Below are 115,343 nucleotides of genomic sequence, written 5' to 3'. Positions count from 1 at the left end.
ACGTGGCTCCATCAGAATTTGTTTGATTTAAAATTTCGGCAGAACTTACCGTCCTTATGAAGATCAGGGAAATCATCAATACTATAGCTGCCTTCGCGCCGCTGCAATACCAGGAAAGCTATGACAATGCCGGGTTGATATTCGGGAACGCTGACTGGGAAGCCACCGGCGTATTACTGACGCTGGATGCCACAGAAGCGGTGATAGAAGAGGCTATTGCCCGGAACTGCAACCTGGTGGTGGCCCATCATCCCATTGTATTTGGCGGGCTCAAAAAGATCAATGGCAGCAATTACGTGGAGCGGGTAGCCATAAAAGCTATCAAGCACGATATTGCCGTTTATGCCGCCCACACCAACCTGGATAATGTAAGGAACGGCGTGAGTGACATGATGGCAAAACGCCTGGACCTGGTAAATTGCCGGGTGCTGGACCCTAAAAAGGACCTGCTCAGGAAGCTGTATACCTTTGTACCCCGGGCAGATGCAGAAAAATTGCGGACCGCTTTATTTGCAGCCGGCGCCGGACATATTGGCGGTTACAGTGAATGCAGTTTTAACGGAGAGGGAACAGGTACCTTTAGGGCCGGAGACAGCGCCAATCCTTACGTAGGGCAGATCGGACAGCGCCATACCGAGGAAGAAACAAAGCTGGAAGTGATCTTCCCTGCAAACCTGGAACAAAATGTGCTGAAGGCATTACTGGAAAACCACCCTTATGAAGAGGTGGCGCATGATATTGTGAAGCTGGAGAATACTTATCAGCAGGTAGGTTCAGGCCTGGTAGGCCAGCTGAAAGAGCCAATGGAAGAGGAAGCCTTCCTCCGCCTGGTAAAAGAACAGTTCAGAACAGGATGTGTGAGGTATACGCCGTTAAGAGGAAAGCCGGTAAAGACGGTAGCCTTGTGCGGAGGGGCCGGCAGCTTCCTGCTGAAGAAGGCCAGGGCGGCAGGGGCAGATGCGTACATTTCTGCCGACTTTAAGTATCATGAATTTTTTGATGCTGAAAATCAATTAATTATAGCAGATGTGGGACATTTCGAGAGTGAACAGTTTACGGTTGAATTATTTTATCATATATTGACCGAAAAATTTCCTAATTTTGCGCCTCTTAAATCTACAATTCATACAAATCCGGTAAATTACTTATAAAAACATACATGGCTACTGTAAAAGAATACTCCGTAGAAGAAAAATTGGCGTCTGTGCTTAGGCTACAGAAGATGGACTCCAGGCTGGATGAGATCCAGGTGTTGAAGGGGGAGTTGCCGATGGAAGTAAAGGACCTGGAAGATGAGATTGAGGGATTGAACACCCGTCTGTCTCATATTGAGGATGAAATTCGCGGCATCCAGGACTTTATTGCCAATAAGAAAGCGGCAATTAAAGAGTCAGAGGCCCTGATGAAGAAGTACGAGAAGCAACAGGATAACGTTAAGAATAGTCGTGAGTTTGAGGCAATCACCAAAGAACTTGAAATGCAGTCCCTGGAAATCAAACTGGCGGAAAAGCATATCAAGGATGCCAACGATGAGGTAAAAGATAAAAGCCGCATCCTGGAATCAGCCAAAAAGACCATTTCAGACAAAGAATCCAACCTGAAACATAAGAAAGGTGAGCTGGAAAAGATCATCGCTGAGACTGAGAAAGAAGAAAAAGCTTTCCGCAAGCAGAGCGATGAAGCCCGTACCAAGGTAGAAGCCCGCCTGCTGGCAGCTTACGAAAAGATCCGTAAGAACTACCGTAACGGTCTGGCCGTAGTAACCGTTTCCCGCGATTCCTGCGGTGGTTGCTTCAACGCCATTCCTCCTCAGCGTCAGGCAGAGATCCGTCAGCGTAAAAAGATCATCGTTTGCGAACACTGCGGACGTATCCTGGTGGATAATGATCTCGAAGCTACTGTTACCATCTGATAGAGCTATTTAATTTATTTACTATATGTAGAGAGTCCCGGCTTTTCTGGCCGGGACTTTTATGTTCATAAGGCAGGGCTTGAAAGTTTGGTTTGGAATTTGGTTGTTAGGCCCGGAGTTAATCAATAAGCTATATTTTATTTCCATGCGCATATTATTCCTGCTGGGTATCCTTTTAAGTGTAAATGTTGGGGTTGCAGCCCGGCAGAAAGTATATGATTTTAACCCAAAATGCCGTCAGGCCTATGAAGCCATTATGGCGCTCCGGCTGGACCAGGGAGTTGCCCTGCTGGAAGAGGAAAAAAAGCAGCATCCGGACAACCTGATGCCCTACTTCCTGGAGAACTATGCAGACTTTTTCACCCTTTTCTTTAACGAAGATCCCGCCCTGTACGCACAGAAAAAATGGCAGAGGGCAGACCGCCTGGCCAGGATGGAACAGGGCCCTTCCAACTCACCGTATTATCTCTTTACCCAGGCCGCCATCCGTTTCCAGTGGGGCATGATAAGAGTGAAGTTCAGCGAACGCTGGGACGCTGTATGGGAAATACGCAAAGCTTACCAGCAGCTGAAAGATAACCAGAAGAAATTCCCCAACTTCCTTCCCAACAATATGCTGGCGGGCGCCATGCAAACCGTTTTCGGCACCATCCCGGAAGGATACCGCTGGATCTCCAACACACTCGGCATGAAAGGAGGCATCAGACAGGGCATGCAGCAGGTACAGCAGGTTATAGACAGCAATGATGAAACTGCCCGGATATTCAAATGGGAAGCCTGCTATTATTACTGCTACCTGAAACTTTTCATAGAAAATAAACCGGAAGATGTCTGGGGCTTCATCCAGAAGTACCAGATGGATACAAAGAATAACTATCTTTTTGCCCTGATGGTGGCCAATATTGCCATGAATAACCAGAAGGCCACACTGGGCATTAAAGTGCTGACAGAACGTAATGACAGCGCCCAGTATGAAGAGATCTATTACGTTTATTACCTGATGGGCAATCTTAAGTTATGCCGCCAGGACGAAGATGCCAATGTTTACCTGCAGAAATTTGTAGAACGCTTCAAAGGCAAATTCTACCTGAAAGAAGCGCTCCAGCGGTTAAGCTGGTATTACTATCTCCATAACAACATGGACATGGCTAATAAATACCGCAAAATGATCGAGACAAAGGGTAATACAGAAACGGATGCAGACAAGCAGGCGCTGAAAGACGCGAAGAGCGGCAGATGGCCGCATCCGCTGATGCTGAAAGCCCGTTTACTGAGTGATGGCGGATATTTTACAGAAGCGCTGAAACTGCTGCAAACAAAAAAAGCAGCTGATTTTGCGCTCATGGAAGAGAAACTGGAATATGCTTACCGCCTGGGCAGGATCTATGATGAAATGGGACAGGACGATAATGCCCTGACCATGTATGAAGTGACTGTGAGAACAGGCGCTAACAGACCTGAATATTTTGCCGCCAGGGCTTCCCTGCAAATGGGGTATATTTACGAGAAACGTAATGATAAAGAAAAGGCCCGGAAATGTTACCAGACATGCCTGGACATGAAAGGGCACGATTATAAGAACTCGCTTGACCAGCGCGCCAAAGCCGGTATACAAAGGCTGAACGGAGGCTGATCTTTCCGGTACGCAGATACATTACGTAACGCCCGTATTAATTTGCGGAATAATCTAATGTGATATATTCGTATTTCTAACACTCCTTATGCTACAGAAACTAATTATCAGGAACTACGCGATCATTGATCATCTTGAAGTAGATTTTTCCGGAAACCTGAATGTAATAACAGGGGAAACAGGTGCAGGTAAATCTATTATCCTGGGAGCATTGTCATTAATATTGGGAGAGCGGGCAGATCCCGCCGTGTTGTTCGATAAGCAGGCCAAATGCGTCATAGAAGGCTTCTTCAAAGTAAAGAGATCGCTGGTGGCAGCCTTTTTCCAGGAACATGAGCTGGACCTGGAAGACCAGGTGCTGATACGCCGGGAAATAAGCGCCGCAGGCAAATCACGCGCATTCATCAACGATACTCCTGTAAACCTTACCCAGCTGGGTGAGCTCAGTCATTTCCTGGTAGACCTGCACCAGCAGTTCGATACGCTTGAACTGGGCGAATCAGACTTTCAGCGCGAAGTGCTGGATGCTTTGGTGAACCAGCCCTCGCAGATACAACAGTACCAGCAGCAATACCAGCGTTATGTACAGGTACAGCGGCAGCTGAAACAGCTGCAGGACCAGCGTGACAGCGCCAATAAAGAACTGGACTATAATAAATTCCTGCTGGACGAGCTGAGTGAGGCTGCCTTTGCGCCTAACGAGATAGAAGAGCTGGATGAAGAGCTGAAAGTGCTCAGCCATGCAGAAGAGATCAGGAACACCCTGAGCCGTGTATACTTTCAGCTCAAAGAAGATGAGCAACCTATCCTGCAACAGCTGAAACAGATACAGTCTTCCGTTCAGGGACTGACAGCATTTCATAAAGATGCGCCGGCCATAGCAGAAAGATTACAGTCTGCCTATGTGGAACTGCAGGACATTACAGGAGATATAGGCCATATGAATGACCAGGTACAGTTTGACGGGGCCAGGATAGAGATCGTGAATGAACGGCTGTCCCTCGGGTATAAACTATTCAAGAAACACAGTGTGCAGACCACGGCAGAACTGCTGCAGATACAGGAAAAGCTGGCCGGTAGCATTGAAGGGGTATTGAACCTGGATGAGCAGCTGGCAGCGCTGGAAAAAGAGCAGGGAGAGCTGGAACAGGCCCTCCGTGCCCAGGCTGAGGTGATCACCGGGGCAAGGGTGAAAGAAGCAGCTCCTTTCGAGAAGTCTGTGAACAGCCTGCTGGCACAGGTAGGTATGCCTAATGCACAGCTGAAAGCTGCCATTACCCAGGGTGAGCTGAACGCTTACGGGCAGGATACAATAGAATTCCTTTTTGACGCCAATAAGAGCGGGCATTTTGCGCCGGTGGGCAAAGTAGCTTCCGGTGGTGAGCTGAGCAGGTTGATGTTGTGTATAAAATCACTGGTGGCGCAGTCCGTTGCACTGCCTACCCTCATCTTTGATGAGATAGATACCGGTATTTCCGGAGAAGCGGCCCGGCAGGTAGGCTTTATCATGGAAGGAATGGCGCGTGGCCACCAGATCATCTGTATCACGCACCAGCCACAGATAGCCGGTAAAGCCGATGCTCACTATTTTGTATTTAAAGATGCAAGCGAAGGTAAAGTAACCACTAACGTGAGACTGCTGAGCAGGGAAGAGCGTATCAACAAAATAGCCCAGATGATGAGCGGAGAGAAGCCTACTGCCGCTGCATTGGAAAACGCAAGGGAGTTAGTTAAATAAAGATTTTAAACTTTAAGCCGCACGCAGCTTTTCAATTAATCTTTTTTTTTCAACTATAACAGCTATTTTTGCCGAAATTAATTTGAACCCAATGGCTCATAACTTATTAAAAGGAAAGAAAGGTATCATATTTGGTGCATTGGACGAAAAGTCTATTGCCTGGAGCACTGCATTACGTTGTGTGGAAGAAGGGGCTGAAATAGTGCTTACCAATGCTCCTATTGCCTTACGTATGGGAGAGATCAATAAACTGGCTGAATTGTGCAAAGCTCCTGTAATACCTGCTGATGTGACCAATATGGATGATCTGAAGAACCTTTTCACTAAATCCATGGAGCATTTTGGCGGCAAAATAGATTTTGTTCTCCACTCTGTGGGTATGAGCATCAATATGCGCAAAGGCAAATCCTATACAGACCTGGATTACGATTTTTCCCACAAAACATTCGATATTTCAGCAATGTCCCTGCACCGTGTATTGCAGACCGCTTACCAGCTGGACGCGCTGAATGAATGGGCTTCTGTAGTAGCCCTCACATACATTGCCGCACAGCGTGTATTCCCTGATTATAGTGAAATGGCTGATGCCAAATCCATGCTGGAATCAATATCCCGCAGCTTCGGTTTCCATTATGGCCTGAAGAATAAAGTACGTGTAAACACTATCTCCCAGTCTCCAACCAAAACCACTGCTGGTGGCGGCGTAAAAGGCTTCGATGGCTTTATCTCGTACGCAGAGAAAATGAGCCCGCTGGGAAATGCTACAGCACAGCAATGCGCTGATTATTGCGTGGTAATGTTCTCTGACATGACCAGGATGGTAACCATGCAGAACCTCTTCCATGACGGCGGTTTCTCCTTCACAGGTGTTTCTGCAGCCGTGATAGAGCAGATGGAAAAATAACAACAGAGATAAGATAATGAACGCCGTAAAAAAGTCATTTTTTACGGCGTTTTCTTTTGTGGATAATAAAAAAGCCGTTACCCCTATGGGAACGGCTAATTCTTTGTTGGGATCAAGTCAGAGACGTAAATACCCCATAGCTATGAAGGAAATTGAAACCAATTCATTCTAAGCATAGGAATATACTTGAGGCAACAATAATGGAAAATAATCCGCTGGTTAATATTCGTCTTCGTTAAAGAAGAAGTCGTCTTGTGACGGATAATCAGACCAGATATCTTCTATGCCCTCATAGATCTCACCTTCGTCTTCCAGTTCCTGCAGGTTCTCTATCACTTCAATCGGTGCACCGGAACGGATAGCATAATCTATTAATTCGTCTTTCGTAGCTGGCCATGGAGCATCCTCCAGGTATGAAGCTAATTCTAAGGTCCAGTACATGTTATTGAAATTTTTACTTTCTGAATTTTCGCAAAAGTATTATTTAATTTGAAATAAACAACTATTACTATTTTAACGGTTAATTACTTTCTTTGGATATGCTAACCGCACGCAATCTTACCAAAAATTATTCCAACTTACATGTCCTGAAAGGAGTAAGTGTTTCCGTTTCAGCCGGGGAGATCGTTACTATTGTAGGATCTTCAGGGGCTGGAAAGAGTACCTTACTGCATCTGCTGGGTACCCTGGACACACCGACCTCAGGCGAAGTATGGCTGAACGATGTCAATCTGACGCTCCTGAAAGGAAATGCTTTGGCAGATTTCCGGAACAGGCACATGGGTTTCATTTTCCAGTTCCATCACCTGTTGCCTGAATTTTCTGCCCTGGAGAATGTATGTATTCCCGGGTTTATTGCGGGTGTAAAAAAGTCAGCCGTAAAAGAACGGGCAGCTTTCCTGCTGGAAACCCTCGGGCTGGGCAACCGTAAAGACCATAAACCTAATGAGCTGTCTGGCGGAGAGCAGCAGCGTGTGGCTGTGGCCAGAGCGCTGATCAATACGCCGGATATAGTGATGGCAGACGAGCCTACAGGCAACCTTGACTCTAAGAATGCCCGGGAGCTGCATCAGCTGTTCATTGAACTGAGGGATAAGTTCAGACAGACCTTTATCATCGTAACGCATAATGAAGAGCTGGCGCCGTTGAGCGACAGGCAGCTGGTTATGAAGGACGGAAGGATGGTAGGGCAGGAGATAGATGACCTGCCGCTGATAATAGGTAAATAACCTTATTTCCTCGGCTTCCACGCAATTTCCGGCACATTCAGCTGATGTCCTATCCAACGGGATAATACAAACAGGTAATCGCTCAACCGGTTCATGTACTGCAATACCAGCGGGTCTATGAACTGGTTCTGCTCCTGTAGCCCCACGCAGAGGCGCTCTGCCCTGCGGCATACACACCTTGCCACATGACAGGTAGATACGGCCACATGGCCTCCCGGAAGAATGAAAGCTTTCATTTCCGGAAGTATATCGTTCATTTTATCAATATTATTTTCAAGTAATGTCACATCCGCAGGAAGGAGATCGGGAATGTGCATTTTAGTATCCTTTTCCGGGTCACAGGCCAGAGATGCGCCTATGGTGAACAGGCGGTCCTGTATTTCCCGCAGCAGGGCAATGGTGGCCTTATCTTCCAGGTAATCGCTCACCAGGCCAATATAAGAGTTCAGTTCATCTACAGTGCCATAGGCGTCTATGCGAAGATCGCTCTTGGGTACTTTGGTACCGCCAATAAGGGCCGTCTTGCCTTTATCGCCTGTTTTGGTGTAGATCCTGAATGCCATTTATGAATTTGATTTTACATGTTCTGCTACCAGTTCTTCATTGAGCCTGTCTGATTCTATCAGGCCATCCCGCAGGCGCACCACACGGCGGGCATGCGCAGCAATATCTTCTTCATGGGTAACCAGTACAACGGTATTGCCGGAAGCATGGATACTGCCAAAGATCTCCATGATCTCTACAGAGGTTTTGGTATCCAGGTTACCGGTAGGCTCATCTGCCAGGATGAGGGACGGATCGTTTACCAGGGCGCGGGCAATGGCCACACGCTGACACTGACCGCCGGAAAGCTCGTTGGGCTTATGCTTGTAACGTTGCCCCAGGCCTACCTTTTCCAGCATGAACCGGGCTTTGTCTTCCCTCTCTTTTTTATTGATCCCTGCATAGATCAGGGGTACGGCCACATTCTCCAGCGCAGTAAGGCGGGGCATCAGGTTGAACTGCTGGAATACAAACCCTATCTCCTTGTTACGTACTCTTGCCAGTGCGTCATCTTCCATCTTGCTTACGTCATGACCACTCAGGATATACTTTCCATGAGTAGGGGTATCAAGACAACCCAGCATGTTCATAAGGGTGGATTTGCCGGAACCGGAAGGCCCCATCAGGGCTACATATTCATTCTTGAAGATATCAAGGTTAATACCTTTCAGTACAGGCAGCTCATTTTTACCAATGAAGTAGCTTTTGCGGATTTCTTCCAGATGGATGACAGAATGTGGGCGCATAGATCTATAGGATTACAAGATTTATTTCCTGATAACTTTAGGTACTTTGAAATACTGCTCGTTGGCATCAGGGGCATTCAGCAGGCCTTCTTCCCGGGAGATGGAAGGAATGACCCTGTCTTCTCTCAGTACATTGCTGTCTGCCGTCATGTGCAGTAAAGGTTTTACGTTTGTTGTGTCCAGCTCATTGAGTTTCTCCACGAAAGTGATCATTTTCTGGAGGTCTCCTTTGATTTCCGTTTTCTCCTGCTCGCTGAATTCAAGTCTTGCAAGGTCTGCCAGCTGTTGTACCAGCGTCTCATTCACTTCCATAAGTCAAATTAGATGAAAAGATAATGAATATTTGTCATGGTTTGGGGATAAAGTTACAAAACGCAATCGTCAATTTGCTTTTTTAGCTGACTTCAGGGGTGCCTGTCTATAGACTTTTTCTTATTTTGCACCCCATTATGGCTACTACAAAAGAGATAGTGGTGAGCGGCATCCGCTCCACCGGATACTTACACCTCGGAAATTATTTTGGCGCTATCCGCAACTATATCAGGATGCAGGAAGCATTTAACTGTTATTTTTTTGTGGCAGACTGGCATTCCCTTACCACGCATCCCGATCCTAAAGATCTGAGAGGCAATGTTTACAGGGTACTGGCAGAAAATATAGCCTCCGGACTGGACCCTGAAAAAGTAGCGTTGTACGTACAGAGTGACATCCCGGAAATAGCAGAATTATATCTTCTACTCAATATGCTGGCTTATAAGGGGGAACTGGAAAAAGTGCCCACCTTCAAGGATAAGGTACGTATGCAGCCTGAAAATGTGAATGCAGGCCTGCTTACTTACCCCGTGCTCATGAGTGCCGATATCCTGGTTCACCGTGCCGTAAAAGTACCGGTAGGAAAAGACCAGGAACAACACCTGGAAATGGCGCGCAACTATGCACAGCGTTTCAACGCCCGTTACGGAGACCTGTTCCCTGAACCGGTAGCTTTCAACTTCGGGGATAACCTGGTGAAAATACCAAGCCTGGACGGTAAAGGAAAAATGAGTAAGAGCGAGAACGAAATGGCCACCCTTTACCTGGCAGACAGTGATGACCGCATCAGGGAAAAACTGAAGAAGGCAAAAACAGACAGCGGGCCCGCAGAAGACGGCGCCCCCATGCCTGAAACAATAGAGAACCTGTTCCTGTTAATGCAGCAGGTGTCAGCACCCGATGTGATCAAACATTACCAGGATACCTACCAGGACAGAACTATCCGTTACGGAGATATGAAAAAGCAGCTGGGTGAGGACATGGTGAACTTTATTGCCCCCATACGTGAGAAGGCGCTTGCCCTGCAACAGGACCAGGCATACCTGAACCGCATTATGAAGGTTGGTGCAGAGAAAGCCCGTGAAAGTGCGGCACAGACTTTGCAACAAGCGAGAAAACTCATCGGAATTAACTACTACTGATATTTCCTTTGCTATACCCTGCCGGCAGCAAGTTTTTTATATTGATAGCCAAATAATTTGTAAATTATAGGTTGTCATTTATCGCTTGCTGCCGTTTAGGGAGAGCAGGAAATGATCGGTGACCCCCTGAAATATCATGGCAAAACAAAGCAAGATCAAACATATCGCAATCGCCGGAAACATCGGAGCTGGAAAAACCACACTTACTGAACTGCTTGCAAGGCATTATAAATGGATGCCTCAGTTTGAAGATGTAGAACATAATCCCTACCTGAACGATTTTTATGAAGATATGCCGCGATGGTCGTTCAACCTCCAGGTATACTTCCTGCACGGAAGGCTGAAACAACTGCTGGAAATCCACAACGGAAACAGCATTGTGATCCAGGACCGTACCATCTACGAGGATGCGCACATCTTTGCGCCTAACCTGTATGAAATGGGACTGATGACCAAACGGGACTTTGATAATTATTTCAATTTCTTTGAAACATTAAAGTCTATGGTGAAACCTCCGGACCTGCTCATATACCTGAAAGCATCAGTGCCTACACTGGTTGCACAGATACAGAAGAGAGGAAGGGAGTATGAAGAGAATATCAGGCTGGATTACCTGAAACGGTTAAATGAATATTACAATAACTGGATCGAGAAATATACAGAAGGTCCGTTACTGATCATCGATATCGATAAGAATAAGTTCCCGGAAAGTGAAGAAGATCTGGGAGAGATCATCTCAAAGATAGATTCACAGCTATACGGATTGTTCTAGCAAATAGCTTTTAACCGGCCGCAGGCCGGTTATCTGTCCCTCTCAAAAAGAACGCTTTTGCCTTCGGCAAAAGCGTTCTTTTTGAGTAATTTCTCTGCGTTATACATCAAAAATAATCAACCCCGAATCAAAAAATCTTCCTAATATTGCGACCTAGTCATGTGAAAATTTTCGTTTGTTAACCAGTTGACCTTTTCATTTCCAATGAAAAAATTACTCATCACCATTGTTTGCTCAATGTGTACAGTTGTTATTTGTGCACAACTAGCCTGGCTTTCCACAGGAAAACAACCATTACCCGGCGCATACAGCCGCAACTTCCATCAGCTGTTTTCAATTCTCCAGCAACAGGCGGGACTGGCATATATTCCGGCTGTTACAGCAGGAGTAGCATCAGAACAACGCTTCATGCTGAAAGCGCTCAGCACTCATACCGCAGCACTGGCAATACCCGCCATGAACGGTGGTTTCGGCCTTACGCTGCAACAGGCCGGTTACAGGGAATACCGGCAGCAATCAGTGGGCGCTGGATATGGCCGCAAACTTGGCAACAGGTTCAGCCTGGGTATGCAGATAGATTATCTGTCAGTAAAGATACCAGGCTATACAACTGCCGGCACCATTACTTTCGAGTCAGGCTGCCTCCTGCATATTACTTCACAGCTACATGCAGGCATACACCTTTTCAACCCCGTAGGCCGTAAACTGGAAAATGAAGTATTGCCGGTTATCTATACCGCCGGACTGGGGTATGAAGTATCTCCTGAATTTTTGCTGAGCATTGTATTGAAGCAGCACAGCAATGTACCTCCTTCTACAGCCGTAATGTGCGAATACAGGCCGGTAAAGCAGCTTTTACTCAGATCAGGTATCTCTTCAGATCCTCAGTTTACCAACATGGCAGCGGGGGTATTGCTGCGGCGTTTATACCTTTCTGTTACAGGATCTCATCATCCGCAGTTAGGCATCACACCTGAAATAACTATCACATGGCAGGTAAAGGAATAATACTTTCCCTGCTTATCTGCTGCCATATACACACCTTCGCCCAACTGCCCGCTGCTACGGAAGAACAGCTGGAAAACCGCGCTGCGCAAAGAGAAGAAGATACGGAAGATGATATGCAGGAACAACAGCGTGAAATAACCGTCAAACATAAGATATCCCTTAATGCGGCAGATGCAGGTATGCTACGTTCACTGGGTATCTTGTCTTCATTGCAGATCAGTAATTTTCTTTCATACCGGCAACAGATGGGAAAGCTGCTCAGTATCTATGAACTGCAGGCAGTACCGGGTTTTGATGAGGAAACTATCAGGAAGCTGCTGCCGCATGTGCAGACAGGCAATGATCTTACACCTCATTACAGCTGGTATGATTACCTGCACAAAGGAGCGCACACACTATTGCTGCGTTATGGCCGGCAGCCGGAAAAGAGTACGGAATATATGACGACAGACAGTACGCCTGCACATTACCTGGGAAGCCCGGACAGGTATATGCTGCGTTACCGCTACCAGCTGCCCGGTTACATCAGCTGGGGAGCAGTAGCGGAAAAAGATGCAGGAGAGAAAGGAATGGATTTTCTCAGCGCACATCTTTTTATCAGGAACTACAAATGCATAAAGGCATTTGCAATGGGCGATTTTACGGTGAATATGGGACAGGGACTGCTGAACTGGCAATCGCTTGCTTTTGGCAAAGGACCGGCTGTAATGCAGGTAAAACGTGAAGGAGAACTGTTACGTCCATATGCATCGTCAGGAGAGTTCCTTTTTTACAGGGGAACAGGCATCACACTACAGAAGGGAAACTGGCAGGGTACTGCTTTTATTTCATGGCGGCAGCTGGACGGCAATATTACCAACAGCAGCGGGTATCACCGCTCTGCTGCTGAAATAGAGAAACGTCATAGCTTAACACAATTAACTACCGGAGGTAATATCACCTATGAAAAACCACTCTGGCATATTTCCTTTAACATGATCAGGCAGCAGTATTCCACACCGGTAGGCGGCAGGGCGGCTCCCTATAATATGTTTGCGTTTGCCGGAAAGCAGCTGGCTGCTGTCAGCATGGATTATTCATTCACCTGGAGAAACCTGCATTGCTTTGGTGAGAGTGCGGTAAGTGATAACGGGCAGCCCGGCCTGTTGCACGGCATACTGGCAGGTGTATGCAGGAATGCAGACCTGGTGATATTGTACCGTTATTACAGCAGGGGTTATCAGTCTGTATATGCTGATGCCTGGGGAGAATATTACAAACCTGCAAATGAAAGCGGCCTATATACCGGCGTCAGTATAAAACTGAGCAGACAACTGAAACTGGATGCCTATAGTGATGTGTTCCGTTTCCCATGGGTACAGTACAGGCTTCCATCGCCCGGAGGAGGAAGAGAGGTACTGGCCGCATTGACGTATACACCGGATAAGCAGACGGAAGTTTTTATCAGGTACATATCTTCTCAGAAACAACAACAGGCAGCCGGAGAACAATACTTTATAAAACCCGGCATAACTGTAAAGAAGCAAAGCTGGCGCTGCCAGGTAAAGCTGCAGGCCACTAAGAGCATCGCGTTAAAGAGCAGGGTAGAGGTAACTCCACAGGGCTCTGTGCTGTTCCAGGAAGTCCTGTATACCCCGGTTAAACCGGCTGTACAATGTCATATCAGGTACACAGGGTACGTGACGGGGGGAACAGAGAACGGGCTGTATACTATTACCAGGGGAGTATTGTATGAATATGCCGTATCCCGTTTATCAGGGTCCGGACGGCAGTACCAGGCAGCTATGAGGTGGAAGGTCAGGCATGGTCTAACTGTTTGGATCAGGTATCAGCTGACTGAAAATGAGGATGTAAGTAAAAAAAGTTTAGTCATATGCCAGCTACAGTACTTATTCCAGGGAAGTTATAGAGAGTTACGTATGTTAAATTTTAGATAGTATAGCGCTGGGAGATATGGCTTATACATATGATGTTTTTTTGTTCTCTTAAAAAAAGGTTAAATTTTTCTTGTTCGTGAACAAAAAAAAACTCTAAATTGTGCTTCTCAACCAAAATCTAAATCGTAATAATATCAAAATCTAAATCGTAGTATGAGAGAGGCCAGCATCTCTTTATCCTGTTCTGCTAATATGTCAACCTGTTTGCTGCGGTATTGTAGTTTACGCAATAATGCAGGAGGGGAGATTTGTTCTGGGCCACTGTCGCAAAAATCGCAAATGACCATCCAGGTTCTTGCCGCCTTCTCCCGGGATGGTTTTTTCAACAACAATGTTTTACAAGTAAATAAATTGGTTTAATGCTATGAAACTGGGGTCTTAGCAATACAGGCCGGTGGCTTGCTATTGTAAGACTGGGACCGTTCAAAATCTAAATCGTCAACTAAAATCTAAATCGTTTATGAAGAGAGTATCGCTCTTTTTCACCATGCTTATGGTGAGCGTAACCTTGACGTATGCCCAACAACGTCAGATTACAGGAAAGGTTACGGGTGCCGATGGAGCGCCAATTCCTTTTGCCACCGTACAGATTAAGGGTACAAACACAGGGACTACCACAGATCAGGAAGGAAGTTTTAAATTAGTCGTTAACGGAAGTAATCCCGTACTGATAATAAGAAGCGTGGGTTTTGCAACACAGGATGTTACTGTAGGCGCTTCTGCTGCATTGAGCATTAAACTGAAAGATGAAGATAAAAACCTGCAGGAAGTAGTTGTAACTGCATTAGGTATCACCAGGAAGAAAAATGAGCTGGCATATTCAGCACAGACCGTTCAGGCAGAAGAGCTGAACAGAACACGTGATCCGAACGTAGTGAACTCCCTGTCCGGTAAAGTAGCAGGTCTGGAAGTAAGAAGGAACAGTACTATGGGTGGTTCTACCAACATCGTGCTGCGTGGTAACAAATCCTTCCAGAACTCAAACCAGGCGCTGTTTGTAGTAGATGGAGTTCCTATCGATAACTCTACTACCAACACGCAGGATCAGAGCACCGGCCGCGGTGGTTTTGACTATGGTAACGCTGCTTCCGATATCAACCCTGACGATATCCAGTCAGTGAACGTACTGAAAGGCGCTGCTGCAGCTGCATTGTACGGTTCACGCGCTGCAAACGGTGTGATCATGATCACTACCAAAAAGGGCAGAAGAGGCCTTGGTGTTACTATCAACTCAGGTCTCACTGTAGGTAAAATGGACAAGAGCACTTTCCCTAGATACCAAAACCAGTATGGCGCCGGTTATTATGACCAGGATGACTATACTTATGAATCTCCGGACGGACATTTCCTTTACAGGGATATTAACGGAGACGGTACAAACGATCTCGTTGTACCAATGTCTGAAGATGCTTCTTTCGGCGCCAAGTTTGATCCAAACCTGATGGTATATACTTATCAGTCTTTTGATCCTACTTCTCCTCTCTATAAAAAAGCAAGTCCCTGGGTAGCCGCTAAGAACGGACCTGCTTACTTCTTCAAGAACACATTAACTACCAATAACAGCGTAACCATAGACGGTGGAAATGACCAGGGTAATTTTAAACTGGGATATACCAAGACCGTAGAACAGGGTATGTTGCCAAACAGCCGCCTGGTAAAGGACATGCTGAACTTTGGCGCATCCTACAACATGACCAGCAAACTGACAGCCAGCGCTGCTGTGAATATGTCTAAAATTGATGGTAAAGGCCGTTATGGTACCGGTTATGACGAGTATAACCCTAACCAGGGCTTCCGCCAGTGGTGGGAGATGAACGTAGATCTGAAAGATCAGAAAGATGATTACTTCAGGACCAAACAGAATAAAACCTGGAACCTGAGGGACCCTGACAATCCGGTTCCCATCTACACTGACAACATGTATTTCATGCGATACGAAAACTACGAGAAAGATAGCCGTATCCGCTATTTCGGCAACGTAGCGCTGAATTATAAAGCAACCAGCTGGTTAAGTGTTCTGGGTAGGATCAGTATGGATACCTACACCCAGATGCAGGAAGAAAGGAACGCTATAGGTAGTAAGAACACTGCGTCTTATTCCCGTTATGACGGAACTTTCAGCGAGTATAACTATGACCTGATGCTGAATATTGACAAACAGCTTAACAGGGATTTCAAATTAACCGGCCTGGTAGGTGGCAACGTAAGACGTACCAATGTACAGTATGTACGTGCTCAGACAAATGGTGGCCTGGTGGTTCCAAAACTGTATTCTCTCTCTAACTCCGTAAACCCGATCGAGGCGCCTGTCGAAGCTGACAGTACCCTGCAGGTGAACGGTATATTTGCAAGCGCTGGCCTGGGATATAAGAACATGTTATTCCTGGATGTTACCGGCCGTCGTGATGAATCTTCCACATTGCCAAAAGGTAATAACTCTTACTACTATCCATCCGTATCACTCGGTTTCGTATTCTCTGAAGTAGTAAAAGCTCCGTGGCTGTCTTACGGTAAAGTACGTGTGAACTACGCTGAAGTGGGTAACAGTGCTCCTGCACAGGCACTCAATGATGCTTACATTAAACCAACAGGTTTTGGCAGCGTTCCTATCTTCACTGTACCTTCTACCAAAGCAAATGCTGACCTGAAACCGGAACGTACAAAGAGCTTCGAGACCGGTGCTGAACTGTCCTTCCTGGATAACCGTGTTGGCATAGACGTGACATACTACAGTTCAAAAAGTATTGATCAGATCCTCAGGCTGCCTGTTTCAAGAGCTACCGGTTATGATCAGGTATATATCAATGCTGGTACTATCAGCAACAAAGGTGTAGAAGTAAGCCTGAACTTAACTCCGGTTAAAATAAAAGACTTCTCCTGGGTAATTGGCGCTAACTGGTCCAGGAACAGAAGCAAGGTGATTGACCTGCCTGCCAGCGTAGACTTCATTCAGCTTAGCACAACATCATTACAGGGCGGTATCACTGTCGGTCACGCAAGGAATCAGGCTTATGGCGTGATCCGTGGCAGCGACTTCGTATATGATGCGGCTACCGGTAAAAAAGTAGTACAGGATGAAACCGGCGACAGCCCTGGTTATTATGCAAAAAGCGCTACTTCCAATGAAGTGATCGGTAACTATACTCCTGACTGGATTGGAGGTATCACCAATACATTCCGTTACAAAGATCTGACCCTCGGTTTCCTGATCGATATCAAGAAAGGTGGCGACGTATTCTCTCTTGACCAATACTATGGCCAGTCTACCGGTATCTATGCAGAAAGCGTAAGACTGAATGACCAGGGTAAATCTATCAGGGATGCAGTTGAAGATGGTGGTGGTATCATTTTCGATGGCGTAACTCCTGATGGTAAAACCAATACGCAGCGTGTACGCGTAAGCGGTACCCGTGGTCTTGGTGTGAACGGTTATCCTGCAAAACAGTTCGTATATGATGCAGGTTATGTTAAACTGCGTGAAGTGTCTCTGACATATTCTCTGCCTGTAAGCCTGATGAGCCGTATCAAGGCGTTCAAAGGCATCGATATCAGCCTGCTGGGACGTAACCTCTGGATCATTCACAAGAACCTGCCTTATGCAGATCCTGAAGAGAACCTGTCTGCTGGTAACATCCAGGGTTATCAGAGTGGTGTGTATCCTACCTACCGCAACTTTGGTTTCAATGTTAGGTTCAGATTTTAATCACCAGTTAAGAAAGAAAATTACATGAAAAAGATATTTGCTTATATATCAGTGCTAATGCTGGCAGCATCCTGCTCCGATTTGTCCAGCCTGAATGACGATCCGAAGAAGGCGACCGATGTGCCCGGAGATATGCTGTTCACTTCTGCCCAGAAGAACTTATACGATAACATGACGTCTAACAGCGTTAACCTGAACGTTTTCAGATTGCTGGCACAGCAGCAGGCGCAGGTAACGTATATTGACGAGAGCCGTTATGATCTTGCAACCCGTAATATTCCCCAGGCATTCTGGCATGCTCTGTACCGGGATGTGCTGGAAGATCTGTACGCTGCAAAGAACCTGATCAAAGGTGACTCTGCGCTTTCAGATATAGATCAGACCATAAAAGACAACAAACTTGCTATCATCGATATCAATGAGGTATATACTTACTTTGTCCTGGTAACTGCATTTGGCAACCTGCCTTATACTGAGACTATGAACGTTAATATACCGAACCCGACGTTTGACGACCAGAAAACAGTTTACCTCAATTTGCTGGATCGTCTGAAAACAGACGTAGCCGCACTGGACGCCAGTCAGGGCAGCTTCGGTTCACAGGACCTGGTTTATAAAGGAGATATCGGTAAGTGGGTTAAATTCGCAAATTCCCTCCGCCTGAAAATGGCCCTGGTAATAGCAGATAATGATGATACTAAAGCCCAGGCTGCCGCTGTTGTAAGTGAAGTAGCTTCCAACGTGTTTACTTCCAACGCAGATAACGCAGTGCTGAAATATCTCACTTCTCAGCCTAACACCAACCCTATCTGGGTTGACCTGGTGAACAGCAAACGTACCGACTATGTGATTGCCAGCACCCTGGTAGATCTTATGAATACACGTAATGATCCCAGAAGGCCTTTCTATTTCACTGCAGTTGCTTCAGGTAACTATGTAGGGGGTACTTATGGTTCCGGTAATGTATATTCTTCCTACTCTCATGTAAGCGCCAAAGTGACCGCTCCTGATTTCGAAGCATTGCTGCTGGATTACTCAGAAGTAGAGTTTGCACTGGCCGAAGCTGCTGAGCGCGGTTTGGCAGTAACAGGAACAGCTGCTGAACATTATACTAACGGTATCACTGCTTCCATCTCTTACTGGGGTGGCAGCGGAGAGCAGGTAACGACTTACCTGGCTCAGCCCTCAGTTGCTTATGCTACGGCAACAGGTACCTGGAAAGAAAAAATCGGTACACAGAAATACATTGCATTGTATAACAGGGGTTATGATGCATGGCTGGAATGGAGAAGACTGGACTATCCTATCTTTAATCCTCCGGTTGACATTGCTTATTCAAGCATTCCCGTAAGGCTGACTTACCCTGTAAGTGAACAGAACCTTAACGAGACAAAGTATGAAGAAGCCGCTTCAGCAATTGGCGGAGACAAACTGACAACCAAGCTTTTCTGGGATAAATTCTAAACATTTTTCCGTTAGATAGATGAAACGCTTCCTCCCTTTCAGGGGAGGAAGCGTTTTTTTACACTTGTATTTTATGTTAATGTTTCGCTAAAAAAAAAGATTGTCGTAGTTTCGCAAAAGTCTTTTTTTTATATATTAGCATAATCAGCTTCGGCTCAGATGTGATTTTAGATGGTATATGACTAGCGTTTTTGCTGTGGGACCTTTATTTTGTTAATTTTCTGAACCGTCTGTTAATCTATTTGTTATACCAAAAAGAGGACTCCATGCAACAGATCCAAAATCTAAATCAAACGTAATGATCAAAGCAACAAAAGTATAGCCAGGACTACTCGGTTTATTGCAAGCAATCTTAAGGTGATGTTTAATGTCTTCATTAGATCATACCGCCATGCCGGTGTGTTTATATTCAATTTGATGGTGTGACTCCATATCAATAAAAAACGCAATTATGTTTAAAAATTTACTTACTGTTTTACTAATCTGTTTAGTAACAGTTGCTTACGCTCAGCAACGCGAAATTGTGGGTAAAATCACAGGTGCAGACGGTGCACCTGTACCCTATGCCACAGTCCAGCTAAAGGGGACAACAAGGGGGACCACTGCTGACCAAAACGGAAACTTCCGTCTCCAGGTAGACGGAAACGATGCTGTCCTACAGGTAAGAAGTGTAGGATTTACAACTAAAGAAATAGCAGTTGGCTCAACCAGCAACGTGGCTGTTTCATTAACCCAGGATAACACGGCGCTACAGGAAGTTGTAGTAACCGGTATAGGTATCCGCCGTGAAAAGAAAGCTCTCGGTTACGCAGTACAGGACGTAAAAGGTGACGACCTGGTGAAAGCCAGCCAGGGAGACGCTTTAAGAGGCCTGTCTGGTAAAGTTGCCGGTTTACAGGTAACTGGTTCCGGAGGTACTCCCGGCGCTGCTACCTTTATTAAACTGAGAGGAACCAACTCGCTGACAGGTAGTAACCAACCCCTGTTTGTGGTAGATGGTGTTCCGATCGATAACTCACAGAACTACTCCGGCGACCCTTCAGATGGTACCAACCAGCTGCTGCAGGGTGCTACCAATACAAACCGTGGTGCAGATATCAACCCTAACGATATCGAGAGTATTACAGTCCTGAAAGGACCGGCTGCTGCCGCTCTTTATGGTATTGATGCTGCCAACGGTGCCATTATCATCACTACCAAAAAAGGTAAAGCCGGCCGTGTGAGTGTTGACTTCAGCACTGGTATTTCCTTTGACGCAGTGAACAGGTTGCCAAAGATCCAGAAGAAATATGGTAAAGGTTCCGGAGGGAATCTGGCTCCATTCACATCTTCCAACCGTTACTCATGGGGCCCTGATGTAGATACACTCTACTGGACCGGGGTTGCGAACGAATATGATCCGCACGGAGACGTGGTAGGTGCATCCAATGCCAACGCCAAGATCAAGTTCAAACCATATGATAATACAAAGGATTTCTGGAGAGTAGCTCCTACTTATCTCAACTCTCTTTCCTTTACAGGCGGTACAGATGTAGCTACTTACCGTGCATCAGTATCTCATAACTACCAGAATTCAATTGTACCAACACAATATAACCAGCGCTTCAACATCTCACTGGCTGGTCAGTTGAAAGTATCTGAAAAAGTAAGGTTGTCCAGCAGCATTAACTACACCAACTCTAACGGTAGTATGCCGCAGAACGGTAGTAACGTATCTGGTATCATGCTGGGTCTGACAAGAACGCCTGTTACCTTCAGTAATAATTATGATGGGCTGGATGCTGAAGATCCACGTGTTATCTATCATTCAAACGGTCTGGTTCGTTCCTACAGGAATGGCATATACGATAACCCGTACTGGACCATCCTGAAGAACCCATACCTGACCAACGTAAACCGTTTACTTGGTAACATACAGTTTGACTGGGATTTCCTGAAAGACTTCTCCTTTACTTACCGCATAGGTACAGACCTTTACCAGGATAACCGTCATCAGTATTACGAGATCCAGTCAGGCGCTTATCCTGGCGGCCGTATCTTTGATGACAGGTACACTTACAGAAGCGTAAACTCTGATGCGATCGTTACCTACGCCAAACAGTTATCGAAAGATTTTCGTCTGGATGTAAAAGTGGGTAATAACTATTACAGCCGTAAACTGGATGAGTTATATACTCAGGGCGATGGTCTTGTTGCAGCGGGATATGACAACATCAGTAATGCTACAACAGTTAAGTCTTATAACTATCCTACTCCTTACAGAAGGGTATCCGGTTACTTCGACATCAACCTGGACTACAGGTCAATGTTGTTCCTGGAAATTACAGGACGTAATGACTGGAGCTCTACACTGCCAAAAGATAAGAATAGTTTCTTCTATCCTTCTGCTAGCTTAGGCTTTGTATTTACAGAGCTTGAAGGTCTGAAAGGCGGAAGCATACTGAGCTTTGGTAAGGTACGCGCCTCCTTTGCCCAGGTGGGTAAAGATCCGGGTTCTTTCCTGACCAAATCTTTCTATGTACCTACTACATATGCTGATGGTTATACCAGCGGCGTTTCCTTCCCTTATAATGGTGTAAGTGGTTTCATCCTGAATAACGTGTTAGGTAACCCTAACCTGAAACCGGAGAAAACAAACTCTTACGAATTCGGTTTACAGTTACAGTTCCTGAACAACCGTATAGGCTTTGATGGAACTTACTACCACTCCAAAGGAACAGACCTGCTGGTACGTACTCCGTTAGCAGGTTCTACAGGTTTCCAGTATGTGAACCGCAACGCAGCTTCTATCCAGAACCATGGCTTTGAAGTGTCTGTAACAGCAAAACCTGTAATGGACAAGAACTTTACCTGGGAAACGTTCGTTAACTTCAGCATGAACAGAAGTAAAGTACTGGCGCTGGCTCCCGGCATCAACCAGATCACTGTGAACGGTTTTACCGGTACAACCATATCACATCTGCCTAACCAGCCGGCTGGTATTATCTATGCTTATGGCTGGAAACGTGATGATCAGGGCAGGATCGTGATCAGTGATCAGTCCGGCGACTTCGGTTATCCTGTTGTTTCTACAGAACAGACAAGGGTAGGTAACCCTAACCCTGACTTCCTGATGGGCTTCGGCAACACCTTTACTTACAAAGGATTTTCATTGTATGCACTGATAGACTGGAAAAAAGGCGGTGACATGTGGAATGGTACCCGCGGTTCCCTGCAGGCTATCGGTACATCTTATTACACTATCAACAGGGGTGAAAATCATCTCTTCAAAGGTGTGATGGGCCACCTGAACAGTGCCGGTGAAATAGTACACAATGAAGGTGGAGCAGAAAAACCAGGTGTAGGTGCTACCAATAGTACTGAAGTACCGCTGGATGAAGCCTGGTACCTGGGCAACGGTGGTGGTTTCGGTGCACAGACAGAAACCTTCATTGACGATGCTTCTTTTGTGAAACTGAGAGAAGTAACATTGGGTTATGATTTTAACACTGAAAAATTCAAGAACTCTAAATTTATTAAGGGCATTAATGTAAGCCTGTTTGCAAGGAATATCATCTTGTGGACTCCATATAAAGGTATAGATCCGGAAACCAGCCTTACAGGTGCTACCAATGCACAGGGTATAGACTATTTCAACATGCCGGGTACTTCCAGCTTTGGTCTGAACCTGAGATTTAAATTCTAACCCTTAAATGTTATGACTATGTTACGTATAACCAGATATATACTACCGATGATGTTCCTGTTGCTGATTGCACAGGGATGTAGAAAGTCATATTTCTATCGTGGAATTAATGACGACCCTTCCCAGTTACAGCGACCTACTCCGACTAACCTGCTGCCCAGTGTGATCCTGCAAAGCGCTTATACATGGGGTGGAGATGCTTCCCGTTTCCCATCTATTTTCATGCAGCAGACAACAGGTGCAGCTAACCAGTCTGCCAGCGCCAATAACTACAATATCACACCGGATGATGTGGATAATATGTGGTATGCAGGCTTCTATGGTGCTATTATGGGCAATATTGACACGCTGATCAGGATTGCTACATCTGATAATATGCCCCACTATGCAGCAGTTGGTAAGATCCTGCTGGCAAATGACCTGGCACAGGTAACAGATTTCTGGGGAGATGTTCCTTACTCTGAAGCTTTTCAGGGCCTGATCAACACCCAGCCTAAATATGACAGTCAGCAATCTATCTATACTGCCTTGCATGCCCTGCTGGACCAGGCTATTACTGCACTTGAAGCAGATGATGATAGCCCTTCAACACCAGGGTCTGAAGACCTGCTGTTTGGCGGCGATGTTAGCATGTGGATCAAATTTGCCCACTCTCTGAAGGCTAAATTATACCTGCATACAGTAAAAATAGATAATACCTCTGTTGCTAAAGGTCTGGCTGAGATATCTGAAGGGTTTGGCAGTGGAGAAGCTGCTTTTATAAAATTCGTGGGTAGTGATGCTGTGAGTACGCAGGCGCCCTGGTATCAGTTCAATACACAACGTGCGGACATTACCTTTGATGGTTACCTGAATGACCTGATGGCAGATGCCGGCGATCCCCGCTATGATGTGTACTATGATCCTTCTGATAATACCGCCCTGGGCGAACTGTATGGTTCAGCTAACTCCCCGGTTTATTTCATGTCTTATGACGAGCTGAAATTTATCGAAGCTGAACTGCAGTTCAGGAATGGAGATCTTGCTGCCGCTGCTGCCGCTTATAATGCAGCTGTGGAAGCTAACCTGACCAGGACTATCAACAATACAGCCTATGCTGCTACAGTGGCTAAAACAGCTGCAAATATCACGCTGAAAGACATCATCACTCAGAAATATATTGCCCTGTTCCTCAGCCCTGAAGTATGGACTGACTGGAGAAGAACAGGTTATCCTGAGCTGACCGCTCCTTCCGGTAATGTACTGAATGGAGAACTGCCCCGCACATTGTTCTATCCAAGCAGCGAGGTACGTTATAACTCTAATACCCCTGCCAATACAAGGCTTACACGCCGCGTATGGTGGGATGTACAATAGTAACAACTGGCCGCAGGCCAGATTTCTCTGCACTCACAAAAAAGCGCTTTAGCTCAATGCTAAAGCGCTTTTTGTTTTCAGGCCAGATCCTTCCCTAAAAAAGAGACCTTTCATTTTAAGCGCTCTTTTTTACATTTGTACCGCAAAAAAGCGAATAACATGGAAAATCAGCAGGAAGAACAGAATCAGCTTAATATCGAGCTGAGCGAGGAGATTGCGGAAGGTATCTACGCCAACCTGGCTATTATCACCCATTCCAATGCGGAATTTGTGGTGGATTTTGTGAATGTAATGCCGGGACTGCCCAAAGCCAGGGTAAAATCACGTATTATCCTGACGCCACAGCATGCCAAACGCTTCATGAAAGCTATGGTTGATAATATTAAGAAATATGAATCCGTACATGGTCCCATACAGGACCAGGAACCTGTTTCCCTTCCTATGAATTTTGGCGGACCAACAGCACAGGCCTGATAAACAGTAAATTGAATGAGCCAAATAGTATCCTACCCGCATCTGCTTGAGTTTACGAGAGCCGTTTTTATAAGTATGGGCTGTTCTGAAAAGGACGCCGCAACAGCCAGCGAAGTTTTGCTATCTGCCGACCTGAGAGGAATTGATTCCCACGGGGTAGCCCGCCTGAGCGGTTATGTACGCTTATGGGAAGCCGGCAGGATCAATGCTACACCCAATATCCGCGTTGTTCACGAAACACCCAGCACTGCAGTCGTAGACGGAGATAGCGGCCTCGGCCTTGTAGTAGCCCCTTTTGCTATGGCAGTAGCTATAGAAAAAGCAGCGGCCGTAGGCAGCGGATGGGTCAGCGTAAAGAATTCCAACCACTTTGGTATAGCCGGCCAGCACGCCATGATGGCGCTGGAAAAAGATATGATAGGCATGGCCATGACCAATGCCAGCCCACTGGTAGCACCCACCTTCTCTACAGAACGGATGTTAGGCACCAACCCCATAGCTGTGGCTATTCCTGCAAAGGAACAGCCGCCGTTCGTGGCCGATTTTGCCACCACTACCGCCGCTAACGGGAAGCTGGAGATACTGCAGAGAAAGAGCCAGGAAGCTCCTGCAGGCTGGATCCAGGATAAGGAAGGGCATTCCAGCACCAACCCGCATGAGCTGAAAGAGGGAGGCGCTTTGCTGCCCCTTGGGGGCGACCGTGAGCATGGCAGCCATAAAGGATATTGCCTCGGCGCCATAGTAGATATATTCTCTGCTGTGCTGTCAGGCGCTAATTATGGCCCCTGGGCGCCGCCTTTTGTAAGCTTCCTGCCCCTGGCGCCAGACCCGGTAGGACTGGGACTGGGTCATTTCCTGGGAGCAATGAGGGTAGACGCTTTCCGCCCGGCAGACGAGTTTAAGGAACATATGGACAAATGGATAGGCCGCTTCAGGTCAGCTGCCCCGGTAACGGGCGAAAAAGTGCTGATACCCGGCGATCCTGAGCGGGAAATGGAGCAGGAGAGAAGGACCGCAGGGATACCTTTGCTGGCTCCTGTAGTGAAAGATCTGAAAGAAGTGGCAGGAAAATTTAAATTGGATTTTTAAAGTAGCCATAAAGACCCGAACTTGCGGCTTTTTAGCAAACAAAGCTACCATCAAACATATAACAATTCAACAGCAAATGAAGATCTTAAAATTTGGCGGCACTTCGGTAGGAAAACCTGAACGTATGCATGCCGTGGCAAAGCTGGTGACTGCAGATGATGCTCCTAAAATAGTAGTATTGTCAGCTTTATCCGGAACCACCAACTCACTGGTGGAAATAGGGCAATCATTGTCTGAGGGTAAAAAGGAACAGGCAAAGGGCCAGATAGACAAGCTGGAAGCACATTACCGGACCTTCATCCAGGAGCTGGTGAAGCAGGACGCTGCACGTGCAAAGGCTACTGCTGTTGTGGACGAGCACTTTGAGTTCCTGAACATCATTCTTAAGATATCTTTTAACGAAGCGTTGAATAAAGACATACTGGCGCAGGGTGAATTATTATCTACCCGCCTGTTCAGTGTGTACCTGGAAGAAGCGGGTGTGGAAGCCGTACTGCTGCCGGCCCTGGACTTCATGAGCATAGACGAATATGAAGAGCCTGAAATACCCAAGATCAAGATCAAACTGGGCAACCTGCTGGAGAAGAATAAAGGTCAGCGCGTATTCATCACTCAGGGATATATCTGCCGCAATGCCAAAGGTGAGATAGATAACCTGAAACGTGGAGGAAGCGATTACTCTGCATCTCTTATCGGCGCTGCTATCCAGGCCAGCGAAGTGCAGATCTGGACAGACATTGACGGTATGCACAATAATGACCCCAGGGTAGTAAAGAAAACCTTCCCGATAGAGCAGTTGTCTTTTGACGAAGCAGCGGAGCTGGCTTACTTCGGCGCCAAGATCCTGCATCCTGCTTCTATCTGGCCTGCACAGCATTTCAATATCCCGGTGAAACTGCTGAACACTATGCAGCCTGAAGCAAAAGGCACCATTATTACCGAACTGCCCAGTGGCGACGGTGTAAAAGCCATCGCTGCAAAAGACGGCATCATCGCTATCAAGATCAAATCCAGCCGTATGCTCCTGGCTTACGGGTTCCTGCGCAAGATCTTCGAAGTGTTCGAGAAATACCGTACACCAATTGACATGATCACTACTTCCGAAGTAGCTGTATCTCTCACCATAGAAGGTTCTCCTTACCTGGATCAGCTGCTGAAAGAACTGCAGCCGTTCGGCTCTGTAGAACTGGACCACCATCAGACCATCGTATCTATTGTGGGTAACGAAGTAGCTGCTACTCCGTCTATCCTGAAAAAACTGTTCGATTCACTGAATGAAGTGCCATTGAGGATGATCTCTTACGGAGGCAGCCGTCATAACATTTCTATCCTGATAGGCGGACAGTACAAAGAGAAAACATTACAGCTGCTGAATAAAGGATTGTTCGGACTGGAATAATCTGACACATAAAAAAGAGAACTCCCGCAAATTTTGCGGGAGTTCTCTTTTTATATCAAATCTTATCTTCAAAATAACCTATCTTCTGCATAGAACTCACTTCCATTACATACACATCATACTCTTCCGTTATCTTCCCTTCCAGTATATAAAAACCACCCTTCTGAAAAGGATACCGGCGTAAGATGTCGGGAAAATGTACCGTATCAATAAAATGCCCGTTTACATCCATAAAAGTGCCGAAGCTCATCGGAATGCCTTTGGATGTATGAATGCCTTTGGTACAAACAAGATAACCAAGTGCAGATACCTGCTGCCCGATAAAGTTCTTAAAGTCTTTTGCCTGTATATAAGAGCGCTGTTCATGTTTTAAAACAGAGAAGGGAGAGCAAAGCGGAAACCCCAGCAATGCTATTTCATCAAAAGCATCTTCATGATCATGATAAGCCAGCGTAGGCAGCTGGCAGTCAGGCGCCTGCTCCCTGAAAAGCGGCTGCACATGCTCAGCATGCGCTGTTCTGTGCCTCAGCAGCAGGCTGCTTTTCCACAGTAATTCCTTCTTCGTGTGTACATCAAAATTGAAAGCGCCTACCCTGATAAGAATATCCAGCTGTTCCGGCGGAGCGTTGGTACGTGCAGTAAAATCTTCCAGGCTGGTATAAGGTCCATAAGCTTCCCGCTCTTTCAGTACGCCTTCCATCCATTTCACTTCAAGGCCTTCCACATGAATAAAACCGGTATAAACAGTATTGCCTGTTATTTTCGTGTAATAGTTGCTGTTATTGATGCAGGGAGGCTGAATGTCAACACCTGTTTTTGCCAGTTCCCGGAAATACAGTTCCCGGTTGTAAAACCCGCCAAAGTTGTTGATGACGGCTACCATGAACTCTGCCGGAAAATATGTCTTCAGGAACAGGCTCTGGTAGCTTTCCACTGCATAGCTGGCAGAGTGTGCTTTTGAAAAGGAGAAGCCGGAGAAGCTGGCTATTTGTCGCCATAGCTCTTTTGTCACATCTTCCGGTCTTTGCAACCTGCGGCAGTTGGCAAAGAACTGCTGTTCTATCTTCGCAAAATTGTCCTGTCCGCGGTATTTCCCTGCCATGGCCCTTCTCAGTATATCAGCATCTGCCAGGTCCATATCTGCATACTCATGTACTATCTTGATCACATCTTCCTGGTATACCATGATGCCGAATGTTTCTTCCAGTACTTCTTTAACAATAGGATGCAGGTATTGCACTTTATCCTTGTTACGGAAGTTGTGCACATATTGTCTCATCATACCGGATTGGGCCACCCCGGGACGTATTACGGAGCTGGCGGCAACCAGTGTGAGATAATCCTCGCATTGCAGTTTAAGGAGCAGCTGCCGCATAGCAGGCGATTCTATATAGAAACAGCCAATGGTATTCACCGTTTTCAGCGCATGACGGATATTGGGGTCTTTCATGAATGTTTTTACATCATGTATATCTATTTCCACGCCTTTATTTTCCCGGATAATGCTGATGGCATCCCTGATATGTCCAAGGCCGCGCTGGCTGAGTATATCAAATTTAAACAGGCCTATAGCTTCTGCCTGGTGCATGTCCAGCTGGGCAGTACTGAAACCTTTGGGAGGCATGTAAGTAGTGCAATGCTGATGAATGGGCGCTTCGCTGATCAGTATACCGCCTGCATGGATGCTGAGGTGGTTGGGAAAAGCCTTGCCTTCCCTGGCCATTAGCCGGCTGTACCTGAGAATGGTTTGTTGTACGTTGTCGCCGCTCAGGTCTGGTGTGAAAGGAGTATCCAGTATCCTGTCTATTTCATGTTTAGGCAGGCCGTATACTTTGCCTAATTCCCGGATGGTAGCGTTTTCCTGGAAGGTGGTAACAGTGCCCAGCAGGGCGGTATGTTCTTCTCCATATTTATCAAAAATGTATTGGATCACTTCATCCCTGTCCTTCCAGGAAAAGTCTATATCAAAGTCTGGCGGAGAGCTGCGGTAGGGATTGAGAAAGCGTTCAAAATAGAGGTTCAGGTCTATAGGGTCTACATCTGTGATCTGCAGGCAATAGGCCAGTATGGAATTGGCGCCGCTGCCCCGGCCAACGTAGAAGAAATCTTTTTCCCGGGCAAAGCGGATAATGTCCCAGGTAATGAGGAAGTAGCCGTTGAAGTGTTGCTGCTGTACAATGTCCAGCTCTTTTTCAATGCGCATGCGGGCCTCTGCATTGCTGGCCCCATAACGCTTCAGCATGCCTTCAAAGGCCAGTTTACGCAGCAGTGCATGATCTTCCTCTGCACTGCTGGTGAAGTATTTTTTATTGCGTGGGGTTTTGAAGTTGTAGTTGATATTACATTCATTCATGACCCGCAGGGTATTGCTGACAATGTGCGGATATTGTTCAAAGCTTTCTACCAGGTCTGCAGGATGAATGAAGGTCTCGTCCGGTTGTGCATGGGTATGTGGCTCCAGCTGGCTGATAAGTATGTTCTGATCAATAGCGCGGAGTATGCAGTGCAGCTGGTAGTAATCCTTATCCTGGAAGGTAACAGGTTGCAGCACCACCAGTTTATCCCGGTAGGGGAGTGTGTTGATGCGGAAGAGCTTATTCAGTTCCCTGGGCCTGATGCCCATCAGCTCATGTGCTGCCAGCTCGTTAAGCGGCATAGTGCCCCATGTGTAGATGGCAAAGACGCCTGGCAGGGCAGGGGCACGGTCGGGAAAGGGCAGTTCTTTATGCAGGTGTGTGGACAGGAAACGGTTTATCCGGAACCATCCGTCCATATCTTTTGCCAGCAGGATATATTTAAGGACATGGCCGTTCCTGCATTCCAGTCCGATGATAGGTTTGATGTAATATTCCTGGCAGACCTTTATAAAGTTCCATACATCTGAGGTGATGTTGATATTGGTGAGCGCCAGGGTGGTAACGGCTCTTTCATGGGCCATTTTTACCAGTTCCCGGGTATCTATGGTGCCATAGCGCAGGCTGAAGAATGTTTTGCAGTTGAGATACATGGTAGTGGTTTATCTCACTTTTGGATACGGAACGATACCGGGCGCTTTCACTTCATGCTTTTTCCCGGGCGGAATGGTGTTGGTACCCTTCATGAGATACTGCCATCCGAAGCGGTTTTTAATATTGTCTATAGCCTGGTAGAGGGAGATCATTTCCTGGGTATCGTCAAACAGGCTGATCTGGTGGTTGCCGTGTACCAGATGGCTGAAGCGTACGCCAATGAGCCTTACCAGCAGGCGTCTGTCATACAGTTTATGGAAAAGCTCTTTTACTTTTTCCAGCAGTATATGATCGCTGGAGGAGTAGGGAATGGTCATCTGTTTGGTGACGGTCTCAAAATCTGAATAGCGGATCTTAACGGTAACGCATCCGGTAAGTTTGTTTTGTTGCCGGAGCTCGAAGGCTATTTTTTCTGTCATGCGTACCAGTTCGGCATGCATGAATTTCATATCTATAGTATCGGTATGGAAGGTATTTTCTGTGGAGATGGATTTCTGTTCATGGTAAGGAATTACGGGAGAATCATCCAATCCGTTGGCCTTGTTCCATAAAGAGATGCCGTTTTTCCCCAGCCATGCCTCCAGCAGGGTAATGGGTACCTCACTGAGGGTCCTGATGGTTTCTACTCCCCGGCGGCGTAATTGTGCGGCGGTTTCTTTCCCTACCATGGGCAGTTTTTCTACAGGCATGGGAGCCAGGAAGGATTTTTCTTCGCCAAAGAAGATCTCCATTTGTCCGTTGGGCTTGGCCTCGTTGGTGGCTACTTTAGAGATCATTTTGTTAGATGCCAGCCCGAAGGAGATGGGGAGTTGTGTTTCCCGCATGATTTCCTGCCGGAGCTCGGCCGTCCATTTCATGGAGCCAAAGAATTTGTCCATGCCTGTGAGGTCCAGGTAGAATTCGTCTATGGAAGATTTCTCGTATAGGGGGGCATGGTTGGCAATGATCTCTGTGACTTCCCTGGAGAGTTTGCTGTATTTTTCCGGATCGCCTTTCCTGACAATGGCGTGTGGGCAGAGTTTGAGTGCTGTTTTCATGGGCATAGCGGAGTGGATACCGTAGCGGCGGGCTTCGTAGCTGCAGGCGGCTACTACGCCCCGGTCACTTATACCACCTACCAGTAAAGGTTTTCCTTTCAGGCTGTTGTCATCCCGGCATTCCACTGAGACAAAGAAGCAATCCAGGTCAAAGTGGGCAATAGATCTGTGTTGTAAAGAGATCATTCAGTTGGCGGCTTGTCCGGTAAAGGTACTAATATTTTTAGTTTATGCTAAAATAATTAGTAACGTCTTTCCTGCCGGCTATGGGCCAGTTCCGCTTTCAAAGGCTTTCGCGCAAGGATTTAATAACAATTAACAGGGTATAACGGTTTATATAAGTATAAAGGCAGGTACAGTATTTGCCGCAATTAAACGAACAAAACACATTTCTCATGAAAAAGCCGGAAATAGGCCAGGAACTGCTGTTATTGTTATTATTGATCTTGCCAATGGCTTACCTTGGGATAATCTGGCCTTATATGCCTGAAGTGATGCCAACAAACTTCAATGTAGATGGTGTAGCGGAACGGGTAGGGAATAAAAGTGACTTCCTCCTGTTGATGACCTTTCTTTTCTTCACCAATGGTTTGTTATATTTCCTGTTCCGGTACATTCCGCATGTGGAAGACCCGGAGATGACGCCCCATGAAATGGCTGTATACCACAGAAAGTATTACCAGATCCGTTTTATGATCCACATCTACCTGGCTATTTTCACTGCTGCCATTATCTTCATGGCCAGCCAGGGGCATCCTTTTGTAGTAGAACGCTGGGTATTTACAGGCGTGGGAATGCTGATAGGAGTATTGGGAATATACCTCAGACGCCTGGAGCCGAACTATTTCATAGGGGTACGTACACCATGGACATTACAGAGTGACGATATCTGGCGGTTAACGCATCACTTTGCCGGCACCCTGTGGTTATGTACAGGTATCGCTATGATCATTATAGGTTTTTTCCTGCCGGTAGTGACCGGTGTATTTCTTTTGATCTTTGCCGGTGCTATACTGGCTGCATTGCCCTATATCTATTCATTCAGACTGTTCCATACAGACAAAGGATAGTAGCATTAAAATAAAAAAGCCGGCGTGATTCACGCCGGCCTTTTCATATTATCTTTCAGCTTACCAGAGAAGGCTTCTGCCTGCCTCACGGAAAGGCCATGGTGTAAGGAGGAGTACAAGTATCAGGGTGATACCGAAGAAGATCAGCGCTTTCTTGTGCTTTAAAGCGTCTGTAGTGGCTTTCTTCACTTTAGACCTGCCAATGTGCACCAGTACAAAGGCAATAATGCCCATGGTAATGTGCTCAACAGCATAGAAACGTAATATGCCATCTTTCATAGCAGCTTTCATATCTCCCAATGCAGTTTGTACAGTAGGGCTTACAAAATACAGTAACAGACCTACCAGCAATTGTAAGTCAAAGAAGATCATGAAGAAAAGCCCTGCTTTGTTATCGGCGCCTGTAAAGGCAGTCTTACCACTAACGCCCTTAAACGCACGGAGAACAGCCCATATCCCGGCCAGCAAAATAGCCCATCTTAAAAGCGAGTGAATAATTAACAGCGTGTTATGCATAAAATAGTGAGTTGGATTTAGGGGCAAAAATAAGTCAAGGTAACTTGATAAAAAACTCAAACTGAGATACTATTCTAACAAGAATATTTGGTTATTATAAAAATTATATGCTAATTTTGTTAGTAATGTACTAAATTATTTAGATTATGTCAGTAGTATGCCGCAATTTAAAGTTCCTGCGTAAGCAGAAAGGCTGGACGCAGCAGGAGTTTGCTGATAAACTGGGAATTAAACGGTCCCTGTTAGGCGCTTACGAAGAAGAAAGGGCAGAGCCCCGTACAGAAGTACTGGAACTGGTAAGTGATATGTTCCGTGTATCGATTGATGATCTGTTACGGCGCGATGTAGGGTCTCAGAAAGAGAGCTTCCTGGAAAAACGCCGCCAGCAGAAAATGGCGAGTGACCGTCAGCAGATAGAATTTGTACCGGTAAAAGCAGCGGCAGGGTACCTGGCAGGATATAATGATGATGAATTCATTGAAGAACTGAACACCTTTACTCTTCCTATGATGGGCGCCGGCAGCTACCGCGCTTTTGAAATAGCGGGAGATTCTATGTTGCCTACACCTTCAGGCTCAGTAATAGTTTGTCATAAAGTAGATGGCTGGGAAGATATCCGTAACAATGAAGCATATATTGTTGTAACCAGCAGGGAAGGAATTGTATATAAACGTTTGCTGAAAAGCAACCGGAGCAAAGGGAAAGTAACCCTTGTATCTGATAACCCCCAGTACGAGCCTTATGCAGTAGGTATGGAGGAGATCCTGGAACTCTGGCAGTCTGATGCCATTATCAGCAAAACCGGTCAGCAAAGCAGGTTGAGTGTAAATCACCTGGCTGATATGGTTAGTCATTTGCAGGACCAGGTAAGTATGCTGAAGAAGAAAATGAAGAATTAATTCTCAGAAAAGTTTGCCCTCTTAAAACATTATTTCAGCAGATATTTATAGCAGGCCGCAGGCCAAACCCCGTTGTTCAGGAAACTGTTTTTGCCTTTGTAAAAGCGATTTCCTGAACAGTTTTTTGCGCTGGAAAATAGGATTACTTTTAGTGAATGAAAGAAAAAAGATTTTCCTTTAAGCGAGTGTTTTTTGCATATATCTTTGCGACACTACCGTTCTTTTTACTAGGTTCTGTATTGACACTTTTAAACATTACTCCTGTAACTGCCAATGGTAAAGAGTACCATGGCATCGACGGATTTCTTTCTTTTTTTGTGTGGATGCCCTTCTTCTGTATCTTATTTACCGTCCTTAATTGGCTTGTGTTGAATTTTGGTAATTATCTCTATGTGAAAATTTTTAAGATCTTTGGAAAAGAAGTGGAAGATTAATTTACCTTAAAAAACCTCCGCCGCAACTTTAAACGTATTACAATGCGCATTCACAATATCTTTGATATGCGTTGAATACCCACCACCCATAGCCACAGCACAAGGAATATCATGCTTCTTCAATATACTGAACACCAGCTCATCCCGCTGTCTGCAACCCTGTGCAGTAACTTTTAATTTACCATATCTGTCAGTCTCCAGTATATCTACCCCAGACAGATAAAACACAAAATCAGGTTTCACTTTATTGATCAGTACAGGCAAACAATCTTTCAGTGTATTGAGATAATCCGTATCATTCATACCATCAGGCAACGGTACATCCCAGTCAGAAGTTTCTTTATGAAAAGGATAGTTATGTGCCCCGTGCATACTGAATGTATAGACCTCCGGTTTCCCTTCAAAGATAGCAGCACTGCCATTACCCTGATGTACATCCAGATCTATGATCAGCACCTGTTTAACGAGCCGCTGCTGCAGCAGATAATTAGCAGCAATAGCAAAGTCATTTAACAGGCAGAAGCCTTCGCCCCTGTCAGCAAAAGCGTGATGTGTACCTCCTGCAACATTGAGCGCTACACCGTGTTCCATAGCATGCAACGCACAATCTATTGTACCCTGGCAAATTACTATTTCACGTAAGGTCAGCGCGGGCGATTGCGGTAATCCTATACGCCGTTGTTCTTTATCTGACAATGTCTGGTATTGTAACTGCCTCCAGTAATGAAGTGTATGTGTAAGCAGTATAGTAGCTTCATTGAGCGGAGCGGGAGTATGTATCTGCTGTTCGGTAATAACTCCTTCCCGTAGCAGCTGCGCTGGTATCAGCTCATACTTCACCATAGGGAAACGATGGCCTTCCGGAAGCGGATGTGCATATATAGGATCGTAGGCAACAAGCATCAGTTCACTTTTAAAACACTGTTTTCAGCAATGACAAATACAGCTTCATCTTCTTCAGGCCTGAGCATGGCTAGACCGGTGAAGCGGCCAAAAGCAGGCAATATGCTGCAGTTCCTGCCAAAGTAAAAACAGGGAAGGCGCAGATGCTGCCTGCCGGCGCCTGCTACGAGAATACCCGGGTGCAGATGCCCCGAAAAGGTGTAACCTGCGGTATTGTCGGCACAGGGCTCATGCACAAAGTGAATATCCCTGATACATAGATCTTCATATACTTCTACGTTCATAGAATGATAGACAGCGGCAGGAAGTATATCATGATTCCCTTTTACCAGCCTGAAGCTGATATGCGCAAACTGTTGCCGCCAGAGTTTGAAATAAGGCACTTCATTATTTTCCTCACTATGGAACATATCTCCTACAATGATGATCTGTGAGGGATTGTATATTGTAATGAGACGTTGCAGCCGGAACAGGTCGTCCTGCCCGATATTGGCAGGAACGGCAATACCTGATTTCCTGAAATGTGCGGATTTGCCCAGGTGCAGATCTGATACGATCAATGCCTGTTCTTCTTTCCAGAAAATGGCCCTTTGGGCTGATAAATGCCAGGTCTGTTCCTGGTGATGATAGATCACTTCCTCCATAGCTTGGATAAAACTACACTAAATCTTTCGTTGTGTATTTGTTTGACATTATATCTGCGGACGCATTTTTTTGATCCTGTCTTCCAGCTTCTCACTGGTCAGGTTTTCCCGCAGGCTATCTACTTTAATGGGGAAACAGAAAGGCGTAAGACTTTCCGGTTCCGTGATGATGATATGACTTTTGTTGATGCGTTCCAGGCTTTCCCGCAGGCGGGCCTCTTCCATCTGGTAGAAGAACGCTTCATTGTATGCCTGTTTCAGCAGCAGGTTCTGTGGATCATAATCTTTGAACACGTTGAAAAGAAGAGATGCTGATGATTGCAGGTGACGGCTGGCTTTATGTTTTCCGGGATATCCCTGGAAGATGAGCCCGGCTATCACCGCTATATCACGGAACTTACGACGCGCCATTTCCGTGGCGTTGACACTGGCCTGCAGGTCAGTTCCCAGGTTGTTGAGAGAGAAGAGATCATATACATCTTCATCTGTAACGGGAATAGGCTGATCGGACAGCAGTTCGAAGCCATAATCGTTCATTGCCATAGAGAAGGTGATGGGCTGCCGTTTACTGATCCTGTATGCCAGCAGGGCCGCCATGACCTCATGTACCAGTCGCCCTTCAAAAGGATATACGAACAGGTGATGACCATCTTTTGTGGTGATCTTTTCTACCAGCAGCTCATGTTCTTTCGGTACGTGAGACAGCCGTTCCTGCAACTCAAACAGCGGTCGGAGTATGAGCAGTTCCGGTTCCCGGGTATGGGCTGAAAGCGCCTGGCTGAAGGTGCGGCGTAATACTTTACCCAGGTTGGCGGAAAGGGGAAGGCGTCCTCCCATCCAGCTGGGAACAATAGCCCGTTTGGCGTTAGACTTGCGTACCAGCACGGTCATATCCTTGATCATCGCAAATTCCAGTATGCGTCCGCCCAGGCTGAAGGTATCTCCCGGTTGCAGCCGTGCTACAAACCATTCTTCTATCATGCCTATATAGCCACCGCTCATGAATTTGACTTTCAGCATGGCATCGCTGACGATGGTGCCGATATGCAGGCGGTGACGCATAGCCATCATGCGGCTGCGGCAGATGAAGAAGTCGTTCTCTCTTTCCAGCTTTTTAAATTCATCGTAGCTGTAAAGGGCTTCGCCGCCGGTAGAAAGAAAGGAAAGTATCCATGCCCATTCATCAGGCGTGATCTCCCTGAAGCAGAAAGTAGCTGTTATTTCTTCCCATATTTCAGGCGCGTAAAAGCCGTCGGAGATGCCGAGGGTCATCAGGTATTGCAACAGCACGTCGAAGGCTAAAATGACGGGCATACGGCTTTCTACAAGCTGTTCTTTCATAGCTGCCTTGAGGGCGGCGGCTTCCACCAGTTCCAGGCTATGGGTAGGCAGGAACCATATCTTGCTGACGGCGCCGGGCTGGTGGCCGCTACGGCCGGCCCTTTGCAGGAAACGGGCCACACCTTTGGGGCTGCCTACCTGTATGACGGTATCTACGGGTCTGAAATCCACCCCCAGGTCAAGGCTGGAAGTACATACCACTGCTTTCAGCACGCCTGTATGCAGGGCTTCTTCCACCCATATACGCAGCTCCATGTCAATAGAGCCATGATGCAGGGCTATGGCGCCTGCCAGCTCCGGGCACTGGCGGAGTATTTCCTGGTACCAGATCTCTGTCTGCGATCTTACATTCGTGAAGATGAGGGTGGTTTGGCTATCCATAATAATGGGCAGCGCTTTATACAGCAGCTTTGTGCCCAGGTGACCGGCCCACGGATATTTCTCTATTTCGTCAGGGAGTATGCTTTGTAAAGCTATCTGTTTATCCAGCCTGGCGCGTACTATAACGGCTTGCGGGTCCGGTCGTCCCAGCAGGACGTCCATGGCTTCTTCCAGGTTGCCTATGGTAGCTGAGATGCCCCATACTTTTAATGGCGGGCGGCCGGCCTTCCGGGCTAGCCCGCGAAGACGGCTCAGCCCCAGCTCTACCATCACCCCTCTTTTGCTGCCCAGCAGCTCATGCCATTCATCTGCCACTACTGTGGTGAGGTGGGTAAATACTTTCGGGTATTCCTTTTGTCCCATAAGCAGGTGCAGGCTTTCCGGCGTGATGAGCAGTATTTCCGGCATCTGCCTTTTCTGTTGCTGACGGGTGGCGGTAGAAGTATCGCCACTACGAATGCCTACCTGCCAGGGCATGTCCAGTTCCTGCAACACTTCTTCCATGGCGCGCGCAATGTCTTTGGCCAGCGCCCTTAGCGGCGTGATCCATAGCATTTGCAGTCCATTCTTTGTTTTCTGCCGATAATTTTCCGGGTGACGGTTGATCCAGTCTATCACTACCGCCAGGAACAGGGAGAAGGTCTTACCATAACCGGTAGGTGCATTTACAAGGCCTGATCTGCCCTGCAGGTAATGTTTCCAGGCTTCTTCCTGGAATACAAATGGCTGACGTTCCCTGGCAGCCAGCCAATCTGTTATCACTTGCCATCCTCTCGTGTTTTTCATGGGAGAATGAAATTAGTCTTTTTCCGGCTGCGCTGCACAGAAAAAAACTTATTTCAGAAGATTCATAGTGCCTGTCCTGATCAGCACACTATCGCCTGCCTGCAGCTTATCAAGACTTTCCTTGTTTACAAAGTCCAGCATATTGAAATAGGAACTTGTACAGGAACTAAACGCCCCATTTGTCTGGGAGAAAAAGTAATCGAATAATGGCAGGGTAATAGTGTGCTTGTTCCTGACAATGGTGAACTGGTATCTGCCTATGCAGTAATTGCCACCACCGGGAATAGGATAACAGGTAATTTCCGGAGGATATTGCCTCAGCCTGATGTTGGCATTGGCACAATTCATGGTTGTGCTGCCGGGCGAATAGGTAGGGATAGTGTCTTTAGAGATCAGCAAAGAAGAATTGCCTGCCAGGTTGACCATCTCATATACCAAAGGATCACCATAGTTGCCGGCATACCCGGTTTTAACGATCACGCTGTCACTATCAGTATATTCTATGGATATCTCCTGTTTCGTGGTATCTGGTCCGTCTTTCAGAGAAAAGGAAGAGCTGAGTTTGTGGCGTTGTACAAAACTGCTGATAAACACTTTGTCTGTGATAGCCCTGTCTTTTGTATAAAGTGTAAGGGAGTGATGGGTAATAACCCCGGAGCTTTTGTAAGTGCCGGCAGAAAGGCTGGAATTCTCATCTTTTTTACAGGACAAGAAAGGTATAATGCAGCATAATGCTGCCAGTATGTTGTGTTGCATAGAGGTGGGGTAATTGTATTGTCACTACAAGATAATCAGAAAAATGTTGATTGTGCTTAGGTGTACCAGGAATTCACTGTTATTTTTTCAACGTATTTCCCGGAGGTTCACTTCCTGTCCGGATACCTCCAGCTGGTGCATCACTCCGCATTTCAGCGCATAGTTATCCCGTTGATGGCCAACAGGGAAATTGAAGCAGACGGGATATTTATAGTCCTTCACTTTTTCCATTACAATATCATATACGGTCCTTCCAAATTCCTCTCCGGGATCGTCCGGTTTGATGCGGTTAAAACCGCCTATTATCAGCCCTGCCAGGTTATCCAGCTTATGTGAGCGCTGCAGGTTGTTGAACATGCGGTCAAGGCTGTAGAGGTATTCGCCCACTTCTTCCAGGAAAAGGATCTTGCCGATGGTGTCGGGTTCTGAGTTTGTGGCAGCTACACTCTGTATCATAGAGAGATTGCCGCCAATCAGTATACCGCTGGCAGCGCCTGTTCTGTTACGGGAATCGGAGAAGGTGGTATATGCCAGCTGTTGCCCCATCAGGGCATCGCGGATAGAGAGAATGGTTTGCTGTACAATAGGCTCTGACTTACTGAAATCTTCCGGGAAGCTGTTGCACATCTTGGAATGCAGGGTAGCTATACCAAACAGGCGGTTAATATGGCAATGCAATACGGTGATATCACTGAAACCTATTACCCATTTAGGATGTTCTGAGAAGTATTTAAAATTCAGCCTGTCTATTATCCTGGCGCTGCCATAGCCGCCCCTGGCGCACATAATGGCATGTATGCCGGGATCGTCCAGCATGGCCTGCAGGTCCTGTGTACGTTCATCATCTGTACCGCCAAAACTGAAGTCAGAGCTGTTAACGGTATTTCCTATATGTATCTTAAATCCCCAGCTTTCCATAATACGGATAGCGGGTTTTATTTCATCGAGGGTAATATGACCGGCGGGACAGGTAATACCGATGGTATTGCCGCGTTTAAGACAGGGGGGAATAAGCTGTGCGCCTTCAGCCTGTTGAAGAGCGCCTGCGGCTTTATGTAAACGGCCTAATACCGGTAATCCGAACCCGGTGCTGGCCAGAGTGGTCAGGAAATGTTTACGGTCCATAGTATTAACAGATCAGTATACGACCCTGTGGGTAGCCTTGATCACCGACATTACGAACACACTTTCCATGTGACGGATATTGTCCAGTTCACCAAGTTTATTCACGTTAAATTCATGATAAGCATACATGTCTTTTACCTGTACTTTCAGCATGAAATCAAACTGGCCGGAGATGTTAAGGCATTCCATTACTTCAGGGAAGGAGGTGATCTCTTTAATGAATTTACCACCTGCTTTTTTACCATGTTCCTTGAGGGAGATATAGCAGAGCACTGTAAGTGCTTTATCTATTTTACTGGGATCAACAATAGCTGCATACTGCCTGATCACACCTGCCTGTTCCATTTTGCGGATACGTTCGTACACCGGGGTAGCGCTCAGGTTGAGGCGCGCTGCCAGGTCGCGGATGGTCATTTTGGCATCTTCTTCCAGTAGCTGAAGAATGGCGATGTCTTTTTCATCCAGCGTAATGTCGCTTGCGTTATCTTTCTTGGTGTTAGTCAGGTTGTTCATATCAGTATAGAATAATGTTCCGATAATTTAGTAAATTTAAGTATAATTTACTAAATTTTATTTAAAATCCTTTTAAAGTATTGTTATCAGAAGCTGTTTCTTCTAAATTTAACCATAAGAATTCAACAACTGTTGCAGATCTGCCAGGGTGTTGATCTCTTCCGCCGGTTTATCCTTCCTCCATCTGTTAATTCGCGGAAACCGCAATGCCACGCCTGACTTATGCCTGTTGGAAGCTGCAATACCTTCAAAAGCTATTTCAAACACCAGTTCCGGTTTTACGGTCCTTACCGGGCCAAACTTTTCTATTGAATTTTTCTTCACCCAGTTATCTACTTCATTGATCTCTTTATCTGTCAGCCCGGAATAAGCTTTGGTAAAAGCCACCAGCTGATCGCCATCTTTCACGGCAAAGGTGTAATCTGTATAGAGGTTTGACCGCCGGCCATGGCCTTTCTGGGCATAGATCATCACGGCATCTATGGTGAGCGGATCTATCTTCCACTTCCACCAGTCGCCACGTTTACGCCCTACCTGGTAAACGGAGCTGCGCCTTTTCAGCATCAGTCCTTCGCTGCCCTGTTCACGGGCCAGTGTACGGAAGCGGGCCAGTTCTTCCCATGTATGGAAAGTGATGGCGGGCGATAGCCGGAGGGAGGGAAGATTGATCTGTTCCACTACCTGTTCCAGCAGTTTACGCCGTTCATTGAGCGGCCGGTTGCGTATATCCTGCCCTTCCCATTCCAGCAGGTCATAGCTGAGAAATACCACAGGGGCTTCCTGCAGCTGTTTTTTTGTTACATTCTTGCGGCCTATCCTGGTTTGCAGCGTCTGGAAGGGAAGGGGAAAATTATTGGAGTATGTGAGTATTTCCCCGTCTATGGCGGTGCCCTCCGGCAAAGCGTTGAGCAATGGCTGGTATTCAGGGAACTTTTCAGTGATAAGCTCTTCTCCGCGTGACCATACAAACAATTGTCCTTCACGTTTAATGATCTGTCCGCGTATACCGTCCCATTTCCATTCTGCCTGCCAGTCTTCCGGATCCCCCAGTTCCTGCGGATCGGTTTCCAGGGCATAGGCCAGGTAAAAGGGGAATGGTTTGGAGGCATCTGCGGCGGTGACATTTTCATTAAGAAGCGCTTCTATGGTGGTAGTGCGCGGGTCCCAGTTGCCGCTGATCATATGTGATACAACAGGAGCAGGTATCTGGTAGGCGCCGGCAAGGGCGTTGATCATCATATTCTGCGACACGCCTATGCGGAAACCGCCTGTGATAAGCTTATTGAAAACAAAACGTTCGCCTGTATCCAGTTCTTCCCATGCTTTGAGAATGAATTCCCTTTTTTCATCCTCGCCGGCTTTTTCCAGTTGCATCAGCTGTTCTATCCAATAATGCAATGGCTGGGAGGAGATATTTTTTCCGGGAGGCAGCAGTAAGGCAATGGTCTCTCCCAGGTCTCCTACGGTATGGTAACATTCTTCGAAGAGCCAGGGAGGCAGGCCGGTCATCTGTAAGCACCAGTTGCTGAGCTGAGTGGTGTTGACTGTACGTTTGGGCCGGCGGCCGGTAAAGATAGCCACTACCCACAGGCGGTCTGCCGGGTGGGCAGTAGCCATGTACCGGCTGAGGGCATCCAGTTTTTCGTTCGTTTTGGTGCTGTTGCTCAGCACTTTTACCAATGCTGCAAATGCTTTCATAACCCTTCTTCATTATTGTGAGGAGAGGTTGTTTCTGCCGGTTCTTCATCCATATCGCCATACGCTGTTTTCACTTCCTGTGCCGGGATGCCGTTTTCGGTAAGATACCGGGCAAAGGCGCTGCTGAAGCCATGAGTGGTATATACCTGCTCTGCCCCGGTAGCTTTTACGGCCTGCAGAAGACCGTTCCAGTCGGCATGGTCTGACAGCACAAAACCAGCATCGGCATTGCGGCGGCGCATATGTCCGCGTACCTGCATCCAGCCGCTGCAAACGCCGAGCGAGTAAGTGTTGAAACGGCGCATCCACGTGGTATCTGCTGCTGAGGGTGGACCTATGACCAGGTTGTTCTTGTAGGCGGAAGCAGGAGTATCCGGTGTTATACGCTGCAGGTCGGGCAGTGGCCAGCCCTGTTGACGGAGCAGCTGGTTGGTAATATAAATAGCGCCATGCGCCCATATCTGTTCTGTGGTATCCCTGAGATGATAGAGGAGGCGCTGGGCTTTGCCCAGGCTGTATCCCAGCAATACGCTGTTCTTGCCTGCCTGCTGGTTGTTATATATCCATTGCCTGATATTATTGAAGATGATGTTCTGCGGCTGCCAGTTGTAGATAGGAAGGCCAAAGGTGCATTCTGTGATGAAGGTATTGCATGGCACCGGCTCAAACTGGCCGGAAAGGCCGTCATTCTCTGTTTTATAATCACCGCTTACTACCCATACTTCATTGTCCTGTTGTACACGTACCTGGGCTGAGCCTATTACATGTCCGGCAGGATGAAGGGAGATGCTTACGCCATTATAACGTATTGTTTCCCCAAATTCCACACCCTGTATACTGATGTCCTGGCCAAGGCGCAATAGTAATAAGGGTACGCTATCCTTGTGGCAGAGGTAATGTTTACTGCCATACCGGGCATGGTCAGAATGGGCATGGGTGATGACGGCCCTTTCTACAGGCTGCCAGGGGTCAATGAAGAAATTGCCGGCAGGGCAGTAGATACCTTTATCGGTGAACTGGAGTATCTGCATATAAGAAAGGTATACAATTTTCATGCAGATATATAGAAAGTAAAACGGTCATCCGCCGGAAGCGTGATGACCGTTTTAAAAACTTATAATAAAGCAGTCTTACTGGAAATTCATCTTTGTATCGCTGCTGTCTCCTTTCTGAATAATATAGATATTCTTGTTCTCGAAGTAGTCAGGTTGTTCCGTTCCTTCTTTCAGGTATACCGGCTGATAGTTGAAATTGCTGAAAACCTTTTTGGCAGGATCGTTCACTGAGCCGTTGAAGTATACGCCGTTGGCAGATAACTGTTTTACGAAGTACCATGTCAGCTCAAATCCTTTGAAGGCCATATCAGATGGACGGGATTTGTATACGCGTTTGAAATAATCGGTGATATAACGGCTGTATACATCTGTTTTATCATTGAAGTAAGGCGACGTGTAGTATATCTGCATGCCTTTAAATTCAGGCTCTTTGAACTTCATGATATCCCAGGTAGGCATACCGTAGACCTGAAGGGGATAAGAGGCCGTCTGCACGCTCAGTTTACGCAGAATAGCTTTGGCGCCGGCTTCATCCAGGGCGGCAACTACACAAAGGTTGGGTCTGTCTGCCAGCATGAACTGGGAAAGTTCTGCATCTGTGGTAGCGTCTGACCAGAGCACTTCACGGATGCGGCTCTTCCTGCTGCTCTGCAGCTTTTCGTAATCTGCTTTGAAATCTGCCAGGAGGCGTTTTTCGAAAGCGGAATTACGATGGAAGAACAATATGTTCTTGTTGGCGAAAGATTCCTGCAGATAGCGTTGTAAGGCCTCACCATGTGTTTTCAGCATACTGTTGGTGATGAGCAGGAAAGGATTGGCGGTGATGCCGCCATCGTTGGGGTAGGTGGCAGATACCAGGTTGATCTCTTTCTCACGTGCTACATTGCTCAGCTCCTGCAGCTCAGGCGTACCAACGGCTGCAATGATGAGGTCTGTACTATCCAGCTGTTTACCCTTTGTCAGCGTTTCGATACTGTTGGCCCTGGATTTGCTGTCATACACGGTAACATTGAGCTTTACACCCTGCTGCTGCAGGCTGTCCAGCGCCAGCTGTGCACCTTCATAAAAATCCAGTCCGGGTAATACATACCGGGGCAGGGTACGGCCGGGAAGTTCTGTAGAGTTGATGAAAACCGAATCCAGGTAAAGGGGAGTAAAGAGGGCGATGTTGTATGCCTCTTTTTTCTCCTGGCGACCAAAAGCCGGTACATTGAAAGGTGCAGCTTTGGTCTCTTTCTTGCTCTCGTCTTTTTTCTTTTCTTCTGTTGCAGGTTTTGTGACAACTGGTGGTGGTGTTGGCTTGTTGCTGCTGCTGCCGGCGCCTTTAAAGAGGCCGCAACCAGATAACAAGACCACCATTGTGCATGCGGCGAATATGGAACCGCATATTTTGGATTTACTCATAGCGATCATTAAGTTACAAAAATCGTTCCTGTGTGTTGAATACAAAACGCTTAACACAGAATGCAATGTAGCAAAGCGTTCAGTGTTAAGCGTTTCGGCTTTAGCGCATAGGTATTATTCCCATTCGATAGTAGCCGGTGGTTTGGAACTGATATCGTATACCACGCGGTTAATACCTTTCACTTTATTGATAATATCGTTAGACATTTTAGCGAGGAACTCGTAAGGAAGATGTGCCCAGTCAGCGGTCATACCATCTGTAGAAGTTACGGCGCGGAGCGCTACAGTAAATTCATAGGTCCTTTCATCACCCATTACTCCTACGCTCTGAACGGGGAGGAGTATAGTGCCGGCCTGCCATACTTTATCATAGAGCTCTGCTTCCCGCAGTCCCTCTATATAAATGGCATCTGCTTCCTGCAGCATAGCTACTTTCTCAGGGGTGATCTCACCCAGGATACGGATAGCCAGGCCTGGTCCGGGGAAGGGGTGACGGCCAAGGAATATATCGCTGATACCAATTTCACGGCCTACACGTCTTACCTCATCTTTGAAGAGGAAGCGCAGGGGTTCTACCAGCTTCATGTTCATTTTTTCAGGAAGCCCGCCTACGTTGTGGTGGGATTTGATGGTAACGGAGGGGCCGTTTACAGACACAGACTCGATCACGTCAGGGTAGATGGTACCCTGGCCCAGGAAGGAGATGTCTTTCAGCAGGCTGGATTCCTGCTGGAACACTTCTATGAACAGGCGGCCAATGATCTTGCGTTTCTGTTCAGGATCGCTGACACCAGCCAGTTCTCCGTAGAACAGATCGCGGGCATTGACGCCTTTTACGTTCAGTCCCATATGTTTATAGGAATCCAGTACGGTTTCAAATTCGTCTTTACGGAGCAGGCCGTTATCAACAAAAACACAGTACAGGTTGCTGCCAATAGCTTTGTGGATCAGTTCTGCAGCTACAGTAGAATCTACGCCGCCGCTGAGGGCCATTACCACTTTTTTATCGCCTACTTCTTTCCTGATACGCTCAATGGTTTCCTCTACAAAGGCAGCCGGTGTCCAGTCCTGTTTGCATCCGCAGATGTGTACCAGGAAGTTGCGGAGCAGCTGTTTACCTTCCAGGGAGTGGGTCACTTCCGGATGGAACTGCAGGCCTACCAGGGGGTGAGGGGCTACTGTATCAGATTTGAAGGCTGCTACAGGGATATTCTCAGTACGGGCAATGATCTCAAAGCCTTCAGGCATCCTGACAATGGTGTCTGAGTGGCTCATCCATACCTGGCTGCGGGCAGAGATATCGTATAATGCTTTTTCTTCTTTGTTGTCATGTTCCATAAAAGCGCGGCCATATTCACGGATAGCGCTTTTAGCCACTTCACCGCCAAAATTTTTGGCCATTAGCTGGGCGCCGTAGCAAATACCTAATACAGGTACTTTGGCCGCCATGGCTGCAATGTCTACTGAAGGGGCCTTTGCCTCATTTACGGAGAACGGACTGCCGGATAAGATGATGCCTTTCACTGAATCATCCCATTGTACCGGCTGGAGACAAGGTTTGATCTCACAATAAATATTCAGTTCACGGATACTGCGTGCAATCAGCTGAGTATACTGAGAACCAAAGTCGAGGATTAGAATCTTTTCTGTCATGGTGGTGCAAAGATAAAGGCCTTATATCAAATCCCAAGTCTGAACTTACGCTAAAATGGATATTGCCGTTATATTTGTAGTATACATTTAAATAATCTGCCATTTTAAATGCCCAAAATCAATTAACCTTATGAAACAACTCGTTGTATGTGCCACAGTATTGTCCCTGTTATCCTTTGCAGCCTGCAATCAGAAAAGGGTGAGGGGGAGCGGACATGTTACTACTGAAACAAGGACTATCGGAGAGTTCAGTAAACTTGCCGTTGCTGGTGACATGGATGTCTACTTTACCCAGGGACCAGAGAAGGAAGCAATTGTGGAAGCTGAGGATAATATCCAACCCTATATTGAACTGCAGGAGAAAGGAGATGAGCTGATCGTCAAAATGAAGGACCATATTTCCCTGAAATCTCACAAGGGTATCAAGATAACGTTGACAGCGCCGCATGTGTCAGATATTGTCCTGTCCGGCTCAGGGAACATTAAACTGGTGAACAGGTTTGAAAATGATGGGCCTGTAAAATTTAAGATTGCCGGCAGCGGAAATATAGAAGGTACTGTGAACAGCCCTTCAGTAGAAGCTGTCTCCGCCGGTTCAGGAGATATCAAGTTATCTGGCGAGACCAGGGACCTGAAGATAAACCTGGCCGGAAGCGGAGATTTTGAAGGAGAAGACCTGTATACTGAAAGTACCAGGGTAAATACAGCCGGTAGTGGAAATGCGTTTGTACACGCCAGTGTAAAACTGGATGTGAACATAGTTGGTTCAGGGGATGTGACGTACAAGGGAAATCCTTCTGTGGAATCACATACCGCCGGATCAGGAAGTGTGAGGAAAGCAAATTAAGATAGCTGTTTGTTTGCGGCCCCGCAGCCGGCTAAAATTCAGATCTGTAAATAATGAACGATGGATAAACCAATGACAGCAGAAGAAGCAGCCCGGCAGCTACGGCAACCGCAGGGAGAAGACGGTATCAGGATGGGTGAAAAGATGAACAGGTCCAATAAGCTCCTATATGACATGACACTGGATTTTATGCCCTTGCAGGCTGGCGATCGTATACTGGAAATAGGAATGGGGAACGGTCACTTTATCTCTGAATTATTTCAGCAACAGGCCGCGTTACATTATACAGGGCTTGACATGTCTGATGTAATGGTGCAGGAAGCTATAAAGGAAAATGAAAGCCGTATCAAAGCGGGTAAGGTAGAGATAATTTGCGGTACTGCGGAAGAAATGACCTTTCCATCAGAAGCGTTCACCAAAGTGTTTGGTGTGAATGTGCTTTATTTCTGGGATGCGCCGGATATCGCGCTGAAGGCTATTCATCGTGTACTAATACCCGGCGGACAGCTGGTACTGGCATTTCGCAGCAAAGAAACTATGGAGCAGCTGCCTTTCGTTGATCAGGGTTTTACATTGTATGATATTCCTTCAGCAAAATCATTGCTTGAAAAAAATGGCTTTATTGTAAGTGAGATCAATACAGCAGTAGAACCTCAGAAACTCGCTGCAGACGGGAGTAAGCTGGTACAGCTGGAAAATATTTGCATGCGCGGAATAAAAAATTAAGTACTATTTAACATTTAGTTTATTGTACAAACAGCATCTTTGTACCTGTAAAATAAAACATTAAGTCCTTTGGCCACGGTACTGCTGTAGCAAAATGCAGAGGGTTATGGCAGTACCTGGCTGAGGCACAAGAGAAAGAGGAGGTCCCGTAAGGGGCTTTTTTATTTTAAAGCAGTTCGTGACGGCAGTATTATCAGAGTTTTGTGATAACTTAATGATTATCAGTTTGTTGTAGCTTATTTGCTTACCCTTTCATTCACAGGTTAATTCATATAATAAAAATATATCGTAAGTTTACGGCTTCAAGTGTTCAACTCCGTATTTTTATGAATGAACGACCTAAGATCCTGGTTATCTATTACACCCAGACCGGGCAGTTAAAGAGAATAGTTGATAAAGTTACAGGACCGCTACAGGACAAGGCCACTATCGTATATGAGGAGCTGGCGCCATTGCAACCCTTTGCATTTCCATGGAACAAGCAGGTCTTTTATGACACTATGCCGGAAACTGTGTTGGGCAAACCACGTGGAATAGCACCGTTAAAAGTTAATCCGGATGAGCATTTTGATCTCGTTATCCTGGCTTATCAACCCTGGTTCTTATCTCCTTCACAACCAACAGCCGCTTTTTTACAGAGTGAGTCAGCAGCCCGTTTACTGAAAGGCAAGCCTGTCGTTACGCTGATGGGATGCCGCAATATGTGGCTGAATGCACAGGAGCGTGTAAAGGAATACCTGCAGAAAGCAGGCGCGCATCTTGTGGGAAATATAGTGCTGGTAGACAGATCGCCCAACCTGGTGGCATTGATCACAGTATTAAGATGGCAGTTTAAAGGTAAGAAAGAAGCTACGGCATTCCTGCCGCCAGCAGGCGTTCAGGAACAGGATATCCAGGATGCGGTGAAGTTTGGGGAGCCTATTGCAAAGATGCTTGAAACAAGACAATGGGACCAGCTGCAACCTCAACTGCTGGAGCTGGGCGCTGTAGAGTTGAAGCCTAACCTGATATTGCTGGAAGACAGAGGTATCAGGGCGTTCCGTTACTGGTCAAAATTCATCAGTGCCAAAGGTGGGCCCGGAGCACCTGAAAGACAGGGGAGGGTAAGTATGTACAGGGGATTACTGCTGATAGGTATTTTTGTATTATCACCTCTGGCCAAGATATCTTCCATGTTTAAACTGGCCTTTAATAAGAAGAGATTGCAGGAAGATGTAAAGTACTACAGAGGGATACACCTGCGTTAACCGGCTGAAAGCAGTAACATAGCCCGGTTTCAATACCTTTTACTGATATATCGGCAGAGTATTCTATATTTACGGGCGTTTGTGCATTGTTAGACCGGGGACAAGGGGATATTACCATAATTATTATAACAGCAAGGCGAAATTCAATAACCTGTCTTTGAATAAGGACAGGTACCAACTTATACAAAACAACAGGAATCTATTTCAAATGAAGGAAGTTTATATTACAAGGCTATCTAAATTTCTGCCTAATGAGCCGGTAGGGAATGATGAAATGGAAAGCATACTTGGGCTGGTAGACGGAAAGCCTTCCCGTGCAAGATTGAGGATTTTGGGGAATAATAAGATCAAAACACGCTATTACTCATTAGATAAACAAGGAAAATCGACCCACTCTAATGCAGAGATGACTGCGCTGGCAGTAAAGGGCCTTTTTGATGACAGGTTTTCTATAGACAAGCTGCAGCTACTGGCTTGTGGCACTACATCGCCAGACCAGCTGCTGCCTAACCATGCAGCAATGGTACACGGCCTGCTGAAATGCCAGCCTGTAGAGCTGATAGCCGCTACAGGAGCATGTGCGGCAGGTATGCAGGCATTCAAATATGCCTGGATGTCTATTAAATGCGGTAATACCAGCAACGCTGTAAGCACAGGTTCTGAGAAATTCTCCAGCTGGATGCTGGCAGAAAAATTTGAGCCTGAAACAGAGAACCTGAAACACCTGGAAGATAATCCTATCATTGCCTTTGAAAAGGACTTCCTGCGCTGGATGTTGTCTGACGGCGCCAGTGCAGCCCTGTTCCAGGACAAACCAAATGAAAATGGCCTTTCACTGCGTGTAGACTGGGTAGAGATAGCTTCTTATGCCAACGAGCTGGAAACCTGTATGTATGCAGGCTCTATCAAGAATGAAGACGGCAGCACCAAAGGCTGGATAGATATGACGCCTGAAGAGTGGGCACAGCACAGCGTGTTCTCCTTCAAACAGGATACCCGCCTGCTGGGCAAGAACATCGTTCCTTCCGGTGCACAGATGTGGAAAGAACTGGTAGAACGTCACAACATTGACCTGGAGAAGCTGGATTACTTCCTGCCTCACCTGTCCTCAGAATTTTTCCGTTTTAAAATAGACGAAGAGATCACCCGCCTGGGTGTACCTATCCCGCAGGAGAAATGGTTCACCAACCTGACCCGCGTAGGTAACGTAGGCACCGCCTCACCTTACTTCATGCTGGAAGAGCTGCTGAATAATGATATGCTGAAGAAAGGCCAGACTATCGTGATGATGGTACCTGAAAGTGCAAGGTTCTCCTATGCCTATGCACATCTCACGGTGGTATAAGCGCGGATAGCTTATCTAAAGAAACTGAAAGAGGAGCTGTGGTATTCATTAAACGGCTCCTTTTCTTTTATGTAATTTTGGCCCAAACATTAACATATGAAGAAAGAGGAAGTTCCACAGGATGGCAACAACATGCATGAAGGTAAATTCAGGCAGCTCTTTTATGCCACTGATAACGCAGGGCAATATGTACCGGTAACCAGCGTAGGCTGGGAGCCTGAAAATGTGGCAATGACCCAGGCATGGGAAGAGATACATGCAAAAGTGGAGGCCGCCAGGCAGCGTGTACTGGCAGGAGAAGCCAGCCCTGTCCTGTATTATATGGAGAAAACCATCATGGACCTGCCCTTGCTGGCCAGTTATGTAGGTAAATTCCAATGGCAGGTAAAACGCCATATGAAACCGGCAGTGTTCAATAAACTGAGCGATAACATGCTGCATAAATATGCAGCTGCATTCAAGATCAGCATTAAAGAATTAAAGGAAGTTAAATAATTTGTACAAATGGGTGAGGTACTGGAAGTTATGAACGATATTCAATTCAACCACGAGCAGACTGCACATTGCGAGAGCGGGGTGATTTCCAATATTTTCAGGCATTACGGATTACATATCAGTGAGCCTATGGCTTTCGGTATTGGCGCAGGGATCTTCTTTGCGCATCTGCCATTTGTGAAAGTGAACGGCGTACCAGGCACAACCTACCGTGTAGTGCCCGGCGCTATCTTCAAACGTGTATGCAAAAGGCTGGGAGTGAAGATCGAGTCGCAAACCTTCTCCAACGTGGAGAAAGGCATGCAGGAGCTGGACAGGATACTGGAAACAGGCACGCCTGTAGGGATGTTGTCCAGCGTATATTACCTGCCTTACTTCCCGGCATCCTACCGCTTCCATTTCAATGCACATAACCTGGTAGCCTATGGTAAGAGCGGTGAAAACTACCGTATCAGCGATCCTATCATGGAAACCGTTACTGAAATTGATCCTAAAAGTCTTGCAGAAGCACGTTTCGCCAAGGGCTTCCCCGCTCCCAAAGGCAAGTTGTATTATGCAGTGGACGTACCTAAAGAAATTTCATTGCAGGAGCCTATCCGTCAGGGTATTAACCAGGCATGCCATGACATGCTGAAAATTCCGCTGCCTATGTTCGGGGTAAGCGGTATCCGTTACCTGGCAAAGCGGCTGAAGCAATATCCCGAAAAGGTGGGCGAAAGGAAGGCAGTGCTTTACTTAGGCAACATCATCAGGATGCAGGAAGAGATAGGCACCGGCGGTGCAGGCTTCCGCTTCATGTATGCAGCCTTCCTTCAGGAAGCAGCCGGCATTCTGCAAAGAGAAGAGCTGAGCGTGCTTTCAGGAGAGCTGACAAAGGTAGGAGACATCTGGCGCAACTTTGCCTTCAATGCCGGCAGAGTATGCAAAAGCAGGGCGGTAAATAATGTATCATATGCAGAATTAAGCGAAATGCTGATGCAATGCGCCGCAGAAGAAGAGCTGTTGTTCAGGAAACTGTCGAAAGTAAAAATATAATGACCAGCATATCAGTGCAGGACCTGCACAAGACATATAAAGGCGCTTTGGAGCCATCGCTGAGCGGACTATCCTTCAGCTTCCCCAAAGGCGCCATGGTGGGCCTGCTGGGGCCTAACGGCGCCGGAAAAACCACTACTATCTCCATATTATGCGGACTGGTAAAAGCAGATGGCGGACAGGCCAGGATATTTGACCTGCCACAGGACGCCGCCAACCGGGAAGCAATCAAACGTATAACAGGCATAGTGCCACAACAGATAGCCCTGTTCCCTCACCTTACTGCTGTAGAGAACCTGACCTACTTCGGTAACCTGTATGGAATGAAAGGCAAACCACTGCGTAGCAGGATAGATGAATACTTACAGATGTTCGGACTGGAAAAGGCCGGCAATAAAGAAGTACACCGCTTCTCAGGTGGTATGAAAAGACGTACCAATATCATCGCAGCCATCCTGCATCAGCCACAGCTGCTGATACTGGACGAGCCTACTGCTGGTGTAGACGTACAGTCGCGCAGCATGATCCTGCAATTTCTCCGGGAATACAACAACCAGGGCGTAAGCATTGTATATACCTCACACCTGCTGGAAGAAGCACAGACCATTTGCCGGGAAGTAGTGATCATAGATGAAGGAAAGGTAGTGGTACAGGGAGAAACAGCAGCACTGATAGCACGCCATCCTGAATGCCGCAACCTGGAGGATGTGTTTTTACATTATACCGGACATGCGGTGAGGGATTAATTATAAGGAAGGCATGCTAAGACTACTGGCTACTATACGGAAAGAATGGTTGTTACTGCTGAGGGACAGAACAGGACTGACATTATTATTTGCCATGCCACTGGTGCTCATCACCGTAATGGCCATGATAGAAGACGCACCCTTCAGGGACTACCAGGAACTGAAATTTGATATACTTACTGTAGATAATGACCACGGACGTTTAGGACGGTACATCAGGGAAGGACTGGAATACACCGGCCAGTTTGAAGTAGTGGATTCAATGAATGGTAAACCGGTAACGCAACAGCAGGCGCTGGACCTGGTGAACAAAGGAGACTACAAGATATGTATAGTGATCCCCAAGGGAGCTACCGGAGCTATTGTGAGCAATGCAAACAGGATCGTGAACGATATATCGAAACGGATGGGCATACCGGCCACTTTGCCGGTAGGGACAAAAAAAGATTCGCTGAACGTTGCCGTATACTTTGACCCTGCTTCCAAGAAAGCATTCAAGAGCGCTATACACCAGGCGCTGGATAACTTCCTGACGCAGGTGGAAACAGACCTGTTGCTGGAAAGGATCAAACAGCAGCTGCGTAAGAAAGACATGCCGGAAACAGATACGATGGAGATACGGCTGAAGGCGGTAGGGCTGCAGGAACAGCTGACAGGGCCTTCAAAACAGATAGACGTGATCTCCAACTCCGTGCAGCACAATGTGCCGGCATGGAGCATTTTCGCCATGTTCTTTATAGTGATTCCTATTGCAGGGAATATGATCAGGGAAAGGGAAGACGGCAGCCTGCTGAGAATGAAGCTGATACCGGGCTCTTACCTGGCCATACTGGCGGGTAAGATGTTGTTCTTTGTATGTATATGCGTGGTGCAGTTCTACCTGATGATACAGGTAGGCATTCATCTGCTGCCATTGCTGGGACTGCCAAAGCTTGTACTGGGGCAGAGCCATGCAGCGGCACTGATGGTGGCAATAAGCATAGGGTTGACAGCAACAGCATATGGTATCCTGGTAGGCACTATATTTAAAACACCTAACCAGGCGCTTAACTTCGGGGCTATTTCCATTGTGATCCTGTCTGCCATTGGAGGCATCTGGATACCACTGGAAATAATGCCGCCGCATATGCAGTTTATAGGGCGCCTTTCTCCGCTTAGCTGGGGACTGGACGCCATCAACGATATCTATCTCCGTAATATGGGCGTAGTCCATATAGGAGGGAATACAGGAAAGCTGGTGATCTGCGCTGTAGTGATGCTCTGTATAGCAGGAGCGGTTGAAAAGCGCAGGATGAGCTGAGGCGCGGGAGCGCATTGACTATTGACGGTAAAACAGTAATTTTACGGCCGCCCCTGCAGCAAAATTGCTGACAAGGGAGCCAGGCTTCCTGCAACCGGGAAGATTAAACCTGCAACTCAGAAATATGGAAGATTTAAAACAGAAACTCAAAGTACAGATCATTGAAGCCTTGAACCTGCAGGACACCCGTCCGGAGGATATTGACGATAATGCACCTTTGTTTGGCGAAGGACTGGGCCTGGACAGCATTGATTCACTGGAGCTCATGGTACTGCTGGAAAGACATTATCATATCAAAGTGGAAGACCCCCGCGAAGGCAGGAAGATCTTACAGTCAGTAGCTTCTATGGCTGAATTTATACAATCCAAACAAACAGCTTAAGGCGGCTCCCTTTTATGGCGGAACGTGTGTTTATAACAGGGATGGGAATGATCACCGCCATTGGTGATAACGTGGCAGGCAATCTTCATAACCTGCGCTTACTGCGTACAGGCCTGGGCTATACCAGGCATCTTGATACCATTTACAAAGAGACATTACCCGTTGCAGAGGTAGTACATACTACTGAACAACTGCACGAACTGGCCGGTGTAGCCGGTATGGAAGGCTATACCCGCACCACCCTGCTGGGGCTGGTGGCCATGAGAGAAGCACTGCAGCAGGCCGGGATCAGTGATGTACAGGATGAACCTACAGGATTCATCAACGCATCTACCGTAGGTGGAATGTGTGATACTGAGAACGTTTATTTCGATATTATTAACCCCGAGAAATCCGGAGATTTCCTCAAATTCATTGATACGCTGGACTGTGCAGACTGCACACAGCGTATAGCAGATACCGTTGGGCTGAATGAGCATATAGCCACCATCAGCACCGCCTGTTCCTCTTCCGCAAATGCATTGATGTTCGGCGCAAGGCTTATCAGGGCCGGTGTGCTGAGAAGAGTGATCTGCGGCGGTACAGAAGCGCTTACACGGTTTACGCTGAATGGTTTCAATTCACTTAAGAATATAGATAAACGGCCCTGCATGCCGTTTGACCAGGACCGTAACGGGCTGAACCTGGGAGAAGGGGCTGCTTATCTTGTACTGGAGAGCGAAACCCTGGTACAGGAGCGGCAATCTGCCGTGCTGGCGGAACTGCGTGGCTATGCCAACAGTAATGAGGCCTTCCATCCAACAGCGCCTTCACCGGAAGGAGATGGCGCCTATGCAGCTATGAAGAACGCACTGGATATGGGCGGATTAACACCGGCAGATGTACAGTACGTGAATGTGCATGGCACTGCCACATTGACCAACGACGTGGCGGAAGGTATGGCGCTGCAGCGGTTGTTTGGACAGCAAACGCCTAAGTTCAGCAGCACCAAGCCCTTTACCGGGCATACACTGGCGGCAGCCGGCGCTATAGAGGCTATTTATTCCGTACTGGCCATACAGCATCAGCTGGTATTTCCCAATCTCCATTTCAAAGACAAAATGGAGGAATTGTATATAGTACCGGAAACCCGGCTGTTAGAAGGGTATCCTGTACAAAACGTTATATCAAATTCATTCGGTTTTGGCGGCAACAATGCCTCCCTGCTGATCAGCAAATATGAAGGGTAAGTGTTACATACAAGGAATGGCGGCCATCTCTCCCCAGCATACGTTTGAGGGAGATAGCAGTGCACAGCCAATGGTGGCAGGCAGCAGCAATATGCTTTCCTGCGTGGAACCGGATTACCGTACATTCATCCCGGCCAACAGCCTGAGGCGCATGAGCCGCATGCTGAAAATAGGATTGACCACAGCGTTGAAATGTATGCAGGACAGCGGAATAGCTGTACCAGGGGCTATTGTAACCGGTACCGGTAAAGGTAGCTTACAGGATACAGAACGTTTTATCAAAGAGATACGTGATTATGAAGAACGGGCACTGAACCCTACGCCTTTCATACAGTCTACCTACAATGCAGTGAACGGGCTGATAGCTTTACAGCAGAAATGCACCCAATACAATAATACTTTTGTTCATCGTGGTTTTTCTTTCGAGAACGCATTGCTGGACAGTATGCTGTTGCTGCATGAAGGAGCAGAAAATGTACTGGCAGGCGCTTTTGAAGAAATAACCGGAGAGCATTTTTATATCAAGAGCAGGATAGGGCAGTGGAAGTCTGAAACAGTGCCTAATAATGCGTTGCATGAACATTTTTCGCCAGGCACTATTTCAGGAGAAGGTGCGGCTTTCTTCCTGCTGGATGCAAAGCCTTCAGATAAAAGTTATGCTGCCATAGCGGGTATGAAAACCTTGTATAAGCCATCCCCGGAAAAACCGGGTACGGCTTTACAGCAATTCCTGCAACAGCATGGCCTGTCCATGCCTGATGTAGATCTTGTGCTGACAGGAAGTAATGCTGACAGCAATTATGATTTCTATTATGATGTACTTGACGGAATGCTGCAGCTGCCATTCAAACACCTGTGCGGAGAGTATGATACAGCCAGCGCTTTTGCTTTATGGCTGGGGGCAAAGATGGTAAAGGAGCAGCAGGTGCCGGCGCAATGGTTTCCTATGTTACAGCAGCAGCCGGCACAGTTGAAGAATGTGCTTATCTATAATCACTTTTTTGGCGAGCAGCACACATTTATGCTACTTCAATCAATATAGTTTTGTGCGCAGGTTTATTTCAAAAGCCGCGCGCAGCGCAGAAAATTCTGCACGAAAAAGCGCTTTTGCCGAAGGCAAAAGCGCTTTTTTGTGCAATTAAGATCTTATTTAATCACCCTGTACACCGGATACCTCAAATACCCCGGTTCAGCCCATGGAGTCCGCTCATACACAAAATGCAACTGCGCGCTACCACTCTTTGCAAACGTACTATCTGACACCTGCTTTTCTTTCAACTGTGCCTGCAGGGCTTTATCTGTTTTGAAATATTCTGCGGCAATATCCTCAAACACATAAGGAGAGTAACCTTCTTTGGGCGCCAGGATAGCGTCAAAGAAATTCCATGCAAAGAAAGAATCACCGCCCGTAGGTTCCAGGGTCTCTATCAGGTAGCGGTTAGCCAGCTGGTTCATGGGAATATAATAGTCGCCCTTACGGAAGCGGAGGCTGTCTTTCGTGTTCGTTACTTTTATGCCGGTATGCAGGTAATGCCCTTCATAGGGACGAGGCACTGTTTTATAGTCAGCTATGTGATAGGTTTCTACTGCTATAACAGTATCCTGTGTAAACCTGTGCATCACTACATTGTTATTTTTCAGGATATCCAGCACATTCCACCATCCCTGGGGAATAACATATGCTTCCGGTTTCTGTACAAAGTTGCCGGGCACGGTATAATCATAGAATTTTACTTTCTTTTCATACGGCTGGGAGCGGTCGTAATACAGCCGTGGCAAACCTGATATTTCGCTGGGTTTATATCCGGCAGCATATCCTTTAAAGGTAATATAGCTGTAGCGGCTGGTATCTACATTCCATTCCAGGGGGAACGACTGGCGGGTCCTGTCCTGTTCCTTAGCCCGGTTGCGGAGATCCTTGATCTGCTCGCTGTGACGGCTTACATAGCTGATAAAACATTCCATAAGGGCATAGGTAGCCGTTACTCTCTGGGGATAGGGTTTCAGCATATGAGTTTCCGGTACGAAGCCAAAGGTATGGAAGAGGGTGGTATAGCCGCTGGAATAGCGGGGCCCTTCTGCATAGGTGATCCATCCGTTGTCTGGTGTTTCTCCAAAATGGTTCACGTAAGGTACCAGGTCGTAGCCTTTATCTTTCATAAGCTGATAGATGCCTGGTTCAAATTCTTTGTGCAGGAAGCTACCCATTTCCCCGCCCATTTTACCGTATTCTGTGGTCAGGAGTGTCATGATGTGCTGATAATCAGCGCCATTGCTGACGTGATTATCTATAAACACGTCCGGGTCTGTAAGCTGGTATATCTGGTGAAAGGCGCGGGCGTTCCGGGAGTCTGCCTTGATAAAATCGCGGTTCAGGTCCAGGTTCTTTGCATTGCCGCGGGAGCCGAAGGCTTCCGGACCGTTCTGATCTACCCTGAAATTTGTGCTGCGGTTCAGGGCTCCGCCAATGTTATAAACGGGGATGATGGCCAGGACAATATTGTCGAGCAGTTTCTTTTTATCCAGGGCCAGGTCACGCAGCAGCATCATAGTGGCGTCGATACCGTCGGGTTCACCGGGATGGATGCCGTTGTTTATCAGTATGATACGTTTGTTCTTTTTGCGGAGGCTGGAGAAGTTAAAGTCGCCCGACGGGGAGTAAGTCACCAGGTGCAGGGGAAATCCGCTATCGGTATTTCCTATTTCCTGCATGCTGATCTGTGGAAACTGTTTGTCCAGTTGTTTATAATAGCTGATGCATTCCTGGTAGGTAGCGGTTTCTTTTCCTCCGGAGCGTTCATAGCGGGTGCTAAGGTCTGTTTTCTGGGCTATGGATGGCAGGGAGGTGTGGCAGAGCGCAAGCAGGGCTGCTGAGCAAATGAGTCTTTTCATGAAGAGGGAGGATTATTGGTTGATACGGGCAAAACAAAAAGCCCTTCCTGTTTAAGGAAGAGCCGTTGTATCGAAATATTTTCGGTCTAAAGCTGCTTACGCCAGAGTGTTAACTTTCTTAGAAAGTTTGCTCTTCAGGTTGGCTGCTTTATTTTTGTGAATGATATTGCGTTTTGCCAACTTGTCGATCATAGAGATCACATCAGACAACTTTTCGCCAGCCGCCGCTTTCTCAGTCAGTTTCTTCAGATCACGGATGGCATTACGGGTAGTTTTACCGTAGTAACGGTTACGCTCATTCCGTTTTTTGCTCTGACGTACGTCTTTTTTCGTTGCTTTATGGTTTGCCATGTTCTTAATTTCAAGTTTCGGACGGCAAAGGTAAGTATTAGTTTTTTACAAAACAAAAAAAATGAAAGGTTCTAATATACCTATTTCTCTTTTTTCCGGCTGCAGGCCTGATATCTGTTCACAAAAAATGAGTTAAGATCAAGTGAAAAAAGGGTAATATAAGAATTGGACTTTAAGTGTTTCTGATTATGCTTTATACGTTCACTATTTTTCCGTTTTACTTTCACAAAAAAGCTACGATATTTGCAATCCCATATATTATATAAGGGGCATTCATCAGAATAGCAATTTGAATCGAAGCTTTAGCAAAACTCGTTGTAAATGAAGGACTTCTCATTTGTTACCAACTCACATCCAGCCTACATAGAATCTTTATACCAGGATTACCGTAAAGACCCTGGGGCAGTAGACCCGGAATGGGGCAAATTTTTTGAGGGATTTGATTTTGCGGTAAGTAATGTAAATGGAAAGGCAGGAGCGCCGGGAGCGGCAGGCGCCGGTTTACCGGTTAGCAGTGACCAGTTGACAAAAGAGCTGAACGTTTACAGCCTGATCCAGGCCTATCGGAAAAAGGCTCACCTGATCTCTAAGACCAATCCTATCCGCGAAAGAAAGGACAGGCAGGCCAACCTTGATATCTCTTTTTACGGCCTCAGCGATGCCGATCTGAAAACAGAATTTTATACCGGGCAGGTACTTGGCCTGGGTAAAACCACCCTGGAAAACATCGTAGCCCGTCTGAAGCAGGTGTACGCCAATGCGGTTGGTGTTGAATATGCCTACATCAACGACGCCAAAAAGGTAGAGTGGTTACAGCGTGAAATGGAAACCACCCTGCAGGAAAAAGTTTCCCTGGAAAAGAAAAAACGCACCCTGCTGAAGCTGAACCAGGGCGTAATGTTTGAGCGTTTCCTCCACACTAAATATATAGGACAGAAAAGATTTGGCCTGGAAGGTGGTGAAAATACCATTCCGGCCCTGGATGCTATTATCAACACTGCTGCCAGCGAAGGCGTTCAGGAAGCAGTGATCGGTATGGCGCACAGGGGGCGTCTGAACGTATTGGCCAATATTCTTGGTAAAACGTATGAGCAGATCTTCAACGAGTTTGAAGGCCATGCCGTACCAGACCTGACAATGGGCAGCGGTGACGTAAAATACCACCTGGGCTTCCGTTCTATAGTAGAAACACCTTCCGGCAATAAAGTGAACCTGCAGCTGCTTCCCAACCCTTCCCACCTGGAAGTGGTAGACCCGCTGGTTACAGGTTTTGCACGCAGCAAGGCAGATGTGATCTACAACAGCGACTATGACAAAATACTGCCTATCCTGATCCATGGCGATGCTGCCGTTGCAGGACAGGGCGTAATATATGAGCTCATCCAGATGAGCAACCTGAAAGGCTACTATGCCGGCGGTACCATACACCTGGTAATCAACAACCAGATCGGTTTTACCACAGACTTTGACGACGCCCGTTCTTCAGACTACTGTACCAGCGTAGCTTCTACCGTACAGGCGCCTGTTTTCCACGTAAACGGGGACGACGCCGAAGCAGTGGTGAAAGTGGCTGAAATAGCAGCCCGCTATCGCCAGGAATTCAATTCCGACATTTTCATTGACTTACTGTGCTACCGCAAGCATGGCCACAACGAAGGCGATGAGCCCAAGTTCACCCAGCCAAGCCTGTATGCACTGATTGATAAACATCCTAATCCGCGTGAGGTATATACCCAGCGTCTGCTCCAGAACGGTGATTCTGAAGTACAGGAACTGGCAAAAGAGATGGAAAAAAGCTTCTGGGCTGACCTGCAGGAACGCCTGGATGAAGTAAGGCAGAACCCTTTGCCTTATACTCACCAGAAACCGGAACAATGGTGGGCGGAACTGCGTAAGTCCAAACCGGAAGATTTTGAGAGATCTCCTGTAACGGCTATTAAGGAAGAAGATGTAAAACGCCTTTTCAGCGGTCTGATGCAGTGGCCTAAAGACTTTGTTCCTTTGCGTAAAGTAGAGAAGCTGCTGCAGGAAAAGATCAAACTGTTTGAAGCTGAAGGTAAGCTGGACTGGGCTACAGGTGAATTACTGGCCTACGCCAGCCTGCTTACAGAAGGCAAAGACGTTCGTATGAGCGGGGAAGACGTGAAAAGGGGTACATTCTCTCACCGTCACGCTATCCTGTTTGACGAAAATACCAACGCTACCTACAGCAGATTAGGCAACCTCCAGGAAAAACAAGGCCAGTTCCGCATTTACAACTCCCTGTTAAGTGAGTTTGCAGTACTGGGCTTTGAATATGGTTATGCACTGGCCAACCCTAATACACTGGTGCTCTGGGAAGCACAGTATGGCGACTTTACCAACGGCGCCCAGTCTGTAATTGACCAGTACGTGACCAGCGCAGAACAGAAATGGACCAACCAGAACGGCCTGGTAATGCTGCTGCCTCATGGTTATGAAGGCGGTGGGCCGGACCACTCCAGCGCAAGATTGGAAAGATTCCTGCAGTCATGTGCAGAATATAATATCATTGTTACAAACATCACTACTTCCGCCAACTTCTTCCATGCCTTACGCCGCCAGCTTACCTGGCCGTTCCGTAAGCCACTGGTGAACTTTGCGCCTAAAGCCAACCTGAGACATGCAGGTTCCTATTCATCAATAGCTGCCTTTACTGAAGGAGGCTTTAAGGAAGTACTGGATGATGAATTTGCAGACGATCCATCTAAAGTGAAAAAAGTACTGCTGTGTACCGGTAAGATGTACTTTGACCTGAGTGAGAAGCAGCAGAAAGATAACCGTAAGGATGTAGCTATTGTGCGACTGGAACAACTTTATCCGTTGCCGGTAGCGCAGCTGGAAGTGCTGAACCAGAAGTATAAAGCCGCTACATGGTTCTGGGTACAGGAAGAGCCGCTGAACATGGGCGCTGCTTCTTACCTGCAGATGAACCTGAAACAGCTTAACTACGGTGTTATAAGCCGTAACCCAAGTGCAGCTACGGCTACAGGTTATGCCAAAGTACATGCACGCGAGCAGCTTGAGATCATTGAGACTGCATTTAACATTTAGATGAATTAGAGAAACGAAGTGAAGACGCAGACTGCTTCGCTTTTAAAACATTGATTGCACACAGAAATTAGAAATATGGCTATCGAAATCAAAGTTCCTACGGTAGGAGAATCTATTAGCGAGGTAACAATTGCAAAGTGGTTGAAGAAAGACGGAGATTATGTGCAGCAGGATGAGGTGATCTGTGAAATGGAATCTGAAAAAGCCACCTTTGAACTGAATGCAGAGAAAGCAGGGGTACTGAAAATTGCTGCCCCCGAAGGCGCTACGTTAAAAGTAGGCGATGTTGCTTGTACAATTGACACGGATGCCGCCGCTCCTGCAGGCAATGGTACTGCCGCCCCGGTAGCTGCTCCAGCCGCACCTGCGCCGGTAGCTGAAGCTGCTTCTGCAGCGCCGGCAGCACCCGCAGTAAATAAAGGAACCATTGAGATGAAGGTGCCTACTGTGGGCGAATCTATCAGTGAAGTAACACTCATCAAATGGATAAAGAAAGACGGAGATTTTGTTGAACGTGATGAAGTGATCTGTGAACTGGAATCAGAGAAAGCTACTTTTGAGCTGAACGCAGAAGAAGCCGGCGCTCTCCAGACACTGGGTAAAGAAGGTGACGTATTAAAGGTAGGAGATCCTATCGCTAAAATAGATACAAGTGCAGGCCGTCCTGCGGGTAAAGCACAACCTGCTGCAACAGCTGCTCCTGCAGCCGCTGCACAGAAAGCCGCTCCGCAGGCACAACAGGCGCCGGTTACTTCCATCCCTAACGATGTGAAGGCTACTCCTGTTGCCGCTGCCGTAATAGCAGACAAACATGTTGATCCGGCTACCATTAAAGGTTCCGGCGCTCATGGCAAGATCCTGAAAGACGATGTGTTTGCCGCCCTGCAAAACCCGGGCGTGGCTATTGGCCAGGAAATGTTCACCCGCGCAGAACGCAGGGAAAAAATGAGCAACCTGCGTAAAACAGTATCCCGCAGACTGGTAGAAGCAAAAAACACTACGGCCATGCTCACCACTTTCAACGAGGTGGATATGACCGCTATCATGGAGCTGCGCGCCAAATACAAAGAAGTGTTCAAGAAGCAGCATGAGGTGAACCTGGGCTTTATGAGCTTCTTTACCAAAGCCTGCTGTTTTGCACTGAAGGAATTCCCTTCTGTTAATGCCTACATTGACGGGGAAGAGCTGGTATACCACGATTTCTGTGACGTATCTATCGCCGTATCTGCTCCTAAAGGACTGGTAGTACCGGTAATACGCAATGCAGAAAGCCTGGATATGGCACAGATCGAAAAGAAAGTAGTAGAACTGGCTACAAAAGCAAGAGATAACAAGCTCACTATGGACGAAATGACCGGTGGTACCTTTACCATTACAAATGGCGGTGTATTCGGTTCCCTGATGAGCACTCCTATCATCAACATTCCACAGTCAGCTATCCTGGGTATGCACAAGATCCAGGAAAGACCTATGGCCATCAACGGCCAGGTAGTGATCCGCCCGATGATGTACGTTGCGCTCAGCTATGACCACCGTATCATTGACGGCCGCGAATCTGTAAGCTTCCTGGTACGTGTAAAGGAAATGCTGGAAAGTCCGGAGCAGCTGCTGTTTGGTAAAGATCCGCTGAAAGCCCTCCTGAAGCTGTAAAATAATACTAACGCGGAACGCATATTGCAGAACGCTTAACGCCTGATTGCTTTACAGCCAATCGCGTTAAGCGTTTTGCGTTTATACTTCCGGCATAATCTGCTGTATGACCCGCTGGGAAAATTATTTATTCTCCGCCGAGGAGATAACCGGTAGTTACGATGGAACGTTGCCATTGCATCACTACCTTAAAGGGTTCTTTAAACAGCATCCTTACATGGGGAGCCGCGACCGGCGGCAGATCTCCCAACTGGTGTATGCTTATTACCGGCTGGGATACCTGTGGAAAGGGAAGAAGGGCACTTCTGAAAGAGTACTAACAGGCACATTCCTATGTGAGCAACAATCCACAGAACTACTGCGCTTCTTCCGCCCTGATCTGGATGATAAAGCCGGCCTGCCGGTTGCTGACAAACTGGACCTGCTGGGTGTGAATAACCTGGCAGAGATCTTTCCTTTTGCAGGAGAACTATCGCCCGGGATTGACATCCCCTCATTCATCCAATCCTTTTTTGCTCAGCCACACCTTTTTATCCGCACGCGGAACAACAGGCAGCTGGCTATAACCCGCCTGCTGGATAAGGCGGGTATCTCTTACGAGGTAACAGGGGATGATACTATTGCATTGCCCAACAGCACTAAAATAGATACCATCATCGCCGACAAGGGCTGGTATGAGATTCAGGATGCCTCTTCCCAACAGGTAGGACAGCTGTTCACCCCTGCGCCGGGAGAGCTCTGGTGGGACGCCTGTGCTGCCAGCGGAGGGAAATCCATTCTCCTGATGGACAAGCAGCCTGGCGTAAAGCTGATGGTCAGCGATGTGAGGGCTTCCATCCTTCAGAACCTTCATCAACGGTTTAAAGAAGCCGGTATCAGGCATTATGAGAGTATTGTACTGGACCTGACAGCGCCTGTAGCTGATTCTGCCATTGGTAAGCGCAGGTTTGACCATATTATCCTGGACGCTCCCTGCTCCGGTTCCGGTACCTGGGCGCGTACGCCGGAAAACCTTTCATTCTTCCAGGCAGGGAAGATAGAAGAGTTTCAGCAGCTGCAGCAGCGTATAGCAAGGAATGTGGCCCAGTTGTTAAAGCCGGGAGGGACAATGACCTATATTACCTGCTCTGTATTCAGAAAGGAGAATGAAGATGTGGTGAGTTATATAGAGAAAGAAACAGGGTTGAAGACCCTGGAAGGAGGAGTAATAGCGGGGTATGGGCAGCGGGCGGACAGTATGTTTGCTGTTAAAATGACTAAATAAAAAGAAGCTTTCACCTCAGGTGAAAGCTTCTTGCTTTAAGGAGGCTGACCTGCGGCCAGCTGAGAATTTATTTTCTTTGAATGATACCTCCGGCTATAACATCATCCCCTTCATAGAAAACAGCTGACTGTCCGGGGGCAATCCCTTTCACCTGTTCGTAAAAGCTCACCTTTACTTTGCCATCTGCATTATAGAGATTGCTCAGCGCGCCTTTATCTTTATAACGGATCTTGGTAACAGCTTCCAGTCCTTCGGGAATATGATCATATTTCACGAAGTTGATACCTGCTACGGTCATCTCATTCCGGTTCAGCTCATCTTCATTGCCCAGTACCACGGTATTGGTTTCAGGGATGATCTCTGTTACAAAAACAGGGCGTCCCAGGGCAATATCCAGGCCTTTACGCTGACCGATGGTATAGAAGGGATATCCTTTGTGATGCCCTACTATGGTACCATCTCTCAGTACAAAGTTGCCGCCGTTCACCTGTTCTTCCAACCCATCTACCCGGCGTTTCAGGAAGCCGCGGTAATCATTGTCAGGCACAAAGCATATCTCGTAGCTTTCCGCCTTTTTAGCCAGTTCCGGGTAACCGAAATCCAGCGCCATCTGGCGGATCTCTGTTTTGCGGTATTTACCCAGCGGCACTATGGTACGTGCCAGCACGTCCTGTTGCAGGCCCCAGAGCACATAGCTCTGGTCTTTTGTTTCATCTACGCCTTTGCTGAGAATGTGACGGCCGTCCTGTTCCCTGATCTGTGCATAGTGCCCGGTAGCTATGAATTGACAATCCATCGCATCCGCCCTTTTCAGGAGGGCACGCCATTTAATGTGGGTATTGCACAGTACGCAGGGATTTGGGGTGCGTCCTGCCATGTATTCATCAACGAAGTTATTGATCACAAAATCGCCAAATTCATCCCGTATGTCCAGCACAAAGTGGGCAAAACCGTGGTGTACGGCTGCTGCACGTGCATCGTTGAAGGAATCCAGGTTACAGCACCCGGTTTCCTTTTTGCTGGAGCCGGCAGATGCGTAATCCCAGGTCTTCATGGTGATGCCCACCACTTCATACCCCTGTTCATGGAGCATCAGCGCCGTCACGGTACTGTCAATACCGCCGCTCATTGCTACCAGCACTTTGCCATGTCTGCTCATTGTTAATAATATTAGAGGTGCAAAATTACTGAAAAATCCTGCCTTTTCGGGAATAGCATATAGATAGTGTCTATGAGGTATCGGGAATAATCGATATCACATTTTTCTAAAAAAGTCGGCCTATATGTATATATTTAAGCATCGGAGTACCGGATTTATTAAATATTTATGAGCATGCAGCCTGTTTTAAATAAAGACCATGTTATGAGTCGCCCGGAACTGGGCGTTTCCCCTGTACTATTCACTTACCCGGAAAAGATCCTCCAGTTCGGCACGGGCGTATTGCTGCGCGGCCTGGTAGACTACCTGGTAGACAATGCCAATAAGCAGGGTATTTTTAAAGGAAGGATAGTGGTGGTAAAATCCACAGACGGAGATACTGCTGAGTTCAGCAGGCAGGATAACCTGTATACTACCAGCATTAGAGGCGTAGCACAGGGAGAACTGGTTAATCAACGCCTGATCAACGCTTCTGTCAGCCGTGTTTTGCAATCGAATGCAGAGTGGCAGAAGGTGCTGGAAACAGCGCATGATCCTGCTATGCAGATCATTATATCCAATACTACAGAAGTGGGGATACAGTATGTGGAAGAGGAAGTTCGTGGAAAAGTGCCGGCCTCCTATCCCGGTAAACTGCTGGCTTTATTGCTGGAGCGGTTTGAATATTTCAGGGGGGCCTCACATACAGGATTTGTGATAGTGCCGACAGAACTGGTAGTGGATAACGGGCGTTTATTAAAGGAAATAGTACTGAAATTGGCAGCATTTAACCGGCTGCCGGACGAGTTCCTGAAATGGATAGAAAGGGAAAACAGCTTCTGTAATTCGCTCGTAGACAGGATAGTGCCTGGTAAGCCGAAAGAGCTGGAAGAACTGCAGCAGGAAGCTGGTTATACAGACGGCCTGTGGATCAATGCAGAGCCTTTCCTGCTTTGGGCCATAGAAGGAGATGAACGGATCAGGAGTATACTGGAATTTCACCGGGCAGATGAGCGTATGCTGATCGCGCCGGATATCACACCTTACAGGGAACAGAAACTGAGGATACTGAATGGTAGCCATACCGTTTCTGTACCACTGGGGTACCTGAGCGGATTTAATACAGTGGTTGAATGTATGGAAGATGCCTATATGCGTTCGTTTTTCCGTACAGTGATCATTGAGGAAATATTACCTACCATTAAGAGTATCTGTCCGCAGGCGCCTGTCTTTGCAGAAGATGTGCTGGACAGGTTCGCCAATCCCTATATTGCACATAAACTGCTAAGCATCACCTTCCAGGAAAGCTCCAAGATGAATGCAAGGAATGTGAAGACATTGACCCGTTATTATGAGCAGCACAAGACATTGCCGGCTTCTATGTGCCTGGGCTTTGCCGCTATGCTGCTGTTCCTGCGCCCTGTGAAGGAAGAGAACGGGCAATACTCCGGCAGAAGAGGAACAGAAGAATATGTGATCACGGATGATAATGCACCTGTTTTTGCAGCTTACTGGAACAGTATAACAGGAAAAGATGCGGAAGCTGTAAAAGAGATGGTGAAGAAGATAGCGGCCGATAAACGTTTGTGGGAGAGTGATCTGTCACTGCTGCCAGGGTTTACGGAAACAGTAGCCGCGCATCTTAACGGCATGTTGCAGGACGGTGTAAAAGCTTATGCCGGTAGTTATAGTAAAGTATCATAAGGAATTATAGGTTTTATGAAGCAGTTTCTGGATGCTGATTTCCTGTTACGTACGGAAACAGCCAAAAGGTTATTCCACGATTATGCCAAAGAGATGCCTGTCATCGACTATCATAATCATTTACCGCCCGATGAAATAGCGGCTGACAGACAGTTTGAGAACCTGACAGCCGCCTGGCTGAAAGGTGATCATTACAAGTGGAGAGCCATGCGGGCAAACGGTGTGGCCGAAGAAGATATTACCGGCAATACGGACGACTTCACCAGGTTCAAACGCTGGGCAGCCACTGTGCCTTATACCATGCGTAACCCGCTCTACCACTGGACACATATGGAACTGCTGAACCCTTTTGGGGTAAAGCAGCTGCTGGATGCAGACAGCGCAGAGTTTGTGTACAATCACTGTAATGAACAGCTGCCCCGGTTCACTACCCGGGCGCTGCTGGAACATTTTAAGGTAGATACTCTATGCACCACAGACGATCCGTGCGATACACTGGAATATCATCAGGCTATCAGTCAGTCGGGTTTTAAAGTGAAGGTGCTGCCTACCTTCCGTCCTGATAAAGCTATTGGTACAGAAGATGTAGCAGCATTCAATGTCTATGCAGACAGACTGGGAACAGTAGCCGGCAGGAACACAGACACCTATACGCAGTTCATGGATGCCCTGCACAGCCGGCATGATTACTTTCATGCTAACGGTGGCCGCTTGTCTGATCATGGTATCAGCACATTCTATGCAGCAGACTTTACGATGGAAGAACTGACGGCATCCTATGCTAAGCTAAGAAGCGGCAAACTGCTTACAGCAGCAGAAGCGAACACCTTTAAAGCAGGTACCCTGCATTTTATATGCGAGTGGAACCATGAAAGAGGATGGGTGCAACAGTTCCATGTAGGCGCTATCCGTAATAACAACAGCAGGTTGATGAAGAGGATAGGCGCTGATGCGGGAGTGGATTCTATAGGCGACTGGCAGGTAGCACAGGCGATGTCTGCTTTCCTGGATGGACTGGATAAGAAAGATAAGCTGGCAAAGACAGTAGTATATAATCTGAACCCGGCATACAATGAAGTGTTTGCTACCATGGTGGGTAATTTCCAGGACGGGACCGTACCAGGTAAAATGCAGTTCGGCTCCGGCTGGTGGTTCCTGGATCAGAAGGACGGTATGGAAAAGCAGATGAATGCCCTGAGCAATATGGGATTGCTGAGCCGTTTTGTAGGTATGCTTACAGATTCAAGAAGTTTCCTTTCCTACTCACGGCATGAATATTTTCGACGTATTTTGTGTAACCTCATCGGTAACGATGTAGAGAACGGAGAACTGCCTGCAGATATTAACTGGCTGGGAAAAATGGTGCAGGATATCAGTTACAACAACGCAAAGACATATTTTGGATTTTAGACCCTAAACAGATCATGAAGCCGGTTAAGGTTATTTCATTCGGAGAGATTTTATTGCGCTTGTCGCCCGAGTGGGACAAGCACAGCGCCGCCCTTTACGTAGGCGGTGCAGAAGCCAACGTAGCAGCCGCACTGGCGCGCTGGGGCACCCCTGTATCCTACATCAGCCGTGTGCCTGAAAACGGGATCGCCATACAGGTGCAGGAGCAGCTGGAAGCCCTAGGAGTAACAACAGACAGGATGCTGAAAGGAGGTGACAGGATAGGTATTTATTTCCTGGAACAGGGAAAAGACCTGAAGAACGCCGGTGTGGTGTATGACAGGAAATATTCTTCTTTCAGTCAGCTGAAGCCCGGTACGGTAGACTGGGACAGTCTGCTGGGAGATGCAGAGTGGTTTCACTGGAGTGCGTTGACGCCTGCATTGAACGAAGATACCGCCGTTATTTGTAAGGAAGTGCTGGAAGCTGCTTCCCGTAAAGGTTTGAAGATATCTACAGATCTGAACTACCGTAGTAAATTATGGCAGTACGGTAAGCAGCCTTTTGCGGTAATGCCCCCGCTGGCAGAGTATTGTGATGTGATAATGGGAAACATATGGGCTTCCCACCAGATGCTGGATACCAGCCTGAATACAGCGAAGCTGGAGACGGCAGATAAGAAAGCATACCTGGAAGAAGCGGCAGCTGTGGCAAAGGAGATCACAGAGAAATTTCCACGTTGTAAACAGGTGGCATTTACATTCAGGTTTTCAGATGCACCTGCGCATAACCTGTACTATGCCACATGGTATGAAGGTGGCGAGCTGAAGGTGTCAAAACAATATGAAACCCATGATGTGGTAGACCGTGTAGGCAGTGGAGACAGCTTTATGGCTGGCCTGATACATGCGCAGGTAAGTGGTATGAATGCGCAGGAAACCATCTCTTTTGCAGCAGCAGCAGCGTGGTCAAAGCTGTTCCTTAAAGGAGATTTTAATTTAACGTCAAAAGAAGATATTCTAAAACTTATATAAATGGCAGCAGCAGCAGCAACTATCATTGCAGCATTTGAGCAAAGCAAGGCAATTCCTGTATTTTATCATGAAGATGCGGAAGTGTGCAAACAGGTATTGCAGGCCTGTTATAATGCTGGTTTGCGGGTATTTGAGTTTACGAACCGCGGAGAGCAGGCAAAGCGCAACTTTGCCATTATGTGGGAGTTGAAGAAAGCCACTATGCCGGATATGTACCTGGGCATAGGCACTATTAAGAACGGTGCAGATGCAAAGGAATTTGCGAAGATGGGAGCAGATTTTATAGTCAGCCCTATTACCGAGCCCGGTATTGCCGTAGCATGCAGGGAAGAGAATATCCTGTGGATACCCGGTTGTATGACGCCTACTGAAATTGCAGTAGCAGAGAATAATGGCGCTCCGCTGGCAAAGCTGTTTCCCGGTAACGTGCTGGGCCCTGGCTTTGTAAAAGCTATCAAGCCGTTATTTCCTAAAATGAAATTTATGCCAACAGGTGGGGTAGAGCCAACGAAGGAAAGTATAAAATCCTGGCTGGATGCCGGTGTAGTATGCGTGGGAATGGGGTCTAACCTGTTGAACAAAGAACTGATAGATAAAAAGGACTGGACTGGTTTAGGCAGGCAGTTGTCTGAAGTAGCTGAAATACTGAAGAGTTTTAAATAAGCTATAAAGCAGCAATACTCAATGATTTCCCGTAATTTGTGCAAACGTTTGCATAATTCAGGACTGTGTTGTAAATTGATAACGCTTTATAAATTCCAAAATGAAAGGCATGGACTCCACTACAATAGGTAAGTATCGCTGGCGCATTTGTGCGTTGTTATTCTTTGCTACTACCATTAATTACATAGACAGACAGGTGATAGGTTTGCTCAAGCCTATACTGGAACAGGATTTTCACTGGACAGAGACAGATTACAGCCATATTGTGATGGCATTTTCCGCTTCCTATGCTGCGGGGTTGCTGTTTTTTGGCAGGCTGGTAGATAAGATCGGAACTAAAATGGGATATACACTTTCCATTATTGTATGGAGTATTGCAGCGATGGTGCATGCGCTGGCCAAGACTACCCTGGGTTTTGGTTTGGCGAGGGTACTGCTGGGGCTGGGAGAATCCGGCAACTTCCCGGTGGCTATTAAATCTGTTGCAGAATGGTTCCCTAAAAAGGAACGTGCGCTGGCTACAGGTATCTTCAATTCAGGCGCTAACATCGGTGCTGTAGTAGCGCCGGTAGTGGTTCCCTGGCTGGCAGGTACATATGGCTGGCAGCATGCGTTTATATGGACCGGTGTGATAGGTTTTGTATGGCTTATTTTCTGGGTGTTCATGTATGAAATACCCGCCCGGCATAAGAAACTGACACAGGCAGAGTATGATTATATTCATAGTGATGATGAGGATAAACCGCTGACGGAAGGGCTGCCTGAGGGGATTAAGCCGGTTACGGCTGCCGCTACCCAGGCTGCTGAAGCTGCTGATTCACAAGGCAAAGTAACATGGGGAAAACTACTGGGAGTTAAGCAGACATGGGCATTCGTGTTTGGAAAGCTGCTTACAGATCCTATCTGGTGGTTCTTCCTGTTCTGGCTGCCATCTTACTTTTCAACTACTTTTAATCTTGATTTCAAGAAGCCCAATCTGCAGCTGATCCTTGTTTATACAGCCACTACAGTAGGCAGTATAGGAGGAGGTTATCTTTCTTCCTGGCTGATACGTAAGCAATGGCCTGTATTCAAGGCCCGTAAAGCATCTATGCTCTTTTTTGCCATCTGCGTAGTGCCTATCATGTTTGCACAGTATACCAATAACGTGTGGATAGCTGTTGCGCTGATAAGCCTTGCTGCTGCGGCTCACCAGGCATGGTCTGCCAACATCTTCACCACGGCTTCAGATATGTTCCCGAAATATGCGGTAAGTTCTGTAGTTGGTATTGGTGGCATGGCCGGTTCAGTAGGTGGAATACTGTTTCCGATACTGGTAGGAGACCTGCTGGATTATTACAAGGCATTGGGCAATCTGGGTGCAGGTTATAATATCCTGTTCACTATCTGTGCGTTTATGTACCTGCTGGCCTGGATCATCATGCACTTCTTTGCTCCGAAGATGGAGCGGGTAAAATTATAAGAGAACACATATTCCTAATAAAAAACGCTTTCGTTTATTGAACGAAAGCGTTTTTTTATATCTGGAAATACCAGTTTTTACAGGCTTACACCACGTTTCCATGGAATGAAATCATCCTGGCGCAGCAGTTCTGCTTTAGTCTGTACTTCACCACTGGCAGCTTTGATAACATATTCCAGTATTTCTTCGCCCATTGTTTCGATGGATTTTTCTCCGCTGATAATGGTACCTGTGTTGATATCAATGATATCCGGCATACGTTGTGCCAGTTTGGTATTGGTAGCCAGTTTCACAACCGGGGCAATAGGGTTGCCGGTAGGCGTGCCCAGGCCGGTGGTGAACAGGACTATATTGGCGCCGGAACCCACTTCGGCAGAAGTAGATTCAACGTCATTGCCCGGTGTACAAAGAAGGTTCAGGCCTGGTCTTTTGACGTATTCAGTATAATCCAGTACATCTGTAACAGGGGAGATACCACCTTTCTTAGCTGCTCCGGCAGATTTGATAGCATCTGTGATCAGGCCGTCTTTAATATTGCCGGGAGAAGGGTTCATATAAAAACCGGAACCTACTGATTCAGCCTGGCTTTCATATGCACGCATAATGCGGATGAATTTATCTGAAGTATTTGTATCTACGCAGCGGTTTATCAGTTCCTGTTCAACACCGCACAGTTCAGGGAATTCGGAGAGGATGGATGTTCCGCCCAGTGCTACCAGCAGGTCTGAAGTATGACCTACGGCCGGGTTGGCAGAAATACCGGAAAAGCCGTCCGAGCCGCCGCATTCCAGGCCTATTACCAGTTTAGACAGAGGGGCCGGCTGGCGTGGGCTTTTGTCTGCCTCTACCAGCGCCAGGAAGGTTTCCCTGATGGCGTCTGAAAGCATGGTAAATTCTGAAGCGCTTTTCTGCTGTTCAAATACCAGTAATGGTTTATCGAATTGTGGGTTGAGTTTCTTCAGCGCTGCCTGCAGGATAGATACCTGTGCGTGCTGACAACCAAGGCTCAGGATCGTTGCACCGGCTACGTTAGGGTGGTGAATATAGCCCGCCAGCAGTGCACAAAGTGCGTCTGAATCCTGGCGTGTACCACCGCAGCCGCCTTCGTGCATGAGGAACTTAATACCATCTATGTTTGAAAAGACAGTATTACGTTTATCGGTAGCTGTTATAGCTTCTGCCTTGTATTCTTTGATGGCGCTCAGATTACCGCTTTTATACAGTGCTACCAGGTCCTGCACCTGGTCGTTATACACTTCTGCAGGAGCAAAGCCCAGCCCTTTTTCAAAGGCTGTTTTGATAACGCTGACATTGCGGTTCTCGCAGAATACCATGGGAATGACCAGCCAGTAGTTGCGTGTGCCTACCTGCCCGTCTTTACGGTGATACCCCATAAAAGTGCGTGTCTGCCATTTACTTACATCCGGTTTCTCCCATTGGATATTACCGTCTTTTTCATGGAATGCATTGGCGTCATGCTTTACATTCTCAATTGTAATAAGTTCTCCTTTCCTGATCAGTGTGTTTGCCTTACCAACCAGTACACCGTACATAGTTATGGGATCGCCGGACTGAGCGTCGGCAATCATGAATTTATGTTTAGCAGGAACGTCTTGCAGCAATTTGATAGTGGAACCATTAAATCCGATATCAGTGCCGCTCCGCAGGTCTTGCAGAGCCACCAGTACATTGTCTTCGGGATGGATTTGTAGAAACGTATTCATAATACTAAAGTATGAAATAACCGCAGTCGCTGTTAATACTAAAATCTTAATCCATGATGAGATTTTGACTTTGAAACCGGCTAAAAACCGCAAGCAGCAAGCTAAAAGCATTTAGCGAGAGGGTAAAGCAATACTATTTTTTATGAGTAAAGTATCAGTTTGATTTTTTTGAGGGGTATAGCCCGATTCCATCTTTTTATGCAAACGTTTGCATTTTTGGGTTTTATGCGGTACTTTCGGGTACAGTTATGAAAAAAATGCTGATACAGCATTCTCTTCTATTATTATCATTTCTTAATATAATATGTCGTGTTTATGACAGCAGAAACGAGGTATGCCGCCAGCCCTGCAGAAGTCCTGCGCTGGAATACGGAGCAGACAAGAAAGGAACTTTTGATCGAAAAGCTTTTTGTACAGGATGAAATAAAACTGGTATACAGTCATTATGACCGTTTTGTAACAGGTGGCATCTTCCCGGTCAGCAAACCATTGCAGCTCATGGCGCCTGACCAGTTCAAAGCACAGTATTTCCTGGAAAGGAGAGAGCTGGGTATTATCAACGTAGGTGGCGCCGGTACTGTGAAAGTGGATGGTGAAAGCTTTGAGGTGGCTTTCAAGGAAGCGCTGTATGTAGGAAAAGGCAAAAAAGAAGTGATTTTCAGCAGTAAAGACGCTGCCGCTCCGGCAAAATTTTACCTGAACTCAACACCAGCCCATCATGAATTCCCTTCCCGCCTGGTTACCCGCCAGGATGCAGAAGTAGTAACCCTGGGCACACCGGAAACATCCAATCACCGTACTATCAATAAGTTGATCGTAGCCAGCGTTCTGCCTACCTGCCAGCTGCAGATGGGAATGACAGAGCTGAAAACAGGCAGCGTATGGAATACCATGCCGGCACATACACATGACCGCCGTATGGAGGTCTATTTCTATTTTGAAGTACCTCAGGGTCAGTCCGTATGTCACTTCTGGGGCCAGCCACAGGAAACCCGCCATATCTGGATGCAGAATGAGCAGGCGGTGATCTCTCCGCCCTGGTCTATCCACTCCGGCGCCGGTACCAGCAACTATACTTTTATATGGGGAATGGCGGGAGAGAACCTTGATTACGGCGATATGGACGTATGCGCAACTCCTGATCTGAGATAAAACACAAAACCATGAAGCGAATATTATTACTGTTAATGGCGGCAGGCATCCTGCCTGCTGCACTGCCGGCATTCTCTTTGCCGGCGCCGGCCAGTATTACTATTACCAATCCGTCAGGCACAGCAAGGATTGAAGAAGTGGTAGAGATACCCTACCGGCAGGTAAGCAGCTTTGCTGTGAAAAACGGGAACTTCAGGCTGGTAAATAAACAGACCGGAAAAGAAGTGCCTTATCAGCTGGCGTATGAAGGTAATGAACAACCTGAATGGCTGCTGGTGCAGGTAAGCATACCTGCGCATGGTACTGTTATACTCAACGCAGCAGCGGGAAAACCGGCTGCTGTAAAAGCCCGTACTTACGGCCGCTATGTGCCGGAACGTAAAGACGATTTTGCCTGGGAGAATGACAGGATGGCCTTCCGCATGTATGGTAAAGCACTGGAAAATTTTCCGGCAGAGAATGCACATGGAATTGATGTATGGGCAAAACGTACTACAGACCTGGTAGTGGACAGATGGTATAAAGTGAATGACTATCATCATGATAACGGCCAGGGACTTGACTACTACCATGTAGGCCTGACGCTGGGCGGAGGGGATATTGCTCCTTTCATCAATGATTCTGTTTACTATCCGCTGCACTACAGGACCTGGAAAGTGCTGGATAATGGTCCGCTGCGTACTACCTTCCAGCTGGGCTACGAAGCATGGCAGGCTGGGAATACTAAGGTAACAGTGGTAAAGACCATCTCTCTCGATGCCGGTTCCCAGCTCAATAAGATGAGCATACAATATTCTGAGAACATTCCTGTAGTGACAGGTATTGTAAAACGCCCGGAACCAGGCAGCATGCTGCTGGACGAAAAGAGTGGAGTAGTGGGCTACTGGGAACCGCAGCATGGTGAAGATGGTATTATTGGCTTAGGCATGGTAATGCCGGCGCATAACAACCCTATGCTGGTTACAAAACAGCATCTGCTGGCAAAAGGCGATGCAAGCGGTAGTGAGCCGTATATTTATTATGCCGGGGCTGCATGGAACAAAGCAGGGCGGTTTACTACAGCAACACAATGGTTTGCATATCTGCAGGCATTTGCTGAAAAGCTGCAACAGCCCTTACAGGTGAAAGTGAACTGACAGATCATTATCTACAGATATTTAAATTATTCCAATGGTATTACAATCATTTGACCTTACAGGAAAGACAGCACTGGTAACCGGCTGCAAACGCGGTATAGGACTGGGTATAGCTATAGCGCTGGCAGAAGCGGGCGCAGATATTATAGGGGTTTCAGCTTCACTGGAGAAAGAAGGAAGTGAGGCTGAAAAGGCGGTGACAGCCCTGGGCAGAAAGTTCTATGCCTACCAGTGTGACTTTGGCAAACGTGAGGCGTTGTATGGCTTTATCAAAGAAATGAACAGCCGTTTCCCTGTTATTGACATACTGGTGAACAATGCAGGCACCATCATGCGTAAGCCTGCAGCAGAGCATCCGGACGAGTACTGGGATGAAGTGATCAACATCAACCTGGACGCACCTTTCATATTAACAAGGGAAATAGGTAAACAGATGCTTACTCAAGGCAGGGGAAAGATTATCTTTACAGCATCGCTGCTCACCTTCCAGGGAGGTATCAATGTTCCGGGATATGCGGCCAGCAAAGGAGCGGTAGGATCGCTGGTAAAGGCCTTTGCAAATGAATGGGCCGGTAAGGGAGTGAACGTGAATGCCATTGCCCCGGGATATATTGCTACAGATAATACTGCTGCATTACGTGCAGATGAAAAACGCAGTGCAGCCATACTGGACCGTATACCTGCCGGCAGATGGGGAGTACCGGAAGATTTTAAAGGTCCCGCGGTTTTCCTGGCATCTGCAGCATCAGATTATGTGCATGGTACAATACTGACAGTTGACGGCGGTTGGATGGGACGTTAAAAAGCCATCCTCTTACTGAAATATGAGCAAAAGAACAGAAAAAACGATCGTTGATATTGCGGAAGAGCTGAACCTCTCCGTATCTACCGTTTCCCGTGCACTGAACGATCATCCCAACATCAGCACGCGCACGAAAGAGAAGGTGAAGAAAATGGCCCGCAAGCTGGGATATCGTCCCAATGCCATGGCGGCAGGACTCAGAAGCAACAGGAGCCGTACCATAGGTTTGATGGTGCCCCGTATTTCCATGTTCTTTCCGGCTACTATCAGTACCGTGATCCAGAATAAACTGCAGGAACACGGATACAACCTGCTCATATGCCAGTCAAACGATTCCCTTGAACAGGAAATAGCCCTGGCTAACACCCTGTATTCAGCAAGGGTAGATGCACTGGCCGTTTCCACAACTTTATACACCACTGATTTTTCGCACTTCGATATTTTCAGGGATAACAATATACCACTGGTATTCTTTGACCGGGTACCCGGCACACATGATGTAAAAGTTGTGAAGGGCGATGATTATCGCGGAGGGCTGGCTGTAACAGAACACCTTATAGAAAAAGGCTGCACTGATATTGTGCACATTTCCGGTCCGCTTAGCTGTAACCTGTACGTAGAGCGGGTTGCCGGCTACAAAAAAGCATTACAGCGGCATAAGATACCGTTTAAGAAATCAAGGGTATTTTACCAGGAGCTGACCAAAGAGAACGCCCTGCAGGCATGTGCAAGGATCTTTGCACAGAAGCCATATCCGGATGGTATCTTCGCCGCAAATGATACCACTGCCATCACTATACTGGAATACTGCCGTAAGATCAATGTACGTGTGCCGGAAGATCTGAAGATAGTAGGTTATTCCAATGACCCGAGGGCGGAGATCATCAGGCCCTCCATCACTTCGGTAGATCAGTTTCCCGCCCTGATGGGAGAGAAGGTGGCTGCCGCACTGCTGGAACTTATACAGCAGCCTAAATCCACACCACAGCAATTCTCGCAGGAGATCATCCCCATTCAGCTTATTGAAAGGGAATCTTCAGCAGCAGATGCAAAGAGCAGAACACCTGCAAAGAAAAAACAAAAACAAGGCTAAACATCCGGAACTGTCATCCTTACAGATATACGTGTAAAGAGTTCCGCAAACGTTTGCGTAAAAAATATAAAAGAATACAGGTCCGGATAAAAACATTACACGCATGAAAAAACTATCATTCCTGCTCTGCGGATTACTGGCCGCATGCACAGCTACCCAGGTCGTAGCACAGAAAAGCAGCAGCCGAAAACAACAAATGATCTCTCTGGCAAATAAAACGCTGGACCTGGCCACCCGCCAGTACAAGCTCATGGCAAAACATGTTCCTGACAACGTATTGCCACGCAGCACCAACCCGAAAGACGGCAGCCTGGTAACGGCGAAGTCCGAATGGTGGACAGCCGGCTTCTACCCCGGTACACTATGGTACCTGTATGAATATTCGAAAGATAAAACTATCAGACAGGAAGCTATCAAACGTACTGCACTGGTAGAAAAAGAAAAGAACAACAAAGGAACGCACGATCTCGGTTTTATGATGTATTGCAGCTTTGGTAACGGACTACGGCTCACCAAAGATCCTGCCTACAAAGACGTACTGCTTACCAGCGCCCGTTCACTCTGCACCCGCTTCAATCCCACTGTAGGCTGTATCAAGTCATGGGACCATGGCGACTGGCAGTTTCCCGTTATCATTGACAATATGATGAACCTGGAACTGCTTACCTGGGCTACCAGGGTAAGCGGAGATACTTCTTTTGCGCATGTGGCCCGCACACATGCCAATACCACAAAACTGCATCATTTCAGGCCAGACTACAGCTCCTATCACGTAATTGGATATGACACCACTACCGGCGCTGTGGTGGCAAAGAATACGCACCAGGGCTTTGCAGACAGCTCTGCATGGTCCCGCGGACAGGCATGGGGATTATATGGCTATACCATGATGTACCGTGAAACGAAAGACAAAGCCTATCTTGAACAGGCCAGACATATTGCTGAATTCATTCTGAATAATCCGCATATGCCGGCCGATCTGATTCCTTACTGGGACTATGATGCGCCGGATATTCCGAACGCTCCGCGTGACGCTTCTGCCGGTGCAGTAGCCGCTTCAGCACTGCTGGAACTGAGCCGTTACACCCAGGGCGAAACATCAGCAAAATACTGGAAAGCAGGAGAGAAGATGCTGGAAAGCCTGTGCAGCCCTGCCTATCTTGCAAAAGAAGGCGAGAACAACGATTTCATACTTAAACACAGCGTAGGCTCCCTGCCCCATAAATCTGAAGTGGATGTACCGCTCACCTATGCAGATTACTACTTTGTTGAAGCGTTATTGCGTTATAAACAATGGGCTAAATAATGGACAGGCGTAACTTTATTAAAGCGGTGCCACTGGCCGGTATGGCCGGCGCTGTAAAGGCAGACAACAGCTTCTGGCAGGCAGGGAATGTGCCTGCCGGAAGCAGCGCTGCTCCTGTAGCTGACAGGGAGTACTGGTCTTCCCTGCTGGTCCGCATTGCAGAGCCGGTATTGAAAAACCTGGCCAAAGGAGAACTGAAGCTGGCCATGCCCAGGGAAGTAGCGCCCTCTTACGGGAAGCAGGTGGAAAAAGTGACTTACCTGGAGGCTTTTGGGCGTACTATGGCCGGTATTGCACCCTGGCTGGAACTGGGGGCCGATAATACGGCAGAAGGCAAAATACGGGTCCGTTTAACCGGTTATGCGCATCAGGCTACTGCACAGGCGGTACGTCAGGGTGGGCCTGATGAAATGAACTTTACCGGTAAATATGACGGACAGCCGCTGGTAGATGGCGCTTTCCTGGCACATGCTTTTGTGCGTGCCCCGGAGCAGTTGTGGAAGCCATTGCCTGAGGAAGTAAAAAGAGGCGTAATAGCCGGTTTTAAAAGCCTGCGGAGCATACGCCCGGGATATAGCAACTGGCTGCTGTTTGCCGCAATGATAGAGGCCGCATTGCTTATGTTCGGAGAAGATGACTGGGATAGTATGCGGGTTGACTATGCGGTAAAGAAACACCAGGAATGGTATAAGGGAGATGGAATGTATGGGGATGGGCCTGAATTTCATTACGACTATTACAATGGCTTTGTAATACAACCTATGCTGGTAGATGTATTGAAAGTATTGTCAGACAGGGGGAAGACCAGGAAACAGGAGTATGAGCAGGCATTGACGCGCATGCAGCGTTATGGCGCCATCCAGGAAAGACTGATCTCTCCGGAAGGTACCTTCCCGGTAGTAGGGCGTTCCATGACATACCGGAATGCCGCATTCCAGCCGCTGGTACAGCTGGCATTGCTGGAAAAGCTGCCGGAAGGCGTTTCTGCAGCACAGGTAAGATGTGCATTAACGGCAGTGATGCGCAGGATATTTGAGACACCCGGCACCTTTGACAGTAAGGGCTGGCTGCAACTGGGCTTCTGCGGGCATCAGCCGGAAATTGCTGACATCTACACTTCTACCGGTAGCCTGTATCTATGCACAGCAGGATTCCTGGCGCTGGGCCTGCCGGCCGGACATCCATTCTGGGTGGCGCCGCCACAGGAGTGGACGGCGCAGAAAGCGTGGGCGGGTAAAACAGTGGAAAAAGACCATGCAATTTAATCGGTGTTAATATCTATTAACCCGTAACGGATGCCGAAAATAACCAGTCCCACACGGGTCTTTACTTTCAGCTTGTCACAAAGACTGCTTTTATAATCGTCTATTGTACGGGGGCTCACAAACATCTTCTGTGCAATTTCCTTGTAAGACAACTCTGTACAGAGAAACTGCAGGAAAGTTTTTTCCTTCGGCGTAAGTTCTATTTTTTCGCTGAGTGACAATACATCCTTCTGTAACCCGGAGATCACTTTACCGGATATATAATCAGGCAGATAGAAATCTTTCTTGATAATGGAATCGAACGCTTCTTTCAGATCGTCCGGTTCCACATTTTTCATGATATAACCTTTGGCGCCTGATTTCAGCATTTTGATGATCACTGACTCATCATTCAGCATAGAAAGGGCCAGTACTCTTATCTGAGGGAAATGGTTATTGATCCAGGTGGCTGTTTCATAACCGTTCATACCCGGCATGTTCACGTCGAGTATCAGTATATCGGGTAATTGTACTTCACGGTTGTTGATGATCTTTACTACTTCTTCTCCGTTGCTTGCTTCAAATAGAATGAAATAATCTGCAAAAGTGTTAATCAGCCTGCCAAGGGCTTTTCTGACCAGCACATGGTCATCGGCAATTGCAACACTATATTTCGCTTTCCTGGTTGTGCTCATGGAATGACTGTTTATTTACGGGTATAGTGATACGAATGGCTGTACCGCTATTTTTTGCGCTATTGATATGGAAGGTGCCCCCTATCAGGGAAGCCCTTTTTTGAATGTTCATAAGCCCGAGGCCTTTACGTTGTTCCTGATCGGCAAACAATACATCTGGTTCAAAGCCTACACCATTGTCTTTAATTTCCAGTACGATAATATCGGTCTGATGTGATAGTTTAACGTCAACTTTACTCGCTTTGGCATGCTTGACTATGTTATTAAGCATTTCCTGAACAATGCGAAATAATATGATCTCCGTCTGGTGATCAAGCAGGTTCCGTATGTCTGCAAAATTAGCGGAAGTTTCGTACAAATTGGTCCTCTTCAGTCGCTCCAGTTCAAAATGGACAGAGTTGGCAAGGCCTATTTCAGTAACGCGGTCCGTGTGCAGACTCCGGGAAAGGTCCCTGAGCTCTGTAATCGCCTTTTGTAACGCTTTTCTGCTTTCTTCTATATATTCATGCGCCTCGCTGTTGTTTTCTACAGGTACCGTTAACAGGGACAGGGCTACGAAAGTGAGCGACTGCCCGATATTGTCATGGATCTCCTGCGATAAATGCCCGAATACGTTTTCCTGTATTTCAAGTTGCGATCTCAGTAACTCCTGTTCATAGCGTTCCTTCATTAATCTCAGCTCCTGTGCCTGCGCCTGTCTGCCTTTCTGGTTCAGTATCAGCATGATAACGATGAAGCCAACAAGCAAAACCAGCAGGAAAATGGACGAGAAAATGACTAGGAAGACTTCCTGGAAATCAGATTGCATAAGAACGAGATGCTGAATAATAAATATAGAATAATATTTATCACAACATTAATGAAATAAATGGTTGTATATACATAGAATGGCATATTTGAAATAAAGTTCAGTATCCCGTTCAGGGGCAGACTGCAGGTATAATAAAACAGTAAACCCGTAGAGATCCAGAACGTTGGGTCCTTTAACAGGCTTTGCGGGCCCGGGTATTTGATACGTTCATAAAAATAGCAGATAGTAGCTATCACCACCAGCGTACAGCCAATCAGGAACGCATAGGTATTAAAGGTATGCGGGGTCCGGATAATATTGACAAGCGCAATGCCGGGATATACGATAATGAATATATCCAGCATCCGGATAACTTTTGAGTTGGACAGGAAAGACCTGACCAGGTATAACAGGTAAGTAATATTCGGAATGGTATAGAAATTATAAAAGATCAGGTTGTTCTTTCTATGCAGGCTATACCACCAGGCAAACATTTCTATGGTAATTGTCAGGATGATATAGATAATAAAAGAATTAAGATAATGTGGCGGATTCTTCTGGAATTTTGAAAGTAAAGCTATAATCAGGCATAGTATGATAATAAAAACGTGTATCGGCAACCTGTACAGGGAGATCTGGTGTAATCCCAACACATGCAGATTTACAAAGGAGGACAATAAATGGTAACAGCTATTAGACACTAACACAACGATTAAGTTACAGCGGTAAATTAGTAAAAGTGTTCCTAAATAATTTTCGTTCTACTAAAAAGAACTGCCGGACAGGTATCCGGCAGTACTAAATTTGATTTATAAAGATGGGGAAACAGGTCAGATATTAACAGTTTGTTTTTCTACTCTGGTTAGGGAGGTTTTTATCTCAGCATCGCCTACACAGGCCGGTGGACAAGGTAATCCGTAATTAAATGCAATGATCTCAGCGCCTTTAGGTGTGGAAACATACAGATCTTTATTTTCGGTTTTACCGGTCTGGCCGGTTTTCTGCTGGGTAGCTACGAAAACAATGGTCTGCCTGTCTTCCAGCAGGATATTTTCAGGGAAAGTGGAAGGATAAACCCCAAAATAAACCCTGATCCCATCGGCTCCGGCAGCTTCAGCAGTCTCAATATATTGTTTCAGCTCGTCCAGGCTATACCAAACGCTCAGTGAATCCATCTTGCCCAGTCGCTCAGAATTGGCTTTCCACCTGTTTTCTTTATAGTTTTCGCGCAGCATTGTAACATGCTTATCGTTTACAAACTGACCTGCTTTCATGATTTTTGCGGCTGACATAAGATATTATTTTAGGTTTTGAAAATCTCGTTGACAACCTAAAACTAGCTCCTTTGAGCATAGAAGAATCGTTGTAAGTTAATGATAATCATAACATTACAAACATAATAAATTCATAATTACTGCTCAATCAGGTCATATATAATTTTATATAATATAAATACCGTCTCTTTGCATTCTTTTTCTGTATAAATATGAGGTATTTTCTGCGTAAATCACGGTACAATATTACCGTAATTTATCGGTGTATATTTTTTTTCACATGTATAGGGCGTTTTTTCTTAATCACAAGGTCAGGGACATAGCTCTTTTAATATACCCTTAACAAAAGAGGCGTTTTTTTACCGTGAAAATTCGGGTATCAGACTACCGGTATTTACGCAGTTTTGGAGTGTGTATTGCTACATTTCCTCTTGATTCATTGCCGGTTTTTTATCCCTGCTTACCTGTAAGGAAAAGACGGCCAATCAGATATTTGTATTGTTGAAATGCTCTATTGGTATGGATCACAGGCATTTTGAAATTCCGGGATTTATTTGTGTGTTATAACAAATAACTCACTTGCCTTATAGACTTCTTTCGTTTGCGCTTTCAATGACGGTTACCGGAACTTTATTTTCTCTAATATTGAGAAGGCAATTAAGCCTGAATGCTGATTTAAAATATTGTACCCTTTGAAAACCCTAAATTGTATTGTCCCCCCCAAAGTACCATAACTGGCCTGCTTTTTAGCAGGCCTTTTCTTTTGATATAACCTTCTACGTTCTACCTTCAATGATATATTCCTTCAATGCCGGCAGGTCATGAAAAAAACGGAAGGAAATGACCTGGTTAATGTCCGGATCAAATAAAGGGCTGAATAGCGTGATCTCTGTCTCACTTTCTGTTACCCATACGTTCTGTGTGCCATGGCCGGCCTTCCGCATCTTAGGCTCCCCATAAAGCTGGCTGAGCCTTCCCGCCAGCCGTTCATTCGTTTTCCTGGTATACAGGAAGATACGGTTGATAAACCCATATTCGTTTATACTGGTAAAAAGATGCTGCAGGGCAAGGCCGGGATCATCATTCTCTATCATGACTTTCACATCTCCGTTAAAAAACTGGTAAAGGGAAGGATTGGGGGAAACAATGAAACTGTTCTTCCTGGAATACCGCTGGAAAGGAACAAGGGCAGGGATCTGCTCAGGCTTTCTGCCCAACTGTATATCGCCGATACCCAGATTGTGAAACCTGAAATTATGCTGTTGAGAAGAAGCTTTCATATATACAGGTTGATCCATATAAATTTACGGAAAAAAGGAGAGGGATGGACGGGATACCCGTCCATCCCTCTCCCGGATGTGACCGCAAACTTATTTTTTAGGCTTAGGCCCCATCTGGAATACTAAGCGGCCTCCGTTCATAATATCCTGGTGTGTAATACTATTGCTCAACACCGGCTGTCCATTCAACGTCACCTTCTGCACATATACATTCTTATCACTCTGCCCCGGCGCTTCCACTGTAAAAGTCTTCCCGTTCTCAAGCTGTATCGTGGCCTGTTTCACTGCCGGACTGCCCAGGATGTACTGCTCAGAACCAGGACATACCGGGTAAAAACCAAGTGAAGTGAAAATATACCAGGCACTCATCTGCCCGCAATCATCATTTCCACCCAGCCCGTCGGAGGTTGGACGGTACATCTTCTTCAGGATCATACGTACCCTCTCCTGTGTTTTCCAGGGTTCTCCGGTCCAGTTATACAGGTAAGCGGCATGATGAGAAGGTTCATTGCCATGAACATAATTCCCGATAATGCCATCGCGCGTAATGTCCTCTGTTTCAGCGAAAAACTCGTCCGGCAGGTGCATGGTGAAAAGAGAGTCCAGGTGACGGGAAAAGCTCTTCTTATCTCCGCGCAGCGCTATCATCTCTGCCGGATACTGCGGTACATACAAACTGTAGTTCCATGCGTTGCCTTCAATAAAGCCCTGGTTATCTGTCTTCAGCGGATCAAATGCTTCGCGGAAAGAACCATTGTATAACCGCGGACGCATATACCCGCTGGCCGCATCATACACATTACGGTAATTTTGAGAACGTTTGATAAACTCCTCATAAATATTCTGCCTGCCCAGCTTCTTCGCTACCTGCGCAATACACCAGTCATCATACGCATATTCCAGCGTTTTGGAAACAGAAGACCCATTCCTGTCTTCAGGCACATAGCCCATATCAATATAGTAGCCAAGGCCATCATAACTGCGGTGACGGGCAGTGGTCACACAGGCATCCAGCGCCTTGTTCACATCAAAAGGAGCATTGCCTTTGATGATGGCGTCGGCAATAACAGATACGCTGTGATAACCTATCATGCACCAGTTCTCATTGGCATAGTGAGACCATACCGGCAGCATATGCTGTGCACTCTGTTCATAGTGCGCTATCATCGACTGTACCATATCGGCATTACGTTTTGGCTGTATCATGTTGAACAGCGGATGTAAAGCCCTGTAGGTATCCCAGAGGGAAAAGGTTGTATAGTTGGTAAAGCCATTGGCTTTATGGTTGTTCTGGTCTAGTCCGCGGTAGCTGCCATCAGCATCCATGTAAGTAGTAGGGCTGAGAAAAGCATGATACATGGCAGTATAGAAGTTGGTCATTTCATCCTCACTGTTCAGGGTAGCGTTCACTTTCTGCAGCTCTTTTACCCACATGGCCTGCCCGTCCTGCTTCACTTTTTCAAAGTCCCATCCCGGCGCTTCTGTACGCAGGTTATTGAGTGCGCCTTCTGTGCTTACAGGAGAGAGGGCAAATTTTATCTTCACCTTCTCACCCGCAGCTACTTTAAAATCAAACCATGCCCTGATCTGCCTGCCGGCCATTTCAGGGAAATTACGCGTTACATCGAACTTACGCCAGAAGCCTTTGTATACATCATTAGCATAGTTCTGATGGCCATACTGCGTGAACGGTTTGGAGAAAGACATGGCGAAATACACAGTTCTCGTACGCGCCCATCCGTTAGTTTGCCGATAACCTGTAATAAGCGTATCGTTCTCTACTCTTACAAACGTCCATACATTTTTGTTACCGTAGTTGTAAATGCCTGCCATCAGGTCCAGTACTATATGCGCCTGATCTGTAGCATCAGGGAAAGTGTACTGGTGAAACCCTACCCGGTTGGTAGCAGTCAGCTCGGCAGTGATATTGTATTTATCCAGTTTAACTTTATAGTAATCTGCTTCCGCAGTTTCATTGCTGTGTGAAAAAGTGGAGCGGTAACCGCTTGCCGGATCAGTGGCCGTTCCCGGATTCAGGTACAGCTTGCCGGTAGTAGGCATGATAAGGAAATCTCCCAGGTCAGAGTGGCCGGTACCGCTGAAATGCGTATGGCTGAACCCTGTTATGGTCTTGTCTGTATACTGGTAACCAGCGCAGTATTTGTATACATCCGGGTTATACTTCCCATTCATTTCATAAGGAATGGTATCTGTTTCCGGGCTCAGTTGCACCATACCAAAAGGCACTGTGGCGCCCGGATAAGTATGGCCCATTTTTTCTGTGCCTATAATGGGTTTTACATATTGAAGCAGGTTTTTATCCTGCGCCTGTGAAAACTGTTGCGTACAAACCAGGAAAGCTGTAACCAGGGAAAGATGAGAAGCAAAACGTGCACCCATTGTCAATAATAGTTTTTACGATTAGATAGGTTTGTAAAGTAGTAGCTCAAAAAGAATCGCATGTCACAGCTGGGTAAAAGACTTTAAACGAAATGTAAATGGCTCTGCATTACTTCAGGTAAGGCTGCAGGAACGATGCCAGCCTGTTATAGCCTTCAGCGTTTGGATGCAATCCGTCTGTGAACAGTTTTTCATCTATATGCCTGTCAGGCAGCAGCAACACCTGCCCGGGGTTAATGAACTGCACCTGCGCTGTACCTGCCAGCTGCATAATACCATTGTTGATGTTAACAACGCGTTCTTCCATTTCTCTTCTTGGCAGAATGCCTGCCAGCAGTATATCTGCTTTGGGCTGCCGTTGACGGATAGCAGCTATCAGCTGCTGCAGGCCGGCAATGATCTCTGCATTGGTGTTCATCTGCAGGTTATTGGTACCTATCATAACAATGACCTTTTTCGCATCATAGCCATCCAGCTCTTCGTGATATACGCGCCAGAGCACATTTTCAACACGGTCCCAGCCAAATCCCATATTGCGTGTGCCGGCAGCGTCCATAACTGCTTTCCATGAATCAGCGCCGCGGGCATAAGGTCCCTGGGGCAGCCCTCCCCAGAAATGAATAATGGAGTTACCCAGTATGGCCACTTTGGGGGCATGCGCTTTGTTCATGGAAAGTATTTCGTTATGCCGTGCATCCCAGTCATAACGCATCAGCTCCCGGTATTGCCGGCAGGCTATGGTAGTATTGATAGTTCCTTCCGGCTCCTGCAGTATATGACGTAATGTTTTTACATACGCGTCTGCATAGGCCTGCATGCCTGCATCGCCGGGATGAACGCCATCTACTGTAGCAGAAAGATCAAAGTGAATATCTGACGCAGGCAGCAGGTATAGCTGCCTGATACCTGCCTGCTGCAATTGCTGACAGGCGTCTGCCAGGGCTGTGTTGGCCGTGCTGTAATTACCTCCGCCCAGGGTATTGACCATTTGTATGGATGCTGTAGGATGACCGGTTAGCAGGATAGGCGTATTGGGCCTTTTACGCCTGAGCAGCTTCACCGCATCTATTATGCGTTGCTGTATCTCTGCCGGCGGCATTCCGCTGATGTTGGGAAGACAGTCCAGCACATATACCTTTGCGTCTATTTCTGAGATGAGCTCAATGATAGGAGGTTCCAGCCGCCCGTTACCTGAAAATCCCAGGTTGATCACCTGCCGGTCCAGCTGCCTGTCTACCTGCGTGGTCCATGCCAGCCCGGGGCGGGATGTACAGCCGCCCTGGGCAATGGAAGTGCCATATACCACAATGGGCTTTTCCTGTCTTACAGGCAAAGGCTGAATAGCAGCAGTGCCGGGAACCCCTATTTCCAGCCATTTTACCTGGTTGTACAACGGCAGGTAAAGCCGGTATTCCCTGGCGCTGTTCCCTATATTGGAAAAATGCCAGGTAATGGTATCTGCAAACTTGTATTTCCCGGCAGCCCATCTCCAGCCGCCGTTTTCATCCAGGGCATACAGGTCTACCCCACTTACCCCTGTAGCCGGCATATGCGGCATTTCCAGCTTGCCGGCAACAGTGTAACGCACTACTATTTCGCTGGCAGTGGTCCTGAAACGTACGGACAGCCCGGCAGATTGCCCGGCCAGCTTCCACACCTCCGGACGTACATCTTTCTCTGCTCTTGCCGGCAGCCGGCTGTAAGACGCTGCCATCCCGGAAGGCCATGCCTGTCCGCCTATAACAGGAAAACTGTTCTTTGACGGGTCCCACCAGCTGTAACGGGTAGTATCCTGGGCCATAGCAGAGTAACTGCATAAGGCAATGGTCATAAAGAGAGCCCATCTACGTATATTGAAAAAGCGCATACCTCATTGTATTTGATAGTAAATAAAAATATTGTTTTCCGTTTTATTATTCCAATGATCATTTTTAATGAAAAAACGCAGCATTTTCAATATTTTGGCAGCAAATTCAGTGAGCAGTGGCAAAACCGATACTAGTAATAAAATTTGGCACAGCTTCCATCACACATGAGAACGGGGAGCTGGATGAAACAATAGTAGCCTCCATAGCCAGGCAGGCAGCAGATCTTAAAGAAGAGTACAACATTGTATTGGTTTCGTCAGGTGCAGTGGCCGCAGGTAAGAAGTATCTTAAAAACTACAGCGGCACCATCAGCGAGCGTAAAGCCGCAGCAGCCATAGGTAACCCCTTGCTGCTCAGTAAATATGCACGCTATTTTGCTCCGTATGATATTGCCATTGCGCAAAGCCTTTGCGAACGCAGGCATTTCAGCAACCGTGCACAGTTCCTCCAGCTGAAGAAAACCTATGAAGAGCTGTGGGAAAGCGGAGTAATACCCGTAGCAAATGAAAATGACGTGGTGAGCGACCTGGAGCTGAAATTCTCCGATAACGATGAACTGGCTACCCTGATAGCCGTAGGCTTTGGAGCCAGCATGCTTTTATTCAGCACCTCCGTAGGCGGAGTACTGGACAGGGAAGGCAAAGTAGTACCGCGCATAGAAGCAATAGACGAAGCTGTATTATCTCTTGCAGATACTAAGAAATCCAACCTGGGCCTGGGAGGTATGGTGTCCAAACTGACCTTCGCCCGTCTGGCCACCCGCATGGGTATCAGGGTGGTCATCTTTGGTATTCATACACCCGATGGCATACTGAACGCCATCGAAGGCAAAACCGGTACCTTATGCCTTCCACAGCCATGCAGCATGCCCGCCCGTAAAAAGTGGCTGGCCAGCGGCAGCCTGGTAACCGGCAGGGTACTGGTAGATGAAGGTGCGCTGAGCGCCCTGCAGAAAAGACGTAGCCTGCTGGCAGTAGGAGTGCTCACCGTACTGGAGAAGTTTGAAGGCGGGGAAGTGTTTGAGATAGTGGACGAAGAACATAATGTAATTGCAGTAGCACGTGCAAAGGTATCGTCAGAAGTGTTGTCTGAAGACAGCAAGCAGCAGAACCTTGAAATTGCACATGCAGATGATATTGTGTTGCTATAGAGAAGGTAGAAGGGAGGTAGTGGGGAGGTAGTGGGGAGATAGAACGGAGGTATAAAGAAGCTACAGAAGTGATATAAACTGTGTAAATGGAATCGATACAAATATTACTGGAACAGGCGCAACAGGCTACTCAGTCCCTGAAAGCGCTGTCTGACCAGGGAAAACAGGCGCTGCTGAAAAAGCTGGCCGCCAGAGTGGTGGAAAATACTGACGCCATTATTACAGAAAATAAAAAGGACCTGGATAAGGTCTCTGACCAGGACCCAAAAAAAGACAGACTGTTGCTGAATGCCGCACGTATACAGCAACTGGCAGACAGTATCAATGAAATAACCGCTTTGCCGGACCCCTCCAACCAGTTACTGGTAGAAAGAACGCTGGATAATGGCCTGCACCTGCAGAAGCGTACCGCTCCGCTGGGAGTAGTGGGCGTGATCTATGAATCCCGCCCCAATGTAACGCTCGACGTGGCAGCCCTTTGCATCCGCTCAGGCAACGTATGCGTGCTGAGAGGAGGGTCAGATGCTTTAAATACCAACATTATCCTGGTTACCCTGATCAGGGATACGCTGAGGGAAGCCGGTGTGGATGTAAATGCGGTACAGTTAATGCCGGTTGACAGGGCACTGATAGGAGAGATGCTGTCTGCCAAGAAATATATAGATATCATTATTCCGAGAGGGTCTCAGCAGCTGATAGATTATGTGCGCGCCAACTCAAGTGTACCGGTAATAGAAACCGGTGCAGGCGTATGCCATACTTACGTAGAGAAAACAGCAGACCTGCAGAAAGCCAGTGTCATTGTCACCAATGCAAAAGTTTCCCGCCCCTCAGTGTGTAACTCGCTGGATACCGTGCTGGTCGACAAAGAAGTGGCAAAAGAGCTGCTTACCTTACTGGCGCCTTCACTGCTGCCATACAATGTCGAGATCTTTGCAGATGAAACAGCATATGCTATCCTGGAATCATTGCAATATCCGCTGCTGCAGCATGCCGCCCCGGCCGATTTTGGCAGGGAATTCCTCGATTTCAAATGTTCCGTAAAAGTAGTGAGCGGTGTTGACGAAGCATTACAACATATCCGGGAATATTCTTCCAAACATTCAGAAGCTATCGTTTCTTCTGATGCCGCTGTAAGTGAACGTTTCCTGAATGAGGTAGATGCTGCCGCCGTGTATATGAATGCTTCCACCAGGTTTACCGATGGTGGTGTATTCGGACTGGGGGCTGAAATAGGCATCTCTACCCAGAAACTGCATGCCCGCGGGCCTTTTGCATTAGAGAAACTGGTAACAGAGAAGTGGTTTGTAAGAGGTGACGGACAGGTAAGATAAAGGGTTCAATTCCCGGTCAATTCTTTTTCAGCCGGCCGCAGGCCTGGATATTCTTGCATAAAAAACGCTTTTGCTGTCAGCAGAAGCGTTTTTTGTCCCTGCTCAACTCCTCCTTTAAAGCTCCTTTCAAGTATCTTTCAGGCATGTTTAAAGCATGTCTTAAGCATGTTTAGTGCATGTATTGCGGTACCACTTTAGCGCCACAGTACTTTTTGTCTGGTGGTGTTAATAGAATATCCTTTGCCGGGGGGAAGGTTTGCATCCTCCTTCATGAATCACGTTCATAAATATTTTTTCCGCATTATTGAAGCAGCTCATCGATCTTTTTAAACTGGTATCCCTCTTTCTTTAATTCAGAGATCAGCTTTGGCAGTAAAGTATAGAACTTCTCTTTCCTTCTCGGATCTGTACCTGCATGAATAAGCAGGATAACCCCGTTTAAGTTCCCGAAACGCTTTACAGACCTGTAAACATCAGCATTGCTCTTATAAGCGGCGACCATCTCCGGATAGGTATAATCTGCGTTACTGCCTGTACCAGGTGTAAAGCTCACAATCTGTAACCCTTCTGCAGCAGACCACTCAGCTATGCTGTTATTCCACCATTCATAAGGCGGTATGAAATAACGCACTTGGGAAGTATCAATACCCAGTGCCCGCATCTTTGCAAGATTAGTATGTATATCAACAGAAAACTGTTGCTGTGTAACAAGCAGGCTATCCCGTTTTTTCCAGTCGCAGTATAACAGATGCTGATCAGAGTGTGGCCCCAGATAATGGCCTTGCTGGTACAGCTTGCGGATATATGGCTGGAAGGCAGGCGTAGCATAACATTTGCCGGTAAAAAAGAAAGAGGCTTTTACTTTCTGTTGTTCCAGCGCTTTGGCAATAGAAGGCAGACCTTCTGCAAATTCATGGGCAGTGAATACAAGAGAAATGTTTTTGAGGGAGCTGTCGCCACGGGTAATACCGCCCTGTGTAATTGTTCTTGTGGCAGATTCCTGCGCAGCCAGCAGGTAGATCAATACTGCCGTACCGTCCATAGTTGGTTCGTTGGTGCTGTAATCTCCGAAGTCGTCATGATAAACGGCCAGGCTGCTCTGGAAATCTGCATATTCATCAGCATCCTGCAGTTGAATGCCTATCAGGTTCTTGAAGATGTTGGTATATACCGGACCATCTACCAGTCCGCCGTCTAACGGATAATTTTTCAGGTGGCTGAGAGAAGAGTGCGGATCGGCAGGAGTATCGCCATTGGCCGGGAGGCCATATACCATAGAGGTTCCCCATGGGTTACAGCCAAACAGCCAGTCGAACGATGCCTGTTCCAGTTCAAGATAACTCTGATCGCCGCTCAATTGCCTGTACCAGTAACATTGGATGGCAAAGGCGGTGGTGAGGTTATTGCTGCACCAGATAAAGGGAATACCGCGGTGGAAGGCATTGCCGGAGGCTTTACGCCATACCCGTTCTATTCCTCGTTTATAGTATTGGATAAGCGTGTCCCGTTGAGCGCCTTTCAGTTGCCTGGCCAGTTCTGCATGACCGGGATTGATAAACGGGTACCATTGGTAATGGCGGGCGGTATCTTTACCCAGCCAGGGCGTAACGGGCTCCTGCTCAGCAAACGACCATGCGTCCTGTATATTACCGAGAGAGGCTGAGGCCAGTTCCATATCATCCGTCCAGTTATCTTCTTCGTAGAAGTAGGGAGAACGCCCGGGAGCTGTCTGGCATACGCCAGGATAAGCTATACCAAGTTGATAAGCTGCAAGTGCTTTATGTGCAAGCATGGTATCTGCAAGCAACCGGGCGCCCAGAGCAAAGCAGCTGCTGAACTTCCCTGCAGTGGAGGCAATGCCGGTGCTGCGGTTCTGGTATTTCATCAGTCCCTGGGGTTTGCCGGTACAGAGGTATACGGGGCGTTGCAATCCGCGGCCATAGAAGTTGGTATCCTGCCTGGGGATGCGCATGCCCTGGTGGTCCCGGTCATCGCCTATCTGGTTGTACATACGGTCGTCCTGCGGGTACATCTTTAACAGCCATTCCAGTCCCCATTTCGCTTCATCCAGTACATCTGCCGTACCGTTGCTGCCGGGAAGTCCGTTTGCCCGGAGGGTATCTGTAAATGCACCCGGAAAGTCGCGGTATGCTGCCAGCAAATGCCAGGTAGCATTGGCAGAAGTGGTGGCATATTGCAGATAATCGGAGGCGTCATGCCAGCCGCCGGAGACAGGTACAAAAGTGGTGTCAGGAGAATATACAGGGAAGCCGTCATGTGTATGACAGGAGTCTTTCAGGAATGGATTAAAGCCGCTACGTTGCTGGCGCATATAACGCAGGCAGAAATCGGCAGCGCCTTTGTATACTGTATTGCTGATAGGAAAAGTGGCAGATCTGGTTTTACCTGTTTGCAGGTAATAGAGGCCCGGTGTGTGGAAGCCGGAAAAGTTGAGCCGGCAGGTTTGTGTAAAAGGGCCATAGGAGCCTGCTGCCGCGTTTGCTTTACTTTTGAGCACTACTTTGCCGGAATGTGCGTCTACCAGTTCAAAATATGCCGGTGCATTCTGTTCCTTGCTGCACCATACAGCTACTTTGCTGCCGGCAGGTGTATAACCCAGCTGGTTGATACGTATCCAGTCTGCATGAACGGTTATCTTTATTGTTAGCAGCAGTAGTAACAAGAGTAGTTTTTTCATAAAGCAAGTGGTTTATCTCATAAAAAATGCGGTTTAAATTTAATCACTCCTGCATATATAGTGCATCAGTCCGAATTTTTTAGCCGGCCTGCAGCCCAATCCCTTTATTCAAAAAACAGCCGCGCAGCGTAAAAAATCTCCCTCAAGAATGAGTTTTTGCCGAAGGCGAAACTCATTTTTTGAGCAGTTTTCCTCAATTTCTACATCAAAAAGAAATTTAAACTGACAAACTACTTCTGCATATAAATTTAGTTTTTTTGCGTTTTTGTATTTATATTGAAGCGAGAATGTGCGTTTTTTTGCGTTTTTCTGAATGAAATCTTTAATTCCCGGCTATGTCTCCAGTACTATTATTTTCTATTGTTATTGCATATTTCTTAATCCTGCTGGCAGTAGCCTGGTATACAGGACGCAATGCAAGTAATGATTCCTTCTTCATAGGCAACAGAAGCAGTAACTGGATGCTGGTAGCATTTGGCATGATCGGCACTTCCCTGAGCGGAGTAACATTTGTAAGCGTACCGGGAGACGTTGGTTCTACTGCCTTCTCCTATTTCCAGGTAGTAATAGGTTACCTTATTGGTTACCTCGTTATCGCTTTTGTACTGCTGCCTTTATATTATCGTCTTCATCTCACATCTATCTATAATTACCTGAGCACCCGTTTCGGTGCCTCTTCCTATAGAACAGGCGCTTCCTTCTTTATATTATCAAGAACACTGGGCGCTACAGCAAGATTGTACCTGGTAGTGAATATCCTGCAGGAAGCTATCATGAACCAGTTCAATGTACCTTTCTGGGTAACAACACTGGTAATACTGCTGATGATATTACTGTATACATTCGAAGGCGGTGTGAAAACCATTGTGTATACAGATACCCTGCAAACCACCTGCATGCTGGCAGGACTGGTCATCTGTGTGATCTATATCCTGCATAGCCTTAACCTGAGCATGGGAGAAAGCCTGAAGATAATGGGAGAGCGCGGCATGTCCAGGATCTTCTTTACAGATCCCAACAGCCCTTCCTTTTTCCTGAAACAGATACTGGGCGGCGCTTTCATTACTATCACCATGACCGGCATGGACCAGGAAATGATGCAGAAGAACATCTCTGTAAAAACGCTGAAAGACGCGCAGAAGAACGTAGTAACACTGGGCTTTATCATGCTGGTGGTGATCATGTTGTTCCTGTTCCTGGGAGGTTTGCTGTACCTCTACGCAGAAAGTATCAATGTAACGGCGGCGGCAGACAGGCTGTTTCCTACACTGGCTTTAGACAGTGCCCGCATGCCTCATGCCATTTCCATCATTTTCATCATTGCCCTGATCTCTGCGCTGTTTCCAAGTGCAGACGGAGCTATTACAGCGCTGACATCCTCTTTCTGTATAGACATACTTGGCATCCAGCAACGTAAAGACCTGACAGAAAAACAACGTAAGCTGACCCGGCAGCAGGTACATCTTGTATTTACAGCAATATTTCTCGTAGTAGTACTGGTCTTCAAATATATCAACAGTCATAGCATGATCTCGGTGATACTGAAAGTAGCGGCTTATACCTACGGACCGCTGCTCGGATTGTTCTCTTTCGGGATACTGACAAACAGGAAAGTAATTGATAACAGGGTGCCCGTTATCGCAGTAGCTGCTCCACTGATCTGCTTCCTGCTTGAAAAGAACCAGGGAATATTGTTTGGCAATTTTAAACTGGGACTGGAGTTACTCATCATTAACGGACTGATCATGTTTACAGGGCTTTGGTTCAATTCAAGGCCAGCACAGAAAGAGTTGTTCTGATCTGAAAAACCTTAATGCTATTGAATTATGCTTACAACAGAAATGTCCTCCCGTTTTAACAACCTGGAGAAGATGAGTATCAGCGCCCTGCTGAAAGGCATCAACAGTGAAGATATTACAGTGCCGCAGGCTGTTGAAAAGGCCATCCCGCAAATAGAAAAACTGGTAACTGCCGCTGTAGAGAAGATGAAACAGGGAGGGCGGTTGTTTTATATAGGAGCAGGTACCAGCGGGCGACTGGGAATACTCGATGCCTCCGAATGCCCGCCAACATTTGGGGTGCCGCATGAACTGGTAGTAGGTATCATTGCCGGCGGAGATAAAGCTATCCGCAAAGCGGTAGAATTTGCTGAAGATGATGCAGCACAGGCGGTAAAAGACCTGGATAAATATCATATTACAGATAAGGATGTGGTGATAGGGATTGCAGCCTCCGGTACTACACCTTACGTAATAGGCGGAGTAACAGAAATGCGCAACAGGGGGCTTGTAACCGGATGCGTAACATGCAATTTCAACAGTCCGCTGGCAGCTGCAGCAGAGTATCCCGTAGAAGTGGAAGTAGGAGCAGAGTTCCTTACCGGCAGCACCCGTATGAAAGCCGGCACAGCACAGAAGCTGGTTCTGAATATGATCTCCACAACTATAATGATACAGCTGGGCCGTGTAAAGGGAAACAAGATGGTAGACATGCAGCTGAGCAATCACAAACTGATAGACAGAGGCGTAAGAATGGTAATGGGAGAACTGCAGGTAGATGAGGCCACCGCCAAACAACTCATAGAAGAGAAAGGCAGTGTAAGAGCTGCTATCGATAGCTGGAAAAAAACACATCCATGAACAGGAACCTGCAGCATTTATTTGCAATAGCAGAAAAGCCGGTAAGACGCATTATAGGGCTGATGTCAGGTACATCGCTGGATGGACTGGATGTGGCCCTGTGCGCTATCAGCGGCAGCGGTATGGATACGCAGGTAAAACTGGAATACTTTGATACGGTCCCTTATCCGTTGGAAGTAAAGGAAGAGGTCCGCAGGATCTTTGCTAAGGAAACGATCTCCTTTCAGCAACTCTGCCTGCTCAACCCATGGATTGCCAGCCTGCACGCACAGTGGATACTGGCCTGCCTGGAAAAATGGGGAGTAAAGCCGGAAGAAGTAGATCTCATTGCCTCCCACGGACAAACAGTATACCATAGCCCTAAGATCTTACATAAGCTGGAAACTTTCCCCAATGCTACATTACAGATAGGTGACGGGGACCATATTGCAGTTAGGACAGGTATTATCACCCTGAGCGATTTCAGGCAGAAACATATTGCCGCAGGCGGAGAAGGTGCTCCGCTGGCATTGTACGGCGATTATTGCCTGTTCTCCAAAAAAGACGAAGACCGGGTCATGCTGAATATGGGAGGCATCGCCAACTTTACTTTCCTTCCCGGCAGCCTGGATGCAGAAGGCGTTTTCGTAACAGATACAGGCCCGGGCAATACTTTGCTGGATGCCTTTGCACGGAAATATTTCCAGGCGGAATATGATAATGATGCGGCTTTTGCAAAACAGGGAACTGTCAGTGAAGCCCTGCTGGCAGCATTGAAAGACAACTCATTTTTTAAAGAGCCCTTTCCCCGTACTACTGGCCCGGAACTGTTCAGCATCCGCTATGTGGAACAGGCGCAGGAGAGAAGCGGTACGACTGATCTTGGTGCATATGATGTGATGGCAACGCTCACCCGCTTCAGTGCAGATACTATTGCTGATGCATTAAAGAGCGTATTGCAGGCAGGGAAAGACTATGCCGTATACGTAAGCGGAGGTGGGGCGCACAACCCATTACTGGTAGGCCTGATAAAAGAACAGTTGCCCCGCCTGAATATCCGTACCACAGGAGAGCTGGGAATAGCCGGAGATGCAAAGGAAGCAGTCCTCTTTGCTATCCTGGCCAATGAAGCCATCTGCGGAGAAAAAATTGATTTTGGAAAACCTGGTATGCCGGCAATTACGATGGGAAAACTCTCTTTTCCGGCATAAACCTGCATGATTATTCCTGTTTATGCCTAAACCGGCAAAAAAATGCAGGTTTATATTTTGTTTTCTGCGTTTTTTTGCAGAAATTCATCCTGTTGTATTTTGGGTAAGTATTTCAACCAAAATAAAAATCGCCTGATGCTAAAGGAGGAACGCCACGCATATATCTTACACCAGGTAAACCTTCATAACAAGGTTTTGTCTTCTCATCTGAGTGAGCAGATACAGGTATCTGAGGATACTATCCGCAGGGACCTGGCAGAGCTTGCGCAGGATGGCAAGATCATTAAGGTACATGGCGGCGCTTTATCCAACTCATTTCACCTCGGCATTACATCAAAAGATGTATACGCAGTGGAAGAAAAAAAGACCATTGCTTTAAAAGCCGTACAGCTGATCCAGGACGGCATGTTTGTATTAACCACAGGCGGAACCACCATTGCTGAACTGGCCCGTGTGTTACCCAAAGATCTGCAGGCTACATTTATCACAGTAAGTTTACAGGCAGCATTTGAGTATGCCAATCATCCCAATATTGAAGTGATCGTGATAGGAGATAAGCTGGCAAAAGGATCTAAGATCACAGTAGGAGGAGAAGCTATCTCAAAGATAAAAATGATCAGGGCAGATATCTGTTTTTTAGGCAACAACGCTATTGATGTGGAAGACGGACTGACAGATAATGACTGGGAGGTTGTACAGGTGAAACAGGCTATGGTAAAGAATTCAAAGAAAGTAGTAGTACTGTCAATATCAGAGAAAATTAATGCATCAGAACAGCTTAAGATATGTGATGCAGACGATATAGATATATTGATCACAGAGTTGCCGCCAAACGCCAAAAAGCTGCAACCATACAAGAAGAAAGGAATACAGATCCTTTAAGATGATCAATCAGCGGAAAGCATTTTTTTAACTATTGAACTTAATCTTTTTACAGAAATTTATTGACGTTAGGGAAACAGCAGATTTAACTTAAATTAATCTTTTACAGGAATCTATTGACGTTAGGGAAACAACAAGTATAGGTGTGTATTAAATCGCCTGTTATATCAGCGCTTATCAACCAATAACCTGTAAGTAAATCAGTCATTCAGGAAATAGCATTTCGCTGAAACAGGAATGTTATGCCATTATTTATCGTCTTTACTTTTAAATTTTTCTTATGAGAATGTATCAACAATTCTGGCGGGCCGGTTGCAGATATCTGTTGCTGTTGCTTGTCATGCAATGTTTGACCGCAGCTGCTTTTGCACAGATCAAAATTGCAGGAAGGGTAACTGATGAAACAGGCGCTCCGCTGCCGGGTATTACAGTGGCAGTTAAAAATACCAGATCGGGCGCCACAACAGGGGTAGAGGGCACCTATGCGATCAATGCCGACCTGAAGCCAGGTACATATACACTGGTATTTACCGGGATAGGCTTTTCAACCAGGGAAGCAGCCATCACCATAGGTGAAGGTAAATCTTATACTGTCAACCAGCAGCTGACAGTATCTGTTTCCAAACTGGATGAAGTGGTAGTGACCGGTACATCGCAAGGTACTACACGTAAACAGCTGGGTAGCTACATCAGCAGTGTTAAAGCTGCCGAACTGACAAAAGGCGCTACAGGCAACGTACTGGCAGCATTGCAGGGTAAAACGGCAGGTGCACAGGTAACACAGAACTCCGGCGATCCTGCCGGTGGCATCTCTGTAAAACTGCGTGGCATCAGCACCATATCCGGATCTACAGACCCCCTGTATATCATTGATGGCGTGATCATAGATAACTCTACAACAAGAGTAACAAATACAGATCCTACCTATTCAGGAGGTAACACTACCGGTAACGTAGGACAGAACCGTATGGTAGACATCAACCCGGCAGATATCGAGCGCATAGAAGTATTGAACGGTGCCGCTGCCGCCGCTATCTATGGTTCAAGGGCCAATGCCGGCGTAGTACAGATCTTTACCAAAAGAGGAGCCGGCGGCGCTCCGGTAGTTAGTTTCTCTACCAGCTTCAACGTAAACCAGCTGCGCAGGAAACTGGATGTAAACCGTGCACCTACCAAATTTGGTGGCACCCCTGACGTATCCACACAAACCATTCTCACTCCATCCATCACCAATACTACCGATGTAAACCGGTACGATTACCAGGACTATATCTTCCGCACAGGCGTAGGCTCCGATAACAACGTATCTGTAGTAGGAGGTCAGAATAAAACAAGATATTATGCTTCTGCAGGATACCTGTACAACCAGGGCATTGTTAAGAATACAGACTTCAGCCGTTACAGCTTTCGCCTGAACCTGGACCAGGAGATCAACAAGTGGATCAGCTTCAATGCAAGCATGAACTATATATACAGCAAATCGAACGAGAAGCCGGATGGCAATACCTTCTTTTCTCCCACCAACTCCGTTACCATTATTGGTAACTACTATGACATCCAGCAACGTGATGCTTTGGGTAACCTGAAAGCAGTAGGTGAGCGCGGCCGTGTAAATCCGGTATCTGTTATCGAAGATTTCAAACAGCAGCAACAAACCAGCAGGATCATTGCAGGTGCAGGTGTCAAGATCAACCCCATCAGTAACCTGACTATAGATTATCACATGGGTATTGATAACTACAGCCAGAGTGGTACTACCTTTATTCCTCCATATGCTTATAACGTCAGCGCAGCCTTTTATGGCGGGGGCGCCACACTTGATCCCACACAGAACGGTTATGCAAGCGCAGGTAATAACAATTCATTCATGATCAATCATGATGTGAATGTTACTTATGATGCAAAGATCAGCGAAGCATTGTCATCAGTAACACAGGTCGGCTATTCCTTACAATATCAGCGTATGAATTACGCCCTGCTGCAGGGCCGTGGCCTGCCTCCTTTCGTTGAAACAGCAGGTGGCGCAGCTACGCCTATGCAAAGTACAGATCAGCGCACACAGCTGAGCATTTCCGGTCAGTATATACAGCAGAACTTCAAATTCCGCAACCATCTCTTCATCACCGGCGCATTACGTATGGACGGTTCTTCCGTATTTGGTCCTAACGAACGTAACCAGGTCTATACTAAATTAAGCGGCAGCTACGTATTGTCCGGCGCCGATTACTGGAGTAAACTGGGAGTGTCCGGATGGTGGGACCTCTTCAAACTGCGTGCAGCATATGGTGAATCTGGTAACCTGACCGGTATTCCAGCCTACGGCCGTTACAATACTTACAGCGCATCTGCTTTTGTAGGTAGTGCTGCATTCAATTCCCTCACTACATATACCAACCCCGAAACAAAGCCTGAAAGGCAGAAAGAACTGGAAATTGGTACAGACCTGGCCTTCTTCAATAACCGTGTAAATGTATCTTTCAACTGGTATAAGAAACGCGTGGAAGACCTGCTGATAGCCCGTGCCATTGCACCTACCAACGGGTATGCAACACGGCTGGACAATATCGGTTCCCTCAACAACAAAGGCATTGAAGTAGTATTGGGAGTAACACCCGTGAAAACGAAAGACTTCAGCTGGGATATGACAGCCATCTTCAACCGCAACAGGAATAAAGCGCTGAACATAGGACAGAACCTGATCCTGTACGCCACCACCAGTGGTGCGCCTGTAGCTATTTCCGCCGGACAGCCCATCGGTTTCTTCTACGGTACCTTCTTTGCACGTGATGCCAATGGCGCTGAAATAAAGAATGCAGCAGGCATACCGCTGACAGAACTGGGTACACAGAAAAACCCTATGAGCTATACTGCACAACGTGACGCCAACGGTCTGCCTACAGGCTCATCCCTGCAGAAAAAAATAGGCGATCCTAACCCTGACTGGACAGGTACACTGACAAATGACTTTTCCTACAGGAGACTGAGCTTACATACACAGCTGGATGTTGTGCAGGGGGTAGATGTATTTAACGCCGACTTCAGAACAAGACAGGGCGTGGATAACGGTAAAGTGGCAGAACGGGAAGACCGCGGTGAAATTCCACGTGGCTTTATTGCCGGTGTATATAACATACAGGAATGGAGAATTGATGATGGTTCCTTTGTAAAACTGAGAGAAGTTTCACTGAGCTATAATGTAGGCAAGCTGAAAGGCCTGAGCGATCTGACCATCAGCGCGGGCGGCCGTAACCTGTATTCGTGGGATAAATACAAAGGTTATGATCCCGAGGTGAATGCTGCAGGACAGAGCACTATCCTGCGCGGTATCGACTTCGGTACAGTGCCCGCTCCAAGGACCTTCAACGTGGCGCTTCGTGCCAGATTCTAAACCATCAAAAAGAAACTTATGAAAAGATATTTCAGGAATAAATATGGACGCGCCGCGCTTGCAGGACTATTGCTCTTTGCTGTTTCCTGCAAGAAAGATTACGAAGATCCCAGCGGCCCATCTTTCGATGAAGGCGTAAGCACGCCTAATGCGCTTACCAATATAGCGGTAGGTTTGCAGAACTGGCATTCTGCCAACAGGACCAGCCTTGTATATACCACCATCGCCGCCAGCAGTTTACTGACAGGTGAGACATACGTTGTAAACGCCGGTAACACGGACGAGAATCAGCTGTACCTGGGTGGTAATAATGTGCAGAACACCAATGTCATTGTAACCGGTATGTGGGGCTATGCCAACAAGATCATCTTTGACGCCAACAGGGTATTGAATAACACAGGTACAGTGGTGAGTGACCCGAATTATGCCAGTGGCCTGATTGCATACACTTCTATGTATAAAGCCCTGGCCATAGGTACTATGGCTACTTTCTGGAACTACGTGCCGGATACTACAGGATTGGATCTGGACGTATCTTTTATTTCCAGCCAGCAGGGTTTCAGGAAAGCTATTGCCATTATTGATAACGCACTGGCTACCGTAAACGCCAACGCCATCAGCGCTACTTTTACCAGGAACATACCTGCCGGTATCGATATAGTGAATACATTGAATGCGCTCAAAGCCCGCTATGCTTTGTTTGCGGGCGACTATGAACTGGCACTGGCAACAGCAGATAAAGTAAGCCTTACAGCAGTATCTGCTTTCAACTACAATACACTGACCACCAATCCTATCTTCACCCTGGTCACTGCTACCAACAACATTTACCAGGTGGTGGATTCCACTATGAGCCTGCCGCTGGGCTTGCGTCCCGATCCGGCCGACAAGCGTTACCCTTTTTATGTGACCATCAGCAGCAACCCCCGTTTCAGGGTAAAGGGCTTCTATACTGCCAACATACAGAGCATACCCGTTTTCCTGCCGGGAGAGATGACGCTGATCAAGGCAGAGTGCTATGCCCGTCTGAACGATCTGGCTAATGGCCTGACAGAGCTGAACAAGGTAGTGACCAAACAGCCTTCGGCAGATGCTGCAGGTGTTGGCGCCGGACTGACCGCCGAAACAGCAGCTACTGTCGATGAGCTGCTGAATCTGATCTATAAACACCGCCGTATTGAATTGTTTATGGGTGGTCTGGCATTGGAAGATGAACGCAGGTTTGGCCGTCCGCAAACAGAAAGAAAGCGCACATATTTCCCATTCCCCTTTGTGGAACGTAATGATAACTCGAATACACCGGAAGATCCGGCTAATTAGTCTTACAATTTTTAAGCTGGCCACAATCCAAAACCCCTCTCTGAAAAAATTGCTTTTGCCTTCCCTGGCGAAAGCAATTTTTTTTAGTAACCCTCTTACGTTCCTTTATACCAGTTCGTCTATAAATATCTCCCTTCTGCATATTACTTTACGCTGAAAGCGCCAGTAAGATATTTTTGTCATGAGAGCTATTACTTCCCTACAACGAATTATGCCGGCAGATGAAACGATCCTTATGGTGTATACTATTTATCCTTTTACCCTTTGTTTCCCTGGCGCAGCTATGCACCGGTAGCCTTGGCGATCCGGTCGTGGATATCAACTTCAGTTCAGGTTCAGCCCTTTTTGCAGGAGCATTAGGTTCCGACATAACGAATTACACTTATACTGCACAGAGCTTTCCCAGGGATGGTTCCTATACGGTGATCAATACTACCAGTGGCTCAGGCACTGTATGGTGGTCTACTACAGATCATACAGGAAATACTGGTGGTTATATGATGGTGGTGAATGCAAGCACCTCTGTGAGTGACTACTTCTATAAAAAGACCGTAACAGGCTTGTGCCCCGGCACTACCTATGAATTTGCTGCATGGATAGTGAACCTGTTGCGCTCTAACGATATAAATCCTCCTGATGTAACTTTCTCCATTTTAAAAACAGACGGTACAACAGTTATACAGTCTTACAACACCGGCACTATTCCCAGAACAAGCAGTGGGCCTGAATGGAAGCAGTTCGGATTTTATTTTACCACACCTGCCGATGTTTCTGATGTGATCATTAAGATTAGCAATAACAGTCCGGGTGGTGCCCCCGCTAACGATCTTGCGCTGGACGATATCACTTTCCGCGCCTGTGGTCCCGTCGTAACAGCTGCTTTGAGCGATGGCTCCACTTCTACGGCAGTCTGTATGGGAGACGCCACCGTGTTTACAATGAGTGGCTCAGCATCCAGCGGTTATAGTAATCCTTCCTACCAGTGGCAGGTAAGTACAGATAATGGTAGCACCTGGACAGATATTAACGGCGCTGTTACTACCTCGTATACACGTCAGCCAACAGGTCCGGGCACTTATTTGTATCGCCTGGCAGTAGGGCAGGGCGCCAATATTGCCAGCAGCGCCTGCCGTGTTGCCTCCAACCTGATCACTATTACAGTACAGTCAGATCCTGATCCCAACGCCGGCAGCAATAACCCTGCCTGCGAAGGAGAAGATCTGCTGCTCAGCGCTTCCGGCGAAAGCGGTAGTACATATAGCTGGACCGGTCCAAACGGCTTCGCCGGCACAGAACAGGATCCGCAGATCAGTAATGTAACAGCTGTGAACAATGGTACCTATTACGTAACACTTACTACCCCGCTGGGCTGTACCAATACAGATTCCACAACGGTGAATGTAAATGTGGCGCCTGTTGCCAATGCAGGTAGTGATCAGAGTATATGTGAAGGGAACACGGTAACATTACAGGGCAGCGGCGGCAGTACATATGCCTGGTCGCCAGCCGCGGGCCTTTCTGATACTACATCAGCATCGCCGGTAGCCTCTCCGGCAGATTCAACAACTTACGTGCTGACAGTTAGCAACGGGCAATGCACAGACCAGGATACAGTGAACGTATCTGTATGGAAAAAACCTTTTGCAGATGCAGGAGAAGACCAGAAGATCTATGAAGGAGATCCTGCACAGCTATCGGGCGTAGCAGGAGGTACAGATGTAACCTACGCATGGACGCCTGTCTACAATATTACAGATGCTGCTATCCTAAATCCCATTGTTACACCGTCGAACGATACCACGTATACGCTTACCGTCACCTCTGCCAATGGCTGCGGCACGGCTACAGACAACGTATTTATCAGGGTATTTAAAAAGATCAGCGTTCCCAATGCCTTTTCTCCTAATGGAGACGGCATCAACGATACCTGGAAAATAGATAAGCTGAATACATATCCCGAAGCAGATCTTTCTGTCTTTAACCGTTATGGACAACTGGTATTCAAAAGCAGGGGATATGCCAATGAATGGAACGGACAGTATAACGGGCAGCCATTGCCTGTAGGCACCTACTATTACGTAATAGATCTGAAAACAGGTATGGGAAAAGATCCATCCGGCTGGGTGCTCATCATAAGATAAGAAAGCAAGTGAAATGAATAAAACCATTATTTTCTGCCTGGGCATATGTTGTGCTGCCAATTGCACTGCCCAGCAGAAGCCGCATTATACACAGTATATCCTGAACCAGTATATTGTCAATCCTGCCCTGTCAGGTATTGAGAACTATGTGGATATCAAATTGAGCCACCGCCATCAGTGGTCTGGCCTGAATGGCGCGCCGGTTACTACCTATTTCACTATCCAGGGGCCCATTGGCAAAAAAGATTATCATACCACCGCTACATCGTTCGCTGTGCCGGGAGAAAATCCCCGCGGACAAAGATACTGGGAGAATTATACAGCGCCTGAACCACATCATGGTATAGGCCTGCAGGTCATCAATGACGTAGCCGGCCCATTGAACAATTTCAGTGCTTATGGCACTTATGCCTATCATATAGGATTGTCTCCACGTACCAGCCTTTCCGCCGGTTTCGGAGCTGGCATCAGCCGCTTCAGCCTGAAAAGCTCCTCCCTTGATTTTGGCAATACAACGGTCGATCCGGCAGTATATTCCAGTGGCGCAGTCAATACCACGAAGTTTGATATGATGGCAGGGCTGTATCTTTATTCGGCAGATTATTTCGTGGGATTGTCCGCACAACAGATAGTGCCTTCCCGCCTGGATTTTTCTGATCATACCATCACAACAGGTGCCGGTAAAACAGTACCGCATATCTTCGTTACTACCGGGTACCGCTTCCTGCTTAATGAAGACTTTAACCTGCTGCCTTCAGTAATGGTTAAGTATATCAATCCCTTGCCCATACAGATAGAAGGGAACGTCAAGCTCCAGTACCGGGACCTCATCTGGATAGGAGGAAGTTATCGCTATAAAGACAGCTTTGCAGGTATGATGGGAGTAAATATCTCAAATAAGGTGAATCTGGGGTATTCTTATGATAATTCAACAGGTACCCTCAATAATTATAATAAGGGCAGCCACGAGCTTGTTTTGGGCTTTATAATAGGGAATAAGTATGATGATTCCTGCCCCAGGAATGTGTGGTGAACAACAGGCCTGACCTGAGCCGTTTTTCTCCCATTCTGATATAATATTCTCAAAAAGCCATAACCTCCTTTCTCCTTCAACGGAAATTATTATTTTAGGAAACAGCCGGTTGTAGATTTATATTGTTTGTACCTGCCGGCTATTCCAGGTCTTTTACTCTATCATCCAATAAAGCCAGAATCGTTATGAAAAGACACTTTCTGTTACTGTTTGCTGCCCTTTGTCTGTTGCAGCCCTTTTCCTACGCCCAGAAGAGGATAGGATATGAAACCCCTGATAAGCAGCAAAAAAGGCTGGCCTGGTGGACGCATGACCGTTTCGGTATGTTCATACACTGGGGTTTGTACGCCCTTCCCGCCCGTCATGAATGGGTGAAGAAAAGGGAAAAGCTGACCAATGAGGATTATCAGAAATACTTCGATCAGTTTAATCCGGACCTCTACAACCCTAAAGAATGGGCCAGAATGGCCAAAGCCGCAGGTATGAAGTATGCGGTCATCACTACCAAACATCACGAAGGGTTCTGTCTGTTTGATTCAAAATACACTGATTATAAAGCTACCAAAACTCCTGCCGGGAAAGACCTCATTAAAGAATGGGTCAACGCTTTCCGTGCCGAAGGACTGAAAGTAGGTTTTTATTATTCCCTGCTGGACTGGCATCATCCGGATTATACGATAGACCTCCGTCATCCGCAACAGCCGGAGAATGACAGTGACAGCGCCTACGCAAGACTGAACCAGGGAAGGGACATGAGCAGGTACCGTCAGTACATGTACAACCAGATAAAGGAACTGCTTACTAATTATGGGAAGATCGATATTATGTGGCTGGATTTTTCTTTTCCCGGTAAGAACGGGAAAGGCCATGACGACTGGGGCTCTGTCGATCTGATGAAGATGATGCACAAGCTGCAGCCAGGTATACTGGTAGATAACCGTCTTGACCTGAACGATTATGAAGACGGTTTCGACTTTGTAACGCCAGAGCAGGTAATGGTATCGGAATGGCCTGTAGTGAACGGGAAGAAAGTGGCATGGGAAACCTGTCAGACCTTTTCCGGCTCATGGGGGTATTACCGTGACGAGGAAAGCTGGAAAAGCCCTGAGCAACTGTTAGGCATCCTGATAGGCTCTGTCAGCAAAGGTGGTAACCTGTTGCTGAACGTAGGGCCAACTGCCCGGGGACTGTTCGATTACCGCGCACAGAATGCCCTCAAAGCCATAGGTGAGTGGATGGCTGTGAACAGCGCATCTGTCTACGGCTGTACACAGGCGCCGGATGAATTTAAAGCACCTTCAGGAGTATTGTATACTTATAATCCTGAAAAGAAGCGACTGTATGTACATCTGACGGTCTGGCCACTGAATAAACTGGTACTGCCGGGCCTTTATGGAAAAGTTAAATATGTACAATTCCTGCATGATAATTCTGAAATAAAGTATCTTGGCAAAGAGAACGATCTGATTCTCAATATTCCATTGAAAAAACCACCGGTTGAAATACCGGTTGTTGAGCTGACATTGAAATGAAACGCTTAGTCTTAAACCTACAACTGCAAATCAGCCTGTTCCTGTTTTTACAACTGTTGGGAACAGGCTGCTTGTTTGCACAGCAAGCCCGTCTCCATCTGCAGAACAGCGATTTTTCCATAACAGCAGGCTACCGCTTTGCCGGCATACATCATAAAATATTGGGTGTCATATAAATTGTCATAACTATTTTGTAAGTTCCGTTTTTAAGGAAGCTAATTACATTACGGTCAAAATCCATAGTTATGCAATTAAAGAAGACTTTGGTAGTACCGCTGGCGCTTATGCTGGCAGTATCCCTATGTTCATTGTCACTACCGCCGGAAGAAAAGGCGAAGAATCTGAAAGTGCTGCCAAAGAATATCAGTCATGATGACCTCATGAAAGAGATGCGCAGCTACAACAAAGCGCTGAATGTAAAATGTGATTACTGCCACGCCAAACAGGCTGATAATCCACAGAAACTGGATTTTGCCAGTGATGCAAAAGAAGAAAAAGAAACTGCCAGGGAAATGATGAAAATGACCCTGCGTATCAATAAGAAGTATTTTAAGTCAGGTAAAGATGAGAACGGCGCTACAATGATGACCGTAACCTGCTATACCTGTCATAACGGGCAGAAAGAACCTGCATCAAAACCAGGAGGACAGGAAGTAGAACATTAGCTGTCCGCCCCGGGCAAACAAAAACATCTCAAAAACCGTTCGCCTCCGGCAAAAAAAATATCCTCAAAAAAATAGCCGCGCAGCGCAAAAAAATCTCTCTCTCAAGATGGGTTTTGCCGAAGGTGAAACCCATTTTGAGAAATAACAATCTCCCTCTTGGGTTGAATAATTAAAAAAGATATCTTTAATAAGCATAACCATTTATCGTATCTTATTTAATCATTATACCACAACGCTTAAACTGATCTTAAATGACTGTACTTAACTCCCTTGTAGCACTAGCCCTGCTTTTCTTCATCGCCCACGTATTTTTACTGTTCACATCTTTTGGAAAAAACGGCTATCAGAAAACACGCTATTTCTATTCACATCTTACCTTATGGATCTGCGGCCTCATCGTTTTCCTGATGGCAAACATGTACGCAGGAAAAGGCGTATCCGGCATCCTCGATGTATTTGATACTCCCTTAAAACAACTGCTTATCATTGGCGTAGTAGTATTACTGTCACTGACAGCCCATACTATTGTAAAGCTACTGGTAATGCCTAGGTCTGCAGTAGGTAAGAAATAACCTCACCAAAAGTTATTAAAAGCGGTTAAAGAGCAACAAAAGTGCCCTTAACCGCTTTTTTACTTTTAAAGAAATAGGTTATAATATTTTAAAAGCGCAAATTTTAACATGTAGTTTTAAATCGATTTCAAAAACTATAAATTCATTAAAGATGAAACCCTGTTTCCGTATCGTTAACTAATTAATCGAAAACCCGGTAGATACCTATCTGTCACTGGAACAGGATCCCGATTATCAGCAGGATACATGGACTTAATAAAAAGCTAACATTGAAAGCCGTACCTGTTACTTAGTTTCGTGAAATAATGGCACGGCTTTCCTTCGATGAAAATAAATACCTGCAATTATTCATCTCCGGTAATGAAGAGGCCTTTGACGCTATCTTTAAAAGATATTACGAAGGCCTGCTGAACTTTGCAAAAGTGTTGTTACCCTATCCTACGGATGAAGCAGAAGATATTGTAGCTGAAATGTTCTGTCACCTATGGCAGCACCGTAGTCAGCTTACGATCAGCAATACGCTGGGCGCATACCTCTATGTTGCTGTGAAGAACAGGGTATATGATTATTACCGCAGGAAGAAGCTCCTGTTTGATTTGCCCGAAGCAGCGCCGGAAGAAAATGCCGTTGCAGGTTACCAGCAGCCTGACCATTTATTAATGTATAAAGATATGGTGGTCCATATCCGGCAACTGATAGAACAACTGCCACCACAAATGCGGCTGGTATTCCGGCTGCACAGGGATGAAGGCTTCAGCTACGATCAGATAGCCGGCCTGCTGAATATCTCCGTCAATTCAGTGAAAACACACATGTTCCGCGCGTTGAGAATATTGAAAGAAGCCTACGCTATATTACCAAAATGTTAACTCCGTTTTTCATGTCACGAACCCTTTCCTCCTATACGTCTTTCTCCTGTATAAAAAGAACAGCCATTGGAACAACAGGATATAGACCTATTGATCATACGTCATTTTAATCACCAGACCACAAGAGACGAAGAGTTCTTTCTGGCCGCATGGCTGGACCTTTCCGAGTCCAACAGGTTACAGTACGCTGTCCTGGAAGAGATCTGGGTGGCCAGCAGGCAACAGCCTGATGAAGTATTGTTGAACAACAGGCTGGAACAGGTGAAACAGGCCATTAACCGCCGCCGCCATATTATATCTATGAGATGGAAGGCAGTAGCAGCAGCTGCTGTTACCGTGGGTATTATAATAACCGCTGCACTCCTGTTTCACAGGCCTGACCACTCAATAGCATATACGGAGCGGAGAAGCGCACCGGGGCAGGTACTGCAATTACAGCTGGCAGATGGCACACAGGTGCACCTGGCGCCTTCCAGCATTATCCGCTACAGGGAAAACTTTGGTAAGGAAGACCGCAATATCTTCCTGGAAGGAGAGGCATTGTTTGAAGTAACAAAGAATGCTCATCAGCCTTTTTCTGTACAGGCGGGAAGCATGAAAGTACAGGTATTAGGTACAAAATTTAATGTCACACACTATAAAGGAGAGACACAGACAGCAGTATCGCTGCTGGAAGGCCGTATACAGGTAGCATTACCGGCCCTAAGCCCCTATGACCTGCAACCCGGCCAGCAGCTGCGCTATAACAGCCTTACAAAGGAAGTGACACAGGGCAGCTATGATCCTGAAACTGTAACGGGATGGACGTCCCGCCTGCTGGTGTTCCGCAATGAAACACTGGAAGCGGCGGCGCTTAAGATTGAGAAAATGTACAATGTGAAGATCAGCTTTTCCACACCGGAGATAGCTGGCTATAAACTTTTTGCCAGGTTTAAAGATAAACCGCTCAGATATGTACTGGACGTGATCAGGGCAACAGACAATCTTGATTACACAATAGATGGGAACAATGTCAGGTTCACCGGTACTGACACCAATACAAGACATTCACGCTAAAAGCCAATTTATGTATCGTTTTTACCAACGTCTGATTTCTACGCAGCGTAACGGCTGGCTATGCCTGTTACTTTGCTGCCTTTTTTCTATGCAGTCGGCGGCCGCTATGAGGGCCGATCTGCATAAGGTTCCCTGTTCTCTTACTGTACAGAACAAATCACTGGAAGAAGTGTTCGAAATGATCGAAACACAGACCAGTTATTCTATCATCTGCATGGACCCGGCAGGCCTGATGGCCCGCAGGGTAAATATAAACGCCCCTAAAACAACCCTGGATAAGGTATTGCAGCTGCTGGCAGGTCAGGCTTCCTTCAGTTACAGTTGCATGGACAATAATATTATCATCAAACCGGGTGCTCCTTCAACTGTTGAACCGCAGGAAAGGACCATTTCGGGAAAGGTGACAGACAGTAAAAAACAACCATTGCCAGGAGTATCCGTTATGGTAAAGGGTACCAACAGAGGCACCATGTCTAACGATAACGGTGACTTCCAGATAAAGGTGAACGAAGGCGATATCCTGCTGTTCAACTTTACCGGCTATCAGCAATATCAGCTTACCGTTGGTAAGAGTGGTACCTATGAAGTAACACTGCAGGACGATGAAAAAAAATTGTCCGAAGTAGTGGTAACAGCCTTGGGTATCAAAAAAGATAAAGCAAAACTGGGATACGCTGCGCAGGAAGTTAAAGGCGCAGACCTGGTGAAAGCCCGTGAATCAAACGTAGTTAGCTCCCTGACAGGCCGCGTGGCCGGCCTCACCATTCGTAACTCTACAGACCTGTTCTCAGATCCCGGCATCTCGCTACGCGGAGCAAAACCATTGATCGTAATTGACGGTATTCCCGATCAGACTGCAGACCTGTATAAGATCAATGCAGACGATATAGAAAACATGACCGTATTGAAAGGTGCCTCTGCATCTGCATTATATGGCTCTATCGGTATGAACGGCGCTATCATGATCACCACTAAAAGAGGCGGTTCAAAAGACCTCAGCGTAGAGTTCAATTCCTCAACACAGTTTCAGACCAGCTTCATCCGTATACCTAAAGTACAGACCACTTACGGTAACGGGTATATGGGAGAGTACAGGTATATAGACGGCTCCGGTAGCGGACCGGAAGGTGGTGGATGGATATGGGGCCCAAAACTGGACCAGCGTGATCCTTCTACTCCAAGCGGCTATTTCGAGACCACCCAGTTCAATAGCCCGGTAGATCCAAATACAGGAGAGCTCATCCCACTGCCTTTCCTGTCAAGAGGAAGGAATAATGTGAAGAACTTCTTCCGTACCGGGGTGATCTCCAGCAATAACCTGAGCTTTACAAAGAGCGGTGAGAATGGTAACTTCAGGGCATCTGCATCACATATTTATCAACAGGGTATTGTGCCTAATACCGATTTGAAGAACACTTCCTTCAATATTTCCGGCAATTATAACCTGAGTAAAGACTTTACGGTAAATGGCCGTATCAGCTACAACAAAGAGTATACACATAACTTCCCTGAAACAGGTTATGGCCCTACCAACTACCTGTACAACCTGATCCTGTGGACAGGGCCGGATATCGACGTGCGTGACCTGCGTAATTACTGGGTAAAAGGGAAGGAAGGTATACAACAACGTCATTACAATACCTCCTACTATAACAACCCCTATTTCCAGGCATATGAATACCTGCGTGGGTATGACAAGAACAATACTTTCGGGTCTGTGGATATGACCTATAAGATCAGTCCTTCGTTCACGGCAAAGTTCCGTAATGGTATCAACCAGTATAGCCTGAATCGCAATTACAATGAACCAAAGAGTTACATTGGCTATGGTAACAAATCAAGAGGCCAGTATACTATTACATCAGCAAGTTATTTTGACATAGTATCTGACCTGACGCTGGATTACAACCATACCTTCAACGAACATTTCAAGATCCGTGCACAGGCTGGCGCATCCAATTACTACAGGAATGAAAAGTCCGACTCCAGCAGCACTGATGGATTAACTATTCCCAACCTGTATAACCTCAGCAACTCAGCTAACCCCGTACAGTCATTCAACTGGCTGGAAGAACGTCGCACCAGGAGCTTCTACGGACTCGTAGACCTGGAACTGTATAACGCTGTGTATATCTCAGTTACAGGCCGTAATGACAAGATCTCTACATTGCCCGTAGCCAACAATAGTTTCTTCTATCCTTCAGTGACAGGGGCCGTAGTAATATCGCAACTGGTACATATGCCGTCATGGTTCTCTTTCCTGAAGGCCAGAGGCGCCCTGTCAAGAGTATCCAGTGGAACATTGGATAACAACTACACTTATGGCTACCTGCCATCATTTAATAAAGGTACTACCTGGAACAATAAACCTTCGCTTGAATACGGAGATGTGATCTATAATTCATCCCTGCATCCGCAAACTTCAGACAGCTGGGAAGCCGGGGTCGACGCAAAATTCCTGGGTGGCAGACTCGGGCTGGAGGTAACTTATTTCCAGACAAAAGACTACAACAATATTCTCAAAATACCGGTATCACTGGGCAGCGGTTTCGCTTCCAGGTTGGAGAACGGGCATGTTTATCAGCGCAGGGGCCTGGAAGTAGTAGCAACTGCCAATCCTGTACGCACCGGCCATTTCCGCTGGGATGTGCTGTTAAACCTGAGCACTTACCGCCGTTATTTAAAAGAGATCTCCGGCGGTGGCAGCCAGCTGGAATACCTGGAAGAAGGAGACCGTACAGACAGGATCTTTGCCACCGTATACCAGCATGATCCTTCCGGGAATATCATTTATAAGAACGACGGATTCCCTCTTGAAGATAATATCAAACGTTTTGTAGGCAACAGTGATCCTGACCTGATCTATGGCCTGGAGAACAGCTTCTCTTACGGCAACTTCAGTCTGCGTTTCCTGGTGGATGGGCGCCTGGGAGGCCTGATGTATTCCACTACCAACCAGAAAATGTGGTGGGGCGGTACTCACCCGGGTACAGTGAACCAGTTCAGGGACGATGCAAATGAAGGTAAGGCAACCTATGTAGGCAAAGGTGTGGTAGTGACCGGTGGTGAAGCCATATACGATTCAAATGGCAACCTGGTGAGCGATACAAGGACCTTTGCACCCAATACCCAGGGCGTTAACTATATCCAGTACATGACCAATACCAGCAATGGAGTGAACACCAACTACAACTATTACTCACAGAGCTTCCTTAAACTGAGGGAGGTAACCCTGACCTGGAGAGTGCCTTACAAACTCCTGAAAGGACATATCTTCCGCAGTGCAGATATTTCTGTTGTTGGCCGTAACCTGCTGCTGTTCACTAATATGCCGAATGTAGATCCTGATGCAGGAGAAGACAACCTGCAGACGCCCTCCACAAGAAGCATTGGTTTCAATCTTAATCTTAAATTCTGATCATCATGAGGAGAATATATACTGTAGCAATGCTGTTATTGCTCGTCATAATAACAGGTTGCAGCAAATTTGAAAAGTTCCAGGAGGACCCGAACAAACCTACACAGTCAACACCTGACCTGTTGCTGAATACCGTTATCCAGCAGGCCTTTCAGTCCACCAGCCTGAGTGCTGCACTGGCTACCCGGCAAATGGTATTTATCAACAGCGTATCCAATGAACAGTATTACGGATGGACAAGAGCAGGCTTTGACGGATATAATAATCTGCACCAGGTAGTAAAGATGGAAGAGGCGGCAGTCAGGATGAACAAGCCGGAATACCTTCCGCTGGTGAAATTCTTTAAAGCCTGGTATTTCATGAAACTGACCAATACCTTTGGAGATATACCCTACTCCCAGGCATTGAGAGGAGAACAGGATACAATATCGCCGGCATACGATAAGCAACAG

General features: G+C 46.9%; 90 protein-coding genes (1 of these 90 only partly in view). 61 read left to right on the top strand and 29 right to left on the bottom strand.

Features of this window, described 5'->3' with window-relative positions; translation table 11 throughout:
• Positions 1-56: 56 nt before the first annotated feature.
• The 5 genes from GO493_RS21145 (at position 57) to GO493_RS21125 (ending at position 6,187) form a co-directional block, all read left to right on the top strand.
• Positions 57-1,151: a Nif3-like dinuclear metal center hexameric protein gene (locus GO493_RS21145; protein ID WP_157308226.1), complete on the top strand. Its 1,095-nt coding sequence runs from the start codon at positions 57-59 to the stop codon at positions 1,149-1,151.
• An 8-nt stretch (positions 1,152-1,159) separates the two neighbouring features.
• Positions 1,160-1,912 carry a zinc ribbon domain-containing protein gene (locus tag GO493_RS21140; RefSeq protein WP_157308225.1) on the top strand — a complete coding sequence of 251 codons (753 nt, stop codon included), beginning with the start codon at positions 1,160-1,162 and terminating at the stop codon, positions 1,910-1,912.
• A gap of 145 nt (positions 1,913-2,057) precedes the next feature.
• Entirely contained in the window at positions 2,058-3,545 is a 1,488-nt protein-coding gene (locus GO493_RS21135; RefSeq protein WP_198315787.1) for a tetratricopeptide repeat protein, read from the top strand.
• A gap of 88 nt (positions 3,546-3,633) precedes the next feature.
• The gene (gene recN / locus GO493_RS21130; protein ID WP_157308223.1) at positions 3,634-5,283 is read left to right on the top strand and encodes a DNA repair protein RecN; all 1,650 of its coding nucleotides are present in this window, start codon (positions 3,634-3,636) and stop codon (positions 5,281-5,283) included.
• A 91-nt stretch (positions 5,284-5,374) separates the two neighbouring features.
• Positions 5,375-6,187, top strand: coding sequence for an enoyl-ACP reductase FabI (locus GO493_RS21125; RefSeq protein WP_157308222.1), 813 nt, complete (start codon positions 5,375-5,377; stop codon positions 6,185-6,187).
• Positions 6,188-6,406: 219 nt separating this feature from the next.
• Here the strand turns inward: GO493_RS21125 and GO493_RS21120 are convergent, their stop codons facing one another.
• Positions 6,407-6,628: a DUF2795 domain-containing protein gene (locus GO493_RS21120; RefSeq protein ID WP_012794455.1), complete on the bottom strand. Its 222-nt coding sequence runs from the start codon at positions 6,626-6,628 to the stop codon at positions 6,407-6,409.
• 98 nt (positions 6,629-6,726) lie between these two features.
• On the opposite strand from GO493_RS21120, the gene GO493_RS21115 reads away from it, so the two are divergent.
• Positions 6,727-7,416, top strand: coding sequence for an ABC transporter ATP-binding protein (locus GO493_RS21115; protein WP_157308221.1), 690 nt, complete (start codon positions 6,727-6,729; stop codon positions 7,414-7,416).
• A gap of 2 nt (positions 7,417-7,418) precedes the next feature.
• On the opposite strand, the gene GO493_RS21110 is transcribed toward GO493_RS21115, so the two are convergent.
• The 3 genes from GO493_RS21110 to gatC are packed head-to-tail and all read right to left on the bottom strand — an operon-like array spanning position 7,419 to position 9,017.
• Entirely contained in the window at positions 7,419-7,979 is a 561-nt protein-coding gene (locus GO493_RS21110; protein ID WP_157308220.1) for a cob(I)yrinic acid a,c-diamide adenosyltransferase, read from the bottom strand.
• The gene (locus tag GO493_RS21105) at positions 7,980-8,705 is read right to left on the bottom strand and encodes an ABC transporter ATP-binding protein (protein WP_157308219.1); all 726 of its coding nucleotides are present in this window, start codon (positions 8,703-8,705) and stop codon (positions 7,980-7,982) included. It lies immediately after the preceding gene.
• Positions 8,706-8,726: 21 nt separating this feature from the next.
• Positions 8,727-9,017 (bottom strand): Asp-tRNA(Asn)/Glu-tRNA(Gln) amidotransferase subunit GatC, encoded by a 291-nt coding sequence (gene gatC / locus GO493_RS21100; protein ID WP_157308218.1) that lies wholly within the window; start codon positions 9,015-9,017, stop codon positions 8,727-8,729.
• 137 nt (positions 9,018-9,154) lie between these two features.
• Here gatC and trpS point away from each other — a divergent pair, with 137 nt between their 5' ends.
• The 11 genes from trpS (at position 9,155) to GO493_RS21045 (ending at position 27,046) form a co-directional block, all read left to right on the top strand.
• Positions 9,155-10,159 (top strand): tryptophan--tRNA ligase, encoded by a 1,005-nt coding sequence (gene trpS / locus GO493_RS21095; RefSeq protein ID WP_157308217.1) that lies wholly within the window; start codon positions 9,155-9,157, stop codon positions 10,157-10,159.
• A gap of 136 nt (positions 10,160-10,295) precedes the next feature.
• Positions 10,296-10,931, top strand: a complete 636-nt coding sequence (locus GO493_RS21090) for a deoxynucleoside kinase (protein WP_157308216.1) — start codon at positions 10,296-10,298, stop codon at positions 10,929-10,931.
• A gap of 204 nt (positions 10,932-11,135) precedes the next feature.
• Positions 11,136-11,939: a hypothetical protein gene (locus GO493_RS21085; protein ID WP_157308215.1), complete on the top strand. Its 804-nt coding sequence runs from the start codon at positions 11,136-11,138 to the stop codon at positions 11,937-11,939.
• Entirely contained in the window at positions 11,921-13,876 is a 1,956-nt protein-coding gene (locus tag GO493_RS21080; protein WP_157308214.1) for a ComEA family DNA-binding protein, read from the top strand. Before GO493_RS21085 ends, GO493_RS21080 begins: the two co-directional genes overlap by 19 nt.
• Positions 13,877-14,336: 460 nt before the next feature.
• Entirely contained in the window at positions 14,337-17,579 is a 3,243-nt protein-coding gene (locus GO493_RS21075; RefSeq protein WP_157308213.1) for a SusC/RagA family TonB-linked outer membrane protein, read from the top strand.
• A gap of 24 nt (positions 17,580-17,603) precedes the next feature.
• Entirely contained in the window at positions 17,604-19,043 is a 1,440-nt protein-coding gene (locus GO493_RS21070; RefSeq protein ID WP_157308212.1) for a SusD/RagB family nutrient-binding outer membrane lipoprotein, read from the top strand.
• 451 nt (positions 19,044-19,494) lie between these two features.
• Entirely contained in the window at positions 19,495-22,728 is a 3,234-nt protein-coding gene (locus GO493_RS21065; RefSeq protein WP_157308211.1) for a SusC/RagA family TonB-linked outer membrane protein, read from the top strand.
• 18 nt (positions 22,729-22,746) lie between these two features.
• Positions 22,747-24,084, top strand: coding sequence for a SusD/RagB family nutrient-binding outer membrane lipoprotein (locus GO493_RS21060; protein WP_198315786.1), 1,338 nt, complete (start codon positions 22,747-22,749; stop codon positions 24,082-24,084).
• A gap of 159 nt (positions 24,085-24,243) precedes the next feature.
• Entirely contained in the window at positions 24,244-24,558 is a 315-nt protein-coding gene (locus tag GO493_RS21055) for a DUF3467 domain-containing protein (RefSeq protein ID WP_157308209.1), read from the top strand.
• A 15-nt stretch (positions 24,559-24,573) separates the two neighbouring features.
• The gene (locus GO493_RS21050) at positions 24,574-25,647 is read left to right on the top strand and encodes an Ldh family oxidoreductase (protein WP_157308208.1); all 1,074 of its coding nucleotides are present in this window, start codon (positions 24,574-24,576) and stop codon (positions 25,645-25,647) included.
• 76 nt (positions 25,648-25,723) lie between these two features.
• Positions 25,724-27,046, top strand: coding sequence for an aspartate kinase (locus tag GO493_RS21045; RefSeq protein ID WP_157308207.1), 1,323 nt, complete (start codon positions 25,724-25,726; stop codon positions 27,044-27,046).
• A 55-nt stretch (positions 27,047-27,101) separates the two neighbouring features.
• Here the strand turns inward: GO493_RS21045 and GO493_RS21040 are convergent, their stop codons facing one another.
• Positions 27,102-30,053: a DNA polymerase III subunit alpha gene (locus GO493_RS21040; RefSeq protein WP_157308206.1), complete on the bottom strand. Its 2,952-nt coding sequence runs from the start codon at positions 30,051-30,053 to the stop codon at positions 27,102-27,104.
• 9 nt (positions 30,054-30,062) lie between these two features.
• Positions 30,063-31,277 (bottom strand): DNA polymerase IV, encoded by a 1,215-nt coding sequence (dinB, locus tag GO493_RS21035; protein ID WP_157308205.1) that lies wholly within the window; start codon positions 31,275-31,277, stop codon positions 30,063-30,065.
• A gap of 209 nt (positions 31,278-31,486) precedes the next feature.
• On the opposite strand from dinB, the gene GO493_RS21030 reads away from it, so the two are divergent.
• On the top strand, positions 31,487-32,161 hold the full coding sequence (locus GO493_RS21030) for an SdpI family protein (protein WP_157308204.1): 675 nt from the start codon (positions 31,487-31,489) through the stop codon (positions 32,159-32,161).
• Positions 32,162-32,221: 60 nt separating this feature from the next.
• Here GO493_RS21030 and GO493_RS21025 read toward each other — a convergent pair whose 3' ends face one another.
• Positions 32,222-32,677 carry a cytochrome B gene (locus tag GO493_RS21025; protein ID WP_157308203.1) on the bottom strand — a complete coding sequence of 152 codons (456 nt, stop codon included), beginning with the start codon at positions 32,675-32,677 and terminating at the stop codon, positions 32,222-32,224.
• Positions 32,678-32,823: 146 nt separating this feature from the next.
• On the opposite strand from GO493_RS21025, the gene GO493_RS21020 reads away from it, so the two are divergent.
• The gene (locus GO493_RS21020) at positions 32,824-33,576 is read left to right on the top strand and encodes an XRE family transcriptional regulator (protein ID WP_157308202.1); all 753 of its coding nucleotides are present in this window, start codon (positions 32,824-32,826) and stop codon (positions 33,574-33,576) included.
• Positions 33,577-34,016: 440 nt separating this feature from the next.
• Here the strand turns inward: GO493_RS21020 and GO493_RS21015 are convergent, their stop codons facing one another.
• From GO493_RS21015 to guaA, 10 genes are all read right to left on the bottom strand, one after another.
• A complete protein-coding gene (locus GO493_RS21015) occupies positions 34,017-34,913 on the bottom strand; it encodes a histone deacetylase family protein (protein ID WP_157308201.1) in 897 nt (298 codons plus the stop codon).
• The gene (gene pdeM, locus GO493_RS21010) at positions 34,913-35,557 is read right to left on the bottom strand and encodes a ligase-associated DNA damage response endonuclease PdeM (RefSeq protein WP_157308200.1); all 645 of its coding nucleotides are present in this window, start codon (positions 35,555-35,557) and stop codon (positions 34,913-34,915) included. Before pdeM ends, GO493_RS21015 begins: the two co-directional genes overlap by 1 nt.
• A gap of 48 nt (positions 35,558-35,605) precedes the next feature.
• Positions 35,606-38,065 carry a ligase-associated DNA damage response DEXH box helicase gene (locus GO493_RS21005; protein WP_157308199.1) on the bottom strand — a complete coding sequence of 820 codons (2,460 nt, stop codon included), beginning with the start codon at positions 38,063-38,065 and terminating at the stop codon, positions 35,606-35,608.
• A 48-nt stretch (positions 38,066-38,113) separates the two neighbouring features.
• Positions 38,114-38,821 (bottom strand): hypothetical protein, encoded by a 708-nt coding sequence (locus GO493_RS21000; protein WP_157308198.1) that lies wholly within the window; start codon positions 38,819-38,821, stop codon positions 38,114-38,116.
• 87 nt (positions 38,822-38,908) lie between these two features.
• On the bottom strand, positions 38,909-39,946 hold the full coding sequence (locus tag GO493_RS20995; RefSeq protein ID WP_157308197.1) for a S66 peptidase family protein: 1,038 nt from the start codon (positions 39,944-39,946) through the stop codon (positions 38,909-38,911).
• Between the two features lie 12 nt (positions 39,947-39,958).
• On the bottom strand, positions 39,959-40,459 hold the full coding sequence (locus GO493_RS20990) for an Lrp/AsnC family transcriptional regulator (RefSeq protein ID WP_157308196.1): 501 nt from the start codon (positions 40,457-40,459) through the stop codon (positions 39,959-39,961).
• 108 nt (positions 40,460-40,567) lie between these two features.
• Positions 40,568-42,157 carry an ATP-dependent DNA ligase gene (locus GO493_RS20985; RefSeq protein WP_157308195.1) on the bottom strand — a complete coding sequence of 530 codons (1,590 nt, stop codon included), beginning with the start codon at positions 42,155-42,157 and terminating at the stop codon, positions 40,568-40,570.
• The gene (locus GO493_RS20980) at positions 42,154-43,212 is read right to left on the bottom strand and encodes a ligase-associated DNA damage response exonuclease (RefSeq protein WP_232538915.1); all 1,059 of its coding nucleotides are present in this window, start codon (positions 43,210-43,212) and stop codon (positions 42,154-42,156) included. The genes GO493_RS20985 and GO493_RS20980 overlap by 4 nt, the downstream gene beginning before the upstream one ends.
• A gap of 75 nt (positions 43,213-43,287) precedes the next feature.
• Positions 43,288-44,616: an ABC transporter substrate-binding protein gene (locus GO493_RS20975; protein ID WP_157308194.1), complete on the bottom strand. Its 1,329-nt coding sequence runs from the start codon at positions 44,614-44,616 to the stop codon at positions 43,288-43,290.
• A gap of 114 nt (positions 44,617-44,730) precedes the next feature.
• Positions 44,731-46,269 carry a glutamine-hydrolyzing GMP synthase gene (gene guaA, locus GO493_RS20970; RefSeq protein WP_157308193.1) on the bottom strand — a complete coding sequence of 513 codons (1,539 nt, stop codon included), beginning with the start codon at positions 46,267-46,269 and terminating at the stop codon, positions 44,731-44,733.
• A gap of 130 nt (positions 46,270-46,399) precedes the next feature.
• Here guaA and GO493_RS20965 point away from each other — a divergent pair, with 130 nt between their 5' ends.
• The 11 genes from GO493_RS20965 (at position 46,400) to GO493_RS20915 (ending at position 56,663) form a co-directional block, all read left to right on the top strand.
• Complete coding sequence (locus GO493_RS20965) at positions 46,400-47,116, top strand: head GIN domain-containing protein (RefSeq protein WP_157308192.1); 717 nt, start codon at positions 46,400-46,402, stop codon at positions 47,114-47,116.
• A 60-nt stretch (positions 47,117-47,176) separates the two neighbouring features.
• The gene (locus GO493_RS20960; RefSeq protein WP_157308191.1) at positions 47,177-47,842 is read left to right on the top strand and encodes a class I SAM-dependent methyltransferase; all 666 of its coding nucleotides are present in this window, start codon (positions 47,177-47,179) and stop codon (positions 47,840-47,842) included.
• A gap of 326 nt (positions 47,843-48,168) precedes the next feature.
• The gene (locus GO493_RS20955) at positions 48,169-49,089 is read left to right on the top strand and encodes a dialkylrecorsinol condensing enzyme (protein ID WP_157308190.1); all 921 of its coding nucleotides are present in this window, start codon (positions 48,169-48,171) and stop codon (positions 49,087-49,089) included.
• Between the two features lie 208 nt (positions 49,090-49,297).
• Positions 49,298-50,434 carry a beta-ketoacyl-ACP synthase III gene (locus GO493_RS20950; protein WP_157308189.1) on the top strand — a complete coding sequence of 379 codons (1,137 nt, stop codon included), beginning with the start codon at positions 49,298-49,300 and terminating at the stop codon, positions 50,432-50,434.
• Between the two features lie 96 nt (positions 50,435-50,530).
• Positions 50,531-50,929 carry a hypothetical protein gene (locus tag GO493_RS20945; RefSeq protein ID WP_157308188.1) on the top strand — a complete coding sequence of 133 codons (399 nt, stop codon included), beginning with the start codon at positions 50,531-50,533 and terminating at the stop codon, positions 50,927-50,929.
• Between the two features lie 9 nt (positions 50,930-50,938).
• The gene (locus GO493_RS20940) at positions 50,939-51,964 is read left to right on the top strand and encodes a BtrH N-terminal domain-containing protein (protein WP_157308187.1); all 1,026 of its coding nucleotides are present in this window, start codon (positions 50,939-50,941) and stop codon (positions 51,962-51,964) included.
• Complete coding sequence (locus tag GO493_RS20935; RefSeq protein ID WP_157308186.1) at positions 51,964-52,710, top strand: ABC transporter ATP-binding protein; 747 nt, start codon at positions 51,964-51,966, stop codon at positions 52,708-52,710. The genes GO493_RS20940 and GO493_RS20935 overlap by 1 nt, the downstream gene beginning before the upstream one ends.
• Before the next feature lie 13 nt (positions 52,711-52,723).
• Positions 52,724-54,010, top strand: coding sequence for an ABC transporter permease (locus GO493_RS20930; RefSeq protein ID WP_157308185.1), 1,287 nt, complete (start codon positions 52,724-52,726; stop codon positions 54,008-54,010).
• Between the two features lie 124 nt (positions 54,011-54,134).
• Positions 54,135-54,392 carry a phosphopantetheine-binding protein gene (locus GO493_RS20925; RefSeq protein ID WP_157308184.1) on the top strand — a complete coding sequence of 86 codons (258 nt, stop codon included), beginning with the start codon at positions 54,135-54,137 and terminating at the stop codon, positions 54,390-54,392.
• A gap of 14 nt (positions 54,393-54,406) precedes the next feature.
• Positions 54,407-55,621, top strand: coding sequence for a beta-ketoacyl-[acyl-carrier-protein] synthase family protein (locus tag GO493_RS20920; RefSeq protein WP_157308183.1), 1,215 nt, complete (start codon positions 54,407-54,409; stop codon positions 55,619-55,621).
• Positions 55,611-56,663, top strand: coding sequence for a beta-ketoacyl synthase chain length factor (locus GO493_RS20915; RefSeq protein ID WP_157308182.1), 1,053 nt, complete (start codon positions 55,611-55,613; stop codon positions 56,661-56,663). Before GO493_RS20920 ends, GO493_RS20915 begins: the two co-directional genes overlap by 11 nt.
• A 104-nt stretch (positions 56,664-56,767) precedes the next feature.
• Here GO493_RS20915 and GO493_RS20910 read toward each other — a convergent pair whose 3' ends face one another.
• Together GO493_RS20910 and rpsT are read right to left on the bottom strand one after the other, a co-directional pair.
• Positions 56,768-58,513, bottom strand: coding sequence for a M14 family metallopeptidase (locus GO493_RS20910; protein WP_157308181.1), 1,746 nt, complete (start codon positions 58,511-58,513; stop codon positions 56,768-56,770).
• Between the two features lie 96 nt (positions 58,514-58,609).
• Positions 58,610-58,864, bottom strand: a complete 255-nt coding sequence (rpsT, locus tag GO493_RS20905) for a 30S ribosomal protein S20 (RefSeq protein WP_157308180.1) — start codon at positions 58,862-58,864, stop codon at positions 58,610-58,612.
• 321 nt (positions 58,865-59,185) lie between these two features.
• Here rpsT and GO493_RS20900 point away from each other — a divergent pair, with 321 nt between their 5' ends.
• The 3 genes from GO493_RS20900 (at position 59,186) to GO493_RS20890 (ending at position 64,850) form a co-directional block, all read left to right on the top strand.
• Positions 59,186-61,936: a 2-oxoglutarate dehydrogenase E1 component gene (locus GO493_RS20900; protein ID WP_157308179.1), complete on the top strand. Its 2,751-nt coding sequence runs from the start codon at positions 59,186-59,188 to the stop codon at positions 61,934-61,936.
• Positions 61,937-62,011: 75 nt separating this feature from the next.
• Entirely contained in the window at positions 62,012-63,586 is a 1,575-nt protein-coding gene (odhB, locus tag GO493_RS20895; RefSeq protein ID WP_157308178.1) for a 2-oxoglutarate dehydrogenase complex dihydrolipoyllysine-residue succinyltransferase, read from the top strand.
• 106 nt (positions 63,587-63,692) lie between these two features.
• Complete coding sequence (locus GO493_RS20890; RefSeq protein ID WP_157308177.1) at positions 63,693-64,850, top strand: RsmB/NOP family class I SAM-dependent RNA methyltransferase; 1,158 nt, start codon at positions 63,693-63,695, stop codon at positions 64,848-64,850.
• 67 nt (positions 64,851-64,917) lie between these two features.
• Here GO493_RS20890 and mnmA read toward each other — a convergent pair whose 3' ends face one another.
• Entirely contained in the window at positions 64,918-66,009 is a 1,092-nt protein-coding gene (mnmA, locus tag GO493_RS20885; protein WP_157308176.1) for a tRNA 2-thiouridine(34) synthase MnmA, read from the bottom strand.
• Positions 66,010-66,183: 174 nt separating this feature from the next.
• Between mnmA and GO493_RS20880 the strand changes: the two genes are divergently transcribed.
• From GO493_RS20880 to GO493_RS20860, 5 genes are all read left to right on the top strand, one after another.
• Positions 66,184-67,692 (top strand): tagaturonate reductase, encoded by a 1,509-nt coding sequence (locus tag GO493_RS20880; protein WP_157308175.1) that lies wholly within the window; start codon positions 66,184-66,186, stop codon positions 67,690-67,692.
• A 15-nt stretch (positions 67,693-67,707) separates the two neighbouring features.
• The gene (uxaC, locus tag GO493_RS20875; RefSeq protein ID WP_157308174.1) at positions 67,708-69,102 is read left to right on the top strand and encodes a glucuronate isomerase; all 1,395 of its coding nucleotides are present in this window, start codon (positions 67,708-67,710) and stop codon (positions 69,100-69,102) included.
• Positions 69,103-69,116: 14 nt separating this feature from the next.
• On the top strand, positions 69,117-70,115 hold the full coding sequence (locus GO493_RS20870; RefSeq protein ID WP_157308173.1) for a sugar kinase: 999 nt from the start codon (positions 69,117-69,119) through the stop codon (positions 70,113-70,115).
• A complete protein-coding gene (locus tag GO493_RS20865; protein WP_157308172.1) occupies positions 70,116-70,778 on the top strand; it encodes a beta/alpha barrel domain-containing protein in 663 nt (220 codons plus the stop codon).
• A 109-nt stretch (positions 70,779-70,887) separates the two neighbouring features.
• The gene (locus tag GO493_RS20860; RefSeq protein WP_232538914.1) at positions 70,888-72,240 is read left to right on the top strand and encodes an MFS transporter; all 1,353 of its coding nucleotides are present in this window, start codon (positions 70,888-70,890) and stop codon (positions 72,238-72,240) included.
• A 77-nt stretch (positions 72,241-72,317) separates the two neighbouring features.
• On the opposite strand, the gene GO493_RS20855 is transcribed toward GO493_RS20860, so the two are convergent.
• Positions 72,318-73,964, bottom strand: coding sequence for a UxaA family hydrolase (locus GO493_RS20855; protein WP_157308170.1), 1,647 nt, complete (start codon positions 73,962-73,964; stop codon positions 72,318-72,320).
• A 315-nt stretch (positions 73,965-74,279) separates the two neighbouring features.
• Here GO493_RS20855 and kduI point away from each other — a divergent pair, with 315 nt between their 5' ends.
• The 6 genes from kduI (at position 74,280) to GO493_RS20825 (ending at position 80,718) form a co-directional block, all read left to right on the top strand.
• The gene (gene kduI, locus GO493_RS20850; protein WP_157308169.1) at positions 74,280-75,116 is read left to right on the top strand and encodes a 5-dehydro-4-deoxy-D-glucuronate isomerase; all 837 of its coding nucleotides are present in this window, start codon (positions 74,280-74,282) and stop codon (positions 75,114-75,116) included.
• Between the two features lie 11 nt (positions 75,117-75,127).
• The gene (locus GO493_RS20845; RefSeq protein ID WP_157308168.1) at positions 75,128-76,252 is read left to right on the top strand and encodes a DUF4861 domain-containing protein; all 1,125 of its coding nucleotides are present in this window, start codon (positions 75,128-75,130) and stop codon (positions 76,250-76,252) included.
• 34 nt (positions 76,253-76,286) lie between these two features.
• A complete protein-coding gene (kduD, locus tag GO493_RS20840) occupies positions 76,287-77,054 on the top strand; it encodes a 2-dehydro-3-deoxy-D-gluconate 5-dehydrogenase KduD (protein WP_157308167.1) in 768 nt (255 codons plus the stop codon).
• A 22-nt stretch (positions 77,055-77,076) separates the two neighbouring features.
• Positions 77,077-78,147 carry a LacI family DNA-binding transcriptional regulator gene (locus tag GO493_RS20835; RefSeq protein ID WP_157308166.1) on the top strand — a complete coding sequence of 357 codons (1,071 nt, stop codon included), beginning with the start codon at positions 77,077-77,079 and terminating at the stop codon, positions 78,145-78,147.
• Between the two features lie 103 nt (positions 78,148-78,250).
• Positions 78,251-79,453, top strand: a complete 1,203-nt coding sequence (locus GO493_RS20830; protein WP_157308165.1) for a glycoside hydrolase family 88 protein — start codon at positions 78,251-78,253, stop codon at positions 79,451-79,453.
• Entirely contained in the window at positions 79,453-80,718 is a 1,266-nt protein-coding gene (locus tag GO493_RS20825; protein WP_157308164.1) for a DUF2264 domain-containing protein, read from the top strand. Before GO493_RS20830 ends, GO493_RS20825 begins: the two co-directional genes overlap by 1 nt.
• On the opposite strand, the gene GO493_RS20820 is transcribed toward GO493_RS20825, so the two are convergent.
• The 7 genes from GO493_RS20820 to GO493_RS20790 form a co-directional block, all read right to left on the bottom strand.
• A complete protein-coding gene (locus GO493_RS20820) occupies positions 80,715-81,392 on the bottom strand; it encodes a response regulator transcription factor (RefSeq protein WP_157308163.1) in 678 nt (225 codons plus the stop codon). The genes GO493_RS20825 and GO493_RS20820 overlap by 4 nt on opposite strands.
• On the bottom strand, positions 81,364-82,200 hold the full coding sequence (locus tag GO493_RS20815; protein ID WP_157308162.1) for a sensor histidine kinase: 837 nt from the start codon (positions 82,198-82,200) through the stop codon (positions 81,364-81,366). The genes GO493_RS20820 and GO493_RS20815 overlap by 29 nt, the downstream gene beginning before the upstream one ends.
• Positions 82,170-82,883, bottom strand: a complete 714-nt coding sequence (locus GO493_RS20810) for a hypothetical protein (protein WP_157308161.1) — start codon at positions 82,881-82,883, stop codon at positions 82,170-82,172. Before GO493_RS20810 ends, GO493_RS20815 begins: the two co-directional genes overlap by 31 nt.
• A gap of 129 nt (positions 82,884-83,012) precedes the next feature.
• The gene (locus tag GO493_RS20805; protein ID WP_157308160.1) at positions 83,013-83,474 is read right to left on the bottom strand and encodes a hypothetical protein; all 462 of its coding nucleotides are present in this window, start codon (positions 83,472-83,474) and stop codon (positions 83,013-83,015) included.
• A 758-nt stretch (positions 83,475-84,232) separates the two neighbouring features.
• Positions 84,233-84,736 (bottom strand): hypothetical protein, encoded by a 504-nt coding sequence (locus GO493_RS20800; RefSeq protein ID WP_157308159.1) that lies wholly within the window; start codon positions 84,734-84,736, stop codon positions 84,233-84,235.
• 90 nt (positions 84,737-84,826) lie between these two features.
• A complete protein-coding gene (locus tag GO493_RS20795; RefSeq protein WP_157308158.1) occupies positions 84,827-87,136 on the bottom strand; it encodes a GH92 family glycosyl hydrolase in 2,310 nt (769 codons plus the stop codon).
• A 109-nt stretch (positions 87,137-87,245) separates the two neighbouring features.
• Positions 87,246-89,003: an SGNH/GDSL hydrolase family protein gene (locus GO493_RS20790; RefSeq protein ID WP_157308157.1), complete on the bottom strand. Its 1,758-nt coding sequence runs from the start codon at positions 89,001-89,003 to the stop codon at positions 87,246-87,248.
• Positions 89,004-89,119: 116 nt separating this feature from the next.
• Between GO493_RS20790 and proB the strand changes: the two genes are divergently transcribed.
• Both proB and GO493_RS20780 read left to right on the top strand, forming a co-directional pair.
• Complete coding sequence (proB, locus tag GO493_RS20785) at positions 89,120-90,154, top strand: glutamate 5-kinase (protein ID WP_317165450.1); 1,035 nt, start codon at positions 89,120-89,122, stop codon at positions 90,152-90,154.
• Positions 90,155-90,240: 86 nt separating this feature from the next.
• Positions 90,241-91,488 carry a glutamate-5-semialdehyde dehydrogenase gene (locus GO493_RS20780; RefSeq protein WP_157308156.1) on the top strand — a complete coding sequence of 416 codons (1,248 nt, stop codon included), beginning with the start codon at positions 90,241-90,243 and terminating at the stop codon, positions 91,486-91,488.
• A gap of 301 nt (positions 91,489-91,789) precedes the next feature.
• Here GO493_RS20780 and GO493_RS20775 read toward each other — a convergent pair whose 3' ends face one another.
• A complete protein-coding gene (locus tag GO493_RS20775; protein WP_157308155.1) occupies positions 91,790-94,186 on the bottom strand; it encodes a glycoside hydrolase family 9 protein in 2,397 nt (798 codons plus the stop codon).
• Between the two features lie 335 nt (positions 94,187-94,521).
• Between GO493_RS20775 and GO493_RS20770 the strand changes: the two genes are divergently transcribed.
• The 15 genes from GO493_RS20770 to GO493_RS20700 all read left to right on the top strand — a co-directional run.
• Positions 94,522-95,985, top strand: coding sequence for a sodium:solute symporter (locus tag GO493_RS20770; protein ID WP_157308154.1), 1,464 nt, complete (start codon positions 94,522-94,524; stop codon positions 95,983-95,985).
• A gap of 27 nt (positions 95,986-96,012) precedes the next feature.
• A complete protein-coding gene (gene murQ / locus GO493_RS20765; protein ID WP_157308153.1) occupies positions 96,013-96,825 on the top strand; it encodes an N-acetylmuramic acid 6-phosphate etherase in 813 nt (270 codons plus the stop codon).
• On the top strand, positions 96,822-98,015 hold the full coding sequence (locus GO493_RS20760) for an anhydro-N-acetylmuramic acid kinase (protein ID WP_157308152.1): 1,194 nt from the start codon (positions 96,822-96,824) through the stop codon (positions 98,013-98,015). The genes murQ and GO493_RS20760 overlap by 4 nt, the downstream gene beginning before the upstream one ends.
• A 135-nt stretch (positions 98,016-98,150) precedes the next feature.
• Positions 98,151-98,897, top strand: coding sequence for a DeoR/GlpR family DNA-binding transcription regulator (locus GO493_RS20755; RefSeq protein ID WP_157308151.1), 747 nt, complete (start codon positions 98,151-98,153; stop codon positions 98,895-98,897).
• Between the two features lie 280 nt (positions 98,898-99,177).
• Entirely contained in the window at positions 99,178-102,285 is a 3,108-nt protein-coding gene (locus tag GO493_RS20750) for a SusC/RagA family TonB-linked outer membrane protein (protein WP_157308150.1), read from the top strand.
• An 18-nt stretch (positions 102,286-102,303) separates the two neighbouring features.
• Positions 102,304-103,605: a RagB/SusD family nutrient uptake outer membrane protein gene (locus tag GO493_RS20745; RefSeq protein WP_157308149.1), complete on the top strand. Its 1,302-nt coding sequence runs from the start codon at positions 102,304-102,306 to the stop codon at positions 103,603-103,605.
• Positions 103,606-103,826: 221 nt separating this feature from the next.
• The gene (locus GO493_RS20740) at positions 103,827-105,746 is read left to right on the top strand and encodes a T9SS type B sorting domain-containing protein (protein WP_157308148.1); all 1,920 of its coding nucleotides are present in this window, start codon (positions 103,827-103,829) and stop codon (positions 105,744-105,746) included.
• Between the two features lie 13 nt (positions 105,747-105,759).
• On the top strand, positions 105,760-106,779 hold the full coding sequence (locus GO493_RS20735; RefSeq protein ID WP_157308147.1) for a PorP/SprF family type IX secretion system membrane protein: 1,020 nt from the start codon (positions 105,760-105,762) through the stop codon (positions 106,777-106,779).
• 185 nt (positions 106,780-106,964) lie between these two features.
• A complete protein-coding gene (locus GO493_RS20730; protein ID WP_157308146.1) occupies positions 106,965-108,311 on the top strand; it encodes an alpha-L-fucosidase in 1,347 nt (448 codons plus the stop codon).
• Between the two features lie 245 nt (positions 108,312-108,556).
• Positions 108,557-108,976 (top strand): c-type cytochrome, encoded by a 420-nt coding sequence (locus GO493_RS20725; RefSeq protein ID WP_157308145.1) that lies wholly within the window; start codon positions 108,557-108,559, stop codon positions 108,974-108,976.
• A 251-nt stretch (positions 108,977-109,227) separates the two neighbouring features.
• The gene (locus tag GO493_RS20720) at positions 109,228-109,548 is read left to right on the top strand and encodes a hypothetical protein (RefSeq protein WP_157308144.1); all 321 of its coding nucleotides are present in this window, start codon (positions 109,228-109,230) and stop codon (positions 109,546-109,548) included.
• Between the two features lie 305 nt (positions 109,549-109,853).
• Entirely contained in the window at positions 109,854-110,417 is a 564-nt protein-coding gene (locus GO493_RS20715; protein ID WP_157308143.1) for an RNA polymerase sigma-70 factor, read from the top strand.
• 66 nt (positions 110,418-110,483) lie between these two features.
• Positions 110,484-111,473, top strand: coding sequence for a FecR family protein (locus GO493_RS20710; protein ID WP_157308142.1), 990 nt, complete (start codon positions 110,484-110,486; stop codon positions 111,471-111,473).
• Between the two features lie 10 nt (positions 111,474-111,483).
• Positions 111,484-114,891 (top strand): SusC/RagA family TonB-linked outer membrane protein, encoded by a 3,408-nt coding sequence (locus GO493_RS20705; RefSeq protein WP_157308141.1) that lies wholly within the window; start codon positions 111,484-111,486, stop codon positions 114,889-114,891.
• Between the two features lie 5 nt (positions 114,892-114,896).
• On the top strand, positions 114,897-115,343 hold the 5' portion of the coding sequence (locus GO493_RS20700; protein WP_157308140.1) for a SusD/RagB family nutrient-binding outer membrane lipoprotein. The gene runs 1,008 nt beyond the window's last position; the window shows 447 of its 1,455 coding nt (coding positions 1-447); it begins with the start codon at positions 114,897-114,899; the stop codon falls past the right edge of the window.

The organism is Chitinophaga tropicalis (assembly GCF_009758205.1).
Classification (GTDB): domain Bacteria; phylum Bacteroidota; class Bacteroidia; order Chitinophagales; family Chitinophagaceae; genus Chitinophaga; species Chitinophaga tropicalis.
Note: the sequence above shows the minus strand (reverse complement) of the source record. Positions and strands in the feature narration are given on the sequence as shown.

Excerpts from the sequence above, each read along its gene's own strand:
- GO493_RS21065 (WP_157308211.1), top strand. The coding sequence starts at position 19,495 with ATGTTTAAAAATTTACTTACTGTTTTACTAATCTGTTTAGTAACAGTT.
- GO493_RS21020 (WP_157308202.1), top strand. The coding sequence starts at position 32,824 with ATGTCAGTAGTATGCCGCAATTTAAAGTTCCTGCGTAAGCAGAAAGGC.
- GO493_RS21120 (WP_012794455.1), bottom strand. The coding sequence starts at position 6,628 with ATGTACTGGACCTTAGAATTAGCTTCATACCTGGAGGATGCTCCATGG.
- GO493_RS20985 (WP_157308195.1), bottom strand. The coding sequence starts at position 42,157 with ATGAAAGCATTTGCAGCATTGGTAAAAGTGCTGAGCAACAGCACCAAA.
- GO493_RS20800 (WP_157308159.1), bottom strand. The coding sequence starts at position 84,736 with ATGAAAGCTTCTTCTCAACAGCATAATTTCAGGTTTCACAATCTGGGT.
- recN (WP_157308223.1), top strand. The coding sequence starts at position 3,634 with ATGCTACAGAAACTAATTATCAGGAACTACGCGATCATTGATCATCTT.
- GO493_RS20780 (WP_157308156.1), top strand. The coding sequence starts at position 90,241 with ATGGAATCGATACAAATATTACTGGAACAGGCGCAACAGGCTACTCAG.
- GO493_RS20865 (WP_157308172.1), top strand. The coding sequence starts at position 70,116 with ATGGCAGCAGCAGCAGCAACTATCATTGCAGCATTTGAGCAAAGCAAG.
- odhB (WP_157308178.1), top strand. The coding sequence starts at position 62,012 with ATGGCTATCGAAATCAAAGTTCCTACGGTAGGAGAATCTATTAGCGAG.
- GO493_RS20720 (WP_157308144.1), top strand. The coding sequence starts at position 109,228 with ATGACTGTACTTAACTCCCTTGTAGCACTAGCCCTGCTTTTCTTCATC.
- kduD (WP_157308167.1), top strand. The coding sequence starts at position 76,287 with ATGGTATTACAATCATTTGACCTTACAGGAAAGACAGCACTGGTAACC.
- GO493_RS21105 (WP_157308219.1), bottom strand. The coding sequence starts at position 8,705 with ATGCGCCCACATTCTGTCATCCATCTGGAAGAAATCCGCAAAAGCTAC.
- GO493_RS20705 (WP_157308141.1), top strand. The coding sequence starts at position 111,484 with ATGTATCGTTTTTACCAACGTCTGATTTCTACGCAGCGTAACGGCTGG.
- GO493_RS20975 (WP_157308194.1), bottom strand. The coding sequence starts at position 44,616 with ATGAGTAAATCCAAAATATGCGGTTCCATATTCGCCGCATGCACAATG.
- GO493_RS21015 (WP_157308201.1), bottom strand. The coding sequence starts at position 34,913 with ATGCTTGTTGCCTACGATCCTATATATGCACATCCGCTTCCGGAAGGC.
- GO493_RS21135 (WP_198315787.1), top strand. The coding sequence starts at position 2,058 with ATGCGCATATTATTCCTGCTGGGTATCCTTTTAAGTGTAAATGTTGGG.
- murQ (WP_157308153.1), top strand. The coding sequence starts at position 96,013 with ATGCTTACAACAGAAATGTCCTCCCGTTTTAACAACCTGGAGAAGATG.
- GO493_RS20805 (WP_157308160.1), bottom strand. The coding sequence starts at position 83,474 with ATGTCAGCCGCAAAAATCATGAAAGCAGGTCAGTTTGTAAACGATAAG.
- GO493_RS21080 (WP_157308214.1), top strand. The coding sequence starts at position 11,921 with ATGGCAGGTAAAGGAATAATACTTTCCCTGCTTATCTGCTGCCATATA.
- GO493_RS21125 (WP_157308222.1), top strand. The coding sequence starts at position 5,375 with ATGGCTCATAACTTATTAAAAGGAAAGAAAGGTATCATATTTGGTGCA.
- GO493_RS20910 (WP_157308181.1), bottom strand. The coding sequence starts at position 58,513 with ATGAAAAGACTCATTTGCTCAGCAGCCCTGCTTGCGCTCTGCCACACC.
- GO493_RS21050 (WP_157308208.1), top strand. The coding sequence starts at position 24,574 with ATGAGCCAAATAGTATCCTACCCGCATCTGCTTGAGTTTACGAGAGCC.
- GO493_RS20775 (WP_157308155.1), bottom strand. The coding sequence starts at position 94,186 with ATGAAAAAACTACTCTTGTTACTACTGCTGCTAACAATAAAGATAACC.
- GO493_RS20960 (WP_157308191.1), top strand. The coding sequence starts at position 47,177 with ATGGATAAACCAATGACAGCAGAAGAAGCAGCCCGGCAGCTACGGCAA.
- GO493_RS20945 (WP_157308188.1), top strand. The coding sequence starts at position 50,531 with ATGAAGAAAGAGGAAGTTCCACAGGATGGCAACAACATGCATGAAGGT.
- GO493_RS20855 (WP_157308170.1), bottom strand. The coding sequence starts at position 73,964 with ATGAATACGTTTCTACAAATCCATCCCGAAGACAATGTACTGGTGGCT.
- kduI (WP_157308169.1), top strand. The coding sequence starts at position 74,280 with ATGACAGCAGAAACGAGGTATGCCGCCAGCCCTGCAGAAGTCCTGCGC.
- GO493_RS20740 (WP_157308148.1), top strand. The coding sequence starts at position 103,827 with ATGAAACGATCCTTATGGTGTATACTATTTATCCTTTTACCCTTTGTT.
- GO493_RS20830 (WP_157308165.1), top strand. The coding sequence starts at position 78,251 with ATGAAAAAACTATCATTCCTGCTCTGCGGATTACTGGCCGCATGCACA.
- GO493_RS20815 (WP_157308162.1), bottom strand. The coding sequence starts at position 82,200 with ATGCAATCTGATTTCCAGGAAGTCTTCCTAGTCATTTTCTCGTCCATT.
- GO493_RS21145 (WP_157308226.1), top strand. The coding sequence starts at position 57 with ATGAAGATCAGGGAAATCATCAATACTATAGCTGCCTTCGCGCCGCTG.
- GO493_RS20755 (WP_157308151.1), top strand. The coding sequence starts at position 98,151 with ATGCTAAAGGAGGAACGCCACGCATATATCTTACACCAGGTAAACCTT.
- pdeM (WP_157308200.1), bottom strand. The coding sequence starts at position 35,557 with ATGGAGGAAGTGATCTATCATCACCAGGAACAGACCTGGCATTTATCA.
- GO493_RS20920 (WP_157308183.1), top strand. The coding sequence starts at position 54,407 with ATGGCGGAACGTGTGTTTATAACAGGGATGGGAATGATCACCGCCATT.
- GO493_RS20950 (WP_157308189.1), top strand. The coding sequence starts at position 49,298 with ATGAAGGAAGTTTATATTACAAGGCTATCTAAATTTCTGCCTAATGAG.
- GO493_RS20715 (WP_157308143.1), top strand. The coding sequence starts at position 109,854 with ATGGCACGGCTTTCCTTCGATGAAAATAAATACCTGCAATTATTCATC.
- trpS (WP_157308217.1), top strand. The coding sequence starts at position 9,155 with ATGGCTACTACAAAAGAGATAGTGGTGAGCGGCATCCGCTCCACCGGA.
- GO493_RS20725 (WP_157308145.1), top strand. The coding sequence starts at position 108,557 with ATGCAATTAAAGAAGACTTTGGTAGTACCGCTGGCGCTTATGCTGGCA.
- GO493_RS20925 (WP_157308184.1), top strand. The coding sequence starts at position 54,135 with ATGGAAGATTTAAAACAGAAACTCAAAGTACAGATCATTGAAGCCTTG.
- GO493_RS20790 (WP_157308157.1), bottom strand. The coding sequence starts at position 89,003 with ATGCGCTTTTTCAATATACGTAGATGGGCTCTCTTTATGACCATTGCC.
- GO493_RS20880 (WP_157308175.1), top strand. The coding sequence starts at position 66,184 with ATGCAGCCTGTTTTAAATAAAGACCATGTTATGAGTCGCCCGGAACTG.
- GO493_RS21060 (WP_198315786.1), top strand. The coding sequence starts at position 22,747 with ATGTTACGTATAACCAGATATATACTACCGATGATGTTCCTGTTGCTG.
- GO493_RS20990 (WP_157308196.1), bottom strand. The coding sequence starts at position 40,459 with ATGAACAACCTGACTAACACCAAGAAAGATAACGCAAGCGACATTACG.
- GO493_RS20890 (WP_157308177.1), top strand. The coding sequence starts at position 63,693 with ATGACCCGCTGGGAAAATTATTTATTCTCCGCCGAGGAGATAACCGGT.
- mnmA (WP_157308176.1), bottom strand. The coding sequence starts at position 66,009 with ATGAGCAGACATGGCAAAGTGCTGGTAGCAATGAGCGGCGGTATTGAC.
- GO493_RS20795 (WP_157308158.1), bottom strand. The coding sequence starts at position 87,136 with ATGGGTGCACGTTTTGCTTCTCATCTTTCCCTGGTTACAGCTTTCCTG.
- rpsT (WP_157308180.1), bottom strand. The coding sequence starts at position 58,864 with ATGGCAAACCATAAAGCAACGAAAAAAGACGTACGTCAGAGCAAAAAA.
- GO493_RS21140 (WP_157308225.1), top strand. The coding sequence starts at position 1,160 with ATGGCTACTGTAAAAGAATACTCCGTAGAAGAAAAATTGGCGTCTGTG.
- GO493_RS20845 (WP_157308168.1), top strand. The coding sequence starts at position 75,128 with ATGAAGCGAATATTATTACTGTTAATGGCGGCAGGCATCCTGCCTGCT.
- GO493_RS21115 (WP_157308221.1), top strand. The coding sequence starts at position 6,727 with ATGCTAACCGCACGCAATCTTACCAAAAATTATTCCAACTTACATGTC.
- GO493_RS21030 (WP_157308204.1), top strand. The coding sequence starts at position 31,487 with ATGAAAAAGCCGGAAATAGGCCAGGAACTGCTGTTATTGTTATTATTG.
- guaA (WP_157308193.1), bottom strand. The coding sequence starts at position 46,269 with ATGACAGAAAAGATTCTAATCCTCGACTTTGGTTCTCAGTATACTCAG.
- GO493_RS21040 (WP_157308206.1), bottom strand. The coding sequence starts at position 30,053 with ATGTATCTCAACTGCAAAACATTCTTCAGCCTGCGCTATGGCACCATA.
- GO493_RS21075 (WP_157308213.1), top strand. The coding sequence starts at position 14,337 with ATGAAGAGAGTATCGCTCTTTTTCACCATGCTTATGGTGAGCGTAACC.
- dinB (WP_157308205.1), bottom strand. The coding sequence starts at position 31,277 with ATGATCTCTTTACAACACAGATCTATTGCCCACTTTGACCTGGATTGC.
- GO493_RS20930 (WP_157308185.1), top strand. The coding sequence starts at position 52,724 with ATGCTAAGACTACTGGCTACTATACGGAAAGAATGGTTGTTACTGCTG.
- GO493_RS20995 (WP_157308197.1), bottom strand. The coding sequence starts at position 39,946 with ATGGACCGTAAACATTTCCTGACCACTCTGGCCAGCACCGGGTTCGGA.
- GO493_RS20750 (WP_157308150.1), top strand. The coding sequence starts at position 99,178 with ATGAGAATGTATCAACAATTCTGGCGGGCCGGTTGCAGATATCTGTTG.
- GO493_RS21055 (WP_157308209.1), top strand. The coding sequence starts at position 24,244 with ATGGAAAATCAGCAGGAAGAACAGAATCAGCTTAATATCGAGCTGAGC.
- GO493_RS20915 (WP_157308182.1), top strand. The coding sequence starts at position 55,611 with ATGAAGGGTAAGTGTTACATACAAGGAATGGCGGCCATCTCTCCCCAG.
- GO493_RS20745 (WP_157308149.1), top strand. The coding sequence starts at position 102,304 with ATGAAAAGATATTTCAGGAATAAATATGGACGCGCCGCGCTTGCAGGA.
- GO493_RS20730 (WP_157308146.1), top strand. The coding sequence starts at position 106,965 with ATGAAAAGACACTTTCTGTTACTGTTTGCTGCCCTTTGTCTGTTGCAG.
- GO493_RS20935 (WP_157308186.1), top strand. The coding sequence starts at position 51,964 with ATGACCAGCATATCAGTGCAGGACCTGCACAAGACATATAAAGGCGCT.
- GO493_RS20820 (WP_157308163.1), bottom strand. The coding sequence starts at position 81,392 with ATGAGCACAACCAGGAAAGCGAAATATAGTGTTGCAATTGCCGATGAC.
- GO493_RS20770 (WP_157308154.1), top strand. The coding sequence starts at position 94,522 with ATGTCTCCAGTACTATTATTTTCTATTGTTATTGCATATTTCTTAATC.
- GO493_RS21000 (WP_157308198.1), bottom strand. The coding sequence starts at position 38,821 with ATGCAACACAACATACTGGCAGCATTATGCTGCATTATACCTTTCTTG.
- GO493_RS20980 (WP_232538915.1), bottom strand. The coding sequence starts at position 43,212 with ATGAAAATTGTATACCTTTCTTATATGCAGATACTCCAGTTCACCGAT.
- uxaC (WP_157308174.1), top strand. The coding sequence starts at position 67,708 with ATGAAGCAGTTTCTGGATGCTGATTTCCTGTTACGTACGGAAACAGCC.
- GO493_RS20735 (WP_157308147.1), top strand. The coding sequence starts at position 105,760 with ATGAATAAAACCATTATTTTCTGCCTGGGCATATGTTGTGCTGCCAAT.
- GO493_RS20760 (WP_157308152.1), top strand. The coding sequence starts at position 96,822 with ATGAACAGGAACCTGCAGCATTTATTTGCAATAGCAGAAAAGCCGGTA.
- GO493_RS21085 (WP_157308215.1), top strand. The coding sequence starts at position 11,136 with ATGAAAAAATTACTCATCACCATTGTTTGCTCAATGTGTACAGTTGTT.
- GO493_RS21090 (WP_157308216.1), top strand. The coding sequence starts at position 10,296 with ATGGCAAAACAAAGCAAGATCAAACATATCGCAATCGCCGGAAACATC.
- GO493_RS20835 (WP_157308166.1), top strand. The coding sequence starts at position 77,077 with ATGAGCAAAAGAACAGAAAAAACGATCGTTGATATTGCGGAAGAGCTG.
- GO493_RS21025 (WP_157308203.1), bottom strand. The coding sequence starts at position 32,677 with ATGCATAACACGCTGTTAATTATTCACTCGCTTTTAAGATGGGCTATT.
- GO493_RS20825 (WP_157308164.1), top strand. The coding sequence starts at position 79,453 with ATGGACAGGCGTAACTTTATTAAAGCGGTGCCACTGGCCGGTATGGCC.
- GO493_RS20860 (WP_232538914.1), top strand. The coding sequence starts at position 70,888 with ATGGACTCCACTACAATAGGTAAGTATCGCTGGCGCATTTGTGCGTTG.
- gatC (WP_157308218.1), bottom strand. The coding sequence starts at position 9,017 with ATGGAAGTGAATGAGACGCTGGTACAACAGCTGGCAGACCTTGCAAGA.
- GO493_RS21045 (WP_157308207.1), top strand. The coding sequence starts at position 25,724 with ATGAAGATCTTAAAATTTGGCGGCACTTCGGTAGGAAAACCTGAACGT.
- GO493_RS21070 (WP_157308212.1), top strand. The coding sequence starts at position 17,604 with ATGAAAAAGATATTTGCTTATATATCAGTGCTAATGCTGGCAGCATCC.
- GO493_RS20965 (WP_157308192.1), top strand. The coding sequence starts at position 46,400 with ATGAAACAACTCGTTGTATGTGCCACAGTATTGTCCCTGTTATCCTTT.
- GO493_RS20900 (WP_157308179.1), top strand. The coding sequence starts at position 59,186 with ATGAAGGACTTCTCATTTGTTACCAACTCACATCCAGCCTACATAGAA.
- GO493_RS20940 (WP_157308187.1), top strand. The coding sequence starts at position 50,939 with ATGGGTGAGGTACTGGAAGTTATGAACGATATTCAATTCAACCACGAG.
- GO493_RS21110 (WP_157308220.1), bottom strand. The coding sequence starts at position 7,979 with ATGGCATTCAGGATCTACACCAAAACAGGCGATAAAGGCAAGACGGCC.
- GO493_RS20870 (WP_157308173.1), top strand. The coding sequence starts at position 69,117 with ATGAAGCCGGTTAAGGTTATTTCATTCGGAGAGATTTTATTGCGCTTG.
- GO493_RS21005 (WP_157308199.1), bottom strand. The coding sequence starts at position 38,065 with ATGAAAAACACGAGAGGATGGCAAGTGATAACAGATTGGCTGGCTGCC.
- GO493_RS20955 (WP_157308190.1), top strand. The coding sequence starts at position 48,169 with ATGAATGAACGACCTAAGATCCTGGTTATCTATTACACCCAGACCGGG.